101 protein-coding genes and 2 tRNA genes (2 of these 103 only partly in view) are annotated in these 112,154 nt (G+C 69.8%); 44 read left to right on the top strand and 59 right to left on the bottom strand.

From position 1 onward, the window contains the following. Positions 1-1,618: the 3' portion of a long-chain fatty acid--CoA ligase gene (locus RAH40_RS08620; protein WP_306601691.1), read on the top strand. It extends 260 nt beyond the left edge of the window; only the last 1,618 of its 1,878 coding nucleotides appear in the window; the start codon falls outside the window, past its left edge; it ends in the stop codon at positions 1,616-1,618. Here RAH40_RS08620 and tsaA read toward each other — a convergent pair. Next, complete coding sequence (gene tsaA, locus RAH40_RS08615) at positions 1,589-2,095, bottom strand: tRNA (N6-threonylcarbamoyladenosine(37)-N6)-methyltransferase TrmO (RefSeq protein ID WP_306601690.1); 507 nt, start codon at positions 2,093-2,095, stop codon at positions 1,589-1,591. The two genes, RAH40_RS08620 and tsaA, sit on opposite strands and share 30 nt — an antisense overlap. Positions 2,096-2,165: 70 nt before the next feature. Between tsaA and RAH40_RS08610 the strand changes: the two genes are divergently transcribed. Then, positions 2,166-2,666 carry a hypothetical protein gene (locus RAH40_RS08610; RefSeq protein WP_306601689.1) on the top strand — a complete coding sequence of 167 codons (501 nt, stop codon included), beginning with the start codon at positions 2,166-2,168 and terminating at the stop codon, positions 2,664-2,666. Here the strand turns inward: RAH40_RS08610 and RAH40_RS08605 are convergent. Beyond that, positions 2,663-3,073 (bottom strand): bacteriohemerythrin, encoded by a 411-nt coding sequence (locus RAH40_RS08605; protein ID WP_306601688.1) that lies wholly within the window; start codon positions 3,071-3,073, stop codon positions 2,663-2,665. The genes RAH40_RS08610 and RAH40_RS08605 overlap by 4 nt on opposite strands. A 63-nt stretch (positions 3,074-3,136) precedes the next feature. Beyond that, entirely contained in the window at positions 3,137-3,499 is a 363-nt protein-coding gene (locus RAH40_RS08600) for a proteasome assembly chaperone 4 family protein (RefSeq protein ID WP_306601687.1), read from the bottom strand. Between the two features lie 115 nt (positions 3,500-3,614). On the opposite strand from RAH40_RS08600, the gene RAH40_RS08595 reads away from it, so the two are divergent. From RAH40_RS08595 to RAH40_RS08575, 5 genes are all read left to right on the top strand, one after another. Continuing rightward, the gene (locus tag RAH40_RS08595; protein WP_306601686.1) at positions 3,615-4,274 is read left to right on the top strand and encodes a methyl-accepting chemotaxis protein; all 660 of its coding nucleotides are present in this window, start codon (positions 3,615-3,617) and stop codon (positions 4,272-4,274) included. A gap of 70 nt (positions 4,275-4,344) precedes the next feature. After that, positions 4,345-5,340 carry a sensor histidine kinase KdpD gene (locus RAH40_RS08590; protein WP_306601685.1) on the top strand — a complete coding sequence of 332 codons (996 nt, stop codon included), beginning with the start codon at positions 4,345-4,347 and terminating at the stop codon, positions 5,338-5,340. Positions 5,341-5,346: 6 nt separating this feature from the next. Continuing rightward, entirely contained in the window at positions 5,347-6,687 is a 1,341-nt protein-coding gene (locus RAH40_RS08585; protein WP_306601683.1) for a sigma-54 dependent transcriptional regulator, read from the top strand. A gap of 32 nt (positions 6,688-6,719) precedes the next feature. After that, complete coding sequence (locus RAH40_RS08580; protein ID WP_306601681.1) at positions 6,720-8,165, top strand: amidohydrolase family protein; 1,446 nt, start codon at positions 6,720-6,722, stop codon at positions 8,163-8,165. A gap of 68 nt (positions 8,166-8,233) precedes the next feature. After that, positions 8,234-8,737 (top strand): DinB family protein, encoded by a 504-nt coding sequence (locus RAH40_RS08575; RefSeq protein WP_306601680.1) that lies wholly within the window; start codon positions 8,234-8,236, stop codon positions 8,735-8,737. A 22-nt stretch (positions 8,738-8,759) separates the two neighbouring features. Here the strand turns inward: RAH40_RS08575 and RAH40_RS08570 are convergent, their stop codons facing one another. The 3 genes from RAH40_RS08570 to RAH40_RS08560 are packed head-to-tail and all read right to left on the bottom strand — an operon-like array spanning position 8,760 to position 12,836. Then, a complete protein-coding gene (locus RAH40_RS08570) occupies positions 8,760-9,593 on the bottom strand; it encodes an aldo/keto reductase (RefSeq protein WP_306601679.1) in 834 nt (277 codons plus the stop codon). Positions 9,594-9,621: 28 nt separating this feature from the next. Continuing rightward, entirely contained in the window at positions 9,622-12,162 is a 2,541-nt protein-coding gene (locus tag RAH40_RS08565; RefSeq protein ID WP_306601678.1) for an ABC transporter permease, read from the bottom strand. Then, the gene (locus RAH40_RS08560) at positions 12,159-12,836 is read right to left on the bottom strand and encodes an ABC transporter ATP-binding protein (protein WP_306601677.1); all 678 of its coding nucleotides are present in this window, start codon (positions 12,834-12,836) and stop codon (positions 12,159-12,161) included. The genes RAH40_RS08565 and RAH40_RS08560 overlap by 4 nt, the downstream gene beginning before the upstream one ends. Before the next feature lie 30 nt (positions 12,837-12,866). Here RAH40_RS08560 and RAH40_RS08555 point away from each other — a divergent pair, with 30 nt between their 5' ends. Beyond that, positions 12,867-13,496, top strand: a complete 630-nt coding sequence (locus RAH40_RS08555) for an arylesterase (protein ID WP_306601676.1) — start codon at positions 12,867-12,869, stop codon at positions 13,494-13,496. On the opposite strand, the gene RAH40_RS08550 is transcribed toward RAH40_RS08555, so the two are convergent. Genes RAH40_RS08550 through RAH40_RS08530 form a run of 5 tightly spaced genes read right to left on the bottom strand, consistent with a single transcriptional unit; the run spans position 13,468 to position 18,741 of the window. Continuing rightward, entirely contained in the window at positions 13,468-14,016 is a 549-nt protein-coding gene (locus RAH40_RS08550) for an NADPH-dependent FMN reductase (protein WP_306601675.1), read from the bottom strand. The genes RAH40_RS08555 and RAH40_RS08550 overlap by 29 nt on opposite strands. Before the next feature lie 31 nt (positions 14,017-14,047). Beyond that, positions 14,048-15,100, bottom strand: a complete 1,053-nt coding sequence (locus RAH40_RS08545; RefSeq protein ID WP_306601674.1) for a lipocalin-like domain-containing protein — start codon at positions 15,098-15,100, stop codon at positions 14,048-14,050. Beyond that, positions 15,097-17,592, bottom strand: coding sequence for an FtsX-like permease family protein (locus RAH40_RS08540; RefSeq protein ID WP_306601673.1), 2,496 nt, complete (start codon positions 17,590-17,592; stop codon positions 15,097-15,099). The genes RAH40_RS08545 and RAH40_RS08540 overlap by 4 nt, the downstream gene beginning before the upstream one ends. Further along, entirely contained in the window at positions 17,589-18,257 is a 669-nt protein-coding gene (locus RAH40_RS08535; RefSeq protein WP_306601672.1) for an ABC transporter ATP-binding protein, read from the bottom strand. The genes RAH40_RS08540 and RAH40_RS08535 overlap by 4 nt, the downstream gene beginning before the upstream one ends. 1 nt (position 18,258) lies before the next feature. Then, on the bottom strand, positions 18,259-18,741 hold the full coding sequence (locus RAH40_RS08530) for a hypothetical protein (protein ID WP_306601671.1): 483 nt from the start codon (positions 18,739-18,741) through the stop codon (positions 18,259-18,261). Positions 18,742-18,815: 74 nt separating this feature from the next. Between RAH40_RS08530 and RAH40_RS08525 the strand changes: the two genes are divergently transcribed. The 4 genes from RAH40_RS08525 to RAH40_RS08510 all read left to right on the top strand — a co-directional run bounded on the left by RAH40_RS08525 (position 18,816) and on the right by RAH40_RS08510 (position 24,594). Continuing rightward, positions 18,816-19,280 (top strand): (2Fe-2S)-binding protein, encoded by a 465-nt coding sequence (locus tag RAH40_RS08525; protein WP_306601670.1) that lies wholly within the window; start codon positions 18,816-18,818, stop codon positions 19,278-19,280. Further along, positions 19,277-21,367 carry a molybdopterin cofactor-binding domain-containing protein gene (locus RAH40_RS08520; protein WP_306601669.1) on the top strand — a complete coding sequence of 697 codons (2,091 nt, stop codon included), beginning with the start codon at positions 19,277-19,279 and terminating at the stop codon, positions 21,365-21,367. The genes RAH40_RS08525 and RAH40_RS08520 overlap by 4 nt, the downstream gene beginning before the upstream one ends. Before the next feature lie 15 nt (positions 21,368-21,382). Further along, positions 21,383-22,519 (top strand): AmmeMemoRadiSam system protein B, encoded by a 1,137-nt coding sequence (amrB, locus tag RAH40_RS08515; RefSeq protein ID WP_306601668.1) that lies wholly within the window; start codon positions 21,383-21,385, stop codon positions 22,517-22,519. Positions 22,520-22,629: 110 nt separating this feature from the next. After that, a complete protein-coding gene (locus RAH40_RS08510) occupies positions 22,630-24,594 on the top strand; it encodes a PAS domain S-box protein (RefSeq protein WP_306601667.1) in 1,965 nt (654 codons plus the stop codon). Here the strand turns inward: RAH40_RS08510 and RAH40_RS08505 are convergent. Continuing rightward, complete coding sequence (locus tag RAH40_RS08505; protein ID WP_306601666.1) at positions 24,584-25,348, bottom strand: S9 family peptidase; 765 nt, start codon at positions 25,346-25,348, stop codon at positions 24,584-24,586. The genes RAH40_RS08510 and RAH40_RS08505 overlap by 11 nt on opposite strands. Before the next feature lie 104 nt (positions 25,349-25,452). On the opposite strand from RAH40_RS08505, the gene RAH40_RS08500 reads away from it, so the two are divergent. The 6 genes from RAH40_RS08500 to RAH40_RS08475 are packed head-to-tail and all read left to right on the top strand — an operon-like array spanning position 25,453 to position 29,775. Next, on the top strand, positions 25,453-26,745 hold the full coding sequence (locus tag RAH40_RS08500; RefSeq protein ID WP_306601665.1) for a 4Fe-4S dicluster domain-containing protein: 1,293 nt from the start codon (positions 25,453-25,455) through the stop codon (positions 26,743-26,745). 12 nt (positions 26,746-26,757) lie between these two features. Next, positions 26,758-27,702: a CsgG/HfaB family protein gene (locus RAH40_RS08495; protein ID WP_306601664.1), complete on the top strand. Its 945-nt coding sequence runs from the start codon at positions 26,758-26,760 to the stop codon at positions 27,700-27,702. Further along, entirely contained in the window at positions 27,699-27,995 is a 297-nt protein-coding gene (locus RAH40_RS08490) for a hypothetical protein (RefSeq protein ID WP_306601663.1), read from the top strand. Before RAH40_RS08495 ends, RAH40_RS08490 begins: the two co-directional genes overlap by 4 nt. Next, positions 27,992-28,357: a DUF4810 domain-containing protein gene (locus tag RAH40_RS08485; protein ID WP_306601662.1), complete on the top strand. Its 366-nt coding sequence runs from the start codon at positions 27,992-27,994 to the stop codon at positions 28,355-28,357. Before RAH40_RS08490 ends, RAH40_RS08485 begins: the two co-directional genes overlap by 4 nt. Beyond that, positions 28,354-29,016, top strand: coding sequence for a GNA1162 family protein (locus RAH40_RS08480; RefSeq protein ID WP_306601661.1), 663 nt, complete (start codon positions 28,354-28,356; stop codon positions 29,014-29,016). Before RAH40_RS08485 ends, RAH40_RS08480 begins: the two co-directional genes overlap by 4 nt. Further along, entirely contained in the window at positions 29,017-29,775 is a 759-nt protein-coding gene (locus tag RAH40_RS08475; RefSeq protein ID WP_306601660.1) for a YdcF family protein, read from the top strand. On the opposite strand, the gene RAH40_RS08470 is transcribed toward RAH40_RS08475, so the two are convergent. The 6 genes from RAH40_RS08470 to RAH40_RS08445 all read right to left on the bottom strand — a co-directional run bounded on the left by RAH40_RS08470 (position 29,776) and on the right by RAH40_RS08445 (position 38,661). Continuing rightward, positions 29,776-31,776, bottom strand: a complete 2,001-nt coding sequence (locus RAH40_RS08470) for a biotin carboxylase N-terminal domain-containing protein (protein WP_306601659.1) — start codon at positions 31,774-31,776, stop codon at positions 29,776-29,778. Beyond that, complete coding sequence (locus RAH40_RS08465; RefSeq protein ID WP_306601658.1) at positions 31,776-32,612, bottom strand: enoyl-CoA hydratase-related protein; 837 nt, start codon at positions 32,610-32,612, stop codon at positions 31,776-31,778. Before RAH40_RS08465 ends, RAH40_RS08470 begins: the two co-directional genes overlap by 1 nt. Continuing rightward, positions 32,609-34,471 carry an acyclic terpene utilization AtuA family protein gene (locus RAH40_RS08460; RefSeq protein ID WP_306601657.1) on the bottom strand — a complete coding sequence of 621 codons (1,863 nt, stop codon included), beginning with the start codon at positions 34,469-34,471 and terminating at the stop codon, positions 32,609-32,611. Before RAH40_RS08460 ends, RAH40_RS08465 begins: the two co-directional genes overlap by 4 nt. Positions 34,472-34,478: 7 nt before the next feature. Next, complete coding sequence (locus RAH40_RS08455; RefSeq protein WP_306601656.1) at positions 34,479-36,086, bottom strand: carboxyl transferase domain-containing protein; 1,608 nt, start codon at positions 36,084-36,086, stop codon at positions 34,479-34,481. Between the two features lie 2 nt (positions 36,087-36,088). After that, positions 36,089-37,234 (bottom strand): acyl-CoA dehydrogenase family protein, encoded by a 1,146-nt coding sequence (locus RAH40_RS08450; RefSeq protein WP_306601655.1) that lies wholly within the window; start codon positions 37,232-37,234, stop codon positions 36,089-36,091. A gap of 140 nt (positions 37,235-37,374) precedes the next feature. Further along, positions 37,375-38,661 (bottom strand): citrate synthase, encoded by a 1,287-nt coding sequence (locus RAH40_RS08445; protein WP_306601654.1) that lies wholly within the window; start codon positions 38,659-38,661, stop codon positions 37,375-37,377. A gap of 330 nt (positions 38,662-38,991) precedes the next feature. On the opposite strand from RAH40_RS08445, the gene RAH40_RS08440 reads away from it, so the two are divergent. Then, positions 38,992-39,951 (top strand): bifunctional methionine sulfoxide reductase B/A protein, encoded by a 960-nt coding sequence (locus RAH40_RS08440; protein WP_373432571.1) that lies wholly within the window; start codon positions 38,992-38,994, stop codon positions 39,949-39,951. A gap of 87 nt (positions 39,952-40,038) precedes the next feature. Here the strand turns inward: RAH40_RS08440 and RAH40_RS08435 are convergent, their stop codons facing one another. The 7 genes from RAH40_RS08435 to RAH40_RS08405 form a co-directional block, all read right to left on the bottom strand. Beyond that, positions 40,039-41,205: a metallophosphoesterase gene (locus RAH40_RS08435; protein ID WP_306601652.1), complete on the bottom strand. Its 1,167-nt coding sequence runs from the start codon at positions 41,203-41,205 to the stop codon at positions 40,039-40,041. Positions 41,206-41,237: 32 nt separating this feature from the next. Further along, positions 41,238-42,500, bottom strand: a complete 1,263-nt coding sequence (locus tag RAH40_RS08430) for a GNAT family N-acetyltransferase (protein WP_306601651.1) — start codon at positions 42,498-42,500, stop codon at positions 41,238-41,240. A gap of 73 nt (positions 42,501-42,573) precedes the next feature. Beyond that, positions 42,574-43,140: a TetR/AcrR family transcriptional regulator gene (locus tag RAH40_RS08425; RefSeq protein WP_306601650.1), complete on the bottom strand. Its 567-nt coding sequence runs from the start codon at positions 43,138-43,140 to the stop codon at positions 42,574-42,576. 291 nt (positions 43,141-43,431) lie between these two features. Then, entirely contained in the window at positions 43,432-43,779 is a 348-nt protein-coding gene (locus RAH40_RS08420) for a GIY-YIG nuclease family protein (protein ID WP_306601649.1), read from the bottom strand. Continuing rightward, positions 43,763-44,383 carry a DUF2239 family protein gene (locus RAH40_RS08415; protein WP_306601648.1) on the bottom strand — a complete coding sequence of 207 codons (621 nt, stop codon included), beginning with the start codon at positions 44,381-44,383 and terminating at the stop codon, positions 43,763-43,765. The genes RAH40_RS08420 and RAH40_RS08415 overlap by 17 nt, the downstream gene beginning before the upstream one ends. Before the next feature lie 77 nt (positions 44,384-44,460). Beyond that, positions 44,461-46,461, bottom strand: a complete 2,001-nt coding sequence (locus RAH40_RS08410) for a pentapeptide repeat-containing protein (RefSeq protein ID WP_306601647.1) — start codon at positions 46,459-46,461, stop codon at positions 44,461-44,463. 499 nt (positions 46,462-46,960) lie between these two features. Next, positions 46,961-48,325 (bottom strand): MFS transporter, encoded by a 1,365-nt coding sequence (locus RAH40_RS08405; RefSeq protein WP_306601646.1) that lies wholly within the window; start codon positions 48,323-48,325, stop codon positions 46,961-46,963. A gap of 104 nt (positions 48,326-48,429) precedes the next feature. Between RAH40_RS08405 and RAH40_RS08400 the strand changes: the two genes are divergently transcribed. Together RAH40_RS08400 and RAH40_RS08395 are read left to right on the top strand one after the other, a co-directional pair. Further along, a complete protein-coding gene (locus RAH40_RS08400) occupies positions 48,430-49,416 on the top strand; it encodes a fumarylacetoacetate hydrolase family protein (RefSeq protein WP_306601645.1) in 987 nt (328 codons plus the stop codon). Then, positions 49,413-50,255, top strand: a complete 843-nt coding sequence (locus tag RAH40_RS08395) for a flavin reductase family protein (RefSeq protein ID WP_306601643.1) — start codon at positions 49,413-49,415, stop codon at positions 50,253-50,255. Before RAH40_RS08400 ends, RAH40_RS08395 begins: the two co-directional genes overlap by 4 nt. Here the strand turns inward: RAH40_RS08395 and RAH40_RS08390 are convergent. Beyond that, positions 50,252-50,842 carry a tetratricopeptide repeat protein gene (locus RAH40_RS08390; RefSeq protein WP_306601642.1) on the bottom strand — a complete coding sequence of 197 codons (591 nt, stop codon included), beginning with the start codon at positions 50,840-50,842 and terminating at the stop codon, positions 50,252-50,254. The two genes, RAH40_RS08395 and RAH40_RS08390, sit on opposite strands and share 4 nt — an antisense overlap. Positions 50,843-50,913: 71 nt before the next feature. Further along, on the bottom strand, positions 50,914-52,017 hold the full coding sequence (locus RAH40_RS08385; protein WP_306601641.1) for a homogentisate 1,2-dioxygenase: 1,104 nt from the start codon (positions 52,015-52,017) through the stop codon (positions 50,914-50,916). A 124-nt stretch (positions 52,018-52,141) separates the two neighbouring features. On the opposite strand from RAH40_RS08385, the gene hppD reads away from it, so the two are divergent. Then, complete coding sequence (hppD, locus tag RAH40_RS08380) at positions 52,142-53,248, top strand: 4-hydroxyphenylpyruvate dioxygenase (protein ID WP_306601640.1); 1,107 nt, start codon at positions 52,142-52,144, stop codon at positions 53,246-53,248. A gap of 3 nt (positions 53,249-53,251) precedes the next feature. Here hppD and RAH40_RS08375 read toward each other — a convergent pair whose 3' ends face one another. From RAH40_RS08375 to RAH40_RS08365, 3 genes are all read right to left on the bottom strand, one after another. Continuing rightward, positions 53,252-53,743, bottom strand: coding sequence for a Spy/CpxP family protein refolding chaperone (locus tag RAH40_RS08375; protein WP_306601639.1), 492 nt, complete (start codon positions 53,741-53,743; stop codon positions 53,252-53,254). Between the two features lie 106 nt (positions 53,744-53,849). Then, a complete protein-coding gene (locus RAH40_RS08370; RefSeq protein ID WP_306601638.1) occupies positions 53,850-54,578 on the bottom strand; it encodes a LytTR family DNA-binding domain-containing protein in 729 nt (242 codons plus the stop codon). Continuing rightward, positions 54,575-55,669, bottom strand: coding sequence for a sensor histidine kinase (locus RAH40_RS08365; RefSeq protein WP_306601637.1), 1,095 nt, complete (start codon positions 55,667-55,669; stop codon positions 54,575-54,577). Before RAH40_RS08365 ends, RAH40_RS08370 begins: the two co-directional genes overlap by 4 nt. Before the next feature lie 412 nt (positions 55,670-56,081). Between RAH40_RS08365 and RAH40_RS08360 the strand changes: the two genes are divergently transcribed. Then, entirely contained in the window at positions 56,082-56,807 is a 726-nt protein-coding gene (locus tag RAH40_RS08360) for a hypothetical protein (protein WP_306601636.1), read from the top strand. Here the strand turns inward: RAH40_RS08360 and RAH40_RS08355 are convergent, their stop codons facing one another. Continuing rightward, positions 56,808-57,254: a hypothetical protein gene (locus RAH40_RS08355; protein WP_306601635.1), complete on the bottom strand. Its 447-nt coding sequence runs from the start codon at positions 57,252-57,254 to the stop codon at positions 56,808-56,810. It abuts the gene before it with no gap. Beyond that, positions 57,254-58,168, bottom strand: a complete 915-nt coding sequence (locus tag RAH40_RS08350; protein WP_306601634.1) for a lysine exporter LysO family protein — start codon at positions 58,166-58,168, stop codon at positions 57,254-57,256. Before RAH40_RS08350 ends, RAH40_RS08355 begins: the two co-directional genes overlap by 1 nt. Positions 58,169-58,202: 34 nt before the next feature. On the opposite strand from RAH40_RS08350, the gene RAH40_RS08345 reads away from it, so the two are divergent. The 5 genes from RAH40_RS08345 to RAH40_RS08325 all read left to right on the top strand — a co-directional run bounded on the left by RAH40_RS08345 (position 58,203) and on the right by RAH40_RS08325 (position 66,840). Further along, positions 58,203-59,375: an alanyl-tRNA editing protein gene (locus RAH40_RS08345; RefSeq protein WP_306601633.1), complete on the top strand. Its 1,173-nt coding sequence runs from the start codon at positions 58,203-58,205 to the stop codon at positions 59,373-59,375. 366 nt (positions 59,376-59,741) lie between these two features. Beyond that, positions 59,742-61,895, top strand: a complete 2,154-nt coding sequence (locus RAH40_RS08340) for a hypothetical protein (RefSeq protein WP_306601632.1) — start codon at positions 59,742-59,744, stop codon at positions 61,893-61,895. 532 nt (positions 61,896-62,427) lie between these two features. Beyond that, the gene (locus tag RAH40_RS08335) at positions 62,428-64,653 is read left to right on the top strand and encodes a hypothetical protein (protein WP_306601631.1); all 2,226 of its coding nucleotides are present in this window, start codon (positions 62,428-62,430) and stop codon (positions 64,651-64,653) included. 259 nt (positions 64,654-64,912) lie between these two features. Next, positions 64,913-66,277: a DUF2225 domain-containing protein gene (locus tag RAH40_RS08330; RefSeq protein ID WP_306601630.1), complete on the top strand. Its 1,365-nt coding sequence runs from the start codon at positions 64,913-64,915 to the stop codon at positions 66,275-66,277. Further along, positions 66,274-66,840, top strand: coding sequence for a hypothetical protein (locus RAH40_RS08325; protein ID WP_306601629.1), 567 nt, complete (start codon positions 66,274-66,276; stop codon positions 66,838-66,840). Before RAH40_RS08330 ends, RAH40_RS08325 begins: the two co-directional genes overlap by 4 nt. Before the next feature lie 13 nt (positions 66,841-66,853). Here RAH40_RS08325 and acnB read toward each other — a convergent pair whose 3' ends face one another. Together acnB and RAH40_RS08315 are read right to left on the bottom strand one after the other, a co-directional pair. Then, entirely contained in the window at positions 66,854-69,439 is a 2,586-nt protein-coding gene (acnB, locus tag RAH40_RS08320; protein WP_306601628.1) for a bifunctional aconitate hydratase 2/2-methylisocitrate dehydratase, read from the bottom strand. A 139-nt stretch (positions 69,440-69,578) separates the two neighbouring features. Continuing rightward, positions 69,579-71,063, bottom strand: a complete 1,485-nt coding sequence (locus RAH40_RS08315; protein ID WP_306601627.1) for an OmpP1/FadL family transporter — start codon at positions 71,061-71,063, stop codon at positions 69,579-69,581. A 163-nt stretch (positions 71,064-71,226) separates the two neighbouring features. Here RAH40_RS08315 and RAH40_RS08310 point away from each other — a divergent pair, with 163 nt between their 5' ends. Further along, positions 71,227-71,886 (top strand): TetR/AcrR family transcriptional regulator, encoded by a 660-nt coding sequence (locus RAH40_RS08310; RefSeq protein WP_306601626.1) that lies wholly within the window; start codon positions 71,227-71,229, stop codon positions 71,884-71,886. Here the strand turns inward: RAH40_RS08310 and RAH40_RS08305 are convergent. Continuing rightward, positions 71,822-72,832: a hypothetical protein gene (locus tag RAH40_RS08305; protein ID WP_306601625.1), complete on the bottom strand. Its 1,011-nt coding sequence runs from the start codon at positions 72,830-72,832 to the stop codon at positions 71,822-71,824. The two genes, RAH40_RS08310 and RAH40_RS08305, sit on opposite strands and share 65 nt — an antisense overlap. Positions 72,833-73,120: 288 nt before the next feature. Between RAH40_RS08305 and RAH40_RS08300 the strand changes: the two genes are divergently transcribed. Continuing rightward, positions 73,121-75,358, top strand: a complete 2,238-nt coding sequence (locus tag RAH40_RS08300; RefSeq protein WP_306601624.1) for a M4 family metallopeptidase — start codon at positions 73,121-73,123, stop codon at positions 75,356-75,358. Here the strand turns inward: RAH40_RS08300 and RAH40_RS08295 are convergent. The 3 genes from RAH40_RS08295 to RAH40_RS08285 all read right to left on the bottom strand — a co-directional run bounded on the left by RAH40_RS08295 (position 75,348) and on the right by RAH40_RS08285 (position 77,450). Next, complete coding sequence (locus tag RAH40_RS08295) at positions 75,348-76,181, bottom strand: bifunctional helix-turn-helix domain-containing protein/methylated-DNA--[protein]-cysteine S-methyltransferase (protein ID WP_306601623.1); 834 nt, start codon at positions 76,179-76,181, stop codon at positions 75,348-75,350. The genes RAH40_RS08300 and RAH40_RS08295 overlap by 11 nt on opposite strands. Positions 76,182-76,241: 60 nt before the next feature. Further along, the gene (locus RAH40_RS08290) at positions 76,242-77,108 is read right to left on the bottom strand and encodes a PIG-L deacetylase family protein (RefSeq protein ID WP_306601622.1); all 867 of its coding nucleotides are present in this window, start codon (positions 77,106-77,108) and stop codon (positions 76,242-76,244) included. Between the two features lie 75 nt (positions 77,109-77,183). Further along, positions 77,184-77,450: a HAMP domain-containing sensor histidine kinase gene (locus RAH40_RS08285; RefSeq protein WP_306601621.1), complete on the bottom strand. Its 267-nt coding sequence runs from the start codon at positions 77,448-77,450 to the stop codon at positions 77,184-77,186. Positions 77,451-77,608: 158 nt separating this feature from the next. Here RAH40_RS08285 and RAH40_RS08280 point away from each other — a divergent pair, with 158 nt between their 5' ends. The 6 genes from RAH40_RS08280 (at position 77,609) to cmk (ending at position 84,025) form a co-directional block, all read left to right on the top strand. Next, complete coding sequence (locus tag RAH40_RS08280) at positions 77,609-78,325, top strand: exonuclease domain-containing protein (RefSeq protein ID WP_306601620.1); 717 nt, start codon at positions 77,609-77,611, stop codon at positions 78,323-78,325. A 287-nt stretch (positions 78,326-78,612) separates the two neighbouring features. Continuing rightward, a complete protein-coding gene (locus RAH40_RS08275) occupies positions 78,613-80,163 on the top strand; it encodes an acyl-CoA carboxylase subunit beta (RefSeq protein ID WP_306601619.1) in 1,551 nt (516 codons plus the stop codon). An 8-nt stretch (positions 80,164-80,171) separates the two neighbouring features. Continuing rightward, complete coding sequence (locus tag RAH40_RS08270) at positions 80,172-80,504, top strand: cupin domain-containing protein (RefSeq protein ID WP_306601618.1); 333 nt, start codon at positions 80,172-80,174, stop codon at positions 80,502-80,504. 5 nt (positions 80,505-80,509) lie between these two features. Next, complete coding sequence (locus tag RAH40_RS08265) at positions 80,510-81,997, top strand: pyruvate carboxylase subunit B (RefSeq protein ID WP_306601617.1); 1,488 nt, start codon at positions 80,510-80,512, stop codon at positions 81,995-81,997. 4 nt (positions 81,998-82,001) lie between these two features. After that, the gene (locus tag RAH40_RS08260; RefSeq protein WP_306601616.1) at positions 82,002-82,478 is read left to right on the top strand and encodes a biotin/lipoyl-containing protein; all 477 of its coding nucleotides are present in this window, start codon (positions 82,002-82,004) and stop codon (positions 82,476-82,478) included. Between the two features lie 890 nt (positions 82,479-83,368). Then, positions 83,369-84,025 (top strand): (d)CMP kinase, encoded by a 657-nt coding sequence (gene cmk, locus RAH40_RS08255; RefSeq protein WP_306601615.1) that lies wholly within the window; start codon positions 83,369-83,371, stop codon positions 84,023-84,025. Between the two features lie 55 nt (positions 84,026-84,080). Here the strand turns inward: cmk and RAH40_RS08250 are convergent, their stop codons facing one another. From RAH40_RS08250 to RAH40_RS08215, 8 genes are all read right to left on the bottom strand, one after another. Beyond that, entirely contained in the window at positions 84,081-84,503 is a 423-nt protein-coding gene (locus RAH40_RS08250) for a DUF6526 family protein (protein ID WP_306601614.1), read from the bottom strand. A gap of 10 nt (positions 84,504-84,513) precedes the next feature. Continuing rightward, positions 84,514-85,041 (bottom strand): molybdopterin adenylyltransferase, encoded by a 528-nt coding sequence (mog, locus tag RAH40_RS08245; RefSeq protein WP_306601613.1) that lies wholly within the window; start codon positions 85,039-85,041, stop codon positions 84,514-84,516. 66 nt (positions 85,042-85,107) lie between these two features. Continuing rightward, on the bottom strand, positions 85,108-86,568 hold the full coding sequence (tig, locus tag RAH40_RS08240) for a trigger factor (protein ID WP_306601612.1): 1,461 nt from the start codon (positions 86,566-86,568) through the stop codon (positions 85,108-85,110). Positions 86,569-86,608: 40 nt separating this feature from the next. Then, a tRNA-Leu gene (locus tag RAH40_RS08235) sits at positions 86,609-86,693 on the bottom strand. A 24-nt stretch (positions 86,694-86,717) separates the two neighbouring features. Then, positions 86,718-86,794: transfer RNA gene (locus tag RAH40_RS08230), tRNA-Arg, on the bottom strand. 46 nt (positions 86,795-86,840) lie between these two features. Then, positions 86,841-87,797, bottom strand: coding sequence for a hypothetical protein (locus tag RAH40_RS08225; RefSeq protein WP_306601611.1), 957 nt, complete (start codon positions 87,795-87,797; stop codon positions 86,841-86,843). 2 nt (positions 87,798-87,799) lie between these two features. Next, positions 87,800-88,093, bottom strand: coding sequence for an FYDLN acid domain-containing protein (locus RAH40_RS08220; protein ID WP_306601610.1), 294 nt, complete (start codon positions 88,091-88,093; stop codon positions 87,800-87,802). Positions 88,094-88,164: 71 nt separating this feature from the next. After that, positions 88,165-89,205 (bottom strand): hypothetical protein, encoded by a 1,041-nt coding sequence (locus tag RAH40_RS08215; protein ID WP_306601609.1) that lies wholly within the window; start codon positions 89,203-89,205, stop codon positions 88,165-88,167. Positions 89,206-89,329: 124 nt separating this feature from the next. Here RAH40_RS08215 and RAH40_RS08210 point away from each other — a divergent pair, with 124 nt between their 5' ends. The 6 genes from RAH40_RS08210 to RAH40_RS08185 all read left to right on the top strand — a co-directional run bounded on the left by RAH40_RS08210 (position 89,330) and on the right by RAH40_RS08185 (position 96,345). After that, on the top strand, positions 89,330-89,683 hold the full coding sequence (locus RAH40_RS08210) for an STAS domain-containing protein (RefSeq protein WP_306601608.1): 354 nt from the start codon (positions 89,330-89,332) through the stop codon (positions 89,681-89,683). Then, complete coding sequence (locus RAH40_RS08205; protein WP_306601607.1) at positions 89,684-90,118, top strand: ATP-binding protein; 435 nt, start codon at positions 89,684-89,686, stop codon at positions 90,116-90,118. It begins immediately after the preceding gene. A gap of 103 nt (positions 90,119-90,221) precedes the next feature. After that, positions 90,222-91,751, top strand: a complete 1,530-nt coding sequence (locus RAH40_RS08200) for a tetratricopeptide repeat protein (RefSeq protein ID WP_306601606.1) — start codon at positions 90,222-90,224, stop codon at positions 91,749-91,751. Beyond that, positions 91,748-93,328, top strand: coding sequence for a PP2C family protein-serine/threonine phosphatase (locus tag RAH40_RS08195; RefSeq protein ID WP_306601605.1), 1,581 nt, complete (start codon positions 91,748-91,750; stop codon positions 93,326-93,328). Before RAH40_RS08200 ends, RAH40_RS08195 begins: the two co-directional genes overlap by 4 nt. Positions 93,329-93,391: 63 nt before the next feature. Beyond that, positions 93,392-94,195, top strand: coding sequence for a zinc metalloprotease HtpX (locus RAH40_RS08190; RefSeq protein WP_306601604.1), 804 nt, complete (start codon positions 93,392-93,394; stop codon positions 94,193-94,195). Between the two features lie 11 nt (positions 94,196-94,206). Beyond that, the gene (locus RAH40_RS08185; protein WP_306601603.1) at positions 94,207-96,345 is read left to right on the top strand and encodes a protein kinase; all 2,139 of its coding nucleotides are present in this window, start codon (positions 94,207-94,209) and stop codon (positions 96,343-96,345) included. 104 nt (positions 96,346-96,449) lie between these two features. Here the strand turns inward: RAH40_RS08185 and RAH40_RS08180 are convergent, their stop codons facing one another. The 10 genes from RAH40_RS08180 to RAH40_RS08135 all read right to left on the bottom strand — a co-directional run bounded on the left by RAH40_RS08180 (position 96,450) and on the right by RAH40_RS08135 (position 106,783). After that, positions 96,450-97,718: a PilZ domain-containing protein gene (locus tag RAH40_RS08180; RefSeq protein ID WP_306601602.1), complete on the bottom strand. Its 1,269-nt coding sequence runs from the start codon at positions 97,716-97,718 to the stop codon at positions 96,450-96,452. 116 nt (positions 97,719-97,834) lie between these two features. After that, positions 97,835-98,935, bottom strand: coding sequence for a redox-regulated ATPase YchF (gene ychF, locus RAH40_RS08175; RefSeq protein WP_306601601.1), 1,101 nt, complete (start codon positions 98,933-98,935; stop codon positions 97,835-97,837). Between the two features lie 42 nt (positions 98,936-98,977). Then, positions 98,978-99,853 carry an aldose 1-epimerase family protein gene (locus RAH40_RS08170; RefSeq protein ID WP_306601600.1) on the bottom strand — a complete coding sequence of 292 codons (876 nt, stop codon included), beginning with the start codon at positions 99,851-99,853 and terminating at the stop codon, positions 98,978-98,980. 38 nt (positions 99,854-99,891) lie between these two features. Beyond that, entirely contained in the window at positions 99,892-101,025 is a 1,134-nt protein-coding gene (locus RAH40_RS08165; protein ID WP_306601599.1) for a histidinol-phosphate transaminase, read from the bottom strand. A gap of 72 nt (positions 101,026-101,097) precedes the next feature. Continuing rightward, positions 101,098-101,694: an ATP-dependent Clp endopeptidase proteolytic subunit ClpP gene (clpP, locus tag RAH40_RS08160; RefSeq protein ID WP_306601598.1), complete on the bottom strand. Its 597-nt coding sequence runs from the start codon at positions 101,692-101,694 to the stop codon at positions 101,098-101,100. Positions 101,695-101,756: 62 nt separating this feature from the next. Beyond that, positions 101,757-102,764 (bottom strand): glycoside hydrolase family 3 N-terminal domain-containing protein, encoded by a 1,008-nt coding sequence (locus RAH40_RS08155; protein ID WP_306601597.1) that lies wholly within the window; start codon positions 102,762-102,764, stop codon positions 101,757-101,759. A gap of 1 nt (position 102,765) precedes the next feature. Then, on the bottom strand, positions 102,766-103,659 hold the full coding sequence (locus RAH40_RS08150) for a response regulator (protein WP_306601596.1): 894 nt from the start codon (positions 103,657-103,659) through the stop codon (positions 102,766-102,768). Beyond that, positions 103,656-105,089, bottom strand: a complete 1,434-nt coding sequence (locus RAH40_RS08145; RefSeq protein WP_306601595.1) for an HD domain-containing phosphohydrolase — start codon at positions 105,087-105,089, stop codon at positions 103,656-103,658. Before RAH40_RS08145 ends, RAH40_RS08150 begins: the two co-directional genes overlap by 4 nt. 32 nt (positions 105,090-105,121) lie before the next feature. Beyond that, positions 105,122-105,682, bottom strand: coding sequence for a DUF4136 domain-containing protein (locus tag RAH40_RS08140; RefSeq protein WP_306601594.1), 561 nt, complete (start codon positions 105,680-105,682; stop codon positions 105,122-105,124). 18 nt (positions 105,683-105,700) lie between these two features. Then, positions 105,701-106,783: a VanZ family protein gene (locus RAH40_RS08135; RefSeq protein WP_306601593.1), complete on the bottom strand. Its 1,083-nt coding sequence runs from the start codon at positions 106,781-106,783 to the stop codon at positions 105,701-105,703. A 265-nt stretch (positions 106,784-107,048) separates the two neighbouring features. Between RAH40_RS08135 and RAH40_RS08130 the strand changes: the two genes are divergently transcribed. Then, the gene (locus RAH40_RS08130; RefSeq protein ID WP_306601592.1) at positions 107,049-108,149 is read left to right on the top strand and encodes an NAD(P)/FAD-dependent oxidoreductase; all 1,101 of its coding nucleotides are present in this window, start codon (positions 107,049-107,051) and stop codon (positions 108,147-108,149) included. Here the strand turns inward: RAH40_RS08130 and RAH40_RS08125 are convergent, their stop codons facing one another. The 3 genes from RAH40_RS08125 to RAH40_RS08115 are packed head-to-tail and all read right to left on the bottom strand — an operon-like array spanning position 108,150 to position 111,410. Continuing rightward, on the bottom strand, positions 108,150-109,259 hold the full coding sequence (locus tag RAH40_RS08125; protein ID WP_306601591.1) for an HD domain-containing phosphohydrolase: 1,110 nt from the start codon (positions 109,257-109,259) through the stop codon (positions 108,150-108,152). It abuts the gene before it with no gap. A 31-nt stretch (positions 109,260-109,290) separates the two neighbouring features. Continuing rightward, positions 109,291-109,674 (bottom strand): hypothetical protein, encoded by a 384-nt coding sequence (locus RAH40_RS08120; RefSeq protein WP_306601590.1) that lies wholly within the window; start codon positions 109,672-109,674, stop codon positions 109,291-109,293. After that, positions 109,671-111,410: a glycosyltransferase family 39 protein gene (locus RAH40_RS08115; protein WP_306601589.1), complete on the bottom strand. Its 1,740-nt coding sequence runs from the start codon at positions 111,408-111,410 to the stop codon at positions 109,671-109,673. Before RAH40_RS08115 ends, RAH40_RS08120 begins: the two co-directional genes overlap by 4 nt. Positions 111,411-111,481: 71 nt before the next feature. Here RAH40_RS08115 and RAH40_RS08110 point away from each other — a divergent pair, with 71 nt between their 5' ends. After that, positions 111,482-112,154: the 5' end (the start) of a replication-associated recombination protein A gene (locus RAH40_RS08110; RefSeq protein ID WP_306601588.1), read on the top strand. It continues 740 nt past the right edge of the window; only the first 673 of its 1,413 coding nucleotides appear in the window; its start codon is at positions 111,482-111,484; its stop codon lies beyond the right edge, outside the window.

Raw genomic sequence — 112,154 nt, 5'->3', positions numbered from 1 at the left:
GGAATGGACGATGTCGGACCTGGGCATCCTCGCTGCGAGGGGTGTCCCGGTTCCGCTCTATCCCACCAGCAACCTCGAGCAGGCGGTCTTCATCATCCGGGACGCGGGCATCCGGATCCTCTTCGCGGGCGAACAGCCCCAGGTGGACCTGGGGATCGAGCTCCTGGCCCAGGGCGAGATCGCGCATCTGGTGGCCCTGGATGCCTCCGTCGACCTGCGGGGCTGCCCCCAGGCGCTGACCCTCCAGGCGCTCATGGACCTGGGCGGGGATCCGGCCACGGCCGCGGAACTGGAGGCGCGCGCCGCCGGCTACCGCCTGGACGACCTCTACACCCTGGTGTACACCTCGGGCACCACCGGGGAACCCAAGGGCGTGATGCTCGACCAGGCCAACATCGCCGCGGCCATGCACCTCCACGACCTGCGGCTCAAGGTGGGCCCGGAGGACGTCTCCCTCTGCATGCTGCCCCTGTGCCACATCTTCGAGAGGGCCTGGACCGCGTACCTGCTGTACCGGGGCGCCGAGGTGGTGTACCTGCGGGATCCCCAGACCGTGGTGGCGGCCATCGGCGTCGTGCGCCCGACCCTGATGTGCTCGGTGCCCCGGGTCTACGAGAAGGCCTACGCCGGCATCCAGGCCCGCATGGCCAAGGCCGGGTGGCCCATGGCCGCGCTCTTCGGCTGGGCCCTGGGCATCGGCCTTCAAGTGGTGCGGCTGCGCATCGAAGGGAAGGGGCCCGGGCCCTGGCTGGGGCTCCGCCACAAGGTGGCCGATGCCCTCGTGCTCCGCAAGATCCGCAACCTGTTCGGGGGCCGCTGCCGGTTCCTGCCGGTGGCCGGTGCCAGCCTCGCGGACGACGTGAACCTCTTCTTCCAGGCCGTCGGGCTCAACCTCAAGTACGGCTACGGCCTCTCGGAGACCTGCGCCACGGTCTCCTGCTGGGAGGACGGCTCCATGCCCATCGGCACCATCGGCAGGCCCATGGAGGGGCTGGAGGTGCGCCTGGGCGAGGAGAACGAGCTGCAGGTGAAGGGGCCCACGGTGATGCGCGGCTACTACAGGCGCCCCGAGGAGACCGCCCGGGTGATGACCGCCGACGGCTTCCTGCGCACCGGCGACGCCGGCGGCATCGATTCCGGCGGCAACCTGATCTTCACCGAGCGCATCAAGGAGCTGATGAAGACCTCCAACGGCCAGTACATCGCGCCCCAGCGCGTGGAGGGCACCCTGGCCAAGGACGCCTTCATCGAGCAGGTGGCCATCATCGCCGATTCCCGGAACTTCGTCTCGGCGCTCATCGTGCCGTACTTCGACCGCCTGGAGGAGTACGCCCGGTCCGCCGGGGTGGCCTACCGGAGCCCCTCGGACCTGCTGCGCGACAGCAAGGTGATGGCGTTCTTCGAGAGCCGCATCCTGGAGCTGCAGAAGGGCCTGGCCAAGTACGAGCAGGTGAAGAAGTTCACGCTCCTCTCGCGGCCGTTCTCCATGGACCTGGGGGAGCTCACCCCCACCCTGAAGCTCCGGCGCAAGTTCATCGAGAAGGCCTTCCGGGCGGAGATCGAGGCGATGTACTCGGCCCTCCCGGGCCTACCGGGGACGCCTGAGGCCGGGAACTGACCGCAGGCCGGTGGCCTCGTCCACCGCGTCGATCCAGCCGGCCCGGGCCTCCGGGAAGGCGTCGGCGTAGGGGACGTAGGGCTTGATGTCCAGCACCGGCGTGCCGTCCAGGAGGTCCACGTCCCCCAGGAGGAGCGTGCGGCCCTCGATGCCGAGCAGTTCCACGGCGGAGAGGCCGATGGCGTTGGGGCGGTGGGGGGAGCGCGTGGCGAAGACGCCGCGCTTCACCCGGGGGCCTCTGGGGGGCCGCACGGTGGGGGCCCAGCCCTCGCTCTTGTGCAGGGCGAAGACCACCCAGATGTAGGCGAACCCCTCCAGGTCGCGGAGGGTCTCCTCCGGCAGGCCCGGGTCCAGCTCCAGGGTGGCTCCGCCGGGCCCCCGGGCGTCGACCGTGGCCTGATGGGGGGCATCGATTCGCTGCCGATAGGGCGAGCGAACGGTGCCGATGGGGTGGAACGTGAAGGCGGTCTGGGTCATCCAGCCAAGCCTAGCAGGCGGGAAGTGCTATAGTCAGGCCTCGAACGGGGGCCGGATGTCGGTGAGAGGGTTGATCGGGTGCCTCCTGGGTTGCGCGGCGGCACTTGCCGGGGCGGCCCAGGCGCGCACCGTGAACGAGCGCCTGGTGGAGCTCTCCGCCATCCTGGGGTCCGAGTCCACCTCCAGCCACCAGGTACGGATCCGGGCCATCGAGGAGATCGCGGGGATGGGCACCATCAGCGGCCTGGCGTCGGGACTGATCTTCGACCGCGCCAGCTTCCGGCTTGAGGAGTCCCCCGAGGTGCGCGAAGCCGCCGCCCTGGCCGTGAGGAACGTGTGCGACATGCGCAACCGGGCTTTCGCGCTCAGGCTCCGCCGGATTGCCGACGCCACCCAGGAACCCGACCCCAGGGTCCGCATCGCCGCGCTGCGCAGCCTCGCGGCGTTCCAGTGCGCGGATGCCGCAGCCGGCGTCCTCGACGCCACCAGCGAAGCCAGGGAACCGGACCCCGCGGTGCGCGAAGCGGCCCGGGAGCTCATCCGCAAGGGCCTCGCGTCGAGCGCCTACTAGGCGTCCACCGGGTGTTCCTTCAGGTACCGGAACAGCGCCAGGTCCCAGGTGAGGATGTGGTTCGTGAGCCAGTCCCCCAGGAACTTGCCCAGCCCTTCCGGGGGCACCAGGGAGGGATCCTGGTCGCGCAGTTCCCGGATGAACTTGACCCGCAGGAGGAGCCGCTCGTGCTCGGTCCGGTGCAGGGGCCGGTCGGGGAACTCCGAGCGCACCATCAGGAACTCCTCGGTGACGAAGTGCTCCCGGGCGTAGCGCTCCAGGAAGGCCAGCATCTCGTCCATCCGCTGGGGAGCCAGGCCCTCCTCCAGGGCCTGGTCGAACGCGTTGATGGCGTCGAACAGGGCCACATGCTGGTGGTCCACCAGGGTGTGCCCGGTGGCGAACTGCTCGCCCCACTGGATGCGCATGGAAGGCTCCCCTTTGCCTGGTACTTCGGTTGGGTCCATCCTCCCGGCAATGGGGGCGGTTGTCTACCCTTCCACCTGGGAGACCAGGCGGTCGGCCAGTTCCGCCGACAGCTCCAGGACGGCCGCCAGCTCCTCCCGGCTGATGCCGTCCACGTGGATGCCGCAGGCCACGCACACCGTCACGCCGAGGCGGGACGCCAGGCGGGTGGCGAGGCTCCGTGCCAGGTCGTCCTCCCGGTGCCCCAGCACCGCCAGCACCGAGGTGGTCGCCCCGTCCCCCTTGGGCCTGGGCAGGCCCAGGGCCACCGCGCCGATGTGCTCCCGGTCGCCGCCGGCAAGACTCACGGCCAAGTCGCGGCCCATGGCCACGCAGGTCATCCTCAGGGCCACCCGGCCCCGGGAAGCGGTGAGCGTGACCGGCTCCATGGGTTCCTCCAGGGGTCCATGGTCCTAGCGGGAAGCGCCTCCCGTCAAGTTCCGGGGCCGACACGGGCGGCGAAGTGTGGGACCATGGGGGATATCCATCAGACAGGTGCGCATCGTGAGCGAATGGTTCGGCAAGCAGGTCTTCACCATCGGGATCATCGGCGGCGGGCGGGGCGGCCTGGGCCTCCTGAAGTTCTTCGGCAACAGCTCGGTGGGGAAGGTGGTCTTCGTGGTGGACCCGAACACCTCCGCTCCGGCCATCCTCGAGGCCCGGCAGAGGGGCATCCGCGTCTTCCACGACGACGAGGAGGCAACCCGCGGGGACCTGCCCGACTTCCTCTTCGACTCCAGCGGGGACGCCGAACTGGAGGCCCGGATCCGCGCGCGGCTGCGCGGCACGGCCACCATGTTCCTCACCTCCCTCACCAGCCGGATGATGGTGGAAGTCCTGGCCGAGAACGCCGCCCAGACCCGCGAGGACATCTCCCAGGTGGTCTCCACCATCAAGGACGACATCGCCTCCAGCCTGGACGCCAGCAACAGCATCGTGAGCCGCATCAACTCCATCATGTCCAACATGCAGATGCTGGCCCTGAACGCGAGCATCGAGGCCTCCAAGGCCGGGGTCCACGGCCGGGGGTTCACGGTGGTGGCCGACCATCTGGGCAAGTCGGTGGAGGCGGTGCGCAATCTCACCCAGGAGATCAACCACGTGAACCAGAACCTCACGTCCGTCTCCCACCGCAGCGACTCCGTGCTGGAAAAGCTGAAATAGCGATTAATATAAGTCATTTCTTCAGTTAGGGTGACCCTGGCGGTTACCATGGGCCCTTCCGAGGTGTCCCTTGGACCCGAACTCCGCCACCCCTGCCGTCCGTGCGGACCGTCTCCGAAGGATGGGGTTCTGCGATCCCGTCGAGGTGGACCAGGTGCTGGAGGCCGTGGAGGCCTTCTGCGGGGCCCCGGTGCGCCTGGAGTTGGAGGCGATGCCGGCGCCGGCCCCCGGGGATCCGTGGGAGGAGCCCGGACCGGGCCTCCAGGGCCGCCGGCTCCTGGGCCCCGGGCGCATGGCATGGGGCGTGCTCTCGGTGGACGGGCCGCTGGGGCCCCGCCTCCGCGAAGGGGTGGAGCAGGCCGCGCGGCTCCTGGAGGGAATGGCGGCCCGGGCCCGGGCGCGGACGGAACGGCGGGACCGCGGCCGTGGCCCCGCGGGAGCCTCCTTCGTGCCCGGCCTGGTCCACGAGCTTCGCAACGCGGCCTTCGGGTTCTCGGCCGTCCTGGACGCCTTCGAGGCGCGCTACGCGGACCGGGAGGAGGCCCGGCGCTACGGCGGGGCCCTGCGCAGGAACCTCGAGCAGCTCACGGGGTTCATCGAGGAGCTGAACGCCTACGGCGAGGTCCGCCTGGAGGCACCGGTCCCCCTTTCCCTGCCGCAGGTGCTGGGCGAGGCGGTGGCCACTTGCGAGCCCCATGCCCGGGACCTCTCCAGGGAGCTCCGGCTGGAATGGGCGGGGCCGCCGGTGCGGGTCCTGGCCGACGGAGCCCGCCTGCGGGAGGCCTTCGTGTGCCTTTTGCGCTGGGCCCTGGGGCAGGGCGGGGGCCCGGCCCTGCCGGTGGTCCTGGAGGCGGGGCCCTCGGCGGCTGGCCACGTGGACGGCCTCCAGCCCGGGAACCTGGACCCCGGGCGGATCTTCGAGCCCTTCCATTTCCGGGCCTCCGGCATGGGGCGCCTGGCCCTCCCCGTTGCCCGGCGGATCCTGGAGGCCCACGGGGGCACCCTCTCCGCCGCTCCCGGTCCCGGCGGCGCGCTTCGCATCGCCTTCACCCTCCCCAACCTCTGAGGCCCCATGTCCAAGCCGAAGATCCTCGTGGTGGACGACGAAGGCGCGGTGCGCTTCGCCCTGCGGGACTACCTGGAGTTCCACGGCTACGCCGTGGACGAGGCCGCCACCTGCGCCGGGGCCGAGACCCGCTACCGCAAGGACGTGTACGACGCGGTGACCCTGGACTACGCCCTGCCGGACGGCAACGCGCTGGAGCTTCTGCCCCGGCTCAAGGCCATCGACGCGGGCGTCCCCATCGTCCTGGTCACCGCCCAGGGCAGCATCGAGCTGGCGGTGCGGGCCATCCAGCTGGGGGCGGAGCAGTTCCTGGTCAAGCCCGTGGACCTTTCCGCCCTGCAGGTGGTGCTGGAGCGGGTCCTGGAGAACCAGCGCAACCGCCGGAAGCAGGTGGCCACCGACACCCGGGAAAAGCCCCAGCGGGCCATGGACCTCTTCCTGGGGGAAAGTCCGGCCATCCGGAAGCTGGAGGAGCAGGCCACCCGCGCCGCGGCGGCGGAGAGCCCCATCCTCATCCAGGGCGACACCGGCACCGGCAAGAGCGAACTGGCCCGCTGGCTGCACCGCCACAGCTCCCGCGGCCTCGAGCCGCTGCTGGAGCTGAACTGCGGCGGGTTCACGCGGGAGTTCCTGGACACCGAGCTCTTCGGTCACGAGAAGGGCGCGTTCACGGGCGCCGTGGCCGCCAAGGTGGGGCTGCTGGAGGCCGCCAACCGCGGCACGGTCTTCCTGGACGAACTGGGCGACATGGATCTCCAGATCCAGCCCAAGCTGCTGAAGGCCCTGGAGGAGAAGCGGTTCCGGAGGCTGGGCGAGGTGCACGACCGGAAGGTGGACTTCCGCCTCATCGGCGCCACCCATCGGAACCTCGAGGTCCTGGTGCAGGAGCGGCAGTTCCGGGCCGACCTGTTCTACCGGGTCAGCGCCATCCAGATCACCGTGCCCCCCCTTTCGGAGCGGGCCGAGGACATCCCGGACCTGGCCCAGAGCCTCCTGGGCCGGATCACCGAGGAGTGGGGCCGCGAGCCCGTCAGGCTGAGCCGCGAGGCCCTGGGCGTGCTGCAGCGCCACGGCTGGCCCGGCAACATCCGGGAACTGCGCAACGTCCTGGAGCGGGCCCTGCTGGGGGCCCGGACCCTCCTCATCGAATCGGTGGACCTGGACTTCGCCTCCAGCCCCAGGGCCGGGGCCGAGGCCGTTTCCTCCCGGCTGACCCTCAAGGAGATGGAGAGGTTCCACATCGTCCAGGTGCTCAAGGAGGAGGGGGGCAGGGTGGAGCTCGCCGCGCGCCGCCTGGACATCCCCCGCAGCACCCTCTACCAGAAGATCAAGGCGCTGGGCCTGTGACGCTACAATGGGCCCTTTCGAGGAGCCCGGCGATGATCCTCCCACGGCTGATCCTGATGCTGGCCCTCTGCCCCCTCCGGGCCGCGGCCCCCCTGGGGCCCGAGGTCCGGCCCTTCGTGAAGTACGACGCGCCCAGCATCGTCCTCGCGCATGCGCGCATCGTGGACGGCCTGGGCGGCCCCGCCGTGGAGGACCGGAACCTGGTCATCGAAGGGGGCCGCATCGCCCGCATCACGCCCGGGGCCGACGTCCAGCCCGCCCCCGGCCGGGTGGTGGTGGACCTGCGCGGAGCCACCGTCCTGCCGGGGCTGGTGGGCATGCACGACCACCTGTTCCACATCGCCCGCCCCAACCTGCGCCCCGACGGCACCGCCGACTCGCCCCTCCTGGTGCCGCAGATGACGTTCTCCTCTCCGCGCCTGTACCTGGCCGCGGGGGTCACCACCATCCGCACCGCAGGCAGCGTCGAGCCCTACGCCGACCTGAACCTCAAGCGCCTCATCGACGAGGGCAGGCTGGCCGGCCCCCACATCGCCGTCACGGCCCCGTACCTGGAGGGCGCCGGGAGCCCCTTCATGCAGATGCACCAGCTTTCGGGGCCCGAGGAGGCCCGGCGCATGGTGGACTACTGGGCGGACCAGGGCGCCACCTCCTTCAAGGCCTACATGTACATCACCCGCGCGGAGCTGGGCGCGGCCATCGAGGCCGCCCACAGGCGCGGCCTCAAGGTCACCGGCCACCTCAACTCCGTGACCTACCCCGAGGCCGCAGCCCTGCACATCGACGACCTGGAGCACGGCTTCTTCGTCAACACCCAGCTGGACCCGGGGAAGACCCCCGACCAGGCCTCCCCCGCCAACGGCACCCCGACCCTCATGGCCATGGACCCCTCCGGGGACGAGGCCAGGCGCCTCATCGCGACCCTGGTGGCCGGCCACGTGGCGGTCACCTCCACCCTCCCGGTCTTCGAGCACAGCATCCCCAACCGGCCCCCCCTGCGCCCCCTGGCCCTCGAGGTCCTGAGCCCGCAGGCCCGCGAAGCCTGGCTCCTGGCCCGGAACCGCACCGCCGCCCGCGCCCCGGAGGCGCCCCTGGCCGTCTTCAAGCGCGGCATGGCCCTGGAGCGCGCCTTCGCCGCGGCGGGAGGCCTGCTCATCGCCGGCTGCGACCCCACCGGCAACGGCGGCACCATCCCCGGCATCAGCGACTGGCGCGAGGTGGAGCTCCTGGTCGAGGCCGGCTTCACCCCCGTGGAGGCCATCCAGGTCGCCACCCGCAACGGCGCCGTCTTCCTGGGCCGGCAGGACCGCATCGGCTCCGTGGCGCCCGGCATGGACGCGGACCTGATCGTGGTTCGGGGCAACCCCGCCGTCCGCATCGAGGATCTCGAGAAGGTGGAGACGGTGTTCAAGGCCGGGACCGGCTACGACTCGGCCAAGCTGTTCGAGTCGGTGCGGGGGAGGTACGGGCAGTATTGATTTTCCCGCCCCGGGGTGTTGCTTTTCGCTTTTTTTGCGCTACATTGAGGTCCTCACAAGGAGCAACGATGTCCATCGCCCAAGCCCTTCTGCCTGAGTTCGAACACGAGATCGCCGGGGTGCGCCGCGTGCTCGAGCGTATTCCCGTGGAGCACCTGGAGTACCGTCCCCACCCGAAGTCCATGACCCTCGGCCAGCTGGCCAACCACCTGGCGACCATGCCCGGCTGGATCGTCAGCACCCTCTCCCGGACGGAGTTGGATTTCGCGTTGCCGGAAACCCGGGCGCTCATGCCCAAGCCGAGCACCACCATCGAGGGGCTGCTCAGCACCCTCGATGCCGGCAGGGAGGAGGCCTCCAAGGCCCTGGCCAAGGCCAGCGATGCCGATTTCCAGGTGATCTGGAGCGGGAAGGCCGACGGCAAGGTGCTCTTTTCCATGCCGCGCATCGCGGTGGTCCGAGGGTTCGTGCTGAACCACGCCATCCATCACCGGGCCCAGGCCACGGTCTACCTGCGGATGCTGGACGTGCCGGTGCCGTCCCTCTACGGCCCCACGGCCGACGAGGCCTGATCCCGAACCCGGGCAGGCGGGCTCAGAGCATCTCCAGGGCCCGCTTTCGCCGGGGGGCGGCAAACTGGGCGTCCAGCAGCGCCCGTTCGGCTTCCGTCAGCCGAAGGGCTTGCGCCGCCTTGTTTTCGCGCATGTGCGCTTCCAGCGAAGCCTTCGGGATCGCAAGGGTGCCAGGGCGGCGCAGCACCCAGGCCAGCGCCACCTGCCAGGGGGTCAGGCCATGGTGCGCGGCGATTTCGGCCACCGCACCGTCCCTGGCGATCCCCCCCTGTTCGAGGGGGCTGTAGGCCATCAACGGAACCCCATGGGCTTCCATCCATGGGAGCAGATCGAATTCCGGTCCCCGCCGTGTCAGGTTGTACAGGACCTGGTTGACCGCGCAGGCATCCCCGCCGGCCACGGAGAACAGGTCCTCCATGTCGCCCGTATCGAAGTTGCTGACGCCCCAATGGCGGATCTTTCCAGCCGCCTTCAGGGTTTCGAACCCGGCGACGGTTTCCGCCAGCGGCTCGTTCCCGGGCCAATGCAGCAGGTAGAGGTCGAGCCGGTCCGTGCGGAGCCGGCGCAGGCTCGCCTCGCAGGCGCGCACCACGCCCGTGCGGCTGGCGTTGTGGGGGTAGACCTTGCTGACCAGGAACACCCGATCCCGCATTCCGGCAAGCGCCTCGCCCAGGAACTGCTCCGTCCGTCCTTCCCCATACATTTCCGCGGTGTCGACGAGCGTCAGGCCCAGCTCGACGCCCAGCCTCACGGCTGCAATCTCCGTGGGGCGGCGGGCGGGGTCCTCCCCCATCCCCCAGGTTCCCATCCCCAGCGCGGGGACCTTCTCGCCATCCGGCAGGGTCACGGATTCCATGGACGCCTTCCTCCACCTGAATTCACGATCAGTCCCCCCGCAGCACGTCCATGGGCTTGGCCTGCAGGGCCCGGTAGCTCCCGGCAAGGCCCACCGCCGCGGTGAGCGCTGCGGCCAGCAGCACGAGCGGCATGGCGGTCCAGGGGTCCGGGGCCACGTCCAGTTGAAGCACCCGGGAGCTGTAGGCCCGTGCCAGCCACCAGGCCAGGAGTCCGGCGCTCACGGCCGCGCTGCCGCCCAGGATCAGGAACTCCCACGCCAGGCTCGCCAGCAGGGTGCCGTGGCTTGCCCCCAGGGTGCGCAGCAGGGCGAGGTCCCGCTGGCGGCCCAAGCGGCCGGCCAGGAGGCTCGCGGCCAGCACCAGCAGCGCGGAGGCGAGCATGAGACCCGACAAGGCGCGGGTCACCAGACCCACCAGGTCCAGGACCTTGCCCACCCGCTCGACGATCTCGCCCACATCGATGGTGCTGATGTTGGGAAAGCGCCGGGCCGCCTCGTTCTGGAGCGCGGCGCGGGCGGGGGCGCCGTCCACCTCGGCGGCCATGATCCACACGGCGGGGGCGCCCCGCAGGAGGGAGGGGTGGACCACGATGAAGAAATTGATCTGAAAGCTCTGCCACACCACGTGCCGCAGGCTGGTCACGCGGCCGCGCACCTCGGTGCCGGCCACGTCGAAGGCCAGTTCGTCCCCCAGCTTCGCGCCGATCTGCCTGGCGAAGCCCTCCTCCAGGCTCAGCTCATCCCGCGGGGCGGCCCCGGGGAGGGTGTCGTCCGGCCAGAAGGCGCCCTTCGTGACGGTCTCGGATTCCCGCAGGCGGGAGCGCCAGGTGAGGTTCTGCTCCCGGCGCTGCATGGAGCGGGCCTCGCCGCCGCCGTCCTCCACCGGGTGGCCGGCGATGGCGGTCAGGCGGGCTCGCACCATGGGCGCGTCCATGGGCTCGAAGCCGCTGGCGGAGCGGGCCAGGGCGCGCATGGCCTCCACCTGGTCCCGCTGTACGTCCACGAAGAAGAGGTTGGCCCGCTTGCCGTCCCCCTTCCGGCTGGCCAGGGGCCGCACCAGGTCGTCCTTCACGAACTGCGTGGCGAGGACGAGGAAGACCGACAGGCCGATGACGGACATGAGCAGCGAACCCAGGGCGGGCCGGGCCCCCATCTGGCCCAGGGCCAGCTTCAGGGGCAGCGGGAGGGTGGCGGCGCCCCGCCGGTAGAGGAACAGGAGAAGGCGGAAGGCGGCCAGAAGGACCCCGAAGAGGGCGGCCATCCCCGCCGCGGTGGCGAAGCCGACCCTCGGCGCAGGGGCGTTCAGCACGACCAGCCCGCAGGCCAGGATCCCGGCCCCCGCGCCGCAGACCCGGGCCAGGACCTGGCGGCCCTTGACCTCGGGCCCATCGCGCAGGAGGAGCAGGGGGCTCACGTTTCTCAGCCGGGCGAGAGTGGGGACCGTCACGAGGACCAGCATGAGGACCGCCGCCGCCGTCTCGGCCACGGGCAGGGCGGGCGCCTTGCCCTGGCGGATGGCCTGGGGGATCAGGTCGCCCAGGAGCCCCGGCAGCACCCGCGCCGCGGCGGACCCGGCCCCCAGGCCCAGCACCAGGGCCAGGGCCACCAGGACCGCGGCGATGAGCGCGAAGATGGCCGCGGGCGCCCCGGGCGGGGCCCCCAGGCACCTCAGGATGGCGGCGTCCTTCTCGCGCCCCTTGAGGTAGGCGGCGAGGATGGCCCAGGCGCCCAGGCAGGACAGGAGCAGGGTGAAGAGCCCCAGCTGCCGGATGAAGAGGTTGGTGTTGCGGATGGGCTGGGCCAGGGCGGTGGCCGCCTCCTCGTGGGTCTGGATCCGCAGGCCCCGGGGCAGGGCGGTGCGCAACCGCTCCGCGGCCCGGGCAGGGGAGGCCCCGGGTTCGAGGTTCAGGAGCAGGCGCGTGGAAAAGCGCGCCCGGGGCGAAAGCAGGCCCACCCGCCTGGCCGTGGCGGCCCCCAGGTAGAGCCTCGGCCCCAGGGCGAAGGCGGTGGCCTGGCGCGTGTCGTCCTGGCCCACGATGCCCTGGACCGGCACCACGCCGTCGCCCAGGCGCAGGCCGCGGCGCTGCTCCAGGAGCTGTTCCGCCGGCATCCCGGGCTCGGCAACGCGCAGGCCCCAGGCCTGGGCGAGGCCCGGGTCCACCAGGGCGCCCCAGGGTTCACCACCGTCCCGGGCCGGCTCCACCTGCAGGCGCCCGGCCAGCGGATAGCCGGCCTCGATGCTCCGGACTTCCACCAGCCGCGAGACCGTGTCCGCCGCCGGGCCCGTGGAGGTCATGGTCGGGAAGTCGCTCACCAGGCACCGGGCCCCCTTGACGGCCCTGGCCTGCTCCAGGGCCGCTTCGGGCATCGCGCCCCGGGCGGTGACCACCAGATCGGCGCCCAGCATCGCCCGGGATTCCGAGGCGATGCCCTCCAGCACCCGCCCCGAGAACCCGTACGTGGCGAAGAAGGCGGCGAAACCCGTGGCGATGCACAGGGCGATGAGCAGGAGCCGTCCCGCCTGGTTGCGGAGCTCCCGCAGGGCGCTGCGGAGCACGAAGCCGGTCAAGGCTCCACCGCCGGGCCGACCATGCGCCCCCGCTCCAGGATCATGCGCGTTCCCAGCCGCTCCGCGAGCCTCGGGTCGTGGGTCACCATCACCAGGGTGGTGCCCAGGTCACGGTGGAGTTCCATGATCAGCTCGAACACGTGGTCGGCGTTGCGGGGGTCCAGGGAGCCCGTGGGCTCGTCGCAGAGGAGGATGGGGGGCCGGGCGACCATGGCCCGGGCGATGGCCACCCGCTGGCACTCGCCGCCGCTGAGCTGGCCGGGCAGATGGCCCATCCGCTCCGCGAGGCCCACCCGGTCCAGGGCCTCCCGGGCACGGGCCAGCGGGGAGGGCAGGCCCGCGATCTCAGCGCCGATGCAGACGTTCTGCAGGGCGGAGAAGTGGGGCAGGAGGTGGAAGGCCTGGAACACGAAACCCAGGTTCCGGGCCCGGAAGGCGGACAGCTCCCGCTCCCCCAGGTCGTCAATTCGCTTGCCCGCCACCCGCACCTGCCCCGAGGTGGGCCGCTCCAGCCCGGCCAGGATGGCAAGAAGGGTGCTCTTCCCGCTGCCGCTGGGGCCCTGCACCGCGAGGGAGCCGCCTTCGGGAAGCCGGAAGTGGAGGTCCTCCAGGACGGTGAGCCGTTCCCCGCCCGGGGCCGTGAAGGTCTTGGTGAGGCCGGAGAGCTCGATCATCGATCAAGATTAACCGGTACAATCCCCTTCATGCGCTTCCTGCCCCATCTGGCCGTCCTCGCCTCCCTGATCCTCCCCCATCCGGTCCATGCCCAGCGGACCCTGGTCTTCCTCGGGGACAGCCTCACCGCGGGCCTGGGCCTGGACCGCTCCCAGGCCTTCCCGAGCCTGATCGAGGCCCGGCTTCGCAAGGCCGGCCTGGACTGGAAGGTGGTGAACGCCGGGGTGAGCGGGGACACGACCGCAGGGGCCAGGGCCCGCCTGGACTGGATCTACCGGAACAAGGTGGACCTCATGTTCGTGTGCATCGGCTCCAATGACGGCCTCCGGGGCCTGCCTCCCGCGGAGGTGGAGCGCAACCTCCGGGCCATCCTGGACCGGGCCCGCAGTTCAGGCACCCAGGTGGTGCTGGCCGGAGCCATGGTGCCGGACAACTACGGCCGCGCCTACCAGCAGGCCTTCGGCCGCATCTTCCCCCGCCTCGCCAAGGACTACCGCCTCCCCTTCCTCCCCTTCCTGCTCGAAGGGGTGGCCCTGCGTCCCGAGCTCAACCAGGAGGACGGCATCCACCCCAACCCAGCCGGGACCCGGAAGGTGGCCGACAGCGTGTGGAAGGTGCTCGAACCGCTGCTCAGGGCCTCGCAGCAAGCTTCCCGGTAAGATCCAGGAACGCCGCCAGGGCCTTCTGGACCTCGGCCGCCGTCCTGGGATCCAGCGGCACGCCGTCCGCGTCCAGGTTCCGGTCGGCCAGCGGCACCGTGATCCCCCCCGGCAGGGCGATGGCGCCCAGGTTGGCCAGGGTGGCGCGCCACTGCATCTGCGCCCGGGCTCCGCCGAAGGCGCCGGGGGAGGCCGACGCCAGGAGCACCGGAAGGCCGCGGAACGGGGTGGGGGTCATGGTGGAGACCCAGTCCACGGCGTTCTTGAGATGGGCCGGGATGCCCGCGTTGTATTCGGGCGAGACGATGACCAGGGCCTGGGAATCCGTCAGCAGGTTGTGCAGGGCCACGGCCTCGTGAGGGGGAGGGGCGTCGGCGTCATAGAGGGGGATGCGCAATTCGTGGCCGGAGGCGATGCGCACCTTGGGCCCCAGGGCCATGATGCTGCGGGCGATGTGGCCCAGGAGCCTGAGGTTGAGGGATCCCTTCCGGAGACTTCCGCCCATGATCGCGATCTTCACGGCAACCTCCCGGGGACACCCGAGATTGTGACTAGAATCGGCCCGCCATGGAATGGGCGTATCCGGTAAGTTCCACGTAGGCGTCGCCGGCCTCCCGGCCCTGGGCGTCCAGCACCCGGCAGGCCCCTTCCCAGTAGGTGATCCGCGGGCCCTGGCGCGTGCGGAGCTCCTGGGCGGGCACCAGGGGCGCCAGGGTCCAGGTCTCGCCGAAGGCCTCCAGGCGCAGGGGGAGCGGATACTCCGCGCCGGATCCGGGGCTCCTCCAGGCGCCGCCCTGGAGGCGGAAGCTCCGGGTGGCGCGCCTGATCCGGCCCGCGGCGTCCACTTCCGACACCAGGGACCAGGGATCCTGGGACCCGTCGGCGCGGCGCAGGCGGTACATCATGAGGCTGCGGCCGTCCCGCAGCTGGATCCCGGCCCAGTCCCAGCCCACCTGGCCGCGGGAGAGCTGGCTGGAGCTGAACTCGTGGTCCATCCAGGAGACCCCGTGGAGGGTCTCGGCCACGGGGCCCTTGAGGCTGCCCCGGGTCGCCAGGCGCGGGAAGGTGACGTAGTGGCTGGCCGCCGCGGGATCGTCCCCCTTGCGCACGATGCCGTTCTCGCCGAAGACCACCGGGGCCTCCGGGGCCTCCAGGTCCAGCTCCAGGTCCGCGTCCCCCACGGAGAAGGCGAGGCGGATGGCGGTCCCCTCCATGCGCGCCGTCCACGACGCGTTGCGCAGGTCCAGGCGGCCCGCGGCCGCGGAGGCGGGGATGCCCTCGCGGTTCAGGCGCTCGTCGAAGCGGAAGGTGCCCCTGCCCACGTCGGTGAGCGCGGCGTGGGCCAGATGGATCTGGTCCGTGCGCCAGGCCGCGCTGCCCCGCCAGGAGCCCGCGGGCAGGGCCTCCCGGAAGAAGGTGAGCTGGTAGCCGTAGCGCCTGGCGCCGTCGGCGCTCCAAAGGTGGCCCGTGAAGTACCACCACTCGGTGGCGAAGGCCGGGTGGGAGCCGTGGTCCCGGGGGAACTGGAAGACGCGGCCGGGGCGGGCCGGCTGGAAGGGCTGGGCGGCGAGAATGGAAGCGAGGAGCAGGGCTGCCAGTTTCACGAGGCGCCCTCCTCGGCCTGGCGGTCGGCGGGAAGCCTCGCGGCCCAGCGCGCCACCGGCATCAGCAGGGCGCCCGCGAAGAGGAGGCAGAGGCCCGAGAGCCCGCCCAGGAAGCCCCAGGGCAGGTGGTACGCCAGGGTCCAGCCGAAGGCCTGGGGGTTGAGCACCTGCACCAGGATCCGGGACAGGAGGAGCCCCAGGCCCAGGCCGCCCAGGCACCCCGCCAGTGCCACCCCGCAGCCCTCCCCCAGCAGCACCAGGGTGATGGCGGCATCCCCGCCGCCCAGGGCCCGCAGGGTCCAGATGTCGCCCCTCCGCGCCAGGGCCAGGCCGGCCAGGGACTGCATCAGGCCCGCCAGGGCCACCGCGAGTCCGATCACCTCCAGGGCGTACGTGATGGCGAAGGTCTGGTGGAAGATGCGCTCCACCTGGGTGCGCAGGGCGAGGTTGGAGCGGATCAGGAGGCCCGGGTGCGCCGCCGCCAGGCGCCGCGCGGCGTCCTCCGCCGGCACCCCCGGCCGCAGGTACAGCGCCAGGCTCGCGGCCCTGTCGTCGCCCACCCAGGCCAGGAAGACGGGGCGGTCCAGGATGAGGCTGCCCCGCTCGTTGCCGTAGTCGCCGTAGACGCCGCGCAGCGTCGCGGCGCGCCCGGGGGCGAGCTGCAGCACGTCCCCCACCCGCACCCCGAAGCGGCGCGAGAACGTCTCGCTGACCACGGCCCCGGGGTCGCCAAGGCCGTCGCGGTGGATGCGGGAGAGCACCTCGGCGCTGGTCCCGCCCTGGATCATGGGCAGGCGGCCCCGGGTGCCCAGCACCTGGAAGTCGCCCGTGGCCAGGCTGGTGATCTGGCCCCGGAACGTGAAGGGCACGGCCTGGTAGCGGTCGACGGCCGCGACGCCGGGATCGGCCTGGAGGGCGGCGGCCTCCTCCGGGGGGATGCGGTGGCGCGAGCCGGCGCCGCCGGAGCCCAGGGGCGCCACATAGATGTCGGCCCGGAGGCTGTCGCCGATCCACCCCTCCACGGTGGCCTCGAAGCTGCGCACCATCACCCCCATGCCCACGGTCATGCCCACGGCCACGGCGAGGGCCGCCGCGGCGAACCCGTGGCGGCCGGTGGGGTTGCCCAGGGGCCGCAGGGCAAGGCGCAGGCCCCAGGAGCGGGTGGCGCGCCCCGGAAGGCCGATGAGGGGCAGCAGGGCCACGGCCGCGAGGCTTCCGCCGAAGAGCACCAGGGCCGAGCCCAGGTAGGCGTGCCAGAGGGTGCCCTGGGCCAGCCTCGGCAGGAAGGCCACGGCGAGGCCTGCGCCCAGGATGCAGAAGCCCGCCAGGGCGAGGGGCTTCCAGCGCATGGGACGGGCGCCAGCCCCGCGCGCCAGGAGCTGCACCGGCGGCGTGGCCGCGGCGCGGCGCGCCGGGACCCACGCCGCCAGGAGGCAGGTGAGCGTCCCCAGCACGAAGGCCGCCGCCGCTTCAGGCGCGCCCAGGGCCGCGGAGCGGGCCGAGGCGGCGCCGTACAGCGCCTCCATGGTCCGCGCCACGAACCGCACCGCCCCCTGGGCCCCGGCCCAGCCCAGGCCGATGCCCAGGAGGCTGCCCAGGCCGCCCAGGATGGCCGCCTCCGCCAGTACGAACCCCAGGATGCGCCCCCGGGGGCAGCCCAGGGCCTGGAGGAGGGCCCAGGTCTCCCGGCGGCGGTTGACCGTGGCGTCGAAAGCCTGGAAGAGCAGGTAGGCCCCCACCGCCAGGGCGATGAGGGAGAGCACCGTGAGGTTCAGGCGGAAGACCCCGCTCATGGCCCGGGCACTGCTGGCGCGCTGCTCCGCGGCCTCCAGGGCCCAGCCCGGGGGCAGGGCCGCGGCGATGCGTTCGGCGGTGGCGCGCCGCCCCGGGAGGAGGCCCAGGTCCAGGCGGTCCAGTTGGCCCGGCCTATGCAGGAGGGCCTGGGCGGCGGGCAGGTCCATCACCAGCAGGTTGCGCTGCACCGGGGGCCGCTCCGGCACTTCGGGAATCCGCCCCGCCACGCGCAGCGTCACGGCCCGCCCGTCCACGAACCCCTCCAGCGTCTTCTCCGGGCCCAGGGCCGCCGACACCAGCACCGACGCGGGATCCAGGAGGCCGCCGTCGCCCCCCGCGCCTCCGCCGCCCAGGCCCACCAGATCCGTGGCAAGTATCTGGAAGGTCTCCACGCCGCCTGGCCCGGTGCGGCAGAAGCTCCCCTCCAGCACCGGCCGGATCCACAGGTCGCTCCGCAGGGACTCCAGGCGCCTCAGGTCGTTCTCGGCCAGGGGCCCGAAGGGGGCCTTCACGGTCCATTCGGCGCCGGTGCCCACGCCCTGGGCGAAGCCTTCGAAGCTGGCCACCGCGGCGCGGTTGGCGAGGCGGATGGCCAGGAACACCGAGACCCCCAGCGACACGGCCAGCACGGCCAGGAAGGCCCGGCCCGCCTCCAGGCGCAGGGGGCGCCACACGAGGCGGGCGTGGAGGCCGTTCACGTCGCGGGGTCCACGATGCGGCCGTCCTTCATGCGGACGACGCGGTGGCACATGGAGGCCGCGGCGTCGGAGTGGGTCACCATGACCAGGGCCGCCCCCTCCCGCTCCGTCAGCGCCGCCAGGAGGTCCAGCACCCGTTCCCCGCTGGCGCTGTCCAGGTTTCCGGTGGGTTCGTCGGCCAGCAGGAGCGCGGGCCTCGCGGCCAGGGCCCGGGCCACGGCCACCCGCTGCATCTCCCCGCCCGACATCTCCCGGGGCCAGGCCGAGGCCCGGTCCCCCAGGCCCACGGCCTCCATGAGTTCGGCCACGCGGGCCTCCAGGGCGGGCCGGGCCCAGCCCAGGAGCTGGAGGGGCAGTTCGACGTTCTCCCGGGCCGTGAGGGTGGGCACCAGGTGGAAGAACTGGAAGACCGTGCCCAGGCACTCCCGGCGGAGCCGCGCCAGCCGCGCCGGGGCGGCAGCGGCGAGGTCCTCGCCCCGGAAGAGGGTGCGGCCCTCGTCGGGGCGGTCCAGGCCGCCCAGGAGGTTCAGGAGGGTGGTCTTGCCGCAGCCGGAGGGGCCCAGCAGGGCCACGCGCTCACCCTTCTCCACGGCCAGGTCCAGGTCCTTGAGCACCCAGCGCGCGTCGTACCGCTTGCCGACCCCCACGGCCTCCAGGAGCGGCATCCTACGGCGCCGCCTTGTAGGTGAGGGCGTAAACCACGGGCTTGGGCAGCTTGGCGCTGGTCACCGTGACCGTCACCGTCATCGCGTGGGTGGCGGGGTCCAGGTGGAAGACGTTGGTGCGCTCCCCGTCCTCGGCCTTGTACCTCTGCACCAGATCGTCCTTGTCGGCGCGGGCGGAAATGAGGAACTCGTCGCCGTCCTCGCGCTTCCAGGGCACCGCGGCGCCGTTGGCGGGCATGCGCTGGGGGGCGCGCACGTCGTAGGTGATGACGAACTCCCCGGGGGTGCGCTCGAGGCGGATGGCCTGGTAGACGGGGTTGGTCTTCTTGAGGCGGGACCTGGCGATGGGCCGGGTCACGAAGTTCATGGGGGCGGTGGCGGCCTCGATGACGGCGGGGACGTCCGGGGCGCTGGCCAGGGTCCAGTGGCCCAGGGGGGCCTGGGCCGCGAGGGGGAGGGCGAGGAGGAAAGGCAGGGCTTTCACGGGTGGGCCTCCGGTGGTCAGCTTTCCACCATACACGCCTTGCGCCGGGAGGATAATGGGGTTGCGGAGGTCCCATGCCGATCTCATTCAATCTCAACGGAAAGAAGGTCTCCGTGGACGCCGCCGGATCCCGGATGCTGGCCTACGTGCTGCGCGGCGACCTGGGGCTCACCGGGACCAAGGTGGGCTGCGGCGCGGGCATCTGCGGCGCGTGCACGGTGCTGGTGGACGGCGAGGCGGCGCGGTCCTGCTCCACGCCCCTGGAGGCCGTGGCGGGCAGGGAGGTGACCACCATCGAGGGCCTGGAGCGCTCCGGCGCCCTCCACGCCGTGCAGGAGGCCTTCCTGGCCCACACCGCCTTCCAGTGCGGGTTCTGCACCCCTGGCATGATCCTCAACGCCTGCGCCCTGCTCCGGAAGAACCCCAGGCCGACCCGCGAACAGATCGCCCAGGCCATGGAGGGCAACCTGTGCCGCTGCGGGACCCACGGGAGGATCCTGGACGCCGTCCAGGACGCCGCGAAGGGAGGTGCGCGATGAAGCGCCGGGACTTCCTCAGGACGGCGGGGGCCGCCGGGATCTTCGTGTCGTTCCCGGTCTTCGGCCAGGAGCCGGAGAAGATCCCCGCCAAGCTCCCGGGCTATCCCGCCGACTTCAACGCCTACCTCAGGATCGGCCCGGACGGGCGCGTGGGCTGCTTCGTGGGCAAGGTCGAGATGGGGCAGGGCAACATGACCAGCCTGGCCCAGCTGGCCGCGGAGGAGCTGGACGTTCCCGTGGACCGCGTGGACATGACCATGGGCGACACGGACCTCTGCCCCTGGGACATCGGGACCTTCGGATCGCTGAGCATCTGGCAGTTCGGGCCCGTGCTGCGCGCGGCGGCGGCCGAGGCCCGGGCCGTGCTGGTGCAGCTGGCCTCGGAGCGCCTGGGCGAACCCGCGGAGCGGCTTCATGTGGAGGACGGCGTGGTGTCGGTGGCGGGCTACCCCTCCCGGAAGGCCACGTACGGCCAGCTGGTGGAGGGCAGGAAGATCGAGCGCCACGTGCAGGGCGCCCCGGTCAAGCCGGCCTCCGCGTTCAAGGTCGTGGGCAAGGACGCAAAGCGCCTCGACGGTCTCCGGAAGGTGACGGGCGCGGCCAAGTACGCCGCGGACTTCGCGCTGCCGGGAATGCTCCACGCCTGCGTCCTCCGGCCTCCCGCGCACGGAGCGAAGCTGGCCTCGGCGGACACCTCCGCGGCCGAAAGGCTGCCCGGAGTCCGGGTGATCCGGGACGGGGACCTGGTGGCGGTGCTCCACGCCCACCCCGACCTGGCCCGGGAGGCCCTTGCCCTCGTGAAGGCGAGGTACCTTCCCTCGCCCTCCACCCTGGACGACGCCAACATCTACGACCATCTGTCCAAGGCCGCGCCGGCCCCCAAGGGCGTGGGCGCCAAGGGCTCCCTGGAGGCCGGGGAGGCCGCCGCGACCCGGAAGCTCGAGGCCGTCTACCGCCACGCCTACGGCGCCCACGCGGCCATCGAGCCCCATGCCGCCGTGGCGAAGTGGGAGGGGGGCCGCCTGACGGTGTGGGCCTCGACCCAGGCCCCCTTCATCGTGAAGTCGCAGGTGGCCCAGGCCCTGGGCCTGGCGGCCCGGGACGTGCACATCGCCGCCCCCTTCGTGGGCGGCGGCTTCGGCGGCAAGACCGAGGGCCCCCAGGCCGTGGAGGCCGCGCGCCTGGCCCGGGCCGCGGGCTGCCCCGTGCAGGTGGCCTGGGACCGCAGGGAGGAGTTCTTCCTGGACACCTTCCGCCCCGCCGCCGTGGTGACGGTGCGTTCCGGCCTGGACAAGGCCGGGCGCATCCCCTTCTGGGACCACCTCGTCGTCGGCGCCGGGGACGGGGAATCCCCCACCTTCTATGACATCCCCCACCAGCGGATCCGCGCCGCGGGCAGCTGGTACGGGGGCAACCCCGCGGGGCTCCACCCCTTCGCCGTCGGGGCCTGGCGCGCGCCCGCCTCCAACACCAACGTCTTCGCCCGGGAGTCCCACATGGACGCCCTGGCCGCCCTGGCCAAGGCCGATCCGGTGGAGTTCCGGCTGAGGCACATCAAGGACCCGCGCATCGCCGCCGCCCTCAAGGCGGCCGCGGAGGCCTTCGGCTGGAAGACGGCCCCCGCCCCGAGCGGCCGGGGCTTCGGCGTGGCCTGCGCCATCCACCGCAACACCGTGGTGGCCGCCATGGCCGAGGTGGCCGTGGACCGGAAGACCGGGGCCGTGACCGTCAGGCGGGTGACCGTGGCCCAGGACATGGGCGTGGTGGTGAACCCCACCGGGGCGCGCCAGCAGGTGGAGGGCTGCGTGACCATGGGCCTGGGCTACGCCCTCCACGAGGAGGTGCGTTTCCGCAACGGGGAGGTGCTGGACGTGAACCTCGACACCTACCACGTGCCCCGCTTCTCCGACGTGCCCCCCGTGGAGACGGTGCTCATCCCCAACCCGCGGCTGGTCGCCCAGGGCGGGGGCGAGCCGGCCATCATCGTCATGGGCGCGCTCATCGCCAACGCCGTCCACGACGCCACCGGCGTTCGCCTCCGGCAGCTGCCCATGACCCCGGAGCGGGTGAGGAAGGCGCTAGGATAGGTCCGGAGAAACCCCATGCGAACCTCCCAGACGCTCTGCGCGGCCTTCGCCGCCGCGGTCCTTTCGGCCCAGGCGGCACCGACCCCGGCGGCTCCCGCGGCCCCGCCCACCCTGGCGGAGACCCGCAGGGCCATGGGCATCCCCTCCTCCGGAGACCTGCGCGGCCAGCAGGATGCCGTGGGCTTCGCCTCCCGGGCCGACCAGATGGCCAAGGTGTGGGAGCTTTCGGCCACCCCTCCGGCGCCCGAGCTCCTGGGCCCCAGGCCCGCCCCCGGCGTGGCGGGGGTCATCTGCCCTCACGACGACTACCTGTACGCGGGCCGGGTCTACCGGGAAGTCCTGCCGCTGGTGAAGGCCCGCACCGTGGTGCTGGTCGGCGTGTTCCACAAGTACCGGCGCTACGGCGCTACGGACGTCATGGCCATCGACCCCTACCGGGCCTGGCGTTCCCCCGACGGGGAGATCCGCGTGTCCCCCCTGCGGGACGAGGTGGTGGCGGCCCTCCCCCCCGGCGACGTCGCGCGGGACGCCGCCTGGTCCGACAGCGAGCACTCCCTGGAAGCCATCGCCTACTGGCTCAGGCACCAGGACCCCGCCGTGGAGATCCTTCCCGTGATCCTTCCCTCGGCCTCCTTCGGGCGGCTGGAGGCCATGGCCGGCGAATTCGGGCGGGCCCTGGCCGCGGGCATGAAAAAGCGCGGCTGGATCCTGGGCAGGGATGTGGCCGTCGTCATCTCCTCGGACGGCATCCACTACGGCGCCGACTTCCGCTACACCCCCTACGGCGAGGGCGGCGCCGGCCCCTTCCAGAAGGCCATGGACCGCGACCGGCAGCTCCTGCGGGGCCCCCTGGCGGGGCCCGTCAGCGCCGCCAAGGCCCGGGATTTCTTCGAGGCGATGGTGGACCCGGCCCGTCCCGACACCTACCGGATGCCCTGGTGCGGGCGGTTCTCGGTGCCGTTCGGGCTGATGGCCCTGGAGGCCGCGTCCTGCGGGCTGGGCCTCGGGGTCCCCGCGGGGATGCCCGTCGCCTTCGGCGCCTCGGTGGACGCGCCCGAGCTGCCCGTGAAGGCCCTGGGCATGGGAGCGACGGCGCCGGCGAACCTCTACCACTTCGTAAGCTATCCGGCCGTAGCGTATGTGAACGATTGACCGCTTTGCCGGAATTTCTTCCGGCCCATCCTGACCGCCGGCGGAGCCAAAGGCGGATATGATCACTTCACTTCCCCCCCCGCCCCAGCAATTCCCGAGACCCGTGGACCATGGACCCCCTCCAGCCGCCAGACGTCCCATCCCAGGTTCCGCCGCCTTCCGGCGCCGGGCCGGAGCTGCCCCGGGACGCACTCCTGGATTCCCTCCGCGAGAGCGAGTTCTTCTTCAGGGAGTCCCAGCGGGCCGCCAAGATCGGGTCCTACAAGATGGACATCCAGAAGGGCACATGGCTGTCCTCGGAAGTGCTGGATTCGATCTTCGGGATCGGCCCGGACTACCCCCGGACCGTCGAGGGTTGGCTGGAAATCGTGCACCCCGCCGACAAGGAGATTATGAACCGCCACCTGGCGGAGGACGTGATCGGCCAGCGACAGCCCTTCTCCAGGGAGTACCGGGTGATCCGGAAGAGCGACGGGGAGGTGCGCTGGCTCAACGGCCTGGGCGAGGTGACCTTCGCCGCGGACGGCACGCCCCTCACGATGATCGGGACCATCCAGGACGTCACGGAACGCAGGCTCGCCGAGGAGGCGCTGGCCGAGGCTCACGAGTTCAACGAGCAGATCATCCGCAGCACGCAGGAGGGGATCATCGTCTACGGCCTCGACCTGGCCTACCAGGTCTTCAACCCGTTCATGGAACGGATCTCCGGCGTGCCCGCGGCCGAGGTCATCGGCAGGCACCCCTGGGAGGTGTTCCCCTGGCTGGAGGAAGCGGGGGTGCTCCCGAGGCTGGAGGCGGCCCTGCGGGGCGAATCCGTGGACGCGGTGGAGTTCCCCTACCGCACGGCCGCGGGATCCGGGTGGGCCTCGGACAGCAGCAGCGCCCTCCGGAACGCCCAGGGAAGGATCATCGGGGTGATCGGCATGGTCCGCGACATCACCGAGGCCCGGCGCGCCGAGGAAGAACGGCGGACCCTGAACGCCCAGCTGCAGCACGCCCAGAAGATGGAGAGCCTGGGCAGCCTGGCGGGCGGCGTGGCCCACGATCTCAACAACGTGCTGGGCGCCATCCTGGGCATGGCCACGGCCCACCTGGAGCTGCAGCCCCCGGACTCCCCGGCCCACCGGGCCTTCGCGACCATCACCAAGGCCGCCCAGCGGGGGGGGAAGACCCTCAAGAGCCTCCTCAACTTCGCGCGCCAGAATCCCGCCGAGGAGCGCGAACTGGACCTGAACGCCCTCCTGCGGGAGGAGGTCCATCTCCTCGAGCGCACCACCCTGGCCCGGGTGCGGCTTGAACTGGAACTGGAGGCGGGCCTGCCTGCGATCATGGGCGACCCCGGCGCCCTGACCCACGTCTTCATGAACCTCTGCGTGAACGCGGTGGACGCCATGCCGGAGGGGGGCACCCTCACCCTCCGCACCCGGCGGGAGGGGGCGGGCTGGGTCCAGGCCTCGGTGGAGGATTCGGGCTGCGGCATGCCCCCGGACGTTCTGGAACGGGCCATGGATCCCTTCTTCACCACCAAGGCCCTGGGCAAGGGCACCGGGCTCGGGCTCTCCATGGTCTACAGCACCATAAAGGCCCACCAGGGGCGCATGGAGATCCGGAGCGAGCCGGGCCGCGGCACGTGGGTGGGCCTGTGGTTCCCCGTGCGCAGCGGCGAGGCGCGGACCCAGGACGTTCCGGCTTCGCTCCCCAAGGCCCCCGGCCGGGCCCTGAGCGTGCTCGTGGTGGACGACGACGAGCTGATCCGGGAGACGCTGCAGGCGGTCCTGGAAGCGCTGGGGCACAGCCCGACCCTGGCCTTCCGGGGGGAGGAGGCCCTGGCGATGCTGGAAGCCGGGTTCAGGCCGGATGCGGTGATCCTGGACGTGAACATGCCCGGCCTGGGCGGGAAGGGCACCCTCCCGGCCCTGCGCGCCCTGTGCCCCGGCCTGCCGGTGCTGCTGGCCACGGGGCGGGCCGATCAGGCCTCCCTGGACCTGGCCAAGGCGCACGCCGGGGTCGCCATGCTGCCCAAGCCCTTCGGCAAGCGGGAGCTGCAGGAGCTCCTGGTGAAGGTCACAAGCTAGCCAGCGTCGCCTCCATGGCCCTCCGCAGGGCCGCGGGGGGTTCGGCCTGGAACGGGTGCGTGGAGCCGAAGGTATGGTCGGCGCCCTCCACGACCACCAGGCGCGCCCCGGCCTTCTCGAGGCGGCGGGCATGGGCCAGGGGCACGGCGGGGTCTGCGCTGCCGTGGATGGCCGTGGCCCTGCCGCCTCCGGCCACGAAGCGCGCCAGGGCGGCCTCCACGTCCAGCTCCTTCCGGTGGGCCTCCCAGTCCTCCAGGAGGGCCGCCCCCAGGCGCATGACCTGGCCGGTGCGGGCGTTGCGCGCCTCCACGAAGCCGTCCCGGCGCCAGGCCTCCTCCTGGCCGCGGAACCCGTGGAGGTCCTCCAGCCCCGCCAGGGACGCCCAGGTCACGACGCTGGACACCCCCTCCGAGGCGAGCAGCGCGATGGCGCCGCCGCGGCTGTGGCCCAGGAGGGAGACGCGCTCCGTGCCGGGGAGGTCCCCGGCGGCGCGGACCGCCGCGCGCAGCTCCCCCACCTCCCGGGTGAAGGTGTTGGCCTGGAAGCGCTCCAGCTCGGTGAAGGCCTGGGGATCCCCGCCGATGCCGTTGTGGCTGAAATTGAACCGGAGGCACGAGACGCCTGCCTTGGCGAAACGTTCCGCCACCCAGGGCCAGCAGCCCCAGTCCATGAACCCCTTGAAGCCGTGCGCGAGGACCACCACGTGGCCCGGGGCCGCTGCGCGGGTGAGCGCGGCCGTCAGTCGAAAATCCACGCCAGGAAATGTAAATGATTCTATTTTCATGTGGTTCCCCTTGGCTGCATTGACCCCGGGGCGAACCTGCCCCATGCTCTGATCATCCCACCCGCAGGCCCGCCATGTCCCACCTGACCCTCAAGGAAAGCTACACGACCCTCTCGGAACGTCTCAACCGGTTCCCCCAGGGCGCTCCCCCGGGGGACCTGCTCTTCCGGATCCTGGAGGTGCTCTTCACGCCGGAGGAGGCCGGACTGGTGGCGCTCCTGCCCATCAGGCCCTTCACGGCCGAGGCCGCGGGGAAGGTGTGGAAGAAGCCGGTCCTGGAAGCGAGGAAGACCCTGGAGGCGCTGGCCTCGCGGGGCATGCTCCTGGACATGGAGATCCGGGGGGAGCAGCTGTTCGTGCTGCCTCCGCCCATGGCGGGCTTTTTCGAGTTCTCCATGATGCGGGTGGGCAACGGCTACGACCAGAAGCTCCTGGCGGAGCTCTTCCACCAGTACCTGAACGTGGAGGAGGACTTCGTCAAGGCCCTCTTCGCGGGCGGGGAGACCCAGCTGGGGCGGGTCTTCGTGAACGAGAGGGCCCTGCCGGACCGCCAGCTGCAGGTTCTCGACTACGAGAGGGCCGGCGAGGTGATCCGCACCGCCACCCACATGGGCGTGGGCACCTGCTACTGCCGGCACAAGATGGAGCACCTCGGCAGGGCGTGCAAGGCGCCCATGGACATCTGCATGACCTTCAGCACCACGGCCCAGAGCCTCATCAAGCACGGCATCGCGCGCAGGGTGGACGCGAGCGAGGGCCTGGACCTCCTGGACCAGGCCCGGGACCACAACCTGGTTCAGTTCGGCGAGAACGTCCGGGAGCGGGTGGCCTTCATCTGCAACTGCTGCGGCTGCTGCTGCGAGGCGATGCTCGCGGCCAAGCGGTTCGCCAACCTCAACCCGGTGGCCACCACCAACTTCCTGCCCCGGGTGGCCCAGGAGGCCTGCGACGGGTGCGGCAAGTGCGTGGCGGCGTGCCCGGTGGAGGCCATGGGCCTGGTGTCCGCGGGCGACCCCGCGAGGCCCCGGCGCATGAAGGCGCGCCTGGACGCGGACCTGTGCCTGGGGTGCGGGGTCTGCGTGCGCACCTGCGCCAAGGGCTCCCTGGTGCTCGAGCCCCGCGCGGCCCGGGTGATCACGCCGGTCACCACGGCCCACCGCGCCGTGCTCATGGCCATCGAACGGGGCAAACTTCAGAATCTCATCTTCGACAACCAGGCCCATTGGAACCATCGCGCCATGGCTGCCATCCTGGGGGTGATCCTGAGGCTGCCGCCCATCAGGCAGGTCATGGCCAGCCGGCAGATGAAGTCCAGGTACCTCGACCGCCTCCTGGCGACCGGCACGCCCGTCCACAGGGAACATTGAGAGGTGAAGAACATGAAGACTCCCACGACCCTGGCCGCGCTCCTGCTCCTCGCGGGCTGCGCCACCGTCTCCACGCCGAGGTACGAGCCGGTGCAGGCTCCCGCCCCGGTGCCCCAGGCCGTGCCGCCCCAGGCCGGGAAGGTGCTGCGCCGGAAGATCGCCGTGGCGCGTTTCACCAACGAGACCCGGTACGGGAAATCGCTCCTGGTCGACCAGAACGATGATCCCCTGGGCAAGCAGGCTTCGGACATGGTCTCCAACCGCCTCATCGCCTCCGGCCAGTTCCTGGTCTTCGAGCGGCCCGACCTGCAGAAGGTCCGCAAGGAGCAGCACCTCTCCGGCCAGGAGAACCTGGTGGGCGTGGACACCCTCCTGGTGGGGGCCGTCACGGAATTCGGGCGGAGCGACTCGGGCAAGGTGGGTTTCCTGAGCGCGACCCGGAACCAGGTGGCCCGGGCCAAGGTGGAAGTCCGGCTCCTGGACGTGCGCACCGGCCAGGCCTTCTTCACCGCCACGGGCACGGGGGAGGCCAACACCGAGACCGGCAGCATCGCCGGCTACGGCAGCAGGGCGGACTACGACGCGACGCTCAACGACCGCGCCATAGGCGCCGCGGTGTCCGACCTGATGAACACCATCGTCAGGAGCCTCGGGGACCGTCCCTGGACCAGCGACATCCTGAAGGTGGAAGGCTCCCGGGCCTACGTATCAGGGGGCGAGCGCCAGGGCCTCAAGGTGGGCGACTCGCTCGCCGTGATGCTCCAGGGACCCAAGGTCAAGAGCCAGCAGACCGGCTTCGAGATCACCCTCCCCGGCACCCGCGTGGCGGGCCTCAAGGTGGTCTCCCTGTTCGGGGACTCCGAGGCCAGCGAAGGCGCCGTCTGCGAAGTGGTGGACGGCTCCATCCCGGCTGCCGGCACCCTGTACGTCACCGACGCCAAGGAGACCCGCAAATGAGAACCGCCGCCCTGGCCCTGCCCCTGCTCCTGCTCTGCTGCGCCGACCCGGTCACCGTCACCCGCGCCGTGGACGACCGCCCCAGGATCCTCCTCCAGGGCGCGCCCAAGGGGGCGGTCCTGTTCCTGGACGGCAGGCCCATGGGCAGCGCCGAAGCCTATGCCGGCGACCCCGGCGTGCTCCGGGTGGAACCCGGCACGCACGTGATCGAAGTCAGGCTCGGTGACGATCTGCTGATGTCCGAGAAGGTGTTCCTGGGCGGCGGGGAGCAGAGGACCCTGGTCGTCAGATGAGGAAATGGCCGCCCCTGGCCCTGGCGCTCGCGCTGGGCTGCGCCGTCCCCGCCACCCGCCCCGGCTTCGATTGGGGCGGGTACGAGGACCATCTCCACCGGCTCATGGGGAATCCCGGCGGCCTGGAGGCGTACGGGGCCTCCCTGCGCAGGACGATCGAACGGAATCCCGACGGGACCCGGGTGCCCCCGGGCATCTACGCCGAGTACGGCTACATCCTCCTCCTGTCCGGCAGGAAGGCGGAGGCCGCGGAGTACTTCACGAAGGAGAAGACCCGGTGGCCGGAAGCGACCCTGCTCATGGACCGCATGATCCGCGCCTGCGCCCCGCCTCCGGCGGAACCCACGAAGGATCCGTCATGAAGCGGCTCGCCACCCTCCTTCCCCTCCTGGCCCTCCTCGCGGGATGCGTGCCGCCCGCCGCCGCCCCCGTCAAGGACTACACAAGGCTGCGCGGGGAGGACCCCGCGTCCATCCTCGTGGTGCCGGTGGTCAACCGCAGCGTGGACGTCACGGCCGCCGACCTCTTCCTTTCGACGCTCACCGTGCCCCTGGCCAGCCGCGGCTACTACGTCTTTCCGGTCTACCTGGTCAAGCGGCTCATGGAGGACGACGGCCTCGGCGACGCGGGCATGGTCCACCGGGCGGATCCCCGGAGGCTGGGCGAGCTCTTCGGGGCCGATGCCGTCCTCTACGTGACCATCAACAAGTGGGATGCGAAGTACGCCGTGCTCGCCACCAGCGTCGAAGTGGACTTCGACTATGTCCTCCGGAGCGGAAGAACCGGCGAGGAGCTCTGGAAGACCCACCAGGCCTGGACCTACGTCCCCAGCCACAACTCCAGCGGCAATGCCGTTGCGGACCTGGTCGCCATGGCCGTCACCGCCTCGCTCACCAAGGCCGCCCCCGACTTCATGCCCCTGGCCCGCACCGCGAACCAGAAGGCCTTCCGGACGCTGCACCAGGGCCTGCCCGCGGGGCCCCATTCCCCGCGGCACGGCAACGACAAGGGGGAATACTAGATGACGTTCTTCGATCTGGCCAAGGCCGTGGGGGCGCTGGTCATGCCCGCGGGGCTCCTCTGGGTTTTCACCCTTGGCGTCGCGTACCTCCTCCTGCGCCGGAGGCAGTGGCTCGCGGGGATCCTGGTCCTGTTCGTGTGGATCCTGTACGCCGTCGCGGGCAATTTCTACGTGGGGACGGCCCTCATGGCGGGCCTGGAGCGCACCGTCCCCCTCCTGGAGACCGGCCGCCTCGACCCCTTCGACGCCGTGTGCGTGCTGGGCGGCGGCACGGAACTGGATCCCGCGGGCCGGCCCATCCTGGGCGAGGCGGGGGACCGGATCGTCACCGCCGCGCGCCTGTGGCACGCAGGGAAGGCCCATCTCCTCGTGGCCAGCGGCGCCGGCCTGGACGTGATGACCGGAGCCCGCGACCTGGGGCAGGAGACCCGCGCCATCTGGCTGGACCTGGGCGTTCCCGACGGGGCCATCGTGACGGTGCCGGAGCCCTGCCTGAACACGCGCGAGGAGATCGCCGCCTACCGGAGGCTCCAGGACGCCAGACACTGGAAGCGCCTGGCCCTCGTCAGCTCCGCCAGCCATCTGCCCAGGGCCCTGCGCCTGGCGGAGAAGGCCGGGCTCGCCTTCACCCCCGTGGGGGCCGACTGGCACGGCAGGCGCCACCCCTTCCAGCCCCAGCGGCTGGTGCCCACGGGGGAGGGGTTCCATCTGGTCTCGCGCGCGACCTGGGAGTACCTGGGCCGGCGGCTGGGCAAATAGTCACGCCAGCACGGCCACCGTCTCCGGACCCTGCAGGGCCTGGCCCACCTCCACGCAAACCTCGGCCACCGTGCCCGCCCGGGGCGCGGTGATCTCGAACTGCATCTTCATGGACTCCAGGACGAACATCAGCTGGCCCTGCTCCACCTCGTCCCCCCGGGCCACGAGGCACTCCAGGATCCTCCCGGCCATGGGGGCGTTCACGCCGCCTCCCGCCGCGGCCTGGACGCGGGGCCGGGCCAGATCCGCGGAGGGGTCCTCCAGCACCAGGGTCTCCCCGAAGACGGCCACGGCCATGCCGGCGCCCTCCAGGCGGCAGGCGCGGAAGGGCAGGGCGGGATCGGTCTCGCCCGCGGCGGCCAGGGCCCGGGCCAGCCCGGGGCCCCGCTCCCCGGGGGCCACGGGGCCGTCCAGCATCCGGCGCAGGGCGGGCCCGCGCAGGGTGAAGAGGACGGGGCCGCCCTCCAGATGGAAGACCTCCTTCTCCTGGGCGCCGCCGGTGCGCAGCTCGGGGCAGCCGGCCTGGGCCTTGAACCGCGCGGCGGGGCCCGGGGCGGCCGCGCCCGCGCCGCGGAAGGCCATGGACAGGGCCTCCCGGAACGCCGTGGAGCGGAAGAACGCGAGACACGCCGCGGGCAGGAGGGGCGCGTTGAGGTCCGCCAGGTGCTCCTGGATCCAGCCCGTGGATTCCCGCCCCGCCAGGAAGTCCCCGGAACGGGCCACGGCCTGCAGGAAGGGGAGGTTGGTGGTGCACCCCAGGACGGTGAAGTCCTCCAGGGCCGCGGCGAGGCGCGCCACGGCCGAGGCCCGGTCCGGCCCCCACGCCACGAGCTTGGCGATCATGGAGTCGAACCCCGCGTCCACGCGCCCGCCCTGGGTCACGCCCGAATCCACGCGGACGCCCGGGCCCGAGGGCTCCACGTAGACCCTGAGGGGGCCGGGGGTGGGCAGGAACCCGTTGCGCGGGTCCTCGGCGAGCACCCGCGCCTCCAGGGCCACGCCGGTGGGCGCGGGCACCGCGAACACGGCGGGATCGCCCAGGGTCGCGGGCCAGCCGCCCATGGCCAGGTCCAGCTGGGCGAGCACCAGGTCCACGCCGTAGGCCAGTTCGGTGACCGGGTGCTCCACCTGGAGGCGCGTGTTCATCTCGAGGAAGTGGAAGGCGCCCGCCTCGTCCAGGAGGAATTCCACGGTGCCCGCGCCGCGGTAGGCGGTATGCCGCACCAGGGCCAGGGCGGCCCGGCCCATGGCCTCCCGGAGGGCGGGATCCGCCACGGAGCTGGGGGCCTCCTCGAGCACCTTCTGGTGGCGCCGCTGCAGGGAGCACTCCCGCTCCCCCAGGAAGACCCCGCCGCCCCGGCCGTCGCCGAACACCTGGATCTCCAGGTGCCGGGGGGACCGGAGCAGGCGCTCAACGAAGACGGTGCCGTCCCCGAAGCTCGCCAGGGCCTCCCTGGAGGCCCGGAGCACCGCGTCGGGAAGGCCCGCGGGCTCCTCCACCACACGCATGCCGCGCCCGCCGCCGCCGCCGCTGGCCTTGACCAGGTACGGCGCCAGGATGCCGCGCCCGGCGAGGGCGTCCTGCCAGGCCGCGGGGGGGAGGGCGGCCAGCTCCCCGGAGAGGAGGGCCTCCAGCACCGGCACGGAGCAGGCCCTGGCGACGGCCTTGGCGGACTCCTTGCCGCCCAGGGCGAGCATGTTCTCGGGAGTGGGCCCCACGAAGCCGATGCCGGCCTCCTCCACGGCCCGCGCGAAACCGGCGTTCTCGGACAGGTAGCCGTAGCCGGGATGCAGGAGCCGGGCCCTCCAGCGCAGGGCGGCCTCGACGATGGCGGCCCCGTCGAGGAAGCTGTCCACCTCCAGTACCGCGTCCGCCTCCCGGCGCACGGGACTGCCGGCGTCGCCGGGGGTGGACACCACGGCCACCTCGAAGCCCCGGGCGCGGCCCGCGCGCAGGATGCGGCGGGCGATCTCCCCCCGGTTGGCGATGACGAGGCGCATCAGGGCCTCCACGGTGGAGGGGCCTTGCGGAAGTAGGCCTGCAGGCCCTCCTGGCCCTCGGCGGACATGCGCGCCGCGGCGATGGTGTGCGCGGTGAATTCGAACAGCTCGGGGTCCGGCAGCGGCGCGATGCGGCGCAGCAGCTCCTTCGTGGCCCGGGCCGCCCGGGGCCCGGCGGCCAGGAACTCCCGGAGGACGCGCGTCAGGGCCTCTTCGTGGGACTCGGAGGGGTCGATGAGGCGCTGCGCCAGGCCCGCCTCCAGGGCCTCGGCGCCGCGGATGCGGCGCCCCGTGAGCATCAGGGGGGCGGCGGCGGCGATGCCCAGCTTGCGCACGACGAAGGGCCCGATCACCGACGGCACCAGCCCCAGCATCACCTCGGACGTGGCGAAGACGGCCGCGGGCTCGGCCAGGACGAAATCGCTGCACGCGGCCAGGCCCAGGCCCCCGCCGATGGCCGCCCCGCGCACGCAGCACGCCACGGGCGCGGGAAAGGAGGCCAGGCGCGTGAACATCCGCCCCAGCTCCCTGGCGTTCTCCAGGTTAAGCTCCTGGGCGGCCGCGCCCTGCTCCTTCATGTAGGCCAGATCGGCCCCGGAGCAGAACACCGAGCCCTCCCCTTCCAGCAGGAGGAGACGCATGCGCGCCGGGTCCTGGATCGAGGCCAGCTCGGCCATGGCCAGGGACAGCTCCCGGATCATGGCCGCGTCGAAGGCGTTGCACACTTCGGGCCGCGTCAGCACCAGCCGCATGACCCCGTGGGCCAGGGCCTCCACCCGCAGGGTCCGGCCCTGGAAGGCGTCGCCCTCCCTGGGGAAGGCGGAGAGGGGGATCACGGCCGGCTCCCTTCGGGCACGATCTCGCCGGGACAGGGACGGTTCTCCGGGGCGATGGTGGCCAGGAGCGCGGCGGGCACCTCCACTTCGCACCGGAGCAGGGCCTGGGCGAGGGTCTTGCCCTGGGCGTCCAGGTGGAGGCTGACGGTGCCGCCTCCGCCCAGGGTCTCCTCCAGCAGGAAGTTGAGGGCCCAGAGCCGCGGAACCGGGTGGCGCTCCACCCGCCCGCGGCAGTGGCCCTTGAACCAGGCCTGCACCTTCTCGGCCGTGATGTGGTCCCGGAGCCAGGCGTAGCACGGGCCGGAGCGGCCGATGAGGCCGATGTTGGCGGTATCGCCCTTGTCGCCGCTGCGGGCGTGGGCGATGCGCATGAGCGGCACGCGCACCTGCGCGCCGGCGCCGGGGGCCAGGGTCCAGGGGTCGGTGGCGTCGAAGGGGGTGGTGCCCTCGCCTTCGCTCTCGGGCCAGGGCAGGGGCCCCGAGGACCAGGACGCCCGGCCCTCCTCCAGGATCCGCGCCTCCGGGAGAACGAGCCCGCGGGGCACCAGGGCCGGCCAGTAGCTCACGACTTCGGAAACGGCCGGGGCCCCGCCGGTGACCGCCACCCCGGGCGGGCCGGACAGGATCATGGCGGGCAGGAGCTTGCGGAAGGCCTGCAGGTCCCCGGCGCTCGCGGACCGGGCCGAGAGGCGCAGGAGGATCTCCTGGGCCCGGTGGCGGGGCGTGAGCGAACGGTGGGCGGAGTCGTCGCCCACGAACTCCGTGCAGGTGTGCTCCAGGGGGGCCTCCAGCTCGGCGGCGCACCGCTTCCAGAAGACCGAGGCCAGCAGTTCGGCCTTGGCGCGGGCGTCGGGGCCGGAGACGATGAGGGCGCCCTGGGACTTCCAGCCGTCGGCATAGGCGATGCTCACCTTCAGGAGGTCCGTGGGGGGCCGGCCCTGCACGCGCTCCACGCGGACCCGGTCGGGCCCGTCCTCGCGCAGGTCCACCGTGGAGAAGTCGGCGACGACGTCCGGCGTGAGGTAGGTGCGGGGGTGGCCCATCTCGTAGAGGAGCTGCTCCCGCACGGTCTGGCAGGTGACGAGGCCGCCGGTGCCGGGGTGCTTGGTGACGGTGAAGGCGCCGTCCCTGCGGCACTCCACGATGGGGTAGCCGATGTCGACGAAGGAGGGGACCTTCTTCCAGTCGGTGAAGTTGCCGCCCGTGGCCTGGGCGCCGCACTCGATGATGTGGCCGGCCACGATGCCGCTGGCCAGGAGGTCATAGTCCCCCGGGCCCCAGCCGAATTCGTGCATGAGGGGCGCCAGGGTGATGCCGGTGTCGGTGACCCGGCCGCAGATGACGACGTGGGGTTCCCTCGCCAGGGCCGCGGCCACGGGCATGGCGCCGAAATAGGCGTTGGCGGCCAGGATCCGGTCCGCCACCGGGGCCAGGGGCTGCCCGGTCTCCATGTGCCGCAGCTCCACCCCCGAGGCCAGGAGCTCCCCGATGCGGGGAGCGATGTCGTCCCCGTCCACCACGGCGATGCGCAGCTTGAGCCCCCGGGCCCGGGCCGCGGCGGCCAGGGCCTGGGCGCAGGCGGAGGGGTTGACGCCTCCGGCGTTGGTGATGACCCGGATGCCCTTGGCCAGGATCTCCTCCAGGAGCGGGTCGATCTGGGTGACGAAGTCCCGGGCGTAGCCCAGGAAGGGGTCCTTGGCCATCTGCTTGCGCAGGATGCTCATGGTCACTTCGGCCAGGTAGTCGATGGAGATGTAGTGGAGGTCGAGGCCGCCCCGCACCTGCCGGCGCAGGGCCCAGGGGTCGTCCCCCCAGTAGCCCCCGGCGTTGGCGATGCGGATGATCTTCCGGTCGGTCATGGCTTCCTCACATTCGCAGCACGCCCAGGCGCGTGTCGGGCACCGGGGCGCAGAGGGTGGTGGCCAGGGTCGCCGCGAGCCAGCCCCGGGTGTCCCGCATGTCCATGACGCCGTCGTCCCAGAGGCGGGCGGAGGCGTAGGTGGGGTGCCCCTCCCGCTCGTACTTCTCCCGGATGGGCCCGGCGATGGCCTCGGCGTCGGCGTCGCTGAAGGGGCGGCCCTCGCGGGAGAGCTGGTCCCGCTTGACGGTGGTGAGCACCTGGGCGGCCTGCTCCCCGCCCATGACGGAGATGCGCGAGGTGGGCCAGGTCCAGAGGAAGCGGGGACCGTAGGCGCGCCCGCACATGCCGTAGTTCCCCGCCCCGAAGCTGCCGCCCAGGATGAGCGTGATCTTGGGGACCTGGGCGGTGGCCACGGCGTGGACCATCTTGGCCCCGTCCTTGGCGATGCCGGCCCGCTCCACCTGGGCGCCCACCATGAAGCCCGTGATGTTCTGCAGGAAGACCAGGGGGATCTTCTGGGAGGTGCACAGTTCGATGAAGTGGGCGGCCTTGAGGGCGCTCTCCCCGAAGAGCACCCCGTTGTTGGCCACCAGGCCGCAGGGCATGCCCTCCACGTGGGCGAAGCCCGTCACCAGCGTCGTGGCGTAGCGCTCCTTGAACTCGAAGAGCCGGCTGCCGTCCACCACCCGCGCGATCACCTCCCGCACGTCGCTGCGCCGGCGCAGGTCCCGGGGCCAGGCGCCGAGGATCTCCAGCGGGTCGTAGGCGGGGGGCTCGGGGGTCCGCAGGGCCACGGAGGCCGCGGGAGAGGGGCCCAGGTGGCTCACCAGCTCGCGGAGGATCTGGATGGCCTGCTCGTCGCTCTCGGCGAAGTGGTCGGCCACCCCGGAGAGCTCGGTGTGGACCTTGGCGCCGCCCAGGAACTCCGCGGTCACGTCCTCGCCCGTGGCCGCCTTCACCAGGGGCGGGCCGCCCAGGAAGATGGTGCCGGTGCCGTTGACGATGATGGTCTGGTCGCTCATGGCGGGCACGTAGGCCCCGCCCGCGGTGCAGCTGCCCATGACCGCCGAGATCTGGGGGATGCCCGCGGCCGAGAGCACCGCCTGGTTGTAGAAGATCCGCCCGAAATGGTCCCGGTCCGGGAAGACCTCGGCCTGCAGGGGCAGGAAGGCCCCGCCGCTGTCCACCAGGTAGAGGCAGGGCAGGCGGTTCTCCAGGGCGATCTCCTGGGCGCGCAGATGCTTTTTCACGGTAAGCGGGTAGTATGTCCCGCCCTTCACCGTGGCGTCGTTGGCGATGATCATGCAGGGCCGGCCGTGGACCATGCCCACCCCCGTCACCAGCCCCGCCGCGGGCACCGGGTCGTCGTAGACCCCCGTGGCCGCGAACAGGCCCACCTCCAGGAAGGGCGAGGCCACGTCGCAGAGCAGCGCGATGCGGTCCCGCACGAAGAGCTTGCCCTGCGCGGCGTGGCGGGCACGGGCCTTGTCGTCCCCTCCCCGGCGCAGCCGCTCCTTCTCCTCTAGCAACGCCTCGCAAAGCGCCAGGTTGTGCGCGTGGTTCTGCCGGAAGGCCTCGGAGCCGGTCTTGAGGCGGCTGTGGATGAGCGTCACGCTCAATACTCCTTGACGAGGTGGCGGGCGATGACCATCCGCTGGATCTCGCTGGTGCCTTCCCCGATGGTGCACAGCTTGACGTCCCGGTAGAACTTCTCGACCGGGTAGTCCTTGATGAAGCCGTAGCCGCCGTGGATCTGCACGGCCTCCTCGGCAACCCTGCAGGCGACCTCCGAGGCGTGGAGCTTGGCCATGGCCGCGGCCTTGGCGTAGGGAAGCCCCTGGTCCTTGAGGGTCGCCGCCTTGTACACCAGCAGCCGCGCCGCCTCGATCCCCACCTGCATGTCGGCGAGCTTGAACTGGATGGCCTGGTGGTCGGCCAGGAACTTGCCGAAGGCCTTGCGGATGGTGGCGTACTTCACCGAGGCCTCGAAGGCCCCCTGGGCCATGCCCAGGGCCAGGGCGGCGATGCCGATGCGGCCGCCGTCCAGGGTCCTCATGGCCTGCTTGAAGCCCACGCCCTCCTCCCCCAGGAGGTTGGCCGCGGGGACCTTCACCTCCTCCAGGATGAGTTCCGAGGTGTCGCTTGCGCGCATGCCCAGCTTGTTTTCCTGCTTGCCGGCCCGGAATCCCGGCGTGTCCTTCTCCACGATGAAGGCGCTGATGCCGTCGGCGCCGGTCCCGCCCCGGGTGCGGGCCATGACCACGCAGATGCCGCCCACCGTGCCGTGGGTGGCGAAGTTCTTGGAGCCGTTGAGGACCCAGTGGTCCCCCTCCAGCCGGGCCGTGGTGCGCAGCGCCCCCGCGTCGCTGCCGGCCTCCGCCTCGGTGAGGGCCCAGGCCCCCAGCACCTTGCCCGCCGCCAGGGGCTTCAGGTACCTCTCCAGCTGGTCCGGGCTGCCCTGGGTGTAGATGTGGTTCGAGCACAGGCTGTTGTGGGCGGCCACGCTGAGCCCCACGGAGCCGTCCACCCGGGACAGTTCCTCCACCACCACGGCGTATTCCAGGTAGCCCATGCCCGCCCCGTCGAACTCCTCCGGGAAGAACACCCCCAGCATCCCCATCTCCCCCAGCCTGGCCAGGACCTCCGCCGGGAAGATCCTGTCCTCGTCCCAGGTCATGACGTGGGGACGGATCTCGTTCTGGGCGAACCTGCGCACCTCCTCCCGGAGGGCCTCCACGTGCTCGGGCAGGGTGAAATCCACGGCATCCCTCGCTGGCAATCGGTCGGTGTTGGGAAAACCGGGCATGGCCGATCCCGGTACCTTGGGGAAGGTACAGACACTATACCGACTGGCCGGGAAGGTTCCAGTGCGGATTGCAATCCCGTCTCAAAATCCTCCGGCTACCGCTCGAAGAGGGGCACGTAGTGGTTCAGCGTGGGCCCCTGGTAGACCTGGCGCGGGCGGTAGATGCGGCTGTCGCCGCTCTCGGCCACTTCCCGGTAGTTGGCGATCCACCCCGGCATGCGCCCGATGGCGAAGATGACGGTGAACATCTCGGTGGGGATGCCGATGGCGCGCATGATGATGCCGCTGTAGAAGTCCACGTTGGGGTAGAGCCGGCGCTCGATGAAGTAGGGATCGTTGAGGGCGGTCTCCTCGAGCTTCTTGGCGATGTCCAGCAGGGGGTCGCTGATGCCCATCTTGGAGAGGAGCTCGTCGCACTTGCGCTTGATGATGCGGGCCCGGGGGTCGTAGTTCTTGTACACCCGGTGGCCGAAGCCCATGAGCTTGGCGCCGTGGTTCTTGTGCTTGACCTTGTCCAGGAAGAGGGTGCCGTCGTCCTTGTCGGCCCGGATCTCCTTGAGCATCTCGATGACGGCCTGGTTGGCCCCGCCGTGCAGCGGGCCCCACAGGGCGCAGACGCCCGCGGAGGCCGAGGCGAACAGGTTGGCCTTGCTGGAGGCCACCATGCGCACCGTGGCGGTGGAGCAGTTCTGCTCGTGGTCGGCGTGCAGGAGGAAGATCAGGTCCAGGGCGTCCACCACGGCGGGGTCCAGCTCGTAGTCCTCGTCGGGCTCGGAGAACATCATGTGCAGGAAGTTCTCGGTGAACATGTACTTCTTCTTGGGATAGATGGAGGGCAGGCCCCGGGACTTGCGGAAGGCGTAGGCGGCCAGGGTGCGCACCTGGGAGAGGAGGTGGGCGGCCTGGATCTCGAACCGGTCGGCGTTGTATTCCTCGTTGAGCTCGGGGAGGAAGCACCCGGCGGCGTTGATCATGGCCGAAAGGATGGCCATGGGGTGGGCCGAGGAGGGGAAGCCCTCGAAGTGGAACTTCATGTCCTCGTGGATCATCTGGTACTTGGTCAGGAGGCCCGAGAAGCGCAGGCGCTCGGTCTCCGTGGGGAGCTTGCCGAAGATGATCAGGTAGGCGGCCTGCACGAACGTGGAACCCTCGGCCAGTTCCTCGATGGGGATCCCCCGGTAGCGGAGGATGCCCTTCTCGCCGTCGATGAAGGTGATGCGGCTCTGGCAGCTGCCGGTGTTCCCGTAGGACTCGTCGTAGGTGATATAGCCCGTCTTGGCGCGGAGATCCCGGATGTCGAGCGCCCGTTCGGCTTCTGTTCCCTCGATGACCGGAAGCTCGATCACCTTGCCATCCAGTTCCAGTTTCGCCGTGTTGGTCATGAATTCCTCGCAGGTGGCTGTAGTGGAGCATTTTATACGGGAGATTGGGATTGCACGCTCCCGAATATTGGGCGGGCCGGATAAGGCAAGGCCCCGCGAGGGCACGGGGCCGGGTTGGCTACCTCCAAACTAGCTGAAGTTGCGCCTCTCTCGCAAGAAATGCTCAATGACTTTGAGATCCCGTCACAATGGAGCCCTGGCGGGCACCCCAATGTCGAGGAGCTGACCATGGGAACGAGGAACGCGGTACTGCTGGGGGTCATCCTTCTGGGCCTGGGCGCCCTGGGGGCCATGGGCCTGACCGGCGGCCGTCAGGTGGAAACCAAGGGAATGGAGGCACGTGTGGAAAGTGGCGGGAAGAAGACCAAGGCCGAGCTCAAGAAGACCCTGACCCCGGAGCAGTACCGGGTCACCCAGGAGGCCGGGACGGAGGCGCCTTTCACCGGGGAGTATTGGAACTCCAAGGGGGACGGCATCTACGTCGACGTGGTGTCCGGGGAGCCCCTCTTCTCCTCCAAGGACAAGTTCGACTCCGGCTGCGGTTGGCCCAGCTTCACCAAGCCCCTGGAACCCGGCGAGGTGGTGGAGCACAGGGACGTCAGCCACGGCATGGTGCGCACCGAGGTGCGCTCGAGGAACGCCGATTCCCACCTGGGCCACGTCTTCGACGACGGTCCGGCGCCCACGGGCCAGCGGTACTGCATCAACAGCGCCTCCCTGCGCTTCGTGCCCGTGGCGGACCTGGAGGCCCGGGGCTATGGCAAGTATCTGGCCCTGTTCGGCATGAAGCCATCCCCCAAGGAGGTGGCCACCCTCGCCGGGGGCTGCTTCTGGGGCATGGAGGACCTGGTCAGGGAGCGCCCCGGGGTCATCAAGACCATCGTGGGCTACACCGGCGGCACCACGCAGCACCCGGTGTACGAGGACGTCCATACCGGAACCACCGGCCACGCCGAGGCCATCGAGGTGACCTTCGACCCCTCGAAGACGACCTACGAGGCCCTCCTCAAATTCTTCTTCACCATCCACGACCCCACCACCGCCAACCGCCAGGGCAATGACATCGGCACCCAGTACCGGTCGGCCATCTTCTACCACGACGAGGCCCAGCGGAAGACCGCCGAAAAGGTCAAGGCCGAGGTGGAGGCCTCCGGGAAGTGGAAGCGCCCCATCACCACCCAGATCGCCGCCGCCGCGACCTTCTGGCCCGCCGAGGACTACCACCAGGACTACCTGAAGAAGCACCCCGGCGGCTACACCTGCCATTTCGTGCGGCCGTTCTCGTTCTAGCCGGGCCCCGCCTGGAGCTTCACCCCTCGATTGGAAAAATTCCTGTCAGTTGCGGCGCCTCCTGGCCCGGCCTGACCGGGAAATGGGTCAGCCTTGTGCAAATCCGGGCTTGTCGAGGGAACCGGAAGCCGACCTCAGCACCAGCAGGGTCAGTTCCTGCGGCACCAGGAACCGGTTGGGCGGGCCCCATACGCCCGTGCCCACACTGGTGTAGACCCACAGGCCGCCCTCCCTGGACAGCCCCTTGCCGTGCCTGTAGAGGGATGGCACCAGGAGGCTCCAGGGGAAGTACTGCCCGCCGTGGGTGTGTCCCGAAAGCTGCAGGCGCACCCCGGCCGCCGCCGCGGCACGGGTGCCGGTGGGCGGATGGAACAGCAGAATGGGGACCGCCTCCGGCGGGATGCCGGCCAAGGCCCGGGCCAAGTCCGGGCCCTGCCCGGTCTGGGCGGCGGTGGGATCGGGCATTCCGGCCACGGCGAGCCGGGCGCCGTCATGCTCCAGCACCGCATGGCCGTTGTCCAGGATCCGCCAACCCATGCCCCGGATCACCTGCAGCCATCGCCCGAGCCCGGAATAGTATTCATGGTTGCCGGTGACGAATGCTGCGCCGTGGCGCGCCCGGATGGCCCCCAGACGTTCCGCCTTGGGCCGCACCCCATCGGCCTCGGCGTCCACCAGGTCGCCGGTGACCGCCAGGAGGTCGGGCCGGAGGGCGTTGGCGGCGTTCACCAGGTGCTCCACCTGGTACCAGGGCGTCGTCGGACTGAGGTGCAGGTCCGAGATCTGGACGATGCGGAAGCCATCCAGGGCCGCCGGCAAGTGCGGGATGGGGATCTCCACCTTGCGGGTGCGCGCCGGCCGCAGGGCCGTGGCCAGGCCCAGCAGGGAGGTGCCCAGGGCCGCCGCCGAGGCCACGCCCAGGGCCCAGGGGCCCACGTGGATGCCCGTGGCCAGGCGTACCAGGGCCTGGACCAGGTCCGCCGCCCCAAGGTAGACCAGGAACGTGGAGACCAGGCCAAAGCAGCCGTGGCTCAGCCAGAGCAGGGCCCCCAGGCGGTGGCCCAGGACCGGGACCCGCTGAAGGAGCGTGATCAGCAACATGCCCGCCAGCATGGACGCGACGGTGAGGCGCACCAGGCCCGCATGGGCCGTCAGGGCCGGCCACAGGGCGATGGAACGTTCAGACAAGTATGTTCCGGCGCCGCCCAGCACCAGGAGCAGCACGGAAAGGAAGATCGCGAACCGTTTGAGCATTTCAATTCCAATCTGAAGGTTTGGGAACGGATTCAGCCGAGGGCGGGCTGCGCGTGCAGGCCGTACCACTCCTGGGTGAAGGGTCTTCGCAAAGGGGTGGATTCCGCCCGCAGGCGGGGCGCGATGAGCCGGGCCGCCTGGTTCGGAACGCAGTCGCGGTGGCGCAGGTAGCAGACCTGCTCCAACGGCTCGGCGCCGAGGGTGCTCTTGATCTCGCTGGCGGTGCGGCCGTAGTGGAGCTGGCGGCAGCCTCGGGCGATGGCGATGTGCAGGTAGTCGCAGAGCAGGCGCGGGTAGATGGACAGTTCGGGGTTGAGGGCGTAGTCCAGACCCACCAGATGGGCTTCCAGGATGCCCCCCCACACGAAACCCGTGAGGAAGCCCACCAGCACGCCTTCATGGAAGTAGCCGCGCAGGATGAATTCCGGCCCCAGGGTCCGGCGCAGGTTCAGGAAGGTGGCGAAGGTGGGCCTGCCGAGGCGGTTTTCAGCCCGCTGGTGGACAGCGTCGAACAGCTCCATCCAGCGATCCTGGAAACGGGGCAGGTCCTCGGCGGCGAGATCCCGCACCTGCAGGGCCTGGGACTTGGCATAGGCGCGCCGGGCCTTCACCCGGTACTTCGAGGCCAGGCAGCCCAGGTAGGCCTCGAAGCAATCCCAGGACGGATCCAGGCGCAGAACCATGGCGGGCTCCGGGCGCAGCCCCGCGAACGCGTGCCGGCCCAGGCTCTCGCCGAAGGGATTGGACGCCGCGTCCAGATCCTTGATGAGGACGCCGTCGAGGGTTCCGGTTCCGTCCAGTTCGCGCTGCACCACGGCCAGTGCGGCCAGGAGGGCTTCCATCGCCCGGCGGGGCTCGATGGCCGGGTCGAACCGGAAGCCGTGTTCCCCGGCCGCCATCGGGCTGCCGCAGACGAGCACCTGGAAGTCCAGGGGACGCTTGGCAAGGCGCAGGTTGCGGGCCAGGAAGGACAGTACGGGGCCCCCCTGGAACCGCTCCCCCAGCGGCCTCCCCTGGAAGCGGGTCCGCTGGAAGCAGGCCACCCCCACCAGCCGTTCGCCCTCGTGGAAGGTGGCGTAGCGCATGGCCTCCCCCGGCGGCAGCCCTCCCTCCACGGCCCGCAGATAGGGGCGCTGAAGGAACGGGCTCGCCGACGCCACCAGGGCGTCCCAGGCGGATCCCGCGGGGGCGTCGATGGAGTCCAGGACGCGGAATGCCAGGGTGGACCCGCTGAGGCAACCCTGCCGGAACAGGCATGCCTTTGGAGCGGTCGGAGGGGATGGGAGGTTGGGCATGGGAAAGGTTCCCTTCTTTGCGGCATCAGGAATGAGTGGGTGTCTAGTCAGTCATAAACTGCGCAAAAAAAAATCAGGCGAGCATCCGCCAGAAGGCCTCGAAGGCCGCCCTGCCATGCGCGTCGGCATGATCCGGGTCCTGGATCGCAAAGTCGATGGTCGCGTCCGCCAGCGCGTTCATCAGGGATAGGACGAACGCCAGCGGAACCTCGCGCATGGGACCGGCCGCGCGGATCCCCTCCAGCAGGTCCAGGACCTTTGCGAACGACGCCCCGACGATCTGGCGGCTCGCGGGCGTGATCGCGTCCGACACGCACAGGTGCGCGAGCGCCCGGCGCTTCTCGGGGCAGGCTTCCGCCCACTCCAGCCAGTGGGTCCACAGATGCAGCACCTGGGTCCGGGGTTCGCTGCCGGAGGGAAGATCCGCCATCGCCGCGGAAGCCATTTCGACTTTGAGGTCCAGGTAGAGCTGGTCGAGCAGTTCGTGCTTCGTCTCGAAATAGGTGAACAGCGACCCGTTGGAGATCCCGGCCGCCTTGGCGATGGCGGCCGTCGGCGCCCCCAGCCCCTGGGCGGCAATGACCCGGGTGGCCGCCGCCAGGATGGCGCTGCGCTTGTCCTCGCTTTTCGGTCTGGCCATGGCCCCCACACTGTGTCTGGTTAACACGTTATACCTGATTGGCTAGTCAGTCAATCCGGGTTCCGCCGGCCCGGACTGCATGGTGCCAAACGCTGGCCCCCCGAGAGATCGGGTGAGCCAAGCCATCGGCTCGTAACGCAAGAACGCTCGCGTCACGCCGCTGCGACTCGAACCCTCCCAATCCGCAAACGCCAGGAATTGCGCCAGGGGTTTCAAGGGTGGTTTTCCGCACGCTCCTGGTTCTCGTTTTCACCTCTGATGGCTGTTTTGGCCGGCTTCAGGGGCGTTTTCTCACCGGCTGCCGAAACTCCCACCCGCCAGGCGGCGCGCCCACTCCGCCAGGCGTTCCTTGAGGGTCTCCTTCAGGACGAAGGGGGCCAGGTCCCCGGCAAGCACCTCCAGGATCACGTACTCGAAGGCCTCCGCCCCATGGTGGTCCCACGCGGCCTGCAGGCTGCGGTCCAGGTGCCGGCGGTCCTCCAGCACGTGCCAAAGGCCGTTGCGGGTGGTGTCCAGGTCCTTGGCGGCGCCGGCCCAGGCCCGGCCCGAGGCGATGTGCCGGACCGCGTAGATGCCGGGCCTGGGCTTGCGCTCCTTGTAGGCGCGCAGGGCCGCCTTGCGGTCAAATGCCGGATCCATCCTCGCCTCCTTGGGAATCGGGTCCGGGGCGCCCATCCCGGCCGAGGGCCGGTCCGGCCAGGAACAGCACGTGCCGGCGCACATCGGCGGGCCAGGGGGCGCTGTGCTCCCCGAACCGTTCGGCGTCCCCGGCGAACAGGGCCCGGGAGGCCTCCTCGAAGCCCGGTTGGTCGCCAGCCAGGGCCGACATGAACCGGTAGGCAGCCTCCTGGGCGGATCGCAACCGGTCCACGTCCTTGCGGGCGCGCCGGGCCTCCTCCACCAGCCGGCGCAGGGCCACGGAAGCGCCACCGGGCTGCGTGTTCAGCCACTCCCAGTGCCGGGGCAGCAGCGTCACCTCCCGGGGCACCACCCCGAGTCTGGGCCGGCCCCGGCCCCGCGGGGCCTCCGGCGGCGGCGCGAGCCGGGCCAGCAGGTCCGCTTCGGTGCCCCGGAGGTCCAGGTCGATGACCCGGCCGCCGGCGTCGTCGAACACCAGCGCCGACCCTTGGGGATCGGCCTCCAGGGCGCGCTTCACCGCCACGGCCACCGAGGCCAGGGACCCCGCGGCGAGCCGCCGCGAGCCCAGGAAGGCGGTGCATGAAAGGGGGAAGGGGGTTTCCATGGGGTGTCTCCGTTGACCAGAGACTATTTTATCCGGGTAAAAATTTGAGGCTAGTTATTTATCCGGATAAAAATCCCCTAGCGCCAGTGTTCGGCGATGGGGTAGGCGGTCATGACGATCTGAACCTCCTGGTCCTCCACGATGTGCCGCTCCGTGATCACCCGGAACCACCGGGTGGGGTGGACGCCCTGGCAGTCGCGGTAGGTGCCCACGATCTCCTGACTTTCGCAGGCGGTTTCAAAGCCTCCGTCGGGCGCGGTCACCTTGGCGATGGCCCCCGAAGCCAGCATGCCCCGGGCGATGAGGGCGGCCAGCGCCTGCGGGTTCGCGAAGGGCGCGGCCCATCGGCCATTGGCCTCCGAGGCGCCGCAATGGCGGGCCTGGCTGTGCCGGACCGCTCCGGGGGCCAGCAGCACCGCCTGTGTTTCCAACTGGTCCAGCAGGGCGTCCAGCTCGATCGAGGGGACTTCGGGGGCGGGCGTGGGCGGACCGGGGGGCGGTGCCGGCGCCTCCTTGGGCTCGAGGGCCTGGCGCGCCAGCAGGGCCTTCTCGGCGGCCTCCAGCCTGCGCTGGTGCAGGGCGTGGCGTTCCTCCCGGCTCGGGGTCTTCGCGACAGGAACCGGCCTGGGGTGGTAGACCGGAACCTCCCAGGAGGACGTGGTGGTGGAGGACGTGCTGGAGTCGCCGCCTGCTGGAAGGGCGGCGGCCTTGCGAGGGCCCTGCTTGGACTCGGCCGCTTCCCATGCCAGGCGATCGACGGGGCCAGGCGCCAGCCGCGTCGCCGGCCGGAGCGCCGCACGGATCGAGCCGATGGCGCTCCGGCCCTGCAGGGTGAAGAGCATGCGGCCGTCCGGTGCCGGGACGATCTCCTGGGGCCGGCTGCCCCGGGGCAGGGGGAACCAGGTGATCCGGCCGCCGGAAGCGATCCGTCCGATGCGCTCCCCGGCCGTGTCGGTGAACCACATGGAGCCGTCGGGCCCGGGGGCGATCCCGTGCGGCTGGGTGGCCGGGCCGTCCAGGAGGTGGACCTTGCACCCGCTGCCATTCACGCCGATCTCGCCGATCCCCGGCGGCCCGGCCTGTATGAACCAGAGCCGGCCGTCCTGCCCCGGCACCAGGCGCCGCGGCCGGCTTCCGGGGGGCAGGGCGAACGTGGACGGCGGTTGACCCTGTCCCCGGTGGAAGAACACCCTTTCCTGTTCGGGTACGGCGAAGGCGATGCCCGCTTCGTTCGAGCCGGACATCCCAAGGGTGCCGGCCGCCGGCCCCGCGCAACGGAAGGCCAGGTCCCGGAACCCGAACGTGTTGCTGGCAGGATCGTGGCTGATGCGGCAGACCCGTTCCGCCAGCGAGACCCAAAGGTCGCCGTTCGACCCTGCAACCACCTGATTCGGCCGGGCGGGAATTTCCATCTTCCAGGTACTGAATCGAATGGGTTCGCCGCTGATCGCCCGGCTCACGCTCGCCAAGCTGCAAATGCCGATCATGCGGTCGCCCACGCTCCACAGCCGGCCGCGGCTGTCGGCCACCAGGGCGTGAATGCGGGTATCCACCACGGGCGGCATGGCGTGGCGAACCCCGGTGACGGTCATGTTCTCGATGGCCGGATGGTCGCCTTGGGTCCAGAACAGGCGGCCATCGGGACCGGCCGCGAGGTTGCGCACCGGACCCCGCTCCTCGTTCCCGGGCCTGCCCAGGTTGAGCGTCTTGACGTGGCCGACGTCCTCGTCCTCGAGGATCTCGAAGAAGGGATGGAGCCGCGTATCGGACAGATCGAGGCCGATGGCGCCGCCGATGTCGGCGCAGAAAAGGCGGGCGCCTTCCAGCCTGGCGCCGGTGAGGTTGGCGCCCTCCAGCCTGGCCCGGGTGAGGTCCGCGCCGCGCAGATCCGCGCCGGCAAGGTCGAGGCGCCGGAGATCCGCGCCGCGGAGGTCGGCGCCCCGGAGACCGGCGCCGGCCCGCAGGTGCAGACCGCGCAGGGTCAGGTCGTGGAGGATCCCGCCCACGGCCGGAGCCTCCTTCTCCTTCCTGTCGTCAGGAAGGCCGAAGCCCTTCAGCTCGGCCAGCAGGGAGCGCATGAGCGCTTCGGTTTCGCCCCCGCCACCGGTCGCCGGGACGGGAGCTGTCCGGCCGGGCGGGACCGGATCCATGGCGGAAAGGGGCGCCAGCAGGACCGTCGCCAGCGCCGCCCGGCGCCACCGGTGAGCGTTTCCCCGGAGGGTCGAATGGCAAGTGTGCATGTTTTGAAGTCCTCGGGACAGGGCAAGGCCGCGCCCTGCGGGCTGCGGTCCGTGGGGTCCAGCAAGGATATGTGTCGTTCATTTGAATTGGGTTCCCCTGGAAACCGCGGGACTTCCTGAACAGATGAGGGGGGCGGTTCACGACATGAAGATCCCCATCCATCCCCTGGATCCGATTCATTGTATATTGCGGCCGGGGAAATGCAGGACTGGGCCGGCGAAAGCAGGTAGCCTGCGCGCCTTCTCATTCCTGCACCTGCCCTGCTGATACAGGGATGAACCGGATCCAGGGGAAAGGGCAGGAAAAGGTCTCACCGGTCCTTTCCTTGGGTCTCCCCTAGGGGTTCCGGCTGGTCTTGAAATCCTTTCCCAGCCATCCCCGGGCCAGGATCAGCATGACGGTCGTCAGCATGGAAACCATCCCGAAGATCAGCCACATGGTCCCGGTGCGCCCGGGGCCGCCCTCGGGGCACCAGGTGGCGAGGGCCGTGCCGGCGTAGAAGCTCACCAGCATCTTGGTGAGGAACCAGGGGAACTGCGCCACCCCCATGTAGGCGCCGGTGCGGCCCTCGGGGGCGATCTCCGCGGCGTACTGCAGGAACCGGGGCTGCCACATGGCCTCGCCCACGCTCATCAGGACGATGTAGGCCAAAAGGCCCAGGGCGGTGGGCCCCAGGGCCAGGATGAAGGTGGGGCTGGCCATGACGGCGGTGCCCAGGATCATCATGGTGTAGACCTTCACGCGGGTGGTGAGCGCGGCCACCACGGGGCAGAGCACGAAGACCAGGAGGGTGTTCAGGCTGCTGGCGGCCTCGAAGTGGGTGCCCACCCAGGTGCCCGCGAAGGCCCGGCTCACGTACGGTGCGAAGAGCAGCCAGTTGTAGGCGAACAGCGTCTGCACGGGGATCAGGCAGAAGATGAAGAAGGAGAATTTCGGATCGGCCAGGGGGTGGTTGCGCAGCCAGTGCATGAGCCCGCCCGAGGGCGCGGCGTCCGCGGGGGCCGGGGGCGCCTCCTGGGCCGCGAGGCCCGCGGCCAGGGCCTCCCTCTCGGTCTTCCGGCTCAGGAGGAGCATCAGGGCCGCCAGGCTCACGAGGGTGACGGCCGAGTAGAAGACGAAGGCGCCCCGGATGCCCCAGTGGGTGCGCACGGGCGTCATGAAGGTGGGCAGCCACCCGCCCAGGTTCATCACCGCATAGAGCATGGCGTAGCCCATGCCCGCGGTGGCCGGGGTGGTGAACTTGCGGATGGCCGCGTAGCCCGCGGGGTAGCACATGCCGTAGCCCGTCATGACGAACGTGATGGCCAGGGCTCCCGTCAGGGCGAAGGGCGTCAGGAAGCCGCCGCCCCGCAGGCCCAGGTAGGGCGCCAGGGCCAGCAGCGCGCGTCCGGCGAACATGATGCAGAGCGAGATGATGAAGGTCCTGCGCAGGCCCCAGGCGTCGGCGCGGCCCCCGAAGAAGAGCATGGAGATGGTGATGCCCCAGGTGAGGAAGCCCACCATGAGCCCCGCCTTGGGATCCGACAGGCCGCCGTACTGGTTGAAGTACATGTGGAGGTAGATGACCATCCCGAAGTAGACGAACCCCTCGAGGAAGCTCAGCAGGTTCACGGCCCACAGGGCCCTGGGCGCGTGCACCAGGTCGATGAAAGGCTGGACGATCTGGTTCAGGGGGGACTGTTCCACAGGGGGCGTGGCCACGGGCATCTCCGGACAAGGGGGTAGGGAACTGTACCACGCCGGAGAGTTGCGAATTCGACTGCCGGTGAGTCTCAGTCTGGTCTAGACTTGCCCCAGGAGTGCCCATGAAGCTGGTGACCTTTCTGCACAACGGACAGGAGCGCATCGGCGCCGTCACCGGCGGCGGGCGCATCCTCGACTTCCATGCGGGCGACAAGCGCCTGGCCGTGGACATGCTCACCCTCATCCGGAGGCAGGACACCCTCATGCCCCTGGCCCGGGCCCTGGCGGCCAAGGCCCCTGGCGCCGCCTTCCTGGACGCGGGGCAGGTGACGCTCCTGGCCCCCGTGCCCAGGCCCGTGTCCATGCGGGACGGCTACGCCTTCCGCCAGCACGTGGCCACCGCCCGGCGCAACCGCGGGCTGGAGATGATCCCCGAGTTCGACCACTTCCCCGTCACCTACTTCACGAACCACCAGGCGGTGACGGGCCCCGGCCCCGTGGAGGTGCTGGAGCACCACCTCAACCGCCTGGACTACGAGCTGGAGGTGGCCGTGGTCACCGGCCGCCCCCTGAAGAACGCCACCCTGGCCGAGGCCGACGAGGCCATCTTCGGCTTCATGGTCATGAACGACTGGAGCGCCCGCCACCTCCAGATGGAGGAGATGAAGCTCAGCCTGGGCCCCTGCAAGGGCAAGGACTTCGCCACGAGCCTGGGGCCCTGGCTGGTGACCTGCGACGAGCTTCCCCTGGAGCCCAGCCCCCAGGGACGGGTGCTCCGCGCGCGCATGACCGCCTCGGTGAACGGCCGCCTCCTGAGCGACGGCGAGGCCTCCTCCATGAACTGGACCTTCGCGCAGATCCTCCAGCGCACCTCCTACGGCGTGCAGGTGAACCCCGGCGAGGTGGTGGGCAGCGGCACCGTGGGCACCGGCTGCCTCCTGGAGCTCAACGGCTCCAAGGTCACCGAGGACCTGTGGCTGAAGGACGGGGATTTCGTGGTGCTGGAGGTCCAGGGCCTGGGCCGCCTGGAGAACAGCGTGGCCCGGGCCGAGGGCATCGCCCTCCCGCCCGAACTGGTGGCCATGGGGCCCCGGAGTCCGCTGCCGTGAAGACGATCCTGCCGGCGGACCTGGACCCCGCCGCCACCAACGCCCTGCTCACGGGCGGCGTGGGCCCCCGTCCCATCGCCCTGGCCAGCACCGTCTCGGCGAGGGGGGAGAGGAACCTTGCGCCCTTCAGCTTCTTCAACGCCTTCGGGAGCAACCCGCCCATGGTGGCCTTTGCCCCCAACCGCAGGGCCCGGGACGGGACGGTCAAGGACACCTACCTCAACGCCACTTCCACCCGCGAATTCGTCATCGCGGCCGTGAGCTTCGCCATGCTCCAGCAGGTGAACGTGGCCAGCGCCGAGTACCCCGGGGACGTGGACGAGTTCGTGAAGTCCGGCCTCACGCCCCTTCCGGCGCGGTTCGTGGCGCCGGCGCTGGTGGGCGAGTCGCCCTTCCAGATGGAATGCCGCCTGCACCGGGAGGTGGAACTGGGCTCGGGCCCCGGGTCGGGCCTGATGCTCATCGGCGAGGTCCTGGCCTTCCACGTGCGGGAGGACTGCCTGGACCTGCATCCGGACCGCCTGGACCTCGTAGGACGCAATGGCGGGGCCTTCTACACCCGGGCCTCAGGCCACGCGATCCTCCAGGTGGCCAAGCCCACGGGCCGCCCCATCGGCTACGACGCCCTGCCGGAGGCCCTGAAGCGCAGCCGGATCCTCACCGGCAACGACCTGGGGCGCCTGGCCAACTCCGCGGAGCTGCCCGACCCCGCCCAGGCCCCTGCCGTCCGGGACGACCCCGGGGATGCGGAGGGGTTGGAGCGGGCGATCCACGTGGCGCTGCAGCGCGAGGACCTCGCCGAGGCCTGGCGGCTCGCCGGGCGGCGGTCGATGCTTTAGATTCCCGTCAGGAACTGCTTGGCCTGCTGCCCCTGGGGGCTCTCCGGAGCGATCTCGACGATCTTCGCCCAGATCTTCCTCGCGGCGGCCTTGTCGTTGAGGTTCGTGGCGTACACGATGCCCATGTTCAGCATGCTGGGCAGGTGGTTGGGATCGAGCTTCCCGGCCTGCTTGAAGTTGGCCAGGGCCTTGTCGTAGGCCTTCAGCTCGCGGTACATGACGCCCTGGTCCGTGAGGATGTCGGGGGCCTTGGGGTTCTTGGGGTCGAGCGCCAGGGCCTTGGCGTAGGCGTCCACGCTGAGCTGGGGCTGGTGGGTGTCGAAATAGTCGTTGCCCAGCAGCACCAGGGCGTCGAAGTCCTTGGGGTTCTTTTCCAGGGCGGACTTGGTGGCGGCGATGCGGGCGAAGGCGTCCACCTGGCCCATGCCCATGGGGGGCATGCCGGCGGGGGGGGCGGCCGCGGCGGGCGGAGCCGGGGGGTGGTTGTGGCCGCTGGTGGTGGTGAAATAGACGCCCGTCCCGTAGCCCAGCAGGAAGCCTGCCACGAGCCCGGTCCCAAGACCGATCAGGATGTTACGGTTCTCCACGATGCCTCCAACCCGACAGAAATGAACGGATCGGAATTCTCTCATGAAGCGGTGGAACCTGCGAGCGGGTCCTATTTCCAGCTGGACCAGTAGGCCTCGTTCTCCACGGCGGCCGCCGCGGGCGTGGCTTCCAGGGGGTGGTAGGCGTCCACCATGACGGCCACTTCGTCCGTCCGGTCTTTCAGGCGGGAGGCGGGGATGGCCTTGGGGTGGGGGCCGTGGTGGATGCCCTGGGGATGCCAGGTGACCATCCCGGGACCGATCCCCTCCCGGCTGAAGAAGTTGCCGTCGGAGTAGAACAGGACCTCGTCGTAGTCGATGTTCGAGTGGTAGAAGGGCACCCGCATGGCCCCGGGCTCCTCCTCGAAGGGGCGGGGCAGGAAGGTGCAGATGACGAAGTTCCGCCCCAGGAAGGTGCTGTGGGCGCTGGGGGGGAGGTGGTAGCGGGGGCTCACCACCGGGCGGATGTCCTTGACGTTGATCCGCCACACCGTGAGGTCGCCCTTCCAGCCCACCACGTCGTTGGGATTGAAAGGGTAGTAGACGCGGGTGATGACGTTGCGGCGCTTGATGTGCACGGCCCACTCCCTTTCGGGTTCGGCGGGGGGCTCCAGCTCCGGCGTGTCGATCATGGCGGGATCGAAGATGGCGTTGGGACCCAGCTGGTTGCGGTCCGGGATGGTGATCTCCCCGGCGCTCTCGATGAGCAGGTAGGCCTGGGGCCCGGCCGAAGGCAGGAACCGGTAGGTCGTGCCCCGGGGCAGCACCAGGTAGTCGCCCCGGGCGTAGTCCAGCACCCCGAAGGTGGTCTCCAGGCGTCCGCCGCCCGCGTGGATGTAGTAGACGTCGTCCCCGTCGGCGTTGCGGTAGAAGAAATCCATGGTCCCGGCGGCCACCCAGTGCAGGGCCACGTCCTCGTTGCGCAGGAAGCACACCGGCTCGAAGGGGCCCGCGGGAGGGAGCCTGTTCAGGTCGTAGCTGCGGGGCCGCAGGGGCCCCTCGATGCGGGTCCAGGCGGTGGTGGGGTGGGTCCTGTATAAATGACTCGTGCGCCCGAAGAAGCCCTGCCGGGCGAACTCCTCCTCGAAGGTGCCCTCGGGCAGGTCCACGTGCGCCTGGCGGGTGATCCGGCCCTTGCGCAGGGGAAAGAGGCTGGATTCATTGGTCAATTTCATGGTTTCACCTGGGTGGGGGGGAATCGGACCCCAGAAGTGTAGCGCCGAAAAAACTCCGCGGCGAACCTGTCTCAATCTCTGCGCGGGCTGCTATGATCCTGGGTTCCTCCGAACGGAGTCATGAATGCCCAAGACCAGTTTCGCCCTTTCCACCCCCACGGGCCGGGCCGCCACGAACCCCCTGGGGATCGAGCGCATCGACCACTTCCAGATGACCGGGGTCCTGGACCGGCTCGAACCCCTCTACCGGCGCCTGGGCTTTTCACGGGTGGCCTCCGGCAAGGCCCCCTGGGGCCGGCTCGTGCACCTGCGCCAGAACCGCATGGACGTGCTCATCCTGGAGGCCGACGACACCCACTGGGCCGGACGCTATTTCCACACCCACGGCGAGGGCGTCTGCGCCCTGAACTTCCAGGTGGCCGACCTGGACCGCGCCCTGGCCACGGCCCGCCACAACGGCGCCAAGGTCATGCTCGAGCCCGAGACCCACCACCACGGCGGCGGCACCCTGCGCTTCGCGGCCATCAAGGGCGTGGGCGACGTGCTGAACTACCTGGTGGAGCGCTCCGGGGACGTGGAGCCCTTCTGGCCCTTCCTCCACCCCGATCCGGGCCTGCCCCTCTGTGAACCCGGCCTGGTGCGCGTGGACCACCTCACCAACAACGTCGGCCCGGGCGAGCTGGAGCCGCTGGTGGACTTCTACGAGCGGGTCTTCGGGTTCGCCGTGACGCGCACATTCAACATCCGCGGGCACCTGGGCACCGGGCTCAACTCGAAGGTCGTCCAGAGCGCCAACGGCCGGGTCATCATCCCCATCAACGAGCCCACCGACGGGAAGAGCCAGATCCAGGAGTTCGTCAACCGCCACCATGGCCAGGGCGTCCAGCACATCGCCATGTCCACCAACAACATCCAGGAGACCCTGGCCGTGCTCAGGGCCCAGGGCTTCCAGTTCCTCGCCGTTCCGCGCACCTACTACGAGCTCCTGCCCGGGCGCATCGAGAAGGGCGGCTACAAGGTCACCGAGGACCTCGGGGCCATCGAGGCCCTGGGCATCCAGATCGACGGCGACGCCTCCGGCTACCTGCTGCAGATCTTCAGCGAGGACCAGATCGGGCCGCTGTTCTTCGAGATCATCCAGCGCAGGGGGAACATGGGCTTCGGGGAAGGGAACTTCCAGGCCCTGTACGATTCCATCGAGCTGGACCAGCGGCGCCGCGGAGTGCTCTGAGCCCTACTTCCCAGGCTCTCCGCGGCGGGGCGGCGGGGGGCCGCCCAGGTCCTCCATCAGGGACCTCCGTGCTTCCATCTCCTTGCGCATGTTCTCGCGGATGCGGCGGGCCTTGGCCCGCTGTTCCGGGGTCAGGATGGCGTCGAGCTCCACGGCCAGGGCGTGGCGGTCCAGGAGCTCCCGGAGCCGGGCCTCGCCGGCGGCCGCGTGCAGGGCGCGCAGCTGCGCCTCGGTGGCGGCGGGGTCCTCGGCGGCGGCGCGCAGGGCCTCCTCGGCGTCGCGCCCGGCCCTGGGGGGCTTCTGACGCCTGTCCAGGACGGCCTTGACCGCCTTCTCCTGGCCGGGGGTGAGACCCAGGTTCCTGAACATCATCCCGGGGCCGGGGCGCCCCATGCCTTCGCCGCCGTGGAAGTCCTCCATGGGGCCCTGCGGCGGGGGCTGCTGGGCGCAGAGTCCGCCCGCGAGGGCGAGGGTCAGAAGGGTGGTGCGGATCATGGTGCCTCCTCCCATTCAAGGTGCGTCCCTGGAGCCGCCAGGTCACGCGTTCGCGGCCAATGGCGCGGGTCTGCCGCCCTGCGTCCCCGGTGCGCCGCCGGACGGGTCAGAGCCCCAGCCTTTCGCGCAGCCGCGGCGCGCCGCCCCGGCTCGCCTCGAGCTCCCCGCCCCCCGCCAGGCGGATGATGGCCCGCCCTCCCGAGGAGGGGCGCAGGCCGATGACGGCCTCGGGGCGCACCAGCAGGTGGCGGTGGATGCGCAGCATGCCCGCCGACGGGAAGGCCGCCTCCACCTCCCCCAGGCTCGTCCACTGGGTGCGCATGCGGGCGCCGGCATGGGCGTAGACCACCTCGTTGTCCACCTCGAAGTGGGTGGTCTTGCCCAGGTCCACCAGCACGATGCCCTCCCCGGCCTGCACCGGGTAGCGCAGGGGGCCGTGGTGCGGGACGGGGGAGGCCAGGGCGTGCACTTCGGAGCCCTTGCGGGCCTCGATGCGCTTCAGGGCCCGCTCCAGGCGCGAGGCGGTGATGGGCTTCAGGAGGTAGTCGGTGGCCTCGGAATCGAAGGCCTCCACGGCGTGCTCCGGGAAGGCGGTGGTGAGCACCGCGGGGATGCGACCCTCCACGGACCTGAGGATGGCCAGGCCGTCCAGGTTGGGCATGTGGATGTCCAGGAACAGGGCGTCCACGTCCTGGGGGCGCTTCAGCCACTGGGCGAGGCCCCCGCCCTCCGCGAACGTGGCCACCACTTCGCAGCCCGCCTCCTGGAGGAGCCGCACCAGGCGCTTGCTGCTCAGCGCCTCGTCCTCCGCCACGACCACACGCAGTCTGCTCATGCCTTCTCCCTCCACCGGACTTCCGCCACGGTCCATTGTTCGTCCTGGGCAAGGGTGAAGGCGCCGGCGCCCTCCATCCACAGTTCGAGCCGGGCCTCCAGGTTGGCCAGGCCCACGCCCTTGCGGGGCTCCGCGCCCAGGGCCATGCCGGTGTTGGCCACGCTCAGCGCCACGGACCCGCCCTCCCGGGCGCAGGAGATCCGCAGGTCCCCGCCCGCCTCGCAGGGGCTGATGCCGTGCTTGATGGCGTTCTCCACCAGGGGCTGGAGGAGGAGGGGCGGCAGGATCACCACGTCGGCCCAGGCCGGCCACTCCCATTCGACCCTGAGGCGCTCGCCCAGGCGCATCTCCTCCATGGCCAGGTAGGCCTCCACCAGGAGGCGCTCCTTCATGAGCGGCACGAAGTCGGCCTCGGAGTGATGGGTGAGCATGCGGTACAGGTCCGCGAGGCGCGCGATCATCTCCTCCGCCGCCAGGGGGTCCTCGTGCACCAGTTCGGAAAGGCCGTTGAGGGCGTTGTAGAGGACGTGGGGCTCGAGCTGGTTCTGGAGGGCCCGGGACCTCGACTGGCGCAGCAGGCCGGCCATGCTGCGTTCCCGGGCCTCGGTGGCCTCCTTGTCGGCGAAGACCCAGCCGAAGACCAGGGCGAAGGAGACGTTCACCAGGGCCAGGCCGACGATGGGCGAGGTCCTGCGCTCCCTGCCGGGCCCGCCGTGTTCCGGGGGCGGCCCCTCCGGGCCGGTCATGGGGGGAGGCTCGCGGAAGTCCCGGGGCCGCCGCGGGCCCGCCACCTGGGGGACGCTCAGGATGAGGGTCACCCAGAGGACGTTGAAGAGGAGGGACTGCACGATGCCCCGCCCCAGCCCGGTCATGGGCGCGTCGTCGCCGGTCCACTGCCAGGGCAAGGGGGCCAAGGCCAGGTGCCCCAGGAGCAGGACGAAGGGGAAGACGATCTCGGACACCGAGACCCCCGGCGGGCCGAGGGTGAAGCGGAACAGGCAGAACATTCCCCCGACCAGGAGGATGATGGCCAGGTTGGCGCGGCTGGAGACGCGCTTGAGGATGGTCGGGGTGATCAGTTCCTGCCGCATGGGTTTCCCTGGATTCGGGGCGATGGCACAGCATCCATGAAAACAGCGTATCGGGCAAACCGCTCGGCACGGCCGCCCAACGGCCGATCCGCCCCGCCGGATGTCACCCGGGTCCCGATGGGCGTTCCGGCACGGGGGACCCCCGGCGACCCGGCCGCCGGGAACACCCCTGCGGAAAGTGCCCTGTGTGCGTAAGTGTATATTTATAAGATTTTACCTTTTCAATCCCCCCCTCCCCGCCACGGCCCGCCGAAGACCCGCTTCGTTCGCCCCTCCCTGGGCGCGATCCGGCGGCGCGAACCAGCGATTGGCCGGAAACCCTTTCCCCTGGCTCATTTCCGGCCGAAACGTACTGGCGGGAGGATTGCATCGGGACACAACGGACTGTGTCCGCATCCACCAGGAGGGAACCATGAACATCTCCGCAACCGGGACGTCGAGCCTGTCGGCCCTGTACCTCCAGCAGCTGCTGGGTCTGACGGGGTCGTCCCCGGACGACTCCTCCGACACCGGCACCACCGCCACGGACCTCCTGACCCTCTCCGCCGCCGGCCAGCAGGCCGCGGCCTCCAAGGGCACGGATCCCTTCCAGGCCGACCTGACCTCGCTGGAGTCGAGCATCACGTCCGGGGACCTGGCCTCCGCCAGGAAGGCCTACCAGTCCATGGTGGAGAAGATGCAGAGGAACGGCGAGATCCCCGGCGACTTCGCGGCCATCGGCAAGGCCCTGGAGTCCGGCGACCTCACCGCCGCCTCCACCGCCCTGGAGGGAGTCCAGGCCAAGGCCGCCAAGGGCCCCCAGGGCGGCCCGCCCCCGCAGGGCTCCAACCCGCTCGAGGAGGACATGACGACCCTGGGCACCCTGATCCAGTCCGGGGACCTCAGCTCCGCGAAGACGCTCCTCGCCTCCATCCTCGCCAAGGCGAAGGGCCTGGGCACCGACGATTCCACCACGTCGGCCGCGAGCTCCCTCACCACCGCCCTGGACGCCTCGGACAGCTCCGCGTCCAGCAGCGCCTGGGAGGCCCTGCTGGTTAGGCTCCAGGCCGAGCAGGGCAGCACCGCCGCGTCCTATGCGAAGAGCCTGGAGTCCATGGCCGCTGCGGCCTACACCAGCAACGCCTCGGCATTGGGGTAGCTACTTCGCCCACTCCAGGCTGTCGCGCTTGGCGCGCCAGTGCGCGCCCAGGTCCAGGGCGATCGCCATCTCGCACAGCTCCAGGGCCCCATGGAAATCGGCCCGTTCCGTGCGGGCCTGCACGCCCCGCTCCAGGGCCGTGGTGGCCTCCAGGGCCCGGCGGTAGCCGTGGCCCAGGGCCGGCTCCATCTCGGGGAGGTTCTTCAGGAAACCCTGCAGGGCCTCCTCCACGCCCTCCCAGTCCTGCAGCATGGCCCGCGCCTCCGCCAGGAGATCGTAGGCCACGGCCTTGACGGCGTTGGGCAGGGACTGCTGGCCCTCCAGGGTGCGCGCGAGGTACTTCGCGGCGCCCGCGGGCCCGGTGATCGAGGCCTCCCGGTGGCCTTCCACGAGGTCCTCCAGGACCTCCTTCACGGACTTGTTCACGCGTTCGATGCGCTTGGCCATCAGGACCCCAACAGGATGCGTACGAGGGGGATCACCGCGAGGCTGCAGACGATCCCGGAATAGAAGGAGACGAGGGTGTAGGTCCGCCCGGAGTAGCGCTGCACGAAGGGCAGCATGACGTCCATGGAGGTGGCGCCCCCGATGTGGATGGGCAGGTAGGGCGAGATGCGCGCCGCCAGCGGCGCCGAGAGGATCGCGAAGAGCTCGCGGGTGACGTTGTGGATGAAGGCCAGGAGCGACATCACCACCAGGCCCTTCTGGGCGATCAGGACCGAGGAGAGGGAGTACCACCCCAGGCCGGAGTAGAGCAGCAGCCCCTGGCGCAGCGGCATTCCGCGCAGGAGGCTGAAGAGCGAGCCGCAGCCCAGGGACAGGACGATGTTGAGGAAGGGCATGAGCAGGATGGGCCAAGGCAGGTCCCTCAGCTTCAGCCGGTGGAGGTCGGCGCCCAGGTCGAAGCCGATGACCACGGCCAGGATGCGCAGGAGCCAGTCCGCGACGGCATCCAGGGGCAGGGCCGCGGCGGCCCGGTCCGGCAGGAGCAGGAAGGCCGCGGCCCCCAGGGCGATCCAGGCCACGTTCCAGAGCACCGCGGCCAGCTCGTGGCCGCTCCCGGAGGAGGGTCCCTCGGGGGCGCTCGCGGGCCCGCGCCTCACCTTGGATGCCGCCCAGAACACCAGGAAGAAGACCGCCACCAGCAGGAGGCTGCTCCCCACGGCGGCCGCCAGCACGCCCAGGTCCCGGGCGAAGAGCTCCCGGGAGCGGGCGAGGCGGGTCCCCATGATGAAGAGGAGGGATCCGATGGCGTAGCGCGTGGCCGCCCGGTTGAGAAGAATGGCCTTCTCATTGAGGCGTGAGGCATAGCCGGCCAGCGCGCCCGCGAACAGAAGCAACAGCAGGGCGAGCACGTTCATCCGGCCATCCTATCACCCATGGTACGCTTTCCCCATGAGCGACCTGGCTGCCTACGAACGGGACCCCTACCTCACTGAACTGGACACCGCCGTGCTGCGCGCGGGCGAGGACGGGCGCCCCTTCGCGGTGCTGGCGGACACCGTCCTCTATCCCGAGAGCGGCGGCCAGCCCCCGGACCACGGGACCCTGGGCGCGGCCGAAGTCCTGGACGTGCAGAAGCGCGACGGGGAGGTCCGCCACTACCTCTCGGCACCGGTGGCCCCGGGCCCCGTGAAGGTGCGCCTGGACTGGGGGCGCCGCTTCGACCACATGCAGCAGCACACCGGCCAGCACCTGCTCACCGCCGTGGCCCAGGACCGCTTCGGCTGGGAGACCAAGGCGTTCCACCTGGGGGAGGAGGTCTCTGACATCGAGCTGGGCGTGGCCGCCATCGGCGCCGCGGAGTTGCGCGCCCTGGAGGAGGCCGTGGCCGAAAGCATCCGCGCGGCGCGCCCCGTAACCGCCATGCGCGTGAAACCGGAGGACCTGCCGGGGCTCGGCGTGCGCTCCAGGGGCCTGCCCGAAGGCTTCACGGGCGACGTTCGCCTGGTCACCATCGAGGGAGTGGACACCAACACCTGCGGGGGCACCCACGTGCGCTCCACCGCCGAGCTGGAGGTGGTCAAGCTCCTGGGCACCGAGAGCCTGCGCGGGGGGACCCGCCTGTTCTACGTTGCCGGGGGCCGCGCCCGCCGCCGCTTCGAGGCCCATGAACGCCGCAACGGCACCCTGAGGTCCCTCCTGGGCGCGCCGGACCCGGGGCTCGTTCCGGCCCTGGAAGGCAGACTGGAGCAGACCCGGAACCTGGATCGAAAAGTCCGGGCCCTGGAGGAGGAACTGGCCGACCTGCTGGTCGAGGCCCTGGCCGCCCGCCCGGGTTCCCTGGCCGACCATCATTTCGAGGGACGGGACGCCGCATTCCTCCAGAAAACCGGTCGCCTGCTTGCTGCCGCAGCCCCGCACAAGGCCGTGTTCTTCACGTCCACCCTGGAGGGCCAGCACTACTTCCTGCTCACCGCGGGCGAAGCCTCCCCCCTGGATGTCCCCGCCCGCGGCCGGGAGCTGGCGGCCCTCCTGGAAGGGCGGGGCGGCGGTTCCGGCCGCCTCTTCCAGGGCAAGGCTCCCAGCCTGAAGGCCCGGGCCGCAGGCGCCGGCCTTCTGGGCTGATTGACCTGGTTTGTTCAAGTCATGGTTGAAAAGGGATAGACCGGTCCCTGCATGGGCCTGTTTTTGCCTGTTTTCCGGCATTTTCGCGGCGGCAGGAGCCTCCTGAGGCTGTGAGATAACCGCATGCCTCACGAGGTTTTAACGGCAACATTGCCGCCCGGCGCAAGGGCTTTCATGGCTCTTGTGACCAAGAACACTCCCAGGTCACGATTGAAGGACTGATACTTCCCGCATCTGGTTCCCTGATCAGGTCCCGCAGGGCAATCGGATCATTCACCAAAACATTGATGCGCAAACCGACGCATCCACGAACCATGACCCCCCGTTAGCCGGCCTTTGCCGGCGGGACGGGGAGTGGGAGTAATCATGCATGCAACCTTCTTGGCCGGAGGCCTGTACCGGGGCATCACCCGGCTCCGCTCCGCCTCCATCCTCAGCGCGGCCCTCAGCCTGACCCTTGTGGCGGGCGGACTCGTATCGTGCACCTCCACCCCGGCCGCCCAAAAAACGGCTTCCCTCACCCTCAGCCCGGCCGACGCCACCGTCACAGCCGGCGGCACCCTCGACTTCACTGCCACCGCGGATGGCATGGGCCAGGCGATCACCTGGTTCGTGGACGGGGTCGAAATGGGCAACGCCACCCTGGGCACGCTTGAACTCAAAGGCAGCGCCCTGAAGGTCACCTATGCAGCCCCGGCGGCCGCGGGCACTCACACCGTCAAGGTCGTGGGCGTCGACGCCCTCGGCAACCCCGTGACCCGTTCCAATAAGGTCACCGTCACGGGTTCCGCCACAACCCCGCCCCCGACGACGCCTCCCCCGACGACGCCTCCCCCGACGACGCCTCCCCCGACGACGCCTCCCCCGACGACGCCTCCCCCGACGACGCCTCCCCCGACGACGCCGCCCCCGACGACGCCGCCCCCGACGACGCCTCCTCCGACGACGCCTCCCCCGACGACGCCTCCCCCGACGACGCCTCCACCGACGACGCCGCCCCCGACGACGCCTCCTCCGACAACGCCTACCCCGACGGATCCTCCCCCGACTGGCAGCACCGTCGATCCGGGGCCCCTGGCGGCCTTCCCGGGTTGCGAAGGCATGGGCGGCGGCGCCACCGGCGGGCGCGGCGGCGCGGTCTACACCGTCAACACCCTCGAAGACACCGTCCACGCCAATGTCCCGGCCCAGAACGGCCCCAAGGGGGCGGTGTGCTCCCTGCGCGACGCCATGACGAAGACGGGACCGCGGACCATCGTCTTCTCCGTGGGCGGGACGATCACCCTGCACTCCACCATGTGGCCCGTGCCTCCCGGGCTCACCATCGCGGGCCAGACGGCCCCCGGCGGCGGCATCCAGGTCCGCGGCGACGGCACCTTCGGCACCGGCGGCGCCCTGCTCTGGTACAGCGGCAACACCATCATCCGCTACCTCCGGATCCGTCCGGGCAACGCGCCCGCAAACGCCTCCCAGCAGGGCCTCACGGGTCTGGCCACCAACGACGACCGCAGCGCCGACGTGGTGCTCGACCACAACTCCTTCGAATGGGACGGCAACAAGGCCGCGGCGTTCTGGTCGGCCCAGGGCGTGTTCCGCAGCACCTTCTCCTGGAACCTCGTGGCGGAGTGCATGGCGCCGCACAGCACGGGCCTCCTGGTGGGCGGCGATACCATGGGCCAGGCCAACATGAATGAGGCAAGCTGGGACGGGCACCACAACGTCCTCGCCACCATCGACCACCGCCTGCCCCAGACCTGGCTCAAGTACGGCCGCTGGATCAACAACTACGTGTCCGGCTACGGCTACGCCATGCTGATCCGGGGCGGCACCCAGTTCGACATCATCGGCAACGTCTGGGACGGCATCAACACGGGGCTCCCCGCCAACGCCGCCAAGAACGAGGTCCGCTGGGCCGACACCCCCGCCCACAACGAGAACCAGATCGTCTCCTCCGGCACCGCCCAGATCTACATGAGCAACAACTTCGGCCCCAAGAACCCCCTGGGGTCCTACGACAACTTCTCCACCATGCTCAGGCTCGCCAGCAACGAGAACGGCCAGCTCAACGACGCCCAGGTGGACACGAAGTACAAGGCCTCATCGCCGGTCATCCCCTCCGCCCTCAATGCCTGGCCCATCACCATCACGCCGCTGACCCGCAAGGAGGACCTGAAGGCCCTCCTCGCCCCCAAGGTCGGCGCGAACCGCCGGCTGGCCCCCGACGGCTCCTGGGTCGACAACCGGGATCCGGTCGATTCGCGGATCATCAACTACTTCCTGAACCCGGCCTCCAGCCCCACCTCCCTGGTCACCACCGCAGGTCCCTATCCGTCCCTGGCCGCCGGGACCCCCCCGGTGGACACCGATGGCGACGGCATGCCCGACGTCTGGGAGGACGCCCACGGCCTGGACAAGAACGACGCCTCCGACCGCAACGTCAAGAGGCCCAATGCCAGGGGCTACACGAACCTGGAGCTGTACCTCTCGGGGCTGTATCCCAACGGGACGCCCCTGCCTTAAGCCAACTATCGAACGAGCGGGCCCGGGTGAGCGATCACCCGGGCCCGCCCCGTTCTGCAGGACGTGAAATCCTGGTGATACCCACCGCCCGCCTGGAGGGACGGGATGCCCCGCCCCTTCAGGCGGGCGGCCTCGGATCGTGACCCTCCGGGCTGGTGAATAACCGTGTTGAAAAGTAGGATGCGGGTCCTGGTTCCTGCCGGGTTTTCCTCGTTTTCCGGCGTTTCCGCCGCGGGCAGATGCACCAGGGGATGCATTCCAAGTGGCCTGATGAAAGGCCTTAACGGTCATTTTCTCAACACCTGCAAGGGGTTTCCGGGCTCCTGTGATCGAAAACACTCCCCTGGCTCCATCCTGGGACCTATACTTCCCGCATCTGGTTCTCTGATCATTTTTCAGCAGAGCAATCGGGTCGTTCACCACCTCCAGGATGCGCAAGTCGGCGGCTTGATCTTTCCGATCGGCGCATCCACCAGCCATGACCCCTGGGTCCACCGGCATTCACCGGCGGGATCGGGGGACAGGAGCATCCATGCCTGCAACCCTTTTCGCCGGAGGCCTGTACCGGGGCATCACCCGGTTCCGTTCCGCCTCCATCCTCAGTGCGACCCTCGGCCTGACCCTTGTGGCAGGCGGGTTCGCACCCTGCACCCTCGCCGCGGCCACCGTCACGCCCGCCGTCCTCACCCTCAGTCCGGTCGACGCCACCGTCGCCAGCTCCGGCACCATCGCCTATTCCGGCACCGTCTCCAGCAGCGTGAAACAGAGGATCACCTGGTACGTGGACGGCATCACCATGGGTAACACCTCCGTGGGCACCCTCGCCCTCAACGGCAGCCACCTGAAGGTCCTGTACAAGGCCCCCGCGGCCGCTGGCAAGCACGTCGTCAAGATGCTTGCAACGGATCGCGCAGGCAACCGTGTGAGCCGGTCCAATTACGTTACCGTCCAGGCCGTCGTGGCGGCGCCTGCTCCGGTGCCCGGGGTCCTCAGCCTCAACCCCGCCGCCGCCACGGTCGCGGCCGGAAGCTCCCTCGCCTATACCGCCACCGTGAATAGCAGTATGAGCCAGCCCATCACCTGGTTCGTGGACGGTGTCGAAATGGGCAACGCCACCCTTGGCACGCTCGTGCTCAACGGCAGCACCCTGAAGGTCAACTACGCCGCCCCAGCGGCCTCCGGCACCCACATCGTCAAGGCCGTGGGCACCGACGCAGGCGGTAACCAGGTGACCGGCTCCAGCAGCGTCACCGTCACGGCTTCCTCCCCGACCCCGCCCCCCCCGACCGCCGGCACCGTCGACCCGGGGCCCCTGGCGGCCTTCCCGGGTTGCGAAGGCATGGGCGGCGGCGCCACCGGCGGGCGCGGCGGCGCGGTCTACACCGTCAACACCCTCGAAGACACCGTCCACGCCAATGTCCCGGCCCAGAACGGCCCCAAGGGAGCGGTGTGCTCCCTGCGCGACGCCATGACGAAGACGGGACCGCGGACCATCGTCTTCTCCGTGGGTGGGACGATCACCCTGCACTCCACCATGTGGCCCGTGCCTCCCGGGCTCACCATCGCGGGCCAGACGGCCCCCGGCGGCGGCATCCAGGTCCGCGGCGACGGCACCTTCGGCACCGGCGGCGCCCTGCTCTGGTACAGCGGCAACACCATCATCCGCTACCTCCGGATCCGTCCGGGCAACGCGCCCTTGAACGCCTCCCAGCAGGGCCTCACCGGTCTGGCCACCAACGACGACCGCAGCGCCGACGTGGTGCTCGACCACAACTCCTTCGAATGGGACGGCAACAAGGCCGCGTCCTACTGGTCGGCGCAGGGCGTGTTCCGCAGCACCTTCTCCTGGAACCTCGTGGCCGAGTGCATGGCGCCGCACAGCACGGGCCTCCTGGTGGGCGGCGATACCATGGGCCAGGCCAACATGGATGAGGCAAGCTGGGACGGGCACCACAACGTCCTGGCCACCATCGACCACCGCCTGCCCCAGACCTGGCTCAAGTACGGCCGCTGGATCAACAACTACGTATCCGGCTACGGCTACGCCATGCTGATCCGGGGCGGCACCCAGTTCGACATCATCGGCAACGTCTGGGACGGCATCAACACGGGGCTCCCCGCCAACGCCGCCAAGAACGAGGTCCGCTGGGCCGATACCTCCGCCCACAACGAGAACCAGATCGTCTCCTCCGGCACCGCCCAGATCTACATGAGCAACAACTTCGGCCCCAAGAACCCCCTGGGGTCCTACGACAACTTCTCCACCATGCTCAGGCTCGCCAGCAACGAGAACGGCCAGCTCAACGACGCCCAGGTGGACACGAAGTACAAGGCCTCATCGCCGGTCATCCCCTCCGCCCTCAACGCCTGGCCCATCACCATCACGCCGCTGACCCGCAAGGAGGACCTGAAGGCCCTCCTCGCCCCCAAGGTCGGCGCGAACCGCCGGCTGGCCCCCGACGGCTCCTGGGTCGACAACCGCGATCTGGCCGATGAGCGGATCATCAACTACTTCCTGAACCCGGCCTCCAGTCCCACCTCCCTGGTCACCACCGCAGGTCCCTATCCGTCCCTGGCCGCCGGGACCTCCCCGGTGGACACCGATGGCGACGGCATGCCCGACGTCTGGGAGGACGCCCACGGCCTGGACAAGAACGACGCCTCCGACCGCAATGTCAAGAGGCCCAATGCCAGGGGCTACACGAACCTGGAGCTGTACCTCTCGGGGCTGTATCCCAACGGGACGCCCCTGCCTTAAGCCAACTATCGAACGAGCGGGCTCGGGTGAGCGATCACCCGGGCCCGCCCCGTTGCGCGGGAAGCCAGACGTGCCCTTATGGCTTGAAAATTCTGGCATTTGGCACTATAATCCTCCCATCTGGTCCTCCGATAACGTTGGGCGGAGCGCTCGGATCGCCACCAAACCCCATATCGGTTAAGCTTTTCCCCCGCGGGGCCCGGAGTCCGTCCGGGCCGACGTGGCTGAGCCCTACGGTGGCCTTTCCCTGGGATCCCCCATGGCCGAGGAACCGCTTCTCACCAAGACGATCCAGTGCCCCGCCTGCGAGCAGAAGGTGCCCCTGCGCCTGGCCAATCCCAGGCTGTACACCGTGGCCAGCCGCGAGTCGGACCGCCACGTCACCGCCTACCGCTGGCTCCGGGGCCTCGTCACCGACGTGGTGCCCCATCACCACCGGGTCTGGCAGTGCCCGAGATGCCTCTTCGCGGACCTGGCCGAGCGGGTGGACAAGGATCAGCCGGACGGCAGCCACGACGAGGCCCGGTCCCTCTTCATCGACATCTCCATCGAGAAGCGCGTGGTGCTGGATTCCCTGCGCAAGCTGGTCCCCCAGGGGGACCTGGACGCCCGGGGGGCGGTGGCCATCCACCTGGCCGCCCTCCTCATCGCCCTGTTGCCGGGCAAGCGCATGGACCACGGCAAGCTGGCCCGCCTCGCCATCCGGCTCGGCTGGCTTTACCGCGAGATGGACGGCCCCGCCGCGCCCCCGCCCGAGCCCGAAAGCCGCACCGCCCTGGATCTGGCCGAGGCCACCGAACGGCTGGACCGGCTCCTCAAGGAGGCCGCCGCCGCGCTGGAGGCCATCCAGGGCAAGGGCCGCCTCCGGGGCGCGGAACTGCGCCTGCCCTCCGATGCGAACCCCTACCTCGCCCACGGCGAGCTCATCGAGGTGCGGCTCCGCACGGTCCAGGCCGAGGTGTCCACCCTCCAGATGGCCGTCCTCCAGGACCAGCAGGGGCGCCTGGCGCCGCCCCCCCCGCCCGAGGCGGACCCCGGCGGCACCCTGGCCGCCTCCCTCCAGGGCATCCTCCCCCTCTGGCCCACCCTTCCCAGGAACGAGCGGCAGTGCATGCTCCTGGCCCTGGAGGCCCTGGAATACAGCTACCAGCACGAGCGCGGCAGCGAGAGCGAGGACGAGGGCCTGGCCCAGGTGAACCTCATCCTCGACCTGCTGATCCGCCTGGGCTTCCTGGAGCGGGCCCTGGACTGGACCTCCCAGATCTCCAAGTACGCCACCGACAACGTCGAGGAGCTCCAGAACCGCATCGCCAAGGGCCGGGGCACCAAGAACATGACCGCCTTCGACGAGACCGTGATCAACCGGAAGATCGCCGCCATGGGCCTGACGCGGCAGAAAGCGGGCGAACGTAGGCGGGATGTCCTGGAGCTGATGCTGCTGCGGGACCGGGAGGCGATCGACGCCTCCCTGGCCGCTACGGCGGCCAAGCCTACGACGGAGCGGGTGAAGGCTCTCCTGGACCTGGGCATCCACCAAGGCGTGGTGGCCCTGCTCGGCAAGGAACTGGCCGACAAGGCCAAGGACAACCCGGGCTGGTTCAAGAACCTGTTGAACAAGCCATGAGGCGCCGCCTGTCCATCCTGCTTCTCGCCCTGCCCGCGATCCAGTGCGGCCACGGCGTGGCCGAACGGAACGCCCAGGCCCTGGAGCAGGTCCGGGCCCTGCGCACCACCCTGCACGGGATCAACCGCGACGCTTTCGACCGCTTCACGACCCTCCAGGAATATCCTGAAATCAACCGCGCCTTCGGAACCGAATCCCTGGACCCGGGCACCCCCCTGGGCCTTCACTTCAAGGAGAGCCTGGACCTGATGCTCGACCAGATCCTGCAGAAGCTGGGCAGGGAGGAGCGTGACGGCTACTTCATCGGCAAGGCCGCCAAGGAGGTTCGCCGGTTCGGGATCTGGTGGCGGTACCAGGCCACGATGATCCAGAACCGGGTGGACCACCTGAAGGACTATTTCGAAAAGGAGAAGGACCGGTACACCCCCGCCGGCCAGCAGCGGTTCCTGCTGGGCGTCCAGGTGCTCGAGGAGATCGTCACCGTCCTCCGGGACTACGAGCGGAGCGTCGAGGCCTGCGCCCGGCGCATCGAGGCCCTGGATCTCAAGAAGGGGGGCTGGTGAAGGAGGGGACGGATCAGACCGTCACGGTGTCCGCCACGTCCCGGAAGGACGCGATCTGGTCGAAGTTCATGTACCGGTAGATGTCCTTCGCCTTGGTGTTGACGGTCGCCACCTGGGCCAGGTACTCGTCCAGGGTGGGGATCCGGCCCAGCAGGGCGCACACGGCGGAGAGCTCGGCCGAACCCAGGAACACCTGGGTGTCGATGCCCAGGCGGTTGGGGAAGTTGCGCGTGGACGTGGAGATGGCGGTGGCGCCCTTCCTGACCTGGGCCTGGTTGCCCATGCACAGGGAGCAGCCGGGAGTCTCCATGCGGGCGCCGGTGCGGCCCAGGATGCTGTAGTAGCCCTCCTCCATGAGGACGAACTCGTCCATCTTGGTGGGCGGGGCGATCCACAGGCGGGTGGGGATGTCCGTCTGGCCTTCCAGCACCCGGCCGGCCGCCCGGAAGTGGCCGATGTTGGTCATGCAGGAGCCGATGAAGACCTCGTCGATCTTCGTGCCGGCCACCGCGGACAGCGGCTTCACGTCGTCGGGGTCGTTGGGGCAGGCCAGCAGGGGCTCCGTGATGGCGCTCATGTCGATCTCGATGACGGCGGCGTAGTCCGCGTCCTTGTCGGCCTCGAGCAGCTCGGGCTTCGCGATCCAGGCCTCCATGGCCTTGATGCGGCGCTCCAGGGCGTTGCGGTCCTCGTAGCCGTTGGCGATCATCCACTTCATGAGGGTGACGTTGGAGTTCATGTATTCGAGGATCGGTTCCTTGTCCAGCTTCACGGTGCAGCCGGCCGCGGACCGCTCGGCCGAAGCGTCCGTCAGTTCGAAAGCCTGTTCGATCTTGAGCTTGGGCAGCCCCTCGATCTCCAGGATCCGGCCCGAGAACACGTTCTTCTTGCCCTTCTTCTCCACGGTGAGCAGGCCCAGCTTGATGGCCTCGTACGGGATGGCGTTGACCATGTCCCGCAGGGTGATGCCGGGCTGCATCTCGCCCTTGAAGCGCACCAGCACCGATTCCGGCATGTCCAGGGGCATGACGCCCGTGGCGGCGGCGAAGGCCACCAGGCCCGAACCGGCGGGAAAGGAGATGCCGATGGGGAAGCGGGTGTGGGAGTCGCCGCCGGTGCCCACGGTGTCGGGCATCAGGAGGCGGTTCAGCCAGGTGTGGATGACGCCGTCCCCGGGCCGCAGCGACAGGCCGCCGCGGTTGGTGATGAAGGGCGGGAGCGTGTGGTGCACCTGGATGTCGACGGGCTTGGGGTAGGCGGCGGTGTGGCAGAAGGACTGCATGACCATGTCCGCCGAGAAGCTCAGGCAGGCCAGGTCCTTCAGCTCGTCGCGGGTCATGGGGCCCGTGGTGTCCTGGCTGCCGACGGTGGTCATGTGCGGCTCGCAGTAGGCGCCGGGCCGCACGCCCTCGCCCTCGGGCAGGCCGCAGGCGCGCCCCACCATCTTCTGGGCCAGGGTGAAGCCCTTGGTGGACGCGGGGGGCACGGTGTTGGGACGGAAGAGCGCGGACGCGGGGAGGCCCAGGGCCCTGCGGGCCTTGGCCGTGAGGCCCCGGCCGATGATCAGCGGGATGCGGCCGCCGGCGCGCACTTCGTCGAAGAGCACCTCGGACTTCACCTGGAACTCGGCCACCACCTGGCCGCCCTTGAGGACCTTGCCCTCGTAGGGGCGCAGCTCGACCACGTCGCCGGTGTCCAGGCCGGAGACGTCCAGCTCGATGGGCAGGGCGCCGGAGTCCTCCATGGTGTTGTAGAAGATGGGCGCGATCTTCGAGCCCAGGCACACGCCGCCGAAGCGCTTGTTGGGCACGAAGGGCACGTCGGCCCCCGTCCACCACAGCACGGAGTTGGTGGCCGACTTGCGGCTGGAGCCCGTGCCCACCACGTCGCCCACGTAGGCCACCGGGTGGCCCTTGGCGATGAGCTCCTGCAGGAGCTTCATGGGGCCCAGCCTGCCGGGCTCGTCGGGGACGATGCCGGGGCGCGGGTTCTTGAGCATGGCCAGCGCGTGGAGCGGGATGTCGGGGCGGCTCCAGGCGTCCGGGGCCGGGGAGAGGTCGTCGGTGTTGGTCTCGCCGGTGACCTTGAAGACCGTCACCGTGAGGCTCCGGGGCACTTCCGGCCGGCACGTGAACCATTCGGCCCCGGCCCAGGAGGCCAGCACCGCCTTGGCGTTGGCGCTGCCCGCGTCGGCCTTGGCCTTCACCTGGTCGAAGTAGTCGAAGATGAGCAGGGTCTTCTTGAGCCCCTCGGCGGCGATGGCGCCCACCGCGGGCTCGTCCAGAAGAGCGATGAGGGGGGAGATGTTGAAGCCGCCCAGCATGGTCCCCAGCAGCTCCGTGGCCTTCTCCCGGCTCACCAGGGGGCTCGTCTCCTCGCCCCAGGCGACCTTGGCCAGGAAGTCCGCCTTGACCTGCGCGGCGTCGTCCACGCCCGCGGGGACCCGGTGGATGAGCAACTCAAGCAGGGTGGCTTCCTCGCCCTGCGGGGGCCGCTTTAGGAGGCCCACCAGCTCCAGGGTCTGTTCCGGGGTCAGGGGCAGGGGCGGAATGCCGAGGGTGGCGCGTTCGGCGACGTGGGTACGGTAGGCGGCGAGCATGGGACCTCCGGCTTCAAAGATAGCGCCCAAGTGAAAAAACATCTAATGCTGGCAGCATTGAAGATCTAAAGGTCATTTTATAGCGCCTTCCCCGCCCTCCGGCGGGAGCCGGAAGGCGGGGAAGGTTGCTGGAGGCGGTCTAGAACGACCAGCGGGCCTGCAGCGCCCAGATGTCGATGGCGTTCTTGAAGGTGCCGGAGAGGTTCCCCTTGATGTAGTCCGAGGACAGGGGGTTGGTGCCGCCCTTCAGGTTGACGGTGGAGTCCTTGGCGATGATGTGGGTGTAGCCGAAGTCCATCCCGAAGCCCTTGCTGAACTGGTAGCTCGCGCCGCCGGAGATCCAGGTGCGGTCGGCGTCGGGGATTCGGGGGGTGCGGTAGGTGTCGTCCACGGGGGCCGAATCCACGGCCAGGCCCACCCGGAAGGCCCAGCCGTTGCCGGGGCGGATGGTGGCGCCCGCGGAGACGAAGGTGCTGTCCTTCCAGTTCTCGGCGGTGATGTTGTCGGCCTGGGTGGCGGGGTTGCTGAACTTCAGGCGCAGCTCCTGGAACTTCGACCACTGGGTGCGCTCCACTTCGGCGCTCAAAGTGACGGTGGGCGACACCTGGTAGTTCAGGCCGAAGGTGATCACGGCCGGGAGGTTCAGCTCGGCGGTGACGGGGCCGCTGGCGGTGCCGGCGGTGAAGGCCGCGGCCAGGCCGTCCAGGTAGGGCTTCCTGGCGGCGCCGGGGTTGATCTGGTAGAGCCCGGCCAGGCCCAGGGCGACGGTGGGCGGGATCGAGAAGGTGGCGTCGCCCTTGATGTTCTCCTTGATGGCGGACTGGTAGCCCATGCCCACGCTCAGGGCCTTGGTGGGCTCGAAGAGCAGGCCGGCCTTGAAGCCGTAGCCCCAGGAATCGCCCGTCACCGAGACCTTGCCGTCCGCGGCGCCGGGGTAGACCACGGGGCCGCCGGTGAGCGGGTTGGTGTTGGTGATGCCTGCGGGGGCCAGCTGGGCGACGCCCATGTAGGCCTCGTAGCCGAAGTCCACGGCCTGGCTCAGCTCCGCCTTGGCCTTGCGGGCCACGAAGGAGACGCCGCCGCTCCACTTCTCGTTGAAGCGGTAGGCCACGGTGGGGGTGATGTCCATGGTCTCCAGGTGGCTGCGCAGGGCGTGGTAGCGCCCGATCCAGTTGTCGTCGTACTGGGTGGTGAGCCCGTAGGGCACGTTCACCGAGAAGCCCACCTTCAGGTCGGGGCGCAGGGACCACATGGCGTAGATCGTGGGCGTGACCGCGCTCAGGGCGGCGTTGCCCGTGGAGGCGGAACCGGTGATCGCGCTGAAGGGCGAGGCGGCGGGGATCGCGGCCCTGCTGGCGGCGCCGTTGCTGAACTTGGTGGAGGGCAGGATGTTGGTGAAGCCCACCTGGATCTGGGTGCCTTCGAAGCGGTTGAGCACGGCGGGATTGAAGAACATGCCGCTGATGTCGGTGCTGCCGGCGCTGATGCCGGCGTAGGACAGGCCCTGGCCGCTGGCACCCTGTTCCCTCAGCTGGAATCCGGAGGCCATGGCGTGGGGCGCGGCCGCCACGAGCAGGAGGGCCACCGCTGAAGCGGACAGAGAAACGCGGGAATTGTTGGACATGCTTGATGCTCCTTGGTCATTGCTGCGCGGTTTCACGCTTTTTGCCGAACTGGCATGCAGAGTCGTCAACCTTATCAAACCGGAAGGAGCGGGGCGCCTTTTTAATCCATTTGGAACGCAACTTAAATGACCCCGGGTCAGTATCATCAAAGGCGAGGTTCCGATGCGGCGTGCCTACCGACCTGAAGAGAAGGAGCTCCGGCGCAAGGCCATCCTTGCCGCCGCGGCCCAGCTGTTCAGCGTCTGCCGCTACCAGGACCTGCGCATGGCCGATCTGGCCCGGCGCCTGGGCATGGGCAAGGGCACGCTCTACCTCTACTTCCCCACCAAGGAGTCGCTCTTCCTGGCGGTGCTCAAGGCGGAGATGGGCGGGTGGTTCCAGGGCGCGGCGCTGCGCCTGGAGGCCACGCCCCGCGGCGAGGATCCCGAGCGGGTCGCCGCGGGCCTCGTGCGCGAGCTCCTGGACCGGCCCCTGCTGCCCAGCCTCCAGGCCCTGGTCCACGGCGTCCTCGAGCAGAACGTGCCCCGGGAGGAGGCCCTGGCCTTCGCGAGGTTCCTCCAGGACGGCGTGACCCGCGTGGGCGCCAGCCTCGAGCGGGCCATCCCGGACCTGGCTCCGGGCAGGGGAGCCCAGTTCCTGCTGCGCTTCTACGGCCTGGTGGTAGGTTCCCAGCTCATGTCAGGGCGGCCCCCGTCGGTGGCCGAGGCCCTGGAGGACCCAGGACTCCACGTGTTCGACTTCACCTTCGAGGGCATCTTCACGGGCGCGGTGGTGGACCTGCTGAAGGGGATGCTGCAGGGGGAGCTTGCGGCGTCGAGCTAGGGAGGTAGGAGAGGGGCACCCGCAGGGGCGCGTCCTGGCCCTTGAACCGGAGCACCAGGAGGGCCCTGGCGACGGACGTGGCCGTGCGGCGGATGGCGAGGGACTGCTCCGGAGCGGCGCCGGGGAGGGGGCCCAGGGTGAAGCCGCCCCCTTCCACCTTCGCGTCCTCGACGAGGAAGGCCTTGCCGTCCCGCGCCTTCAGGAGGAGCTCCTGGGCGGGCGCCGCGGGGTCGAGGAAGACCACGCGGCTGGGGACCGCCTCGACGGGGTGGTGGAGCTTCCAGTCCAGGTAGAGGGTGAAGGCGGGCTGCATGGGTGCGCTCGTCTCCACCTGCAGGGTCTCCAGGCCCAGGGTGGCCCCGGGCGGGACCCGCGCGGGCCGCAGGGTCACCAGAAGCCGCGACGTCGGTGATCCGGGCACAACTTCCGCATCCAGGTAGGGCGCGATCCCGCCCGCGAGGCGCAGGGCGGTGGGCTGGCCCGTCTCGCGGGTGAAGGCGAAGACGGCCTGGGGGCTCTCGTGCGGGGCGACGATGCCCAGGCTCCTGCGCTGCGCGTCGACGGTCAGGTCCGCGCGCACGTCCAGGGCCACCGGGAGACGGTATTCGCCCTGCAGGGGATCGTCGGTGAGGAGCCGCACGTTGCGGGCCTGGGGTCCCACGAATCCCGTGGGGTCCACCGTCAGGGTCAGCCCGAGGCTCTGGCCGGGCGCGAAGGGACCCTCCAGGGCCGGTCCGCGCACCGTGACGCCGGGGGAGAGGTCCCCGAGGCGGAGCGCGATGGGCCGGGCGCTGACGTTGGTGAAGGTGTAGGCGACGGTCCGGGTCTCGCGTGGACCGGTGCTGCCCAGCAGCACGCGGCCCGCGGGCTTCACGTCGAGGCGGGCCGGGGCCTGCGCCGGCAGCGGGGCGGCGAGGGCGATGAGGGAGAGGAGGCGCATGAACATTGGGTTTCCCGGGAAAAGGAAGAGTCGAATGCATCGGGTTCCGAGGCAGTATCACACAACGCGAGGTACTCATCCAGCGTTCTATCTCGTTCATTTACAATTAAATATGTGTAGGTCGCCAATCGGGATTTCACATTAATTAACACCCCGTGCGCAGGGGATTCCCTGATGATCCTTTCAGGTCACACCCCCACCGTCCAGAACCCATGCGCCGCAGGCCCTCCACGCCTTCGGCCGCATGACCCGTAGCTTCTGGATCCTTCCAACCCATCCGCAAGGGAGCACCGTATGGCCTCGAGCCGTCGTACCTTCACCCTCCTCACCCTCGCCCTGGTCGTCGCCCCGGCTTTCGGCCAGGTGACCCCGCTCAGCCACCTGACGGACCTGCGCGGCGCCCTGGGACTCGACGGACAGCACACCTTCTCCCAGCGCAACGCCATCAAGGACGAGGCGGGCCGGACCCATGCGCGCTTCCAGCAGCACTACCAGGGCATCCCGGTGTTCGGCGGCATGGCGATCACCCACACCGAGGCCTCCGGGCTCCAGCGCCCCATCACCGACCATCTGGTGCGCCACATCGCCATCAACGTCCAGCCCAACCTCGCTCCGGCCGAGGCCGTGGCCGTGGCCCACGGGCATCTCGCCCCTGCCGGCGCCTACGCCGAGGCCCCCACCGCCAGGCTGGTGGTCTACCCCGTCAAGGCGCTCGCCGCCAAGGCGGGCCGCGCCCGGGCCGCCAACGCCGAGGACTTCGAGGAGCAGGTCCTCCGCCACGTCCTGGCCTACCACGTGCACACCTCGCTTCGCAACGAGGGCGAGACGAAGGACACCGACTACCTCGTGGACGCCCACACCGGCGCGATCCTGGACGCCTGGGACGACCTTCACACCACCGCCGCCGTCGGTTCGGGCCAGTCCCAGTTCAGCGGCACCGTGTCCCTGAACACGAACCTCAACGGCGCCTCCTACGAACTCAAGGACACCGTCCGCGGCATGAACATCGCCACCTACAACCTGAACCACGCCACCAGCGGCACCGGCACCCTCTACACCGACGCCGACAACGCCTGGGGCGACGGCACGAACTACACCGGCTCGACCACCTCCACCACCGGCGCCACGGGCCAGACCGCGGCGGTGGACGCCCACTACGGCGTGGGGATCACCTACGACTTCTACAAGAACCTGCTGGGCCGCAACGGCATCGACGGGGCCGGCAAGGCCACCTACAGCCGCGTGCACTACAGCAAGAGCTACGACAACGCCTTCTGGGACGACACGTGCTTCTGCATGACGTACGGCGACGGCAGCTCCTTCAAGAGCCTCGAGGCCCCCGACGTGGCCGGCCACGAGATGAGCCACGGCGTGTGCGCCGCAACAGCGAACCTCACCTACTCCGGCGAGTCCGGCGGCCTGAACGAGGCCAACTCCGACATGTTCGGCAACATGGTCGAGCTCTACGCCCGCAACGGCTTCTCCATGCCCGCCACGGTGGCCAACACCGACGGCTGCTGGACCGTGGGCGAGCAGCTCTCCTCCACCCCCCTGCGCTACATGTACAAGCCCAGCCTGGACGGCGCCAGCCCCAACGCCTGGTCCTCCACGGTCAAGAACCTCGACGTGCACTACAGCTCGGGCCCCGCGAACCGCATGTTCTTCTTCCTGAGCCAGGGCGCCAGCGCCACCAGCACGAGCAACTACTACAGCTCCTACGCCCCCTCGGGCTTCAGCGGCATCGGCCCCGAGAAGGCCATCCGCATCTGGTACAAGGCCCTCACATCCTACATGACCTCCAGCACCAACTATGCGGCGGCCCGCACCGCCGCGCTCAATGCGGCCTCGGACCTCTACGGCGCCGCCGGCGCCGAGTATGCCGCCGTGCAGAACGCCTTCGGCGCCATCAACGTGGGCGCCCTGGCCTCCACGGGCGTCTCGGTCGTCCTGACGCCCGGGTCGGCCACCCTGGCCCCCGGCGCGACCCAGCAGTTCACCGCGGCCGTGAGCGGCAGCAGCACCACCACCGTGACCTGGACCTGCACGGGCGGAACGGTGACGACGGCCGGCCTCTACACGGCCCCCGCCACCGTCGGCACCTACACCGTGACGGCCACCTCCACCGCCGACACCAGCAAGTCCGCCTCCGCAACCGTGACCGTCGCCTCCGGCTCGGCCACCTACGCCGAGGTGGAGAGCAACGGCACCATCGCCACCGCCAACGCCGTGGGCAACGCCGTCACGAAGATCACGGGCTTCGTGGGCACGACCACCGACGCCGACTACTTCAAGGTCGCGGTCAACCCCGGCGCCACGCTCACCGTCAACATGACCGGCCCCGCCAAGGACTACGACCTCTACCTGTACAACGCCTCCGGCACGAAGCTGGCCAGCAGCACGGGCAGCTCGTCCACGGAGTCCGTCACCTACAAGAACACCGGCGCCAGCGCGGTCAACTACTACATCCTCGTGAACGGCTACAAGCGGGCCTACTCCACCACGGCCGGCTACACCCTCACCCTCACGCGCTGATCCGCGCCCTTTCCAGCGCGAGGATCACCCGCTTCCTCCCGGCGCCCCAGTGGTAGCCCCCGAGGGCCCCCGAGCCCTGGATGATGCGGTGGCACGGAATGAGCCAGGCGATGGGGTTCCTGCCCACGGCAGCCCCCACCGCCCGGCTTGCGCCGGGCTCGCCCAGGGTGCGGGCCAGGTCGCCGTAGGAAAGCACCCGGCCCTCCGGAATGGCCAGCAGGGCCTCCCACACCCGGAGCTGGAAGGGAGAGCCCTGGAGCATCAGGGAGAGGGGCCGACCCGGCTCGCCCCGGAAGCGCGCGCCCAGGGCCTCCGCCAGGGGAGCGAGCTCCTCGCGCCGGAATTCCGCCAGGGGCCACCGGGCCCGCAGCTCCTCCAGCGCGGGGCCGGGGTCCTCCCCCTCCAGGAAGGAAAGGCCGCAGAGGCGTCCGTCCAGGGCCGCCAGGAGGGCCGGTCCGAAAGGCGTGGGCACGACCGTCCAGCCCACCTGGACGCCCCGGGCCCGCTCCTTGAACTGCCCAGGCGTCATGCACTCCAGCGACAGGAACAGGTCGTGGAGGCGGCTGGGGCTGGACAGCCCCAGCTCCAGGCTGGCCTCCAGCAGGGAGCGGGATTCCATGAGGAGCCCCTTGGCCTCCTGGAGGGTCAGGTACTGGAGGAACCGCTTGGGGCTGATGCCCGCCCACTGCTGGAACATCCGCTGGAAGTGGAACTCGCTCACCCCGGCCCGGGCGGCCACCTCGGCCAGGCGGGGCTGCTCCTGGACGCTCTCGCAGAGGAACCGGATGGCCCTGGCGCACCGCGCGAAATCGCTCTCGGACATGAAAACCCCCTCCGGACCCCAGCTTCGGGCTTCCGGAGGGAGGTCACAATCCGAATCTTGCTACTGGATCTTGAACACGGCCGCGAGGTCGCCGCCGGTGGGGATGATGCGCCCGGCCTTGAGGCAGGTCTCGAAGCCGCCCCGCACCCAGTCCCGCACGCGGTAGAGGGAGGCGAAGTTCCAGACCGGCGTGGCCTCGCCCTGGCCGCCCACGATCTCGCCGCCCCGGCGGACGTTGTCGGACATCCAGGAGGGCAGGGTGAGGTGGTAGGGGTTGCGGACAACTTCGCCCTTGTGGAAGGACGTGGCCGCCACCAGGTCCGCCACTTCCCCGGGGGTGGACTGGATCATGAGGTTGGGATCCGCCATGGGATGCCAGTACTCGGTCTCGACGATGCGGCACTTGAAGGCCGGTCCGAGGGTCTTGAGGGCGTCCACCACCAGGTGGTGGGTGCCCAGGTGGGTGCTGTTCCAGTCCTGGTCGTGGGGGATCACGATGAAGGAGGGGCGGTGGTAGGAGATGATCTGGGCGATGGTCTCCACCGAGGTGGCCCAGCCGTCGGGGTTGCCGCCCCGGGTCTTGGGGTTGACGCTGGCGAGGCCGTTCTGCCGGGTGGTGATGAGCTCGAAGCCCAGGAAGTGGCAGGCTCCGTACATCTCCTGGAGACGGGCTTCCTGCCGGTCCACCCGGCTGCCCTGGGTCACGGCCACCACGCAGACGCGGTAGTTGAGCTCGCGGCGAAGGCGCAGGGTCAGGGCTCCGGTGATGGACTCGTCGTCGGGATGGGGAGCGAAGACCAGCACCCGGGGAGCGTTGTCCATGAGCCTGGGCGCATGGGCGGGAGCCAGGTCGCCCAGGGGCATGGTGCGGGCCTCCTCCTGCAGCTTGACGTATTCCTCAACGTAGTGGGTGTAGGGATGACTCACGGTCCAAACTCCTATGCCAGGCGGATACTCATGAATACCATGATGCCCGAGGCCGGGCACCCTCTAATTGGATGACTAATCAGGGACTCTTTCCAGGGCTTTGTCCACCAGTTCGTTCATTTCCGAACACTGCTTCTGGATGCGCCTGGCGATCCTGGCGGCTTCGGGCGAGCCGCCCGTCTCCTCCAGGAGCTGGGCCATGAGGAGGATGCTGTTGAGCGGGTTCCGCAGGTCGTGGGCCACCTTCCGGAGGGCCTGGCGGTGCTCCTCCCTGGCCTCGGCCAGGGCCTTGGCGCCGGACCAGCAGCGCGCCTGGGTCTTGTGGAGGGTTCTGGGGCTCATAGCACTTTCATGGCCGGGTTTGGGGCAGGTCGAAGCACTTCGACTTTAGGACCATTCACTAATTGTTCAACCCAAACCTGGGCATTCCCCCCCTTCCGCCCGCCCGGGGATCGTTGCGCCGGACCGGCATCTCTGCCTGAATGGCTTGGGAGATCCCTATGAGCTTTGCCGATTTGACCTATCTGGTGGTGGACACCGAGACCACAGGTCTCAGCCCGTCCGCCGACAGGGTCGTGTCCGTGGCCGGGGTCTGGGTCCGGACCGGGGAGGGCATCCTCCGCCGGGAAAGCTTCCTGGTGGACCCGGGCATCCCCATCCCCCCGGAGGCCTCGGCCATCCACCACATCGTGGACCGGCACGTGGCAGGCGCCCCCGCCCTGGGCGAGGTGCTGCCCGTCTTCCAGAAGGGCGATTTCGACGCCTACGCGGCCCACAACGCCGCCTTCGATTTCGGTTTCCTGCCCAGGGCGGGACGCCCGGTCCTTTGCACCATGCGCCTGGCCCGCAAGCTCTGGCCGAAGCTCGGCCGTTATTCCAATCAATACCTCCGGTACTTCCTCCAACTGGAGGTGGTCGAGGCGGAGGGCCTGCCGGCCCACGAGGCCCTTGCGGACGCGCTGGTGACCAGCCGGCTTCTCCTCCGGGAACTGGCCTGGCTCCAGGAGCATCCCCAGCCCGGCGTGGAGACGGTCCAGGATCTCATCGCCTGGGCCGAGGCCCCCAGCCTCCTGGAGACCTGCCAGTTCGGCAGCAAGCACCGGGGCGTGCCCTGGGCCCAGGTTCCCAAGGACTACCTCGCGTGGATGAAGCGCGAGGTCAAGGACATGGACCCCGACCTCCGGTACACGGTAGAACACTACCTGCAGCGGGTTTGAGCCCCGGTTTGTGCCTTTCATCACCAATTGCAGCGGGGTCCGGTCCCGGCCCCAAGCGCAGGCGCGTGACCTATAATCTTAAAAATTAGAATTAATGATCTTATGCCAAAAAATAGAGGCGGCGGGCCATTCGATCCAAGAGCGAGGATTCACCTGTTTTTTCCAGGCTTCCGGATTTCGCCTGCCTCTACAATAGGCGGATCGAGGGCAAGTCGAGTTCAGGTGGAGCCCACGCCTGCAGATGGCGCGGCTCTGCCCCCACTTTACCGGATGCTTGGAGGACGCGGATGGATACCAAGGCAAAGAAGGAGATGCTCGAGAAGCTCCGCAGGGAGGCGCTGCTCGGGGGCGGCCAGGACCGCATCGACGCCCAGCACGCCAAGGGCAAGATGACCGCCCGCGAGCGGGTGGAGACCTTCCTCGACAAGGGCACCTTCCGGGAGCTGGACGCCTTCGTCGCCCACCGCACCCACGACTTCCAGATGGACAAGAAGACCTTCCTGGGCGACAGCGTCGTCACCGGTTGGGGCCAGGTGGAAGGCCGTCCCGTCTACGTCTTCAGCCAGGACTTCACCGTCCTGGGCGGCAGCCTGGGCGAGGTGCACGCCGAGAAGATCTGCAAGGTGATGGACCTGGCCGTGAAGAACGGCGTGCCCGTCGTGGGCCTGAACGACAGCGGGGGCGCCCGGATCCAGGAGGGCGTCGTGAGCCTCGGGGCCTACGCCGACATCTTCCTGCGCAACACCCTGGCCTCGGGCGTCGTTCCCCAGATCAGCGCCATCCTCGGCCCCTGCGCCGGGGGCGCCGTCTACAGCCCCGCCCTCACCGACTTCATCATGATGGTCAAGAAGACCAGCCACATGTTCATCACGGGACCCGACGTGGTGAAGACCGTCACCCACGAGGACGTCTCCATGGACGACCTGGGCGGAGCCGTCATCCACTCCACGAAGAGCGGAGTGGCCCACTTCGTAGCCGAGGACGAGAAGGACGCCCTCGCCAGCCTGCGCAACCTCCTCTCCTATCTCCCGTCCAACAACATGGAGGACGCGCCAAGGGTCGAAACCGGCGACGATCCCAACCGCCGGGAGGAGGCCCTCAACACCATCGTCCCCGACGATCCGCGCAAGGCCTACGACATGCACGAAGTCATCGGCCACGTGGTCGACAACGGCGAGTTCCTGGAGGTCCACGCGACCTTCGCCGGCAACATCATCGTGGGCTTCGCCCGCATGGACGGGCACACCGTGGGCATCGTGGCCAACCAGCCGCTGGTGCTCGCCGGGGTCCTGGACATCGACGCCTCCGTGAAGGGCGCCCGGTTCGTCAGGTTCTGCGACGCCTTCAACATCCCCATCATCACCTTCGAGGACGTCCCCGGCTTCATGCCCGGCGTCGACCAGGAGCACCGCGGCATCATCCTCCACGGCGCCAAGCTGCTCTACGCCTACTGCGAGGCCACCGTCCCCAAGCTCACCGTCATCACCCGCAAGGCCTACGGCGGCGCCTACGACGTGATGAGCTCCAAGCACATCCGGGGCGACTACAACGTCTCCTGGCCCACGGGCGAGATCGCCGTCATGGGCCCCGACGGCGCCGTGAACATCATCTTCCGCAAGGAGATCTCCGAGGCCGGGGATCCCGCGGCCAAGCGCGCCGAGCTCATCGAGCTCTACAAGGACAAGTTCGCCAACCCCTTCGTGGCCGCCGGCCGGGGCTACCTGGACGACGTGATCGACCCCGCCGACACCCGCGCCCGCCTCATCGAGGCCCTGAAGATCTCCCAGAACAAGCGCGACACCAATCCCCCGCGCAAGCACAGCACCATGCCTTTGTGAGGTGAGAGATGGGCAACAAGACCAGCATCAAGGAACTCGCGAAGCATCTCACCACGCCCTACAGCCACCTCGAGCTCGGCCAGGTCAACGACCACGCCGCCTACGTCATGAACTTCAAGGACGTGTATCCCTTCCACCGGCACATCCAGGACGAGCTCTACCTGGTGCTCCAGGGGGAGATCACCATCCGGTTCAAGAACGCGGCCCCCATCCGCCTGCGCAAGGGCGAGAGCACCGTGGTCCGGGCCTACACCACCCACTCCTCCGAATCCCTGGAGGGGGCGCTGGTGCTCATGGTGAAGCCCAAGGAAATGTTCCCCCATCCCTCTGAAGTGGAGTAGCGGACATGGCAGCCACACCCTTGATGATCTGCGAAACCCTCCTTCGGGACGCGCACCAGAGCCTCCTGGCCACGCGCATGCGAACCGAGGACATGCTTCCCCTTTGCGAGGCCCTGGACGAGATCGGCTACTGGTCCCTGGAAGTGTGGGGCGGCGCCACCTTCGACTCCGCCATCCGCTTCCTGGGCGAGGATCCCTGGGAGCGCCTGCGGGCGCTCAGGAAGGCCCTGCCGAGGACCCGCCTGCAGATGCTGCTGCGCGGCCAGAACGTCGTCGGCTACAAGCACTACCCCGACGACATCCTCGAGCACTTCATCCGGCTGGCGAGGAAGAACGGCATCGACGTCTTCCGCATCTTCGACGCCCTGAACGACCTGCGCAACATGGAACCCGCCATGCGGTTCGCCAAGGCCGCCGGGGGCCACGTGCAGGGGACCATCTCATACACCATCAGCCCCTTCCACACGGACAAGGCCTTCGTGCAGATGGGCCGGGACCTCAAGTCCATGGGCGCCGATTCCATCGCCCTCAAGGACATGGCCGGCCTGATCACCCCCTACATCGCCTATGACCTCGTCAAGGCGCTCAAGGAGGAGGTGGGCCTTCCGGTGCAGCTGCACACCCACTACACCTCCGGCTTCGGCACGGCCGCGCTCATCAAGGCGGCGGAAGCCGGCGTGGACGTGGTGGACACCGCCATCTCGTCGATGTCCATGTCCACCTCCCAGCCCCCCACGGAGACCATCGTCGCCGCCCTCAAGGGCCAGCCGCGGGACACGGGGCTGGACCTGGCCAGGCTCGCCGACATCTCCCGCCGCATGGAGAAGATCCGCAAGAAGTACGCGAGCTTCGAGGCCGGCGTGGCCGCGGTGGACGTCAACGTCCTGCAGTTCCAGGTGCCGGGCGGCATGCTCAGCAACCTGGTGGGCCAGCTCCGCTCCCAGGGCGCCATGGACAAGTACTACGAGGTCCTGGACGAGATCCCCAAGGTGCGCAAGGAGATGGGCTATCCGCCCCTGGTGACCCCCTCCAGCCAGATCGTGGGCACCCAGGCCACCCTCAACGTGGTCCTGGGCGAGCGCTACAAGGTGATCCCCGAGGAGGTGAAGCAGTACTTCCGCGGCTGCTACGGCAAGCCCCCCGCGCCCATGGACCCCGACATCCAGAAGCTGGCCATCGGCAGCGAGAAGCCCATCACCTGCCGGCCCGCGGAGCTGCTCGAGCCCGGCTGGGAGGCGGCGAAGAAGGAGATCGGGGACCTGGCGGAGAGCGACGAGGACATCTGCTCCTACGCCCTCTTCCCCCAGATCGCCAAGCCCTTCCTGGCGCGCCGCCGCCAGGGCCTGGGCGGCAAGGAGGAGGTGGCCGCGGCCATCGCCGCCGCGCTGTTCGCGCAGACCGACGCCAAGGCCGCCAAGCCCGCCGCCGGGCCCGTGCGGGCCGGCTCCATGTGGAAGATGGCCGGCAGGACCGGCGCTCAGAGGGGATGGTGATCCGATGCCGACCAAATTCAAGCTGACCCTGGAAGGCAACGCCTACGACGTGGAGCGCCGCGAAGGACTCATGGTGGTCAACGGCGTGGAATTTTCCCTGGCCACCAAGGAGAACCAGATACTCATCGCCGGCACCCCCCACACCGTCAAGCTCGGCGCCGGGGTGGCCGAGGTGGACGGCATCTCCTACACGGTCTCCGCCGAGGGCCTGGAGGAACCCCCCCAGGCCCGGGGACGGCGCGCCGCCAGCTCCAACGCCGCCGCCGAAGCCGGGGCCCTGGTGGCCATCATGCCCGGCCTCATCATCAAGATCCTCAAGAAGGAAGGGGACCGGGTGGAGGCCGGCGAGGTCATCCTCGTCCTGGAGGCCATGAAGATGCAGAACGAGCTCCAGGCCAAAGCCGCCGGCGTCATCCGCCAGATGAACGTCAAGCAGGGCGACAACGTGGAGATGCGGCAGGTGCTCTGCGTCATCGAGTAGGCGGGTAATGGAAGGGGGAGGCACCCTTCAGAAGTTCCGGCCGCCCATGCCCTGGGCGGCCGGAATTTTTAGGGGGCACGGGTCTTGATTCGATTTTTATACACCTATATTGGTCGGTGAGACCCATGCTCTCTAGCGCTCCAGGGATGGGTCCCCTGAATGTTTGAACGTATCCCCTCAGCCACCCCCGTCCATCCGAAAGTGCTGATCTGCAAAAGGATTTTGGGCTTTTCCTCGGCGATCCTCGGTCCCCTCGGCGCCTCGGCGTTAGGTTTTTTGCCGGTTGCCGCGGCGCGAGTAATCTTTGCGTCGGCATAACCTAGGAAAATTTTAACGCCGAGGCGCCGAGGAAACCGAGGATCGCCGAGGAAAAGCAAAAATTGCATTAACCCAATTATCATCAGCGTTGGATACCCGGCTGATGGGATACGTTTGAACTAGCACTACTGTGTCCTTAAATATCAGACAAGGCAATGGCTTTTGCTCCTTTTGATCCTTGTTTTTCCTGGCCATCCTATTCAGCCCCGTTCCAGTAGGGCCAGCGATGGCATGGGTCGAGTCACGTTGCATGTCAACGCCGACCCATCCTGGCGCTGGCCCTGCCGGAACAGGGATAAATTGGATTTTAGGGAAAAGGCAGGATAAAGACTGCCTGTTTGATAATCCGCGTTCCTATGCGGATTTTGCTCTTCCATGGGTTGGGCAACATGCCAGAGTTCGCACCCGGATCCGCTCCAGGCACCGCGACAGGGATTTCGAACCATTCGTGACGTATCTGGGACTTCAGGTCGCCCAAGGGTTGGACCGGAGCGGGGCCGGCAACAACGCCCCCGAGCCAAACCCCGGGAAGTGAGTCAAACTGGACATCTTGACTCACCCGGAAGGACTCCATGGCCAAGCTCCCCGTCATCGCCCTCGACGGCCCCTCAGGGGTCGGCAAGTCCACCACGGCCAAGGCCGTGGCCCAGGCCCTGGGGTGGCAGTACCTGGATACCGGGGCCATGTACCGGGCCACGGCCCTGGCGCTGCGGCGCGCGGGGGTGGGGCTGGAGGACCGGGAGGGGCTGGAGCGGGCCCTGGCGGGGCTTCGCATCCAGCAGCGGGGAACCCGGGAGTTCCTGGGGGACGAGGACGTCAGCGACGCGATCCGCTCGCCGGAGGTGAGCCGCATGGTCACGCCGGTGTCCGCGGACGGACGGGTGCGGGAGGTGCTGGTGGACCAGCAGCGGGCCATCGCGGGCTCGGGGGGCTGGGTGGTGGACGGGCGGGACATCGGGACGGTGGTGTTCCCGGACGCGTGCTGCAAGGTGTTCCTCACGGCCAGCGTGGAGGTGCGGGCCCGCCGCCGGGCGCTGGAGCTGGAGGCCAAGGGGACGCCCCAGCCCCTGGCGGAGGTGGCGGCGGACATCCAGCGCCGGGACCTGGCGGACTCCACCCGGGCCGTCGCTCCCCTCAGGAAGGCCGGGGACGCGGTGGAGCTGGACTCCGGGGGAATGAGCCTGGAGGAGGTGGTCCAGTGGATCGTGGGGCTCCACAGGCGCCACTGAGGGCGGCTCCCGCGTTGATGGGCAGGCGCGTGGGGGAATCCCGGAGCTTCCGGCGTCACACCCGGAATTCGTCGGGGCGCCATTCCTGGATGCGCTTCTTGATGGCCTCGCCGCCCAGCTCCTCCGCCAGGGCCTCCTTGACGCGGGTCTCCAGCTCGGCGTCCGAGGCGAAGCGCAGGGCGACGAACTGGCCGGGCTTCAGGCGGGCGATCTGGGCCTGCATGGCCTCGGGCAGCAGGGCCTTCATGCGCAGCGTCTCCTCCAGGCGGATGACCCGGTCCTGCACCCGCAGGGCGTAGATCCGCGTCTTGAGGAACAGGATGCCGAGGAAGGCCAGGAGCACGAGCTGGGTGAAGGCCCCGGCGTGGCCGCGGATGGCGCCGTAGGCGGCCAGGACGATGCAGACGACCAGCAGCCCGAAACCCCAGTAGTGGTACCCGGGATCCAGACGGCGGTGGGTGGCGTAGGACTGGGTCATGGGGGGCTCCTCAGCGGGCGGGACGGAAGGCCTTGAGGACGGCGGGGTCCGTCTCCAGGATCGGGCCTCCGGCGAGCTCGATGCAGTAGGGGATGGCGGGGAAGACCGCGTCCAGGCACTCCCGGATGGACTTGGGCCGGCCCGGGAGGTTCACCACGAGGCTGGCGCCCCGCAGGCCGGCCATCTGCCGGCTAAGGATGGCGGTGGGGACGTACTGCAGGGAAACGGCGCGCATGCGCTCCCCGAAGCCGTCCAGGATGCGGGGGCACACGGCCCGGGTGGCCTCGGGCGTCACGTCCCTGGGCGAGGGCCCCGTGCCGCCCGTGGTGAGCACCAGGCAGCAGCCCTCGTCGTCGCACAGGGCCTTGAGGGTGGCCTCGATGACGGGCTGCTCGTCGGGGATGACGTGGTAGCTTTCCTCCCACTCGGTGGTGAGGTAGGCCTTGAGGGTGTCCCGGATGGCGGGGCCGCCCAGGTCCTCGTAGACGCCCTTGCTGGCGCGGTCGGAGATGGTGACGATGCCGATGCGTGGTCTCATGCCATGATCCTACTCCAAAACGCGCGAAGGGCGCCCGGAGGCGCCCTTCAGCGGAGGCGGGAAGGCCTACTTGTGGTCGTGGCCGCAGTCGGGGCCGTGGACGTGCTCGGTCTCGGCGGGCTGGACGGAATCGGGGGACCCGCCCTCCTGGTGCTCCAGCTCGCCGCCCTCGAGGCCGCCCGCGTCGAAACGGGCCGCGGGGATGCCCGCCTCGCGGCGGCGCTCCAGCTCGACCAGGGCCGCGAAGGCGTCCTTGTCCAGCAGCTCCTCGGTGACGGTGGCCGCAGCCACCATCATCTGGAAGATCTTGTCGGTGCGCACCCGGCCCTTGATCTCGGTGGTGGAGCCGCGCTTCTCGAGGCTGGCCTTGAAGGCCTCGAAGGGCTGGGGCACCTTGTGCTCTTCCATGATGGCGCGGATCTCGGCGTCGATCTCCTCGTCGGTGACCTGGAGGTCCTCGGCGTTGCCGATGGCCTGCAGGAGGTAGCCGGAGCGCACGGCGCGCTCGGCGTCCTGCATGCGGCTCTGGCGGTAGCCGGCCCAGTTGATGTTCTTGGGGTCCACGCCCTGGCGCGCGGCCATCTCGGCGAACTCCTGGCAATAGTCGTCGAGCTGGAGGCTCACCATGGAGGAGGGCACCTCGAAGGGGGCGGCGTCCAGCAGGGTGTCGAGGAGGGTGGAGTGGAGGCGGGCCACGGCGTCGCGCTCGGCGGCCTCTTCCAGGTCCTTCTTCACGAAGGCCTTCAGGTCCTCGAGGCTCTCGTGGGCGCCCAGGTCCTTGGCGAAGTCGTCGCCCAGCTCGGGGATCTCCCGGGCGCGCAGGTCCTTGAGGGTGGCCTCGTAGGCCACGGACTTGCCGGCCATGGCGCGGTTGGCGTCCTCGGCGGGGATGGTGATGGAGAACTTCTTCGTCTCGTCGGTCTTCATGCCGAGGATCTCGGCGTCGAAGGGACGGCCCTCGGCCAGCTGGATGACCTGGTCGGTGTAGCTCACGGGCTTCATGCCCTGGGGCTTGACCTTGATGTCCAGGGTGGCGTAGTGGCCGATGGCGGCGGGGGTCTCTTCCACGGGGATGAACTTGGCGTGCTGCTGGCGCAGGGACTCCAGATGCTCGGCGATGGCCTCCTCGTCGATGGCGCGCTTCTTCTTGGTGACGCTCAGGCCCTTGTAGCCGGGCAGGGCGACCTCGGGGGCCACGTCGAACTGGGCGCGGAAGACACCCTCGGCGCCCTCCTTCAGCTCGATCTTCTCCAGGGCGGGCCGGGAGATGGGGGTGGCGCCGGCCTGCGCGGCGGCGGCCATGAAGTGGCGGGTGACGAGGTTCTCCGCGACCTCGGACTGGATCTCGCGCTCGTAGCGCTTCATGAGCACGTCCTTGGGGGCCTTGCCGGGACGGAAGCCGGGCACCTTGACCTTCGGGGCGATCTTGGCGAGGACCTTGCCGAACTCCTCGTTGACCTCGGCGGCCGGGACCGTGACGTCGATGGACTTCCGGGTGGAGGTGTGGTGCGTGAGGCTGGACTGCATGGGTGCTCCTGGAACAGGTTGAGGTGCTTCGGGCGGGCGGTGGTGCGAATGGCGGGACTCGAACCCGCACGGTGTGAACCGCTGGAACCTAAATCCAGTGCGTCTACCAGTTCCGCCACATTCGCAAAGACTTTGCTGCAGGTTCCTCGTGGTGCGCCCGGAGCGACTCGAACGCCCGACCCTCAGGTTCGAAGCCTGATGCTCTATCCAGCTGAGCTACGGGCGCACAACGAAACCGCTATTTTGCCATGAATCCGGCGGGAATTCACGCTTCAATCGGCAGGGGCAGACAGGCACCACGCGTCGGCCTGGGCGTTCCGGGCCAGCGTTTCCAGGTCCGGGCCGGAAAGGCCCATGTGCTGGGCGGCTTTCCACTCGCCTGGCAGGTCGGTGGGGATGACCCCGGGATCGTCGGTGCCCAGGGCGCAGCGCACGCCCGCCTTGAGCAGGCGGGGCAGGGGATGGACGCCGAGGTCCGGCACCAGGGCGCGGTTGGAGGTGGGGCACACGTCCAGGGGGATCCGCCGGTCCGCCAGCAGTTCCACCAGGGCAGGGTCCGCCGCGGCCCGCACGCCGTGGACGATGCGCTCGACCCCGGCGTCCAGGATGGCGTCGCGGACGTTGCCGCCCGGGCCGTTCTCGCCGGCGTGGGCCGCCAGGCGCAGGCCCGCCTTGCGGGCCCGCTCGAACACCGGGGCCCAGTGGCGGAAGGGGACCCGCTCCAGGCCTCCCGTGGAGAAGCCGACCACCCACGAAGGCCGCTCCGGCAGCACCAGGTCCAGCACCTCGTGGCCGTGGTCCACGCCGAAGTGGTTCACGGCGTCGATGATCACCGCGATGCGGATGCCGGCTCGGCGGGCCTCCCGGATACCCTCGTCGAGGCCTTTCCACAGCTCGTCCAGCCGCAGGAAGGCCGCCTGCTTCACCAGCAGGTGCGGGGAGACCCAGAGATCCACGCCCCGGGGCGCGCCGCTGTCCCCGGGGAGCCGGGCGGCCGCGGCGCGCACCGCGTCCCGCACGGCCCCCGCGTCGCGCAGGAACCGGCAGCCGAAGAAGAAGGCCTCGATGAAACCCTCAAACGGGACGGCCTCCCCGCGCCACAGGGCTTCCAGGGACGCCGGCGCCGCCAGTCCCCGCTCCCGGGCCCGGTCCCGCACCCACCGGGGATCCAGGCCGCCTTCCAGGTGGGCATGGCGGTCGATCCCGGGGCAGGCGGGCAGGCTTGTCATGCCTATTCGTCGTAGTCGTCCATCTGCAGGTCGCCGGGGTCCACCCCCTCGGCCCGCGCGCCGGAGATGCCGAGGCTCTCCTCGAGGGTGTCCTCGGTGGCGGGGTCCACGTCGCCTTCGGGAATGAAGTCATCGTCGATGGCCAGCGCAACCTTTTCCTTCTTGACGGCCTTGGGCTTGGCCGGCGCCTCCTTCTGGTTCGCGCCGCACTTGGGGCACAGGGGGTCCGGTTTCGTGAAGTCGTAGAACTTCGCTCCGCATCCGAAACAGGTCCATTTCTTTCCAAGATTCGCCATGGCTTCCTCAATCCCGTTTAAGGGTCAAGGATTTACCATGATTCGAGCCCCGTGTCACCAGGAAGAATGGCCTAGTGCGCGCCCCAGGGAGCCGGCCCGAGCCGGGAGGGGTCTCCCGCGCATAGCTGCTGGACAACCGTTTGGTAGAAAATCTGGTGCTGGTTTTCCAGGTCCAGGCCGTATCTTTCCACGAACGAGGCCCGGCTCCGGTCCAGCTCGTCCCGGAGGACGGGGTAGAGGCTGCCTTCCTGCTGGGCCTGGGTGACCTTGGCGGGGAAGTAGAGCTCGATGTCGCCCACCAGCACCCGGGCGCTGCGTTCGGCGTTCATGCGCACGCGGGGGTCCAGGAGGGCCCCCTGGGGCTCCGCGATGGCATCCGGGATGCGCTGGGTGAGGGTGGAGGGGTGGGATTCCACCGGCGCGGACCGCTCCTCCTCCTTGACGCCCGCCAGGTAGGACAGGCGCGCCTCGGCGCAGAGCGCCAGGGCCCGCACGTGGCTGGGGTGGTCGATGGCGTCCTGCAGGCCGCTGTCCACGAGGAGCAGCGCCACGGTCTTCCTGCGCAGGCGCAGGGGGAGGATGAGGATGTCCCGGGCTTGGAAGCGGCTCAGGGGGGCCAGGAGAGCCTGGTAGGCCGGGCCGGGGCCGGCCACGAGGCGGGCGCGGCCGCCGAGCAGCTCCTCCAGGTCCGCGGGGGGGACCACCGGGCTGCCGGCTTTGGGGGATTCGCCGTCGAAGCCCCGGTGGGCGTAGACGGTGGCGATGCCCTGCTTGAGGACGAAAAGGGCGCTGCGCTCCACGAAGAGCTGGGTGGCGTCCAGGAGGTGCTTGAGCACCTCGCCCTGGGTGTGGGCGTCCTCCATGAGGTCCAGCCCGGCGCCCAGGTTCCCGTCGGTCGCCGGGACGGCAGGGGGCGGTTCGGGAGCCACCACCTGCACGGGTTCGGGCACCGGCACGGAGGCCAGGATGGAGGCCACCAGGGCGTCGTCCGGCGCCAGGTGCCCGGTGGCGTCGCTCCAGGCGAGCATCACCTGCTCGAGGAGGGCCTGCTGCCGGGTGTCGACCCATTGCTGCAGCAGATTCTTCAGAGAGGCCTGCACATTCTCGTCCATGTCGTTCCCGATTTGAGGCAATGGTACCCCAAAACCCGCCCGGCCAACCCCCGGCTGGCAATTATTCCGCCGGGGCGATAGGATTCACCCAGGATTCCAGGGCCCCAACAGGGAGTGAACAGGCATGGCCGATCTTTTGATCCAGGTGCGCGAGGTGGACGGTGTCGCGGTGATGCGGCCCGAGGGCTTCATCAACGCCCATACGGTCCGGATGTTCGAGGAAGCCCTCGAAAGGCTCGTGGCCGAAGGACGTTTCACCATCCTCCTGGACTGCCAGGCCCTCAACTACATCAGCTCGGCCGGCCTGGGGGCCATCATGGGCCTCATCGAGACGGTCCGGGACAACGGCGGGGACATCCTCCTCTGCAACCTCCACGAGAACGTCTTCGCGATCTTCGACACCCTCGGGTTCACCCAGCTCTACCGGGTTTTCCCCACCGAAACCGAAGCCTTCCAGGCCATGGGCGGGAAGGGCTGAGTGCGGGCCGCTCCCGATCCCGAGAGCTTCCGGCTGGTCATCCCCAGCCAGACGCGGTACCTGAACCTGGTCACGGGCCTGGCCAAGCGGGCTTCGCTGGTGGCGGGCATGGACGACGCCACCGCCGCCAAGGTCTCCATCGCCGTGGACGAGGCCGTCACCAACGTGATCATCCACGCCTACCGGGGCGAGAGCACCCACCAGGTGGAGATCGAGCTCCGCTTCCGCGAGGAGGCCCTGGAGATCCGCATCTGGAACACCGGCACCGGCCTCCACGACGAGGATGTGGTGTTGCCCGACCCCAAGGAATACGTCAAGCACCCCCGCAAGGGCGGACTGGGCCTCCTGCTCATGAGCCGTTTCATGGATGAGATTCATTTCAAGGACACCGACGGACGCAGCGAGTGCTGCATGATAAAGCGCACTCCCGCCTGATTCGTGGGATTATCAGGGTCTGGATACGCAACCGGCGCACGGCCATGCTCACCAGGGAGGCCAGGCAGTGCTCTCATTCGTCAGGAACCTGAAAATCGTCATCATGTGTCTCGGGTTCCTTGCTGCCCACGCCCAGCCGGGGGAACCCTCGGTCGAGTCCATGAAGGCCGCCCTGCCCACCCTTACCGGCCGGGCGCGGATGGTGGCGCTTCTGGATCTGGCCAACAGCACCGAGTCGGCCTCTCCCCAGGAGGCGCTGGCCTATGCCGTGGAAGGGCTCGCCCTGGCCATCCAGCAGGGGGACCGGGAGAAGGAGGCCGCCTTCCTCACGTCCACCTCCTTCTGTTCGGGCCAGTCCGGCGACTACCCCAAGGCCATCGATTTCGGCAAGCGGGCCCTGGCCCTGAGCACCCAGCTGGGCGACAAGGAGCGCATGGCCAAGGCCCACAACGCCATGGCGATCACCTACACCTTCATCGGGTCCTACAGCCAGGCCCTGGACGAGGCCATCGAATCCCTTCGCCTGCGCGAGGAGCTGGGACTCGAGAAGGCCGTGACCCAGTCCCTGAACCTCATCGGGGTCGTGTACCACAACAGCGGCCAGTACGATCAGGCGATCGAATACTACGAGCAGATCCTCAAGCGGATCGAGCAGCACCCGGACAACAAGAGGCTCATCCTCACCCGGCTCAACATCGGCTTCTCCCAGTTCAAGATGGGCCGGCTGGACGACGCCCTCGCGAACCACCTCGCCGCCTTCGCCCTCTCCCGGGAGACGCGGGACGACAGCTACCTGGCCTACAACTACATGAACCTCGGAATGACCTACTCGGAACTGCGGCAGTTCGACCAGGCCCGGGAGTACCTCCGCCTGGCCCGGGCCCAGTACGGGAAGTTCAACCACCGCCATGGCCTCGTCCAGGTGATGAACGTCACGGCGCGCATGCACCTGCTCTCGGGTTCCTATGCGCAGGGGATCCCCATCGCCCGGGAGGCCGCCGCGCTTGCGAAGGTGATCAACGCCCGGGACGAGCTCAAGCGCAGCTATGAGCTGATCTCCGAGCTGCACGAGAAGAAGGGCGAAACCGCCGAGGCCTTCCGCGCCTTCAAGCAGGCCATGGAGATCAAGGACTCCATCTACACCATCCAGGAGAGCAACAAGATCGCCGAATCGACGATGAAGATCGTGACGATCAAGAAGGACAACGAGATCGAGGCCCTGAAAAAGCAGCGGGTGATCTCCTCGCTCCAGCTGGAGCGGAACCGGTACTTCCTGGCCGTGCTGGTGCTGGGCCTGGGCACCTTGGCCACCGCCATCGTCGCGCTGGCCATCTACAACAAGAACATGCGCCGGAACCGCCGGACGCTGCAGGCGTCCAACGCCGAACTGGCCAAGATCAACCTCGAGCTCCAGGACCGGATGAACGAGATCAAGACCCTCAGCGGCCTACTTCCCATCTGCGCCCAGTGCAAGAAGATCCGGAACGACCAGGGCTACTGGACCCAGCTGGAGAGCTACGTCTCCGAGCACACGTCGGCCACCTTCTCCCACGGCATCTGCCCCAACTGCGCCGAGGACCTCTACCCCGAGGCCATGGACCGGATGCGCAAGAGGACCGAGACCCGCCCATGACCGATCCGGCCGGCTTTCCCCCCTTCGAGCGCCTGCGGGAGCTGTGCACCCGCATTCCCGAAGGCACCCAGGAACTGCTGCCCATCATCGACTTCCTGGAAACCTTCCCGGCCCAGGCCACCGAGGAGGATCTGATCCACCTGGTGGGGGTGACGGCCCTGGGCATCGCCAAGGCCCCCCAGGGCGGCATCTGGAACGGGACCCGGTGGATCTTCCTGCGGGGCAACGCCTCGCCGTTCCCCACCCACCCGGGCCCGGGGTGGACGAGCCTGCCCTGGGCCTACGGGGAGGAACCCTACGGCTTCCTGGTGGTGCGCACCCCGGAAGTGCCCGCCGCCCTCACCCTCCTGCTGTCCATTTCCGCGCCCCTCCTGGCCTGGCGGCGCCTGGAGGCCAACCGCAGCGACCAGAACCGGGCCCTGGCCCTCCAGCTGTCCCGGCTGAACACCCTGTTCGACCTCACCCGGAACCTCGGGGAGGTGGAGACCCGGGGCGAACTCATCCGCCTCATGGCCAACACGCTGGCCGGGGAGTTCCACATCCAGCGCCTCCTGGTGGTGGGCGCCGACGGCACCGTGATCCACAGCCGGGGCCTGGGCAAGCTGCCGCCGGTCCTGGAGGGGGAGAGCATCAACGGGCTCGTGGAGGAGAAGGGCCTCGTGCACGCCGTGGAGCTCCGGGACCAGGACCACAGCCACGGCTTCGCCTACGCCGCCGAGCCCGCCCAGGGCAAGCTCAACGACGACGACGAGCTGTTCTTCCAGACGCTCCTGAACATCACCTCCACCCAGCTGGGCAGCCTCGAGCTGCGGGAGACGCGGCTCCAGGCGATGAAGCTGGAGAAGGACCTGGAGCTGGCCCGCAACATCCAGCGCCGCATCCTCCCCAAGCGCCTGCCCGAGCCCGAAGGCTGGCAGTGCGCCGCCGCCAACCTGCCCTACCAGGCCGTGGGCGGCGATCTCTACGACCTCTGGATGGCCTCCGACCTGGACCGCAGCCCCCGGCTCCATCTCGCCCTGGCCGACATCTCGGGCAAGGGCCTGCCGGCGTCCCTCATGATGACCCAGCTCTCGGCCTTCCTGCGGGCCATGGCCGACCGGCGCGTGGTGGACTGGGGCGCGCTGGCGCTGCGCCTCAACGAACGCATGAACGAAGTGCGGGACCGGAACCGGTTCGCCACCCTCTTCATGGGCAGCCTCAACCCCGCCACCGGCGATCTGCGCTACGTGAACGCCGGGCACAACCCGCCCCTCCTGGTGCCCGGGGACGGGCGCCCCCTGGAGCATCTGCAGCCCACGGGGCCCATGGTGGGCCTCCTTCCCGGCGCGGTGTTCAGCGAAGGGCGGGCCACCATGCATCCCGGCGATACGCTGGTCATCTTCACGGACGGCGTGTCCGAGGCCGAGAACCTGGCGGGGGAGGACCTGGGTGAGGAACCGCTGGTGGCCACGGTCCTGGAGAACCCCGGCGCCAGCGCCGACGAGCTCTTCGAGCGGCTCCTGACCCGGACCTTCAAGCACCTGGACGGGGCCGGCTTCAAGGACGACGTCACCCTGGTGGTGATCAAGCGCCTCTGAGGGATAATGGGGGCACGGGAGTGACGCATGAATAGTATTAAAACATTCATACTGATCATGATCATGACGGGCGTGCTGGTTTGGGCGGGCGGCCTGCTCTACGGGGACATGGGGATCGTGCTGGCCCTGGGCTTCGCGATCCTGATGAACGGCGTCAGCTATTTCTTCTCGGACAGGATCGTCCTCGCCGCCTACCGGGCCCAGATCGTCGGCCCCGCCGACGCGCCGGAGCTGTACGCCATCGTCGCCAACCTTGCCCAGCGGGCCGGCCTGCCCATGCCCCGGGTCGCCATCATCCCCGACGAGACCCCCAACGCCTTCGCCACCGGACGCAACCCGGACCACGCCGTGGTGGCCGTCACCGAGGGCCTCCTCCGGGCCCTGTCCCGTCCCGAGCTGGAGGGCGTCCTCGCCCACGAGCTGGGCCACGTCAAGCACCGGGACATCCTCATCGGCAGCCTCGCCGCCGTGCTGGCCCAGGCCATCATGCTGCTCTCCCGCATGGCCTTCTGGTTCACCCCCCGGCGGGACGACGACTCCGGCAGCCCCCTGGTGGCCATCCTGGTGATGATCCTGGGCCCCATCGCCGCCCTCCTCCTGCAGATGGCCGTCAGCCGCTCCCGGGAGTACGAGGCGGACGACTACTCCGCCCACATCACGGGCCGCCCCGACCAGCTGGCCTCGGCCCTCGGCCGGCTGGCCGCGTACAACCAGCAGGTGCCCATGCGGGACGCCCAGCCCGCCACGGCGCACATGATGATCGTGAACCCCCTGCGGGGCGGCGGGATCCTGTCGCTCTTCTCGACCCACCCGCCCATGGAGAAGCGCATCGAACGGCTCAATGCCATGGCGATCCAGATGCGGTAGTGTAGGAGCCGATGCGCGAGCGGATCGGCAAGTTCGAGATCGTGAGGATGCTGGGGCACGGCTCCATGGGCGAGGTGTACCTCGCCAAGGACCCCCTCCTGGACCGCGCCGTGGCGGTCAAGACCATCCGCCTGAACGCGAGCTTCGCCCCCGACGCCAACGCGCGCTTCGAGCGGGAGGCCCGGTCCGCGGGATCCCTCAACCATCCCAACATCGTCACGGTCTTCGAATTCGGCGAGGACGAAGGCACGCACTTCCTGGCCATGGAATACGTGGACGGCGAGGACCTGGGGGCGGCCATCCGCTCCGGGGCGCACAGCCGGGAGGACCTGCTGGAGCTGCTGGCCCAGGCCTGCGACGGGCTGGCCTTCGCCCACGAGCACGGCATCATCCACCGCGACATCAAGCCCGCCAACATCCTCGTGAGCCGGCTGGGCCGGAAGGCCCAGGCCAAGCTCATGGACTTCGGCGTGGCCGGGGTGGAGCAGTCGGAGCTCACCCAGAAGGGCAACTGGATGGGCACCGCCAGCTACATGGCCCCGGAGTATCTCGACACCGGCAAGGCCCTGCCCGCCTCGGACCTCTTCGCCATGGGGGTCGTGCTCTACGAGATCCTCACCGGGGGGCGCAGGCCCTTCGCGGGCGAAACCCCCGCCTCCATCCTGGGCGCCATCCTGGGCCGGCCTCCGGCGCCCTTCACCCCGGCGGAGCTGGCCGGACTGAGTCCGGCGCTCCTGGCCGTGGCGGACCGGGCCCTGGCCAAGGCGCCCGGGGAACGATTCCCGTCCGCCGAGGCCCTGGCCGAGGCCATCCGGGAGGCTGCGGCGGCCCCGTTCCCGAAGCCCGCGGACACCGCCGGCCTCCGCACGCTGATGGTGGGCAAGGGCGGGAAGGCGCAGTGCATGAGCCTGCGGGTGGCCTTGCGCCAGGCCGAGCCCGGCACCCGGATCGTCGTCCTGCCGGGCGTGTACCGGGAGTCCCTCGTCGTGGACAAGGACGTGACCATCGAGGGCCAGGGGGAGGCCTCGGAGGTGGTGATCGAGAGCCCCAAGGGCCCCTGTCTGGTCCTGGACGCCGGCGACGTCAGGCTTTGCGGGCTCACGCTGCGCAGCGCGGACTCCGCCGCGGCCCTGCTGGCGCTGCGGGGCCGGATCGTGGCCGAGGGCTGCGCGTTCGACGTGGCCGGGGGCCCCGCCATCCAGATCGCGGGCGGCGCCGTGGACCCGACCTTCCTGAAGTGCTCGGTCCGGGGCGCGGCCCCGGCGGCCGTCCTGGCCGAGGCCAACACGCTGGCGCGCCTGGAGGCCTGCGATCTGGCCGGGGACTTCCTGGCCGCGGTTCGGGTGGGCGCAGGCGCGCGGGTGCTGCTCAACGGCTGCAGGCTGACCAACCCCCCGGGCGTGGGCGTCCACCTCCTGCCCGGCGCCCAGGCCACGCTGGAGGACTGCCAGGTCTCGGGGCAGGCCGCCGGCGGCATCGAGGTCGAGGCCGAGGCCCGGGCCGAACTGCGCCGCTGCCGCGTCATGGACTCCCGCTCCATCGGCGTCCTGGTCCTGGAGCGGGGCCAGGCCACCCTGGACGATTGCGACCTGGGGGGTCATGCCCTGAGCGCCGTGCACGGGGCCTACGGCGCCACGATCACCTTGCGGCGCTGCCGCATGGCGGGCAACTACGGGCTGGGCAGCTCGATCATGGACCAGGGCCTGCTCGCCATGGAGGACTGCGAACTCTCCGGCAACCAGGAACCCGCCGTGGTGGTCCACAACGGCGCCACGGCGCAGCTGAAGTCCTGCAGGATCTTCGACGGCAGGTCCTTCGGGGTCGTCTGCTCGTGGCGGGGCCGCGGGGTTCTGGAAGGCTGCGAGATCTTCGGCAATGCCGGCACCGGCGCCAAGGTCGAGCCCGGGGGCAGCCTCCTCCTGGTGCGCTGTGACCTGCGGGACGGCAAGGACACCGGCATCCTCCTGCTGGAGGACGCCGAGGTGACCCTGGAGGAATGCGTCGTGCACCGCAACGCCCGGGGCGGGATCCTGCTGGCCAAGGACGCCTCCGACCCCATCCTGCGCGGCGGGAACCGGCTGCAGGACGACCTGATCCGCACCACCGCCAGCGGCGAGCCCGTGAAGGTCGCGCCGGTGAGGAAGGCCTGAACCCGGCCGGCGCTTCCTCCGAGCGGGAGTGCAGGCGCCAGGCATCGCCGGTATCCTCGCCTCCCACAAGGTCCGGGGGCGAGGTGCCCAGACGGCATCCGGGACTATTCCGCCGGATCCCGGTCCAGCATGGCGTCCAGGGTCGCCAGGGACTCCGGTCCCACTTCCGTGGACACGAACCGGGTGAGGTCGGCCTGGGCCAGCAGCAGCGTGGGGTCCACGGCATCGCAGAGGATGGCGGTGGGGATGCTCCCAAGGCCCGCGACCTCGGCCTCGATGGAGCGCACGGCCTCCAGGGGCTCGGCGTCACCGGCGTGGGCCACGGCGAGGTCCACGATGCACAGGCGGGGGGCATGGCGGCGGGGCTCCCCGGCGGCCAGGGCGGCCAGCTGGGCCATGGAACCGGCCACCTGCAGACGGAGGAAGCCCGCTTCCCGGAGGCGCAGCTCAAGGGCGTCGCGCTGGGGGCCTTCGGGCATGACCAGGCCCACGGTGGAGGTGCGGCGCCTCAGGCGGCGCAGGATATCGCCCGCGGCCACCTGCGCGTCCGGGGGGGCCCCCTCGCCAGGCAGGAGGGGACGACCGTCCGGGCGAAGGGCCACGGCGCCCCCCTCCGAGCGGGGGCCGCCGCCCCGCTGCAGGCGGTCGCGCACCTCCAGCGCGGCCTGGATGAGGGCCTCCTCCTCGGGCGTCAGGGACGTGAAGGCGAGCCCCAGGACCAGTTCGTTGCCGCGCTCGGTGGCGTGGGTGGAGAGGCCCCGGGCCTCCAGGAGGTGGATCCGGGGGAGGTCCTGCACCCGGATCCGGGGGAAGCCCTTGCCCCGGTCGAAGATGGCGGTGGAGGGCGGGATCCGCACCCCGGTGTCGAGCCGGATGATGCGGTCCACCCTCAGCGCCAGGCCGCCCAGGCCGATGTTCACCAGGGGCCCGGCCACCCCCAGGCCCGGTACGCCGGAATCCTGGAGGATCACGTAGGCGCTCTCCCGGGGCCGGAAGGGGTAGCGCTTGTGGACGCGGCGGTCCGAGAGGAGAAGGTAGGCGGGCCGCTCGAAACGGTACTGGAGGTAGCCCTCCCGCCCCTGGAAAGTGATGAAACCTTCGTAGCGCTGTTCCCCCGACGCGCAGAGGAAGTGGAAGACGGCCCCCACCAGGAGTTCGTGGGGCAGGGGCCGGACCAGCTTGAGGACGAGGCAGCCCTCGTCCCAGTTGAGCTTCAGGATGGAGCAGAAGTAGGGCAGGGTGCTGGTGCCTTCCACCTTGATGGGGAATTCCGCTTCCAGGTCGAAGAGCTGCTGGAACACGTCCCGGAGGATGGCGGGATCCTCGATGCGGGTGCCGGAATCTGCGGGTTTGCCTGCCTTGAGCTTTGCCATCACCTGTTCAGCCTGTGGCCACGCGAACGGTTCGTCAACTTGATGGAACCCATTGTGTTCCCCAGAGTGTAGATCAAATCCTGAGGGTTCGCTGGGACGCCGGGGAAAGGAAATCCTCAGACGTTGAAGAGGAAGTGCATCACGTCGCCATCCTTGACGATGTATTCCTTGCCCTCGGAACGCATGCGTCCCATTTCCTTGGCGCCCTGCTCGCCCTTGTGGGTGATGAAGTCCTCGAAGGCGATGACCTGGGCCCGGATGAAGCCCTTCTCGAAATCGGTGTGGATCACCGCGGCGGACTGGGGGGCGGTGGCGCCGATGGGAATGGTCCAGGCCCGCACTTCCTTGACGCCGGCGGTGAAGTAGGTCTGGAGGTTGAGCAGGCGGAAGGAGGCCGTGATCAGCCGGTTGAGCCCGGGCTCCTTGAGGCCGGCCTCCTCCAGGAAGAGCGGGCGCTCCTCCGGGCTCAGCTCCTGGATCTCGGCTTCGAGCTTGGAGCAGATGGGGATCACGGGGCACCCGCGCTGGGCCGCCGCGGCCTCCAGGGCCGCATAGTGGGGGTTGGCCCCGGGGTCGGGGATGTCGGCCTCGGAGATGTTGCCGACCAGGAGCATGGGCTTGAGGGTGATGAAGCCGAAGGACTTCACCAGGGCGAGCTCCTCCTTGTACATATCGGCGGTGGAGGCCCACTCCCCGCGGTCCAGGGCGCCGTGGACCTTCTCCAGGGCCGCCACCAGCTGCTGGGATTCCTTGTTGCCGCTCTTGGCGATCTTCCGGTGGCGGTCCAGGGCCTTCTCGGCCCCGTCCAGGTCCTTGATGATCAGCTCGGTGTCGATGATGGAGAGGTCCCGCGCGGGGTCCACGCCGCCCTCGACGTGGGTGACGTCCCCGTCCACGAAGCAGCGCACCACCTGGACGATGGCGTCGGTCTCGCGGATGTTGGCCAGGAAGGCGTTGCCCAGGCCCTCGCCCTTGCTGGCGCCCCGCACGAGCCCGGCGATGTCCACGAACTCCTGGGAGGCGGGGAGGACCCGCTGGGGGACCACGATCTCCGCCAGCCTGTCCAGGCGGGAGTCCGGCACGTCCACGACGCCGGTGTTGGGTTCGATGGTACAGAAGGGATAGTTGGCCGAAGCGGCCCCGGCCCGGGTCAAAGCGTTAAAAAGGGTGGACTTACCCACATTGGGAAGGCCCACGATTCCGCACTGCACTGCCATTCGGTCTCCTTCGACTAATCCTCCAGTGTCCCAGGCTTGGGCTCAACCGGGAAGCACTCGTACCGAATAGGCCGATGTCGTGGTGGCCCCGGCCCCCACCTGGAAGATACCGGGCTTCTCGCTGAACTCCCCCTCGAAGGCCGCCGGGCTGGCGAAACCCCGCCAGGGCTCGATGCACACGAAGCCGGCTCCCGGCCGGGTCCAGATGCCCAGCTGGGGGAAGCCCTCCCAGCTGACCTCCACCACGGGGGTGCCGGGGGCGGAGTAGCGCAGGAACCGGCTCTCCACCGGGTTGAAGATGAGGGCGTCCTCCTGGAAGACCTCGTCCCGGAGGGCGAGCTCCCGGTTCCTGAGGGGGCTGGGCTGGTTGCCGGCGCCCAGGAGGCCCCGGGCGTCCAGCACGGGCAGGAAGGCCATCTCGGGCTTCTCGAAGACCATGCGGTGGGCTTCCCGGGGGATGTCGGGGTGCAGGGGCCAGCGGAAGGCGGGGTGGGCTCCGAGGCTGGCGAAGAGGGCGCTCCCGCCCGGGTTGTGCAGGTCGTACTGCACCCTCAGCTGGTTCCCGTCGATGCGGAAGGTGACGCACAGCTCGAAGGGGAAGGGGTAGGCGGCCCGGGTGGCCTCGTCGTCGCAGAGGCGCAGGGTGACGGAATGGGCGGTGAGGCGCTTGAGGGCCCACTCCCGGTCGCGGGCGAAGCCATGCCGGCCCAGGGTGTGGGCCTTGCCCTTGTGCTGGAGCCGGTCGCCCTTGAGCGCGCCGACGATGGGGAAGAGGTTGGGGGCCTGCCGGGCCCACACGGTGGGGTCGCCGTCCCACAGCAGGTCCGTCCCGGCGCCGGTCTGGAGCCGGCAGAGCTCGGCCCCCGCTGTCCGCACCGAGGCGCGGAGCAGGTCACCTGCGATGTGGTAGGTGCCCAAGGAGGCCTCCCGATCGGACATCATAGGCCCGGGAGAGCCTACCGGCAACCGCAGCCGGCGTTGTCCAGCACGGGCGTGGCCGCCGCCCAGAAGGCCTGCATCTCCTCGGGCTTGCCCAGGGTGACCCGCACGTGGTTGGGCAGGTCGTAGGCGTGCATGGGGCGCACGATCACCCCGGCCTTGAGGAGGTCCTTGAACATCTCCATGGCGGGCAGGACGCTCTCGAGGAGGATGAAGTTCCCGGCCATGCCCGTGGCCTTGCACCTGTGGTTGGCGGCCTCGGCGAAGAAGGCCTGGCGGGCCTCGGCGTTGCGGGCGCGGGAGAAGGCCTCGAAGGGGTAGTCCTCCACCGCCGTCTCGGCGGCCACCTGGGCCAGCATGTTGGTGTTGAAGGGGCTGCGCACGCGCTCCAGGAGGGCGATGAGCTTGAGGTGGCCGATGCCGTAGCCGATGCGCATGGCGGCCAGGGAGTGGATCTTGGAGAAGGTGTGGAGCACGAGGAGGTTGCTGCGCTCGTCCAGGAAACTCGTGGCGTCGGGGTAGGTCTCCGGATCCTCGTACTCCGAATAGGCCTGATCGACGACCAGCAGGATGTCGTCCCGGAGCTCGCGCACCAGGCGCGCCAGCCCTTCCCGGCCCAGCATGACGCCGGTGGGGTTGTTGGGGTTGCCCAGGTAGACGATGCGCGTGTCCAGCTGCACGGCGCCGAGGATCGCGTCCGCGTCCACCTCGGTGGGGCTGCAGGGGCACTCGATGAACCGGCCCCCCGCGGTCTGGGTGGCGATGCCGTAGATGGCGAAGGAATGCTTGGGGGCCACGCCGCTGCCGCCGCCCAGGAGCGCGGCCTTGGCGGCCATCTCGATGATCTCGGAGCTGCCGTTGCCCAGCATGATCTGGCCCAGGTTGAAGCCCCGGCGCCTGGCGATGGCCGAGCGCAGGTAGAAGCCGTCCGAGACGGGGTAGAGGCCCAGGCCCTCGTCCCGGCCCCCGGTGACGGCCTTGATGACGCGGGCCTTCACGGCCTCGCTGGGGCCCCAGGGGTTCTCGTTGCTGGCGAGCTTGACGATGGATTCCAGCCCGAGCTCCCGCTGCACCTCCTGGATGGGTTTCCCGGGGACGTAGAGGGGGATCTGGCGGAGTTGCTCGAATGCATGGTTGGACAGCAGAGTCATGGCGTGATCCTGTGGAGTAACCACTACCATGCCTCTACGCAACGGCGTAATGCGTCACAACCCGGAAGATTTTCAGGCCGGGCGTTCGGACAGGACGCGGTCGATGAGCCCATAATCCTGGGCCTCGTCCGCACTCATGAAATAGTCACGATCCATGTCCTTCATGACTTTCTTGAGGTTCTGGCCCGTGTGCTTGGCCAGGGCGGCGGCGAGGTTGTCCTTCAGGCGCTGGATCTCCTTGAAGGTGATCTCGATGTCCGACGCCTGGCCCTGGGCGCCGCCGGAGGGCTGGTGGATCATGATGCGGGCGCTGGGCAGGGCGAAGCGCTTGCCCTTGGTGCCGGCGGCCAGCAGGTGGGCGCCCATGGAGGCGGCCTGGCCGATGCAGTAGGTGACGATGTCGTTCTTCACGAACTGCATGGTGTCGTAGATGGCCAGGCCGGCGGTGACGCTGCCGCCGGGGCTGTTGATGTAGATCTGGATGTCCTTGTCCGGGTCCTCGCTCTCCAGGAAGAGCATCTGGGCCACCACCGCGTTGGCGACGGAATCGTCGATGGCGGTGCCGAGGAAGATGATGTTGTCCTTGAGCAGGCGGGAGTAGATGTCGTAGCTCCGCTCGCCCCGGGGGGTTTCCTCGATGACGATGGGCGGATAGTAGGCGCGTTCCATGGGTGCTCCTTCGGGCTTAGGATACTTGCGTTGGCTTCGGGCTGGATAGTCTTATTGCTAATTTATACATCAGTTTCCTCCCGGACCTCCTCCAGCCAGGCCTTCCAAAGGGCGGGTTGGAAGGGGCCGGCGTGGCAGTGCAGGAGCCGGCGCAGGCTGCGGAACCGGGCCGCGGCGGGGGCCCAGAGGGCCTCGGGCATGCGGGCCGCGGCTTCGGCGCAGGCCAGGGAGGCTTCGGGCGTCTGGCACACCAGGAGGGCCTCGTGGCCCGCCAGGAGGCAGTGGCGCACCTTGTCCTCCCAGCTCCACCCGTCGGCACCGCCCATCTGCAGGTCGTCGGGGATCCACCGGGCCTTCACGCCCCAGGGATTGCCGGCCACGCAGCGCGCGGAGAGGCTCGCGGGGAGGCCCTGGCTCTGGGGCACCTTGAGGTGGGCCACCATCACCAGGCGGTCGGCGTGGGCCAGGGCCCGGAAGGGCGCCAGGTTGGCTTCCAGCCGGGCGGGGTCGCTGGTTTCGGGCAGGCCCACGTGGCTGTCCAGGCGGGTGCCGCCCAGGCCGGGGAAGTGCTTGAGGCAGCCCCTTACGCCTTCGGCTTCGAGGCCTTCCAGGAAGGCGCCGGCGGCGGCGATGGTCTCCTGCGGGTCGGGGCTGGCGCAGCGCCCGCCCAGGGCCGAATCCGGCGCCGGGTCGTAGAGGTCGGCCACCGGCGCGAAGTCCACGTTGAAGCCCAGCATCCGCAGGCCCCGGCCCCACAGGCCCCCCCACCGGCGGCAGCCTTCGGGGCCTCCCGCCTCGAAGACCGCGCGCAGGCCGGGCGTGAGGCCCACCCATTCGCGCAGGCGGCTCACGGCGCCGCCCTCCTGGTCCACGGCCACCGCCAGGGGTCCCCAGCGCTCCTGGAGGGCCCCGATCAGGGCGTGGCAGCGGGCGGGGCCCGCCACGGGGTGCGGGTCGAGGTTGCGGGCGAAGAGCACGATGCCCCCGGGCTGGAACCCGGGCTGGACCTGGACGGCGTCCAGGCCCGTGAAACCGGTCCAGAGCAGGCGGTGGGCGGGGGACCGGTCCACCTCAGCGCACCCGGGCCGCGTCCACCAGGGCGCGGGCGCGGCGGAGGCCGTGGAGCGCGGCCTCGAGCTGGCGCCGCCAGAGCAGGAAGGCCGGGGCCTCGGGGTGGAAGGAGCTCCGCTCCTCGAAGCCGATGAAGAGCGCGCCCAGCAGGATGCCGTTGGCCCGCAGGGGGATCAGGTGGCCATCGGGGTAGCCGCCCTCCCAGGCCCACTCCCGCCCCTCGTCCAGCTTCGAGGGGGGAGGCAGGCCGTGGGTGCGGGGTCCGCGGGGACCGCCTTCGGCCACCAGCTCCCAGGCGTCGTCGGGGGCGGGCAGGAGGGCCATGTGGCCGCCCGTGTGCCAGCGTTGCTGGAGGTGGTCCAGGAAGGCCCGGAGGATGGGGGCCTCGGAGGCCTCGGCCTGGGAGGCCAGCAGCAGCGCGTTGAGCCGCTCCATCTCCTCGACGAGTTCCCGGTTCTCCCGCACCCGCGCCAGGACGCGGCCCTCCAGGTCCCGCTGGTAGTCCTGGAGCTGGCCCACCACCACGGCGTGGTCCAGGGCGCGGTCCAGCACCGCCTCGATCTCGGCCAGGCGGAAGGGCTTCTGCACGAAGTCGTAGGCTCCGAACTTCACGGCCCGGATGGCGGTCTCCAGGGAGGCGTAGCCGGTGATGACCACGCAGAGGGTGCGGGGGTCCCGGGCGTGCACCGCCGAGATGAGGTCGAAGCCCGTGGGGCCGCCGGGCATGTTGAGGTCCGTGAGCACCACGGGGTAGTGCCTGCGGGCGAGGATCGCCAGGGCCGTGTTGGCGTCGGGGGCGTCGTCCACCAGGTAGCCGTCGTGGGTGAGGGCATCCTTCAGGAAGGTCCTGAGATCCTCCTCGTCGTCCACCAGAAGGATCGGTTCGCGGATCATGCCCGCTCCGGCTCGGCCTTGATCTGCGTCATGGTCAGGTCGAAGATCCGGGCCTCCAGGAAGATGCCCAGGGCGTCCCCGTCCAGGAGCCCGGCCTTGGCCTCGTCCTCGAGGATCTCCAGGCTCCGGGGCACGGTGACGGCCACCTTGTAGGGGCGGTCCGCCGCCACCAGGGCGTCGTACACGTCGCAGATGGCCATGAGCTTGGATTGCGGCGGGATGGCCTCGGACTTCAGGGCGCGGGGGTAGCCCATGCCGTTGAGCCTCTCGTGGTGGGCGTAGGCGATGCCGGGCACGTCGGCCAGGGTGCCGGTCCAGGGGATCTGCTTGAGGAAACGGTAGGTCTTGTCCACGTGGCTGTTGATCTCGTCCCGCTCGGCCTTGGAGAGGCTGCCGCGGGGGATCCGCAGGGCGGCGATGTCGGTGGGCTCGAGGACCTTGGCGGGAGCGCCCTCCCAGTGCAGGAAGGCCAGGTCCTCAAGCTCGTCCATTGAGTCCACCACCTCCTGGGTGAGGAGCTTGGGCTCGTTGCAGCGCAGCACCAGGTCCGCGATGCGCTGGCTCTCGGCGCGGTGGGCGGCCATGAGGATCTCGAAGTAGCCCTCCTCGAAGGCCTCGTTGCGCTTCCAGGCCTCCTGAAGGCGCCGGGCCGCGGCTTCCAGGTCCCGCTGGTAGAGGCGCTGGAGGATGCGCTCCAGGCGCTCGGGCTCGAGCTTGCGGGCCTTGACCAGCACCTGCTCGCGCACGCCGACCTTGCCGAAGTCGTGCAGGAGGCTGGCGTAGCGCAGCTCCTTCACCTGGTGCTCGTTGAAGTGGAGGGGCCCGTAGGCGCCGGACGGCGTGCGGTTCACGGCCTCCGCCAGGCCCACGGTGAGGGTGGCGACGCGGTTGGAATGGCCCGAGGTGGAGGGGTCCCGCGCTTCAATGGCGAACACGGCCGCCTGCACGAAGCCCTCGAAGAGCTTCTCGATGTCGTCCTTGAGCTTCACCACTTCGCGTGTGCGCTCGGCCACCCGCTCTTCCAGGCCCGACTGGTAGGCCTCGTTCTGGCGCAGGGCCTTGTAGTGGTTCAGGGCCCGCTGGAGGCTGGCGTCCAGCTCTGCGAGCTTGAAGGGCTTCTGGATGAAGTCGTAGGCCCCGTTCTTGAGCGCCTGGATGGCGCTGTCGGTGGTGGCGTAGCCCGTCATGAGGATGCAGAAGGTCTTGGGGTCGATCTCCTGGATGGCCTGCAGCAGGTCCAGGCCCGAGAGGCCCCCGGGCATGTTCAGGTCCGTGAAGATGATGGCGAAGTGGCGGGTGCGCGCCATGTCCAGGGCGAGCTCGGCCGTCTCCGCGCCTTCGCACAGGTAGCCCATGCTCTCCAGCGCTTCCACAAGAAGCGTCCGGAAGTCCGATTCATCGTCCACGATCAGGATGTTATAGGTGTCCATAGGGGTCCTGGACCCCTATCCTACCCCAAGCTTCATTTCCGGGGGGGAGGGAAGCGGGAAAGCATCGTGTTTACCGCCTGGGAGACCTGCTGTTCGGCATCCTCGGGGTCGGTGAGGCCCGTGAGGGCCCCTTCGGCAACCGCCTGCCAGATGAGCTGGTTGGTCTTGTTGTCGACGATCTCCAGGATGATGCTGCCCTCCCGGTAGCGCCGGGCCTCGGTGAACTGGGTGCCCACCCCGTAGCCCCAGGGCCGCCAGTAGCCGAAGTGGGTGCCCACGGTGGTGGTGGTGTACACCGTGCCCTGGCGGTAGGCCGGGTAGTAGGTCACCAGCACGTCGGGCTCGGCGGATTTCTCCACCTTCAGTCCCTTGGCCGCCAGTTCCCGCTCCACGGCGGCCCGGACCCGGCGGTCCATGATGGGGTTGTTCACGCCGTCGGACTTGCCCTGGGCCTTCTTGCTGGCGGCATACCAGTCCCAGGTCTTGAAGGACGCATAGGAGGCATGGGCATCGTAGTCGTACCTGACCGTGTAGGGCGTGCAACCGGCCAGTACGGCCAGGGTCAGGGGGAACAGGGCGCTTTTCAAGTTCATGGGAACCTCCGGACTGGACTATAGATGCGCCAAGGGAGTCAGAGGTTTAAGGATTCCCTGCTCCCAGACCATGAAATTACCATCGTGGGCCCAGGGCAGCGCCGTGCCGTTGCCCTCGACCTCATGGGAGTGGAAGTGCCCCGTGATGAAGGTTTTCCCCGCGTGGGCGGCGGCGGCGGCCCGGAAGGCCTCCCGGGGAAAGGCGAGCTTGTAGGCCCGGTTCGTGGTGCGCATGGACCGTTCGAGGCGGGCGGCCAGGGACCGGGCGGTGGAACGCGGCAGGGCCCGGGCCACCAGCCACATGACGCCGCTGCGGGAGACCAGGTTCCAGAGCCGGTACTGCCAGTCGGCGGCGTTGATGAGGTCCCCGTGCTCCCAGGCCAGCGCCTCCGCGGGAAGGCCGCCCCCGATGCCCTCGCCCATGAGGTCGAAGCGTCCGGACAGTCCGTCCAGGAAGTACTCCCGGTTGCCCAGCCAGAGTCCCACCCAGCGGCCCTGACGGCGCCGCTCGTCCACCCAGGCCAGGAAGGCCTCCTGCTGGGGCGACTCCATGCCCGGGATCCCCACCCACACGTCGAAGACGTCCCCCAGGAAGAGCCAGTCGGCCCCCGGATGGGCGGCGGTGGCCTCCCGCAGCCCCGTGAGGTCCCCGCTCCAGTGGGGGTCGGCCACCAGGACCAGGGGCGCCGAGGGGTCGGGCCGGCGGGGTTCGCCCCGGAGCCAGCCGAGGGAGGCCATCCAGCGGCGCCACAGGAGCGGCAGGCACGAGAGGCCCAGGCCCAGGACCGCGCCGATGGAATCGGCCGCCCAGTCCAGGATCGACGCGTCCCTCCCCGGGACGAAGATCTGATGGATCTCGTCCGACATGCCGTAGAGGGAGGCCAGGGCGAAGATCGCCAGGTGGCGCCGGTAGGTGGGAACGGTCCCCCAGGTCCAGCGCGCGGCCACTTCCGCGGTCAGCGCCAGGGCCGCGAACTCCGTGGCGTGGGCGAACCAGTCCAGGGGGTGTCCCAGGGACACCGGCAGGGAGCTCCGGCTGCTGAGCCAGAAGGTGTTGAAGGCCAGGGCCAGGGGAAGGAGCCAGATCCAGGAGCGCCGCATGGGTCAATCCTAGCCGAACTTTCCGACCCGCCCGGTCTCATAGATCTGTATGTCCGCGGGACGGATCCTGAAGCCGGGCAAGTCGTCAAAAGGTTTTACGCGGATCCGGAATTTTCGTTTTTTCATCCCCTGCATCCCGTCCATCCGGTTCATGGCGGGGCCTCACGGGAGCGGGAAGAGTGGGCGCCGGATCCTGCTGGCCCCTTCCGGGCAAGTGGGGGTAGAATCCGGGCACTCCATTCTGACATTTCCCCACAGGATTTTCATGACCGAGCGGATCGAATGCGTGGTGATCGGCGCGGGCGTCGTGGGCCTCGCCGTGGCGCGCCAGCTGGCCTTGAAGGGCCGGGAGGTGGTGATCCTGGAGCGCGAGGACCGCTTCGGCACCGGCATCAGCTCGCGCAACAGCGAAGTGGTGCACGGCGGCATGTACTACGCCACCGGCAGCCTCAAGGCCCGCCTCTGCGTCGAGGGCAACCCCGAGCTGTACGCCTTCTGCGAGGCCCACGGCGTGGATCACCGGCGCTGCGGGAAGTTCATCGTGGCCACCCGGCCCGGCCAGGTGGAGACCCTGGAGAAGGTCCTGGCCCGCGGCCTCGCCAACGGCGTGCCCGGCCTGCGCATGATCACAGGCGCCCAGGCCGTGGCGGCGGAGCCCCGGCTGACGTGCCTGGCGGCGCTGCAGTCCCCCTCCACCGGGATCGTGGACACCCACGGCCTCATGAAGGCCCTCCTCGCCGACGCCGAGGACCACGGCGCCACCCTGGTGCTCCGCAGCCCCGTTCTCGGCGGCGCGGCCGATCCTGAGGGCGTCCGGATGGAGGTCGGCGGCCCCGAGCCCCTGGCCATCCTGGCCTCGGAGGTGTACAACTGCGCCGGCCTGGGCGCCCGGAAGGTGGCCCGGGGCATCCGCGGGGTGCGCGCGGACGCCCTTCCCCCGGTGTTCCTGGCCAAGGGCAACTACTACGCCCTCAGCGGGCCCGCACCCTTCTCCCGGCTCGTCTACCCCGTGCCCGAAGCGGCCGGCCTGGGCGTGCACCTGACCCTGGACCTGGGCGGCCAGGCCCGGTTCGGTCCCGACGTGGAGTGGGTCGAGGAGGAGAACTACGACGTGGCCCTCTCCCGCGCCGACGCCTTCTACGCCGAGATCCGGCGCTACTGGCCCGGCCTGCCCGACGGGGCCCTCCAGCCCGCCTACGCGGGCATCCGCCCCAAGCTCCAGGGCCCCGGCGATGCCGAGGCCCGGGACTTCGTCATCCAGCGCGCGGCCGACCACGACGTCCCCGGCCTGGTGAACCTCCTGGGCATCGAGTCCCCGGGGCTCACCGCGTGCATCGCCCTGGCCGGACACGTGCTCGGCGTCTGATCAGGGGATCTCGGGTTCGGCGTACTGGTCGGGGTGCGCCAGCATGATCTCCCGGAACCTCGGCAGGTTGTCGAAGAAGAGCCGGACCAGCGCGGGGTCGAAGAGCTTGCCGCTGTTGTCCTTGAGGTAGGCCAGGACCTCGGGTTCGGTCCAGGGCGTCTTGTACACGCGCCGGTGGATCAGCGCGTCGTAGATGTCGACCAGGCAGGTGATGCGCGCCTCGATGGGGATCATCTCGCCCGACAGGCCCAGGGGATAGCCGGTGCCGTCCCACTTCTCGTGGTGGCAGGCGGCGATGCTCGCGCCCATGCGGATGAAGGGGACGGTGGAGTCCTTGAGGATGTTGGCGCCCATGGTGGTGTGGGTCTTCATGATGATCCACTCCTCCTCCGTGAGGCGGCCGTCCTTCTGGAGGACGCGGTCCGGGACGCCGATCTTGCCGATGTCGTGCATGGGCGCCGCGGCCTGGACGGTCTCGATGCGCTCCTCGTCCCACCCCAGCAGCCGCCCCATCTCGGCGGCGTAGAGGCCGATGCGGCGCACGTGGGCTCCGGTCTCGTTGTCCCGGTGCTCGGAGGCCGATATCAGGCGCAGGGCCACCTCGTCCCGGGAGGCCTTGATCTCCAGGGTCTGCTCCTGCACCCGGCGGGCCAGGATGGCCTCCCGGTCCCGGTAGTCCAGCTCCAGCATGCGCCGGCGCAGCGCGGCGGCCACCGCGATGAGGATATCGTTGGTCTTGAATGGCTTGAGCACGTAACCGTAGGCGCCGTGGCGCAGGCACTCCATGGCCATCTCGGTGTTGTCCATGGAGCTGACCATCACGACCGCGATGTCGGGTATGCGGTGGGCGACGGCCTTGACCAGCGCGAGCCCGGTCATGCCCGGCATCCGGATGTCGGAGAGCACCAGGTCGATCCTGGCGGAGTCCAGCATCTCGAGCGTCTTGAAGGCGTCGGAGGCCTCGGAGCAGGTGAAGCCATGCTTGCGCAGGGTGCGCAGCAGGGCCATGCGGATGATCTCCTGGTCATCCACCACCAGGATGTGGATGTCCTTGGGGTCGTGGCCCGGCAGGGGCCAGTCGATGGGAAGGGCTGGAGGGCTTCCGTCCATGGCTTTGGACTCCTACCGGGGATGGCGTGTTTCAGGAATGCTTGGCCACCCCGGTGAACGCCTGGAGGGCGACCCCCAGGATGATCAGGGACAGGGCGCCCCAGCGCAGGGGCGGGATGCTCTCGCCCAGCACCGCCTGGCTCAGGAGGGCGTTGACCAGGAACCCGAGGGCCAGGAAGGGATAGGCGTAGTTCACCTCCACCAGGTTGAGGGCCCCGGCCCAGAGCACCACGCTCAAGGCGTAGCAGCCCAGGCACGTGAGGGTCCAGGGGTTGAGCCCCAGCCTGAACAGGGACGGCAGGTCCCAGGTCATGCCGCCCACGGCCTGGAGGCCCTTCTTCATGGCGATCTGCGCGAAGGCGTTGAGGAGAACGCCGATGAGAATGAGGGGGAGGGCCTTGACGTAGGGGCTCACTTGGCTTCCTTTCCGGGCTTCCTTCGGATGAGGAGGGCTTCCCCTCCTCCGACGGGCACTCTCAGCATGACCTCGAACCGCTGGCGGTCCAGGCCCCAGTCGTCCATGTCCCATTCCCGGCGCATGGAGACGAGGCGGTCCTCGGGGCCCAGGGCCTCCAGGTCCCGCGCCGTGCGCAGCTCGGGCATGCGGTGGTCGGTGTAGACCATGGCGCCGCTGCGGATGGTCTGCCAGAAGAAGACCCTGCGACCCTGGATGAGGGGCTGGACCGCCTCGGTCCACGCGCGGTAGCCCTTGCGGGCGTCCAGGAGCCGGAAGCCCCAGGTGCCCACCACAAGGAAGGCCAGGATGATGGTGACGGCGGTGTCCCGCACCACGTGCCGGCCTTCGCCGGCCAGCACCCGGCCCAGGATGGACAGGGCCCCCAGCAGGGCGATGGCCGCGCAGACCCGCAGGGGGCCGAGGTAGGGCAGGATCTCGGCCTGGATCCTGGGGCCCCCCGCGTGCAGGAAGGCCAGGGCGCCCAGGGCCAGGCCCGGCACCGCCAGGGCTCCGGCCAGGATCCCCCCCAGGCGGCGCAGGCGGGTGGGGCCGACGGCCTCCACGGACAGGGGCTGGAGGAGCGCGGCCAGCAGCAGGGCCAGGAACGGGTAGATCATGAGGATGTACTTGCCCTGCTTGCTCTGGGAGCAGCTCAGGAGCACGAACGGCACGACGGCCGCCAGGAGGAGGAACCGCGCCAGGGGGCTGCGCCGGGCCCCGGTGCCCCGGAGGAAGAGGCCCAGGGCCGGCAGCAGCAGGCTCCAGGGGAAGAAGTCCCCGGCCAGGTACTGCGCGTAGCGCCAGAACGGCTGGATGTGGTCCCAGGCCTTCAGGGCCCGCTCGAAGTTCTGGTGGACGATCATCTGATAGGCGTAGCCGGCGCCCCCCCTGACCCCCGCGGCCACGTACCAGGGCGCGATGACCGCGGCCATGACCAGGAGGCCCCACCCGGGCAGCGTGCGCCGCAGCGCCTTGAAATCCCGCTCCCAGACCAGGAAGGCCGCGAGCAGCGCCCCCGACAGCACCAGCGCCAGGGGCCCCTTGGCCAGGAAGGCCAGGCTCATGGAGGCGTAGGCCGACAGGAACCATACCCGTTCCTCAAAGGGGTAGCGCGGGTTGGCCTGGTCGCGGATGAGCAGGTAGCCCCCGATCCAGGCCAGCCAGCTCCACGCCAGGAGCGCCGTGAAGACCATGTCGATCTGGATCAGCTGCGACTGCCAGAGCCAGATGGGCGTCGAGGCGAGTATCAGGGCCGCCAGGTCCCCCATGTCGGCCTGCAGGAACCGCGCCGTCCACCGCCTGAACCCGAACAGGAAGAGGATGGAGGCCAGCACCGAGGGCAGGCGCAGGGCCCAGGCGGAGATGCCGAAGACGAAGCCCCGGCCTCCGGTGGCGGCCTCCCCGGCGATCGCCGAGGCCTTCATGAGCCAGTAGAAGAGGATCGGCTTCTCGGCGTAGGGCTCCCCGTTCAGGTAGGGCAGCAGCCAGGAGCCCCTTTCGCGCATCTCGCGCACGCACTGGGCGAAGTCGGGCTCGTCCGGGCTCCACAGGTCCCGCATGGGCAGGACCAGCAGGAGGGCCAGGGCGAACAGCAGCGGGACCCGGTTCCTCCCGAGCCACGCCAGGAGCCGGTTGCCGGTCTCGGGCGCGGAATGGATGCTGCAGGCGTCACCGGGAGTATCAAATTCACCCATTCCCCTATCCTCCCCTGCCTGGGCGGATCAAGCCAAGGGCTTTCGAGAGGGGATGGGATAATCTGGAAGCGATGAACGGCAACCACGTCCCCCTAGCTGAGCGCATGCGGCCCCACGCCATGGAGGAGGTGGTGGGGCAGGGCCATCTCCTGGGCCCCCGGGGCGCCCTGACGCGGCTGACGGCCGGGGGGCGGCTGCCGTCGCTGGTCTTCTGGGGCCCCCCCGGCACCGGGAAGACCACCCTGGCCCGGCTCCTGGCGCAGGCGACGGGCCACCCCTTCCTGGAGTTCTCCGGGGCCTCGGGCTCCGCCGCCGAGCTGAAGAAGTTCCTCAACGAGCACCGCGAACAGCCCCTATTCCGCACCGTCCCCCCCGTGCTCTTCCTGGACGAGATCCACCGCTACAACCGGGCCCAGCAGGACATCCTCCTGCCCAGCCTGGAGCGGGGCGAGGCCATCCTGGTGGGGGCCACCACGGAGAACCCTGCCTTCTACCTGAACCCCGCCCTCCGCAGCCGCTGCCAGCTCCTGCCGCTCAAGCCCATCGAGCCCGCGGAGATCCTGCGGGTCCTGGCGCGGGCCTGGGCCCTGGAGCGCCCGGAGGCCGAGCCCCCCGCCGAAGTGCTGGCGTGGCTTTCGAACTGGGCCGGCGGCGACCTGCGCTCGGCCCTGGCGGGCCTGGAGACCTGGCTGAACATGCCGGGCGCCGACCTGGAGGGCCTCCGGGAGGCCCTGGGCGGCCGCC

The organism is Geothrix sp. 21YS21S-2 (assembly GCF_030846775.1).
Classification (GTDB): domain Bacteria; phylum Acidobacteriota; class Holophagae; order Holophagales; family Holophagaceae; genus Mesoterricola.
This window is presented reverse-complemented; position numbering and strand designations above follow the sequence as displayed.

Bases quoted from the DNA above. Each gene is read 5' to 3' on its own strand.
- tsaA (WP_306601690.1), bottom strand. From the start codon at position 2,095: ATGACCCAGACCGCCTTCACGTTCCACCCCATCGGCACCGTTCGCTCG.
- RAH40_RS08605 (WP_306601688.1), bottom strand. From the start codon at position 3,073: ATGCGCATCCAGTGGGGCGAGCAGTTCGCCACCGGGCACACCCTGGTG.
- RAH40_RS08600 (WP_306601687.1), bottom strand. From the start codon at position 3,499: ATGGAGCCGGTCACGCTCACCGCTTCCCGGGGCCGGGTGGCCCTGAGG.
- RAH40_RS08585 (WP_306601683.1), top strand. From the start codon at position 5,347: ATGTCCAAGCCGAAGATCCTCGTGGTGGACGACGAAGGCGCGGTGCGC.
- RAH40_RS08580 (WP_306601681.1), top strand. From the start codon at position 6,720: ATGATCCTCCCACGGCTGATCCTGATGCTGGCCCTCTGCCCCCTCCGG.
- RAH40_RS08575 (WP_306601680.1), top strand. From the start codon at position 8,234: ATGTCCATCGCCCAAGCCCTTCTGCCTGAGTTCGAACACGAGATCGCC.
- RAH40_RS08570 (WP_306601679.1), bottom strand. From the start codon at position 9,593: ATGGAATCCGTGACCCTGCCGGATGGCGAGAAGGTCCCCGCGCTGGGG.
- RAH40_RS08560 (WP_306601677.1), bottom strand. From the start codon at position 12,836: ATGATCGAGCTCTCCGGCCTCACCAAGACCTTCACGGCCCCGGGCGGG.
- RAH40_RS08555 (WP_306601676.1), top strand. From the start codon at position 12,867: ATGCGCTTCCTGCCCCATCTGGCCGTCCTCGCCTCCCTGATCCTCCCC.
- RAH40_RS08535 (WP_306601672.1), bottom strand. From the start codon at position 18,257: ATGCCGCTCCTGGAGGCCGTGGGGGTCGGCAAGCGGTACGACGCGCGC.
- RAH40_RS08525 (WP_306601670.1), top strand. From the start codon at position 18,816: ATGCCGATCTCATTCAATCTCAACGGAAAGAAGGTCTCCGTGGACGCC.
- RAH40_RS08520 (WP_306601669.1), top strand. From the start codon at position 19,277: ATGAAGCGCCGGGACTTCCTCAGGACGGCGGGGGCCGCCGGGATCTTC.
- amrB (WP_306601668.1), top strand. From the start codon at position 21,383: ATGCGAACCTCCCAGACGCTCTGCGCGGCCTTCGCCGCCGCGGTCCTT.
- RAH40_RS08510 (WP_306601667.1), top strand. From the start codon at position 22,630: ATGGACCCCCTCCAGCCGCCAGACGTCCCATCCCAGGTTCCGCCGCCT.
- RAH40_RS08500 (WP_306601665.1), top strand. From the start codon at position 25,453: ATGTCCCACCTGACCCTCAAGGAAAGCTACACGACCCTCTCGGAACGT.
- RAH40_RS08495 (WP_306601664.1), top strand. From the start codon at position 26,758: ATGAAGACTCCCACGACCCTGGCCGCGCTCCTGCTCCTCGCGGGCTGC.
- RAH40_RS08490 (WP_306601663.1), top strand. From the start codon at position 27,699: ATGAGAACCGCCGCCCTGGCCCTGCCCCTGCTCCTGCTCTGCTGCGCC.
- RAH40_RS08485 (WP_306601662.1), top strand. From the start codon at position 27,992: ATGAGGAAATGGCCGCCCCTGGCCCTGGCGCTCGCGCTGGGCTGCGCC.
- RAH40_RS08480 (WP_306601661.1), top strand. From the start codon at position 28,354: ATGAAGCGGCTCGCCACCCTCCTTCCCCTCCTGGCCCTCCTCGCGGGA.
- RAH40_RS08475 (WP_306601660.1), top strand. From the start codon at position 29,017: ATGACGTTCTTCGATCTGGCCAAGGCCGTGGGGGCGCTGGTCATGCCC.
- RAH40_RS08470 (WP_306601659.1), bottom strand. From the start codon at position 31,776: ATGCGCCTCGTCATCGCCAACCGGGGGGAGATCGCCCGCCGCATCCTG.
- RAH40_RS08460 (WP_306601657.1), bottom strand. From the start codon at position 34,471: ATGACCGACCGGAAGATCATCCGCATCGCCAACGCCGGGGGCTACTGG.
- RAH40_RS08445 (WP_306601654.1), bottom strand. From the start codon at position 38,661: ATGACCAACACGGCGAAACTGGAACTGGATGGCAAGGTGATCGAGCTT.
- RAH40_RS08440 (WP_373432571.1), top strand. From the start codon at position 38,992: ATGGAGGCACGTGTGGAAAGTGGCGGGAAGAAGACCAAGGCCGAGCTC.
- RAH40_RS08435 (WP_306601652.1), bottom strand. From the start codon at position 41,205: ATGCTCAAACGGTTCGCGATCTTCCTTTCCGTGCTGCTCCTGGTGCTG.
- RAH40_RS08430 (WP_306601651.1), bottom strand. From the start codon at position 42,500: ATGCCCAACCTCCCATCCCCTCCGACCGCTCCAAAGGCATGCCTGTTC.
- RAH40_RS08425 (WP_306601650.1), bottom strand. From the start codon at position 43,140: ATGGCCAGACCGAAAAGCGAGGACAAGCGCAGCGCCATCCTGGCGGCG.
- RAH40_RS08420 (WP_306601649.1), bottom strand. From the start codon at position 43,779: ATGGATCCGGCATTTGACCGCAAGGCGGCCCTGCGCGCCTACAAGGAG.
- RAH40_RS08415 (WP_306601648.1), bottom strand. From the start codon at position 44,383: ATGGAAACCCCCTTCCCCCTTTCATGCACCGCCTTCCTGGGCTCGCGG.
- RAH40_RS08410 (WP_306601647.1), bottom strand. From the start codon at position 46,461: ATGCGCTCCCTGCTGGCCGAGCTGAAGGGCTTCGGCCTTCCTGACGAC.
- RAH40_RS08400 (WP_306601645.1), top strand. From the start codon at position 48,430: ATGAAGCTGGTGACCTTTCTGCACAACGGACAGGAGCGCATCGGCGCC.
- RAH40_RS08385 (WP_306601641.1), bottom strand. From the start codon at position 52,017: ATGAAATTGACCAATGAATCCAGCCTCTTTCCCCTGCGCAAGGGCCGG.
- hppD (WP_306601640.1), top strand. From the start codon at position 52,142: ATGCCCAAGACCAGTTTCGCCCTTTCCACCCCCACGGGCCGGGCCGCC.
- RAH40_RS08375 (WP_306601639.1), bottom strand. From the start codon at position 53,743: ATGATCCGCACCACCCTTCTGACCCTCGCCCTCGCGGGCGGACTCTGC.
- RAH40_RS08370 (WP_306601638.1), bottom strand. From the start codon at position 54,578: ATGAGCAGACTGCGTGTGGTCGTGGCGGAGGACGAGGCGCTGAGCAGC.
- RAH40_RS08365 (WP_306601637.1), bottom strand. From the start codon at position 55,669: ATGCGGCAGGAACTGATCACCCCGACCATCCTCAAGCGCGTCTCCAGC.
- RAH40_RS08360 (WP_306601636.1), top strand. From the start codon at position 56,082: ATGAACATCTCCGCAACCGGGACGTCGAGCCTGTCGGCCCTGTACCTC.
- RAH40_RS08355 (WP_306601635.1), bottom strand. From the start codon at position 57,254: ATGGCCAAGCGCATCGAACGCGTGAACAAGTCCGTGAAGGAGGTCCTG.
- RAH40_RS08350 (WP_306601634.1), bottom strand. From the start codon at position 58,168: ATGAACGTGCTCGCCCTGCTGTTGCTTCTGTTCGCGGGCGCGCTGGCC.
- RAH40_RS08345 (WP_306601633.1), top strand. From the start codon at position 58,203: ATGAGCGACCTGGCTGCCTACGAACGGGACCCCTACCTCACTGAACTG.
- RAH40_RS08340 (WP_306601632.1), top strand. From the start codon at position 59,742: ATGCATGCAACCTTCTTGGCCGGAGGCCTGTACCGGGGCATCACCCGG.
- RAH40_RS08335 (WP_306601631.1), top strand. From the start codon at position 62,428: ATGCCTGCAACCCTTTTCGCCGGAGGCCTGTACCGGGGCATCACCCGG.
- RAH40_RS08330 (WP_306601630.1), top strand. From the start codon at position 64,913: ATGGCCGAGGAACCGCTTCTCACCAAGACGATCCAGTGCCCCGCCTGC.
- RAH40_RS08325 (WP_306601629.1), top strand. From the start codon at position 66,274: ATGAGGCGCCGCCTGTCCATCCTGCTTCTCGCCCTGCCCGCGATCCAG.
- acnB (WP_306601628.1), bottom strand. From the start codon at position 69,439: ATGCTCGCCGCCTACCGTACCCACGTCGCCGAACGCGCCACCCTCGGC.
- RAH40_RS08315 (WP_306601627.1), bottom strand. From the start codon at position 71,063: ATGTCCAACAATTCCCGCGTTTCTCTGTCCGCTTCAGCGGTGGCCCTC.
- RAH40_RS08310 (WP_306601626.1), top strand. From the start codon at position 71,227: ATGCGGCGTGCCTACCGACCTGAAGAGAAGGAGCTCCGGCGCAAGGCC.
- RAH40_RS08305 (WP_306601625.1), bottom strand. From the start codon at position 72,832: ATGTTCATGCGCCTCCTCTCCCTCATCGCCCTCGCCGCCCCGCTGCCG.
- RAH40_RS08300 (WP_306601624.1), top strand. From the start codon at position 73,121: ATGGCCTCGAGCCGTCGTACCTTCACCCTCCTCACCCTCGCCCTGGTC.
- RAH40_RS08295 (WP_306601623.1), bottom strand. From the start codon at position 76,181: ATGTCCGAGAGCGATTTCGCGCGGTGCGCCAGGGCCATCCGGTTCCTC.
- RAH40_RS08285 (WP_306601621.1), bottom strand. From the start codon at position 77,450: ATGAGCCCCAGAACCCTCCACAAGACCCAGGCGCGCTGCTGGTCCGGC.
- RAH40_RS08280 (WP_306601620.1), top strand. From the start codon at position 77,609: ATGAGCTTTGCCGATTTGACCTATCTGGTGGTGGACACCGAGACCACA.
- RAH40_RS08275 (WP_306601619.1), top strand. From the start codon at position 78,613: ATGGATACCAAGGCAAAGAAGGAGATGCTCGAGAAGCTCCGCAGGGAG.
- RAH40_RS08270 (WP_306601618.1), top strand. From the start codon at position 80,172: ATGGGCAACAAGACCAGCATCAAGGAACTCGCGAAGCATCTCACCACG.
- RAH40_RS08265 (WP_306601617.1), top strand. From the start codon at position 80,510: ATGGCAGCCACACCCTTGATGATCTGCGAAACCCTCCTTCGGGACGCG.
- RAH40_RS08260 (WP_306601616.1), top strand. From the start codon at position 82,002: ATGCCGACCAAATTCAAGCTGACCCTGGAAGGCAACGCCTACGACGTG.
- cmk (WP_306601615.1), top strand. From the start codon at position 83,369: ATGGCCAAGCTCCCCGTCATCGCCCTCGACGGCCCCTCAGGGGTCGGC.
- RAH40_RS08250 (WP_306601614.1), bottom strand. From the start codon at position 84,503: ATGACCCAGTCCTACGCCACCCACCGCCGTCTGGATCCCGGGTACCAC.
- mog (WP_306601613.1), bottom strand. From the start codon at position 85,041: ATGAGACCACGCATCGGCATCGTCACCATCTCCGACCGCGCCAGCAAG.
- tig (WP_306601612.1), bottom strand. From the start codon at position 86,568: ATGCAGTCCAGCCTCACGCACCACACCTCCACCCGGAAGTCCATCGAC.
- RAH40_RS08225 (WP_306601611.1), bottom strand. From the start codon at position 87,797: ATGACAAGCCTGCCCGCCTGCCCCGGGATCGACCGCCATGCCCACCTG.
- RAH40_RS08220 (WP_306601610.1), bottom strand. From the start codon at position 88,093: ATGGCGAATCTTGGAAAGAAATGGACCTGTTTCGGATGCGGAGCGAAG.
- RAH40_RS08215 (WP_306601609.1), bottom strand. From the start codon at position 89,205: ATGGACGAGAATGTGCAGGCCTCTCTGAAGAATCTGCTGCAGCAATGG.
- RAH40_RS08210 (WP_306601608.1), top strand. From the start codon at position 89,330: ATGGCCGATCTTTTGATCCAGGTGCGCGAGGTGGACGGTGTCGCGGTG.
- RAH40_RS08200 (WP_306601606.1), top strand. From the start codon at position 90,222: ATGTGTCTCGGGTTCCTTGCTGCCCACGCCCAGCCGGGGGAACCCTCG.
- RAH40_RS08195 (WP_306601605.1), top strand. From the start codon at position 91,748: ATGACCGATCCGGCCGGCTTTCCCCCCTTCGAGCGCCTGCGGGAGCTG.
- RAH40_RS08190 (WP_306601604.1), top strand. From the start codon at position 93,392: ATGACGGGCGTGCTGGTTTGGGCGGGCGGCCTGCTCTACGGGGACATG.
- RAH40_RS08185 (WP_306601603.1), top strand. From the start codon at position 94,207: ATGCGCGAGCGGATCGGCAAGTTCGAGATCGTGAGGATGCTGGGGCAC.
- RAH40_RS08180 (WP_306601602.1), bottom strand. From the start codon at position 97,718: ATGGCAAAGCTCAAGGCAGGCAAACCCGCAGATTCCGGCACCCGCATC.
- ychF (WP_306601601.1), bottom strand. From the start codon at position 98,935: ATGGCAGTGCAGTGCGGAATCGTGGGCCTTCCCAATGTGGGTAAGTCC.
- RAH40_RS08165 (WP_306601599.1), bottom strand. From the start codon at position 101,025: ATGACTCTGCTGTCCAACCATGCATTCGAGCAACTCCGCCAGATCCCC.
- clpP (WP_306601598.1), bottom strand. From the start codon at position 101,694: ATGGAACGCGCCTACTATCCGCCCATCGTCATCGAGGAAACCCCCCGG.
- RAH40_RS08150 (WP_306601596.1), bottom strand. From the start codon at position 103,659: ATGATCCGCGAACCGATCCTTCTGGTGGACGACGAGGAGGATCTCAGG.
- RAH40_RS08145 (WP_306601595.1), bottom strand. From the start codon at position 105,089: ATGGACACCTATAACATCCTGATCGTGGACGATGAATCGGACTTCCGG.
- RAH40_RS08140 (WP_306601594.1), bottom strand. From the start codon at position 105,682: ATGAACTTGAAAAGCGCCCTGTTCCCCCTGACCCTGGCCGTACTGGCC.
- RAH40_RS08135 (WP_306601593.1), bottom strand. From the start codon at position 106,783: ATGCGGCGCTCCTGGATCTGGCTCCTTCCCCTGGCCCTGGCCTTCAAC.
- RAH40_RS08130 (WP_306601592.1), top strand. From the start codon at position 107,049: ATGACCGAGCGGATCGAATGCGTGGTGATCGGCGCGGGCGTCGTGGGC.
- RAH40_RS08125 (WP_306601591.1), bottom strand. From the start codon at position 109,259: ATGGACGGAAGCCCTCCAGCCCTTCCCATCGACTGGCCCCTGCCGGGC.
- RAH40_RS08115 (WP_306601589.1), bottom strand. From the start codon at position 111,410: ATGGGTGAATTTGATACTCCCGGTGACGCCTGCAGCATCCATTCCGCG.